Below are 99823 nucleotides of genomic sequence, written 5' to 3' on the forward strand. Positions count from 1 at the left end.
CGCGGTGCCGCTGGTGCGTTCATACTGCGAATGCACCGCCCGACCGGCGCCATCCTTGTAATCATCGGACTTAGAATGGGTGCCGATCGCCCGGATGTAGCCCTCTTTCGCCCCGCCGGTGGCATCCAGCATCTGGTCATTGCGGCCATAACCGCCGATCAGGGCGCTGGCGTTGCCGCGCATCCCCCAGTCGTCGAACCGCTTGGTATCACGGTTGAACAGGATGGTCCCGGCGCTGGCCCCGCCGCCATAAACCACCGACTGCGGCCCCTTCAGCACGGTGATGCTGTCGTAGGATTCCGGGAAGGCGTAGGTGGTCGGCGGATCCATGCGCCCGGCACAGCCGCCCAGCAGCGGCGTATCATCCAGCAGGATGTTCAGGCGTGATCCGGTCTGACCGCGCAGAACCGGCTCGCCGCCGGTGCCGCCCTTGCGGATCATGGTGAAACCGGGCACCGATTTGAGATAGGCCCCGCCATCGGCCGCCGGAATCGGCGTCTGGGCCGCCTTGGGGTCAAGCTGAAGAACCATCGGCTCGCTCAGCTCCGGCGCGGTGATGACCAGCGGCGCCAGTTCCGGCTCAGCCGGGGTCGAGGGGGTGGTCTGGGCGAAGGCAGTGCTCAGGGCCAGCAGCGACACGGCACAGCCGGCGGCACCGCGCAGCAGCACGGTGCGGGAAACATGAAAAGCGGACATGGAGAACGTCCCCGGACTCTCGGGTGATCAGCGGTGATCCCGCCTCCCCCGGATCAGCCCCGGGGCGGGATCAGACGATACAGCGGCAGGAAAGCCCCGGCGGCGGGGCCCGGCTGGGGCACACCGCCCGCCACAGCAGGCGCGGCGGCAGCGTGGCCCGGACCGCCCATCCGGCCGGGATGATCCGCCCGGCATACGGCACCAGCAGCAGCACCGCCGCCAGCACGGTCAGCGCCAGCGCCGACACCCCGCTCATCCACCAGCAGCAGTCATGGGCCGATGACAGGAGATCACCCCCGGCCATCACCCCGCCATCCCCCGGCATCGCCACACAGAGTTCCGCCGTCAGGAAGGCCGGACCGTCCGACGCCGCCAGCATCAGCGACCCGCCGACCGGGGAGATAATCCGCCCGGCCACCACCAGCACCAGCAGCAGCGACAGCACCGCCAGCCGCAGACGCGGCGGCAGCAGGCGCAACAGGCTGGAAGGGCTGCGGACGGACAGCATCGGGGGTCCCGGATCGGTCATGGATCGGGGCACCGTAAACCCACATAAAAATAATTGCTATCGAAAATCGGCCACCGCCGCCGCCAGCCGCCGCACCGCGTCCGGCAGGTCCTCCGGCCCGACACTGCCGACACTCAGGCGCAGCGACGACGCATAGCCCCCAACCGGAGAGAACAGCGGCCCCGGCACCACCGACAGGCCATGGTGCCGGGCGGCGGCCATCACCGCCATGGCCTCCAGCCCGTCCGGCAGAGTCAGCCACAGGCTCATCCCGGCGCGGGGTTCGGCAATCACGGTTTCCTGCGGCATCTGGCGGCGCAGTTCGGCCACCAGCACCTCCTGCCGCCGCCGGTATTCCGCCGTCGCCCGCCGCGCCAGCCGGGCATGGCCGCCACTGTCGAGAAACCGCGCCACCACCGCCTGCGCCGGGGCGGGGTGCGACAGATGACGGCGGAAACTGGCCTGCAACACCGCCTCGTGCCAGCGGCCCGGCACAATCCAGCCGATCCGCAGGCCCGGCCCCACCGTTTTCGACACCGACCCACACAGCAGGCCGCCGTCCCCCGCCCCGGAAAACGCCAGCATCGGCCGGGGATCGGACAGCGGGCCATGCAGAAAGCCGAAGCAGTCATCCTCGATCAAAGGCACCCCTGCCGCCAGCAGGTCCTGCCGGATTTCCTGCCGCGCCGCCACCGGCACCGATCCGCCGAGCGGATTATGCACCAGCGGGCTGAGCAGGCAGGCCGCCAGTGCCCCCCCGGCCCCATCCCCCGCCGCAAGGGCCGCCCGCACCGCCGCCGGGGACACCCCGGTCTGGCTGTCCGCCGCCAGTTCCACCACCCGCAGGCCATGCCCGGCCAAGGCCAGCAGCACCCCGTAATAGGCCGGGGTTTCCACCGCCACCACCGCCCCCGGCGCGGCCAGCACGGACAGGGCCAGATCCAGCGCCTCCATGCAGCCATTGGTGATGATGATGTCGTCCGGCCCGCAGTGCAGGCCGCGGTCTTCCAACACCCGCGCCACCGCCCGCCGCAGCCCGGCTTCCCCCGCCGGATCACTGTACCGCCCCAGCAGATCGGCCCCGCCCTGCCGCAGGGCACTGGCATGCAGGCGCGACAGCGTGGTGATCGGCAACAGATCCGGCCCCGGCTGGGCCGCCCCCATGGCAATCAGGCCGGGCTGAAACCGCTGGGTCAGGATCTGCCGGGCCAGCTCCGGCAGGGCCACCGGCTGCGGGGTTCCGGCCCCCGGCTGCGGCGTCACCCCGGCGCGGACCGAGCGGACAAACCAGCCGGAACGGGGGCGCGGTTCGGCCAGACCGGCATCTTCCAGACACTGCAAGGCCCGTACCGCCGTCTGCGGGTTAACTCCCTCCGCCCGCGCCAGCCCCCGCACCGAGGGCAGCCGGTCGCCGGGGCGGAACACCCCCGCCCGGATCCGCGCCGTCAGCACTGCCGCCAGCCGGTCCGCCATGGTTTCGCCGGGTGCCATGTCTGTGATCATCGCCGCCCCTCTGTATTGCTCAAATTTCACGCCAACTGTATCTGTGTCGGTTGCGGGGGATCAACTACCGTCTGGGTCTCCCCACCTTCTCCCCCGGAGACACCGCCATGTCCGCCGCCTTTCCCTCCTCCGCCCCCGTGCGCACCGGCCTGCTGCTGGGCACGCTGGGGGTGGTCCTGTTCTCGCTGACCCTGCCGGTCACCCGGCTGTCGATCCTGCTGTCCGGCCTGTCGCCGCTGGGTGTGACCCTGATCCGGCTGGACGTCGCCATCGTGCTGGCCGCCGTTTTTCTGGCCGCCGCCCGCGCCCGCCTGCCCGACCCGGCCCTGCTGCGCGACCTGCTGGCCGTCGCCGGTGGGGCGGTGATCGGCTTTCCACTGTTCATGGCCTATGGCGTCACCCTGTTCCCCGCCGATCAGTCCCCGGCCAGCCATGCCATTGTCGTCAACGGGCTGCTGCCGTTTGCCACCGCCGTTGCCGCCACGGTGCTGTGCGGCGACCGCCCGTCCCCCGGCTTCTGGCTGGTGGCGCTGGCGGGCAGCGGCTGCGTGGTGGGCTACGCCCTGACGCTGGGCGGCGGGGCGTTCTCGGTCGGGGATCTGGCGATGGCGGCGGCGGTGCTGTCGGCGGCCACCGGCTACGCCTGCGGCTCCCGCCTCAGCCGCCGCCTGCCGAGCTGGCAGGTGATCTGCTGGGCGGTGCTGCTGTGCGCCCCCGTCGCCCTGCCGCTGACGCTGGCCCTGCCGTGGATTGACGGCCCGATCCCGGCGCAGGCGTGGAGCCTGCCCAGCGTTACCTCCCTGCTGTATCTGGGGGCCATCAGCCAGCTGATCGGGTTCTTCGCCTGGTACCGGGGCCTGTCGCTGGGCGGCACCGCCCGGGTCAGTCAGGTACAGCTGCTGCAACCGTTCCTGTCCCTGCTGGGGGCGGCGGTGCTGCTGAACGAAGTGCTGACCCCGCTGACCCTGATCATGACCGTGGTGGTCGCCACACTGGTGATGATCGGCAAACGGATGCCGGTGCGGGTGGGGTAATGTTTGGTTTTTTTTGGGGCCCCTCAAACGCCGGGCGGGCGCATCCGCGCCCTTGGCTTACGTCCGCATGGGCGGACGGGCCCTCAATGGGCCAGTCGCTGCGCTCCATTGTTTTTACCCCCCTCAGGTGCCCGGCATTGCCGGGCCTCCGACGCCCTGCGCCACACAGCGCCCGACCACCCGGCGCAGCCACTGGCTGGCCGGGTCGGCATCCAGATCCTTCCGCCACAGCAGCGACACCGTATAGCCCCCCATCGGCAGCGGCGGCGGGGAGACCGCCAGCCCGGCAAAGGCCGCCAGCCGCGCCGCCGCATGGGCGGGCAGGGTCGCCACCGCCCGCCGCCCCAGCAGGAACGGCGGCAGCGCCGCAAAGTGGGTCAGCGCCGTCTGCACCCGCCGCGTCAGGCCCAGCGGGGCCAGCACATCATCAACAATGCCGGTCCGCCCGTTAAACGACACCAGCACATGCGGCAACCCCAGCCATGTCGGCACATCCAGCGGTGCCGCACCCCCGCAGGCCGCCGCATCAAACACAAGGGCGAAGCCACCCTCCGCCACCGCCTGATGGCACAGTCCGGTGCCCTCCGGCGCATGGGCAATCACCGCCAGATCGGCCTCGCCGCCCGCCACCATCGCCTCCACCGTCGCCCGGCTGCTCTGGCGGAAACGGACCACCGCCGCCGGGGCCTCGGCATCCAGCGTGCGGGCAATGTCCGGCCCCACCGCAATCTGGAAATCATCGGACATCGCCAGTGTGAACGCCCGCTGCGTCCGCGCCGGATCAAACGGCGGCGGCACCAGAAAGGCCCGCTGCACCTGCTCCATCCCCGCCTGCACCGCTGCCGCCATCGCCTCCGCCCGGGGGGTCGGCTGCATGGTGCCGCCAAGGCGCACGAACAGCGGATCCCCCGTCACCGCCCGCAGCCGCGCCAGCGCCGCGCTGACCGCCGACTGCGACAGCATCAGCCGCCGGGCGGCGCGGGAAACGTTCCGCTCCTGCCACAGCGCCAGAAAGGTCACCGCCAGATTGAAGTCCAGCCGCGCACTATCATTCAGGTCAATAGTTTCCATCACCAATGACACCTTTGTTGATAGTGCAGACCCTGCCATCCTTGGTCCACACCGGCAACTCCCCACAGCCCTCCCCCTCCCTCTTTTCCGGAGTCTTTCCCATGACCCAGCGCCGCGTCGCCGTCGTTCAGGCTGGCAGCACCCTGTTTGACACCGCCGCCACCCTCGACCGCATGGAAGCCCACTGTCAGGCCGTCGCCCGCGACGGGGCGGAGCTGGCGGTGTTCCCCGAGGCCTATGTCGGCGGCTATCCGAAGGGGCTGGATTTCGGGGCCCGTGTCGGCAGCCGCACCCCGGCGGGGCGCGATGACTACCTGCGCTACTGGCAGGGCGCGGTGGAGATCGACAGCCCGGAGTGTGCCCGCATCGGCGGCTTCGCGGCCATGATGAAGGCGCATCTGGTCACCGGCATCATCGAACGCGACGGCGGCACCCTGTACTGCACCGCCCTGATCTTCGGCCCGGATGGCAGCCTGCTGGGGCGGCACCGCAAGCTGATGCCCACCGCCAGCGAGCGGCTGGTGTGGGGACAGGGCGACGGATCAACCCTGCCAGTGGTGAAAACCCCGGTCGGGGCGATCGGCACCGCCATCTGCTGGGAAAACTACATGCCAGCCCTGCGCCAGACCCTGTATGCCAAGGGCGTCAGCCTGTACTGCGCCCCGACGGTCGATGAACGCGACATCTGGCAGGCCTCGATGCGCCACATCGCCTATGAAGGCCGCACCTTTGTGCTGTCGGCCTGCCAGTATATGACCCGCGCCGATGCCCCGGCAGACTATGACTGCCTTCAGGGCAACGACCCGCAGACCGAGCTGATCCGGGGCGGCAGCGTCATCGTCTCGCCGCTGGGCGAGATCCTCGCCGGGCCGGTCTACGGGCGGGAAGCGGTGCTGACCGCCGACATCGACCTGAACGACTGCATCCGGGGCAAGTATGACCTTGACGTCAGCGGCCATTACGCCCGCCCGGACGTGTTCCGTCTTACGGTTAACGAAACCCCGCGCACCCCGGTGCAGCCGGTCACCGAACGGACGGGGACGGAACCGGCGGACGACAGCATCAGCGCCGACGCGCCGTAACCAGCGGGGCCGCCAGCGGCACGGTGCAGACCAACACCGCCAGCAGCCAGAATGCCTGTTTCAGGCCGACGATATCGGCGATGAAGCCAATGGCGGCGGGCCCGGCGAGAATCCCGGCATAGCCCGCCGTCGAAACCGCCGCCACCGCCAGCGCCGGGGGCATCACCGTCTGTGCCCCGGCCAGCCGGAACAGCACCGGCACAATGTTCGACGCCCCCAGCCCGATCAGCAGGAAGCCCGACAGCGCCACCCACGCCTGCGGGGCCAGCAGCAGCACCGCCAGCCCGGCCAGCGTCATCGCCCCGCCCCAGACCATCACCGCCCGGTCGCCAAAGCGGGCGGTGATCCGGTCCCCGGCAAAGCGCCCGGCGGTCATGGCGACCGAAAACAGCATGTAGCCAACCCCGCCCTGCTCCGCCGCCATCAACCCGGAGGTGGTGACCAGCAGGGCACTCCAGTCCAGCATTGCTCCTTCGGTCAGGAACATGGCGGTGGTGATCGCCGCCAGCACCAGCACCACCCCGCGCGGCCGCACGAACAGGGGGCCATCCCCGGCCTGACCGCCGCGCAGCAGACGCGGCGCGGTGATGATCATCCCCACCAGCATCAGCGCTGCCCCGATCAGGGTGGCCGTCAGCACGTCCGGGCGGGCCGACAGCAGCACCGTCATCATCGCCGCCCCGGCAAAGCCGCCGACCGAATACAGGGCGTGAAACCCCGACAGCAACGGGCGGGGGGCGGCGCGGTCCACCTCCACCGCGTGAACATTCATCGACACGTCCAGCGTGCCGACCACGGCCCCGAACAGGGCCAGCGCCGCCGCCATCACCGTCACATCGCTGATCTGGGTCAGCACCGGCAGCAGCAGGGTCAGGCCGAACCCGCCGAACAGAATACAGGCCCGGGTGCCGTAGCGGGCGATCACCACCCCGGTCACCATCATGGCAACAATCGACCCGATGCCGATGCACAGCAGCAGCAGGCCCAGCACCCCGTCATCCACCCCCAGACGGGCCTTGACGAACGGCACCAGCGGCGCCCAGCAGGCCATTCCGAACCCGGCAACGGCAAACGACAGACGGGTGGCCAGCCGCGTTTCCGGGCGGTCAGCGGACAGGACAGGGGCGATATGCACGGGGGGAGTCTCCGGGGGAACGGCAGTGCAGCATAAGCAACCAAGGGTATGTAGCGCCCGCCTGCCGCTGCGGCAAGAGAGGAGATTTCCCCACCCCCGGAACCATGATACCCTGCCGCGCTCCCGCATCCTCCCGGAGCCCCCCGCCATGCAGCATCTGCCTGAACTTCTCGGCATTGCCGCCACCATTGCCGTCGGGGCGGCCAGCCCCGGCCCCAGTTTTGTGCTGGTGGCCCGCACCGCCGCCGGAAGCGGACGCGGCAACGGTCTGCTGGCCGCCGCCGGAATGGCCCTTGGCGGATCCCTGTTCGCGGTGCTGTCGCTGCTGGGGCTGCACAGTCTGCTGCTGGCGGTGCCGTCGCTGTATCTGGCCCTGAAAGTTGCCGGGGGCCTGTATCTGGCGTGGCTGGGCTGGCGGATCTTCCGGGGGGCAGCGCAGCCGCTGGCGGTTGCCATTGCCGACGATGGCCGCCCGGCCCCGCTGTCCGGCCGGACCTTCCTCGCCGCGCTGACCACACAGGTCAGCAACCCGAAAACCGCAATTGTCTATGCCAGCGTCTTCGCCGCCTTCCTGCCCGCCGATGCCCCCCTGTCCTTCAAGGTGCTGACGGCGCTGACAGTGTTCCTGATCGAAGGCGGCTGGTACATGCTGGTGGCGCTGGTCTTGTCCGCCGCAGGCCCGCGTGCCGCTTACCTGAAGGCCAAGCTGTGGATCGACCGCAGCGCCGGGGCGCTGATGGCGGTGTTCGGCCTGAAGCTGGCCGCCACCCTGCGCTGACCCGCCCCCGGTTCCCTCACCAGTCCGGATCCCTTACCAGTCCGGCCCCCTCACCAGTCCGGCAGTGTGCCGAGGCTGCGCTTGGGGGTATCAAACACGATGGTCGACCGCAGGCCCTTGATGTCCGGCAGGCGGTCGAACTCGTTCCAGATCAGGCGCTTGTAATCAGCGATATCCTTGACCGAGATTTTCAGCAGGAAATCAAAGTCACCGGTCACGGTGTGGCATTCCACCACCTCCGGCATGGCGGCAATGGCGCGGACAAAGCGTTCCCCCACCTCCGGCGCGGTGCGGTTCAGCGTCACCTCGGCAAAGGCCTGAAGCCCCAGCCCGACGGCGGCGGGGTCCACCACCACCGCCTGCCGGATCACCCCCGCCCCATACAGCCGGGCCAGACGGCGCGACAGCGGCGCGGCGGTCAGACCGACCCTTTCGGCCAGTTCGTTGTTGGACAGGGTGGCATCCTCCAGCAGGCAGCGGATGATGCGGCGGTCCACGGCATCAAGCGTCATCGGCAGGGTGCCCGGCGGCGTTACGGCATCAGACATCATCCCTCCGGCGGATCAGCGCAAACAGATCGACAGTTTTGCTGTTTTTACGCAAACGGACAACAGTTTGCGCTGCAACAGCCGTGAAAGAAGCGCAGGTTTTTGCGGCGCGGCTCTGCTATAACCGGATGCGTTATGTCCCTCCCCCGGCGCGGCGGGCGACTGGTGCCCGGATCCGCGCTGTCTTCAGGAAACGCAGACATGTTCGACTCCCTCTCTCCGCAACCGCAGGATCCGTTGCTGGCCCTGATCGGCCTGTATAATTCCGACACCCGCACCGACAAGGTTGACCTTGGCGTCGGCGTCTTCCGGGACGAAACCGGCCATACCCCGGTGATGCGGGCGGTGAAGGCCGCCGAACGGGTGCTGCTGGATACGCAGGACAGCAAGTCCTACGTCGCGCCGGAAGGGGACCGGGTGTTCATCGACCTGCTGTGGACCGTGGTCGGCGGCACCGACTGCGGCAAGGCCGTCGCCGGGGTGCAGGCTCCGGGCGGGTCGGGCGCGCTGCGCCTTGCCGCCGACCTGCTGGCCAAGGCCGGCAAGACCCGGGTCTGGGTCGGGGTGCCGACCTGGGCCAACCATCTCGGTATTTTCGGCTCCGCCGGGCTGTCGGTGCAGACCTACCCGTACTTTGACGTGCCGTCGCAGGCAGTGCAGTTTGACCGCATGACCGCCGCGCTGGAAAGCGCCGAAGCCGGGGATGCCGTGCTGCTGCACGCCAGCTGCCACAACCCGACCGGGGCGCAGCTGACCGCCGCCCAGTGGGCGGTGGTTGCCGAAATCGTCGCCCGCAAGGGTCTGATCCCGCTGATCGATTCCGCCTATCAGGGCTTCGGTGCCGGGCTGGAGGAAGACGCCGCCGGGCTGCGCACCGTGATCGCCGCCGCCGCGGAGTCGCTGGTCGCCGTCTCCTGCTCCAAGTTCTTCGGCCTGTACCGCGAACGCACCGGGGCGGTCTACGCCGTCGGCGGCAGCCAGAGCGCGGTGGAAACCGCCCGCTCCAATCTGGTGACCATTGCCCGCACCAGTTATTCGATGCCGCCGGACCATGGCTCCGCCGTGGTGCGCACCATTCTGGCCACCCCGGAGCTGAAGGCCGACTGGATCGCCGAGCTGAACGACATGCGCGGCCGCCTGATCAGCCTGCGGCAGGGTCTGGCCACCGCCATCGGCAACCACTGGGCCGGGTCCACCGCCGTCGCCGGTCAGCAGGGCATGTTCTCCCTGCTGCCGATGAAGGAGGCCGACATTCTGGCCCTGCGCAAGGACCATGGCATCTACATGCCGACCTCCGGGCGCATCAACATCGCCGGGCTGAAGCAGGCTGATGTGGCCCGCGTCGCCGCCACCTTCGTCCCGCTGCTGGGGTAAGACCATCATGACCGCTGCCGCTGTTACCCCTGACGCCCTCCCGGCGGAACGCCACCGCCTGTACGAAGACGTGCTGGCCCTGCTGACCGGGACGCTGCTGGTGTCCCTCGGCGCGGTCATTTACACCAAGGCGGTGCTGCTGGTCGGCAGCACCGCCGGGCTGGCCCTGCTGACCAGTTATGTCACCGGGCTGGGCTTCGGGGCGGTGTTTTTTGTGCTGAACCTGCCGTTCTATGTGCTTGGCGTTATCCGCATGGGCTGGGCCTTTACCCTGCGCACCTTTCTGGCGGTGGGGATGGTGTCGCTGCTGTCGCGCTACGTCAGCGGCTGGGTGGATTTTTCCACCCTCAACCCGGTCTATGCCACGGTGATCGGCAGCTGCCTGATCGGCTGCGGCATGCTGATGCTGTTCCGCCACCGCACCGGGCTGGGCGGCATCAACATTCTGGCGATGTTTTTGCAGGAACGCACCGGCCTGCGCGCCGGATACCTGCAACTGGGAATCGATCTGGCCCTGATGGCGGCGGCGTGGTTCGTGCTGCCGGTGGAAAATCTGGCGCTGTCAGTGCTGGGCATCACCATCACCAACCTGATCATCGCCATCAACCATAAGCCGGGGCGATACACCGCCTTCAGTTAAGGCGCTCAGGATCCGGCCACCGGGCCTGAGCGGGAGGGGGGGATCCGGACGATGATCCTTGATCCGACATCCGGTCTGTTCTACCTGCTGGCGGTCACCGCCGCCAGCGGGCTGACCGCTCTGGCCCTGTGGCACCGCCACCCGCAGCTGCGGGGGCTGGGGCTGATCGCCGTCGGCAGCCTGCTGACCGGCCCCGGGCTCGCCACCCTGATGGTGCGCAGTTCCCACGCCAATACCCTGCATAACGTGATTGTCACCGCCGCGGCCTTTGCCGTGGTCGAGGGGGTTCTGGTTTTTGTCGGCTACCGGATGGCCCTGCGGCTGGGGATCCTGCTGACAGCCGCAACGGCGGTGATCTGGGAACTGATCCTGATCTTTGCCGACGCGGTGTATCATCCGCGCATCATCGCCGCGACGCTGATCAGCGTGCTGATTTTCGGGCGCGGTGCCATTCTGCTGCACCGCCTTCATCCCCGGCGGGCGATGGATGCCGCCGAACGGCTGCTGTCCGGCACCCTGATCCTGCATTCTGCGGTGCTGCTGGCCCGCATGGCCACCGCCCTGCTGCACCCCACCCCGGACTTTATCCATCAGCCGGCCTTTCAGGGCTGGTTTTTTCTGGAACTGATCGTCACCCATGTGGTGCTGTATTATTCCGTGCTGATGATGGTGGGAAACCGCCTGTCCCGCGATCTGGACCAGCAGGGGCAGGCCCTGGAAACCGAACGCCGCCACCGGCAGGAACTGCACCATGCCAAACAGCGGGCCGAAGAGGCACTGGCGGAAAAGTCCCGCTTTCTTGCCGCCACCGGCCATGATCTGCGGCAGGTGACGCATGCGATGAAGCTGCTGCTCGCCTCCGTCGATCACGAACTGACCACCGCACCGGGCCCGGCAGGCCCCACGTCCGCCTCAGGCCGCAGCAGCCTGACCGCACTGGTGGCGGACATGACCGGCCTGACCGATTCCATGACCCGGCACCTGAATGCCCTGCTCGACATTGCCCGCCTCGACAGCGGCACACTGGTGCCCGATCTGCGGGCCACCCGCCTGTCTGACGTTCTCACCAGACTGTCCGCCCAGTTTTCGCCGATGGCGGAGGAGGCCGACGTCGATCTGCGGGTCATCCTGTCATCGCAGACGGTGTATACCGATCCCGGCCTGCTGCTGCGGATTCTCGGCAATCTGGTCGACAACGCCATCAGGTTCGGGCAGGGCGGACGGGTGATCGTCGGCTGCCGACGCCGGGGTGGCAGCCTGCTGCTTGAGGTCTGGGATCAGGGCCCGGGGATCGAAGCCGATCAGCAGGAGCTGATCTTTCAGGAATACCGGCAGATTGATAACCCCAACCGCGACCGCCAGAAAGGGCTGGGGCTGGGGCTGGGGCTGTCGATTGCCCGGCGCACCGCCGCCCTGCTGTCGATGCACGTAACAGTGCAGTCCAGCCCCGGCCAGTACACCCGCTTTACGGTAGAACTCCCGCGTCAGAACAAATAATGCGTGACAGACGCATTTAGACGTTCCCCTTTGCCTGCGGCTCCGTCATCCATACCGGTATAAGTTGCAGGGATGAACCGTCATGCACCGGCACATCATTTCCTTACCTGCGGATCCCCGGGCGTGGGCGGGTGAAAGTCTCGCCAGCCGGATCCTGACATTCCGCCGTCAGGCCCAGCTGTCGCAGCAGGCTCTGGCCGCTTTTCTCGGGGTCGGGCAGCGCACGGTCTCGCGCTGGGAACGCGGGGTCGATCACCCCAGCCCCAGCCTGCTCCAGCGGCTGGATGCCCTGATCGGCACGCAGGCCACCCCCCACCTGCCCCATCTGCCCGCCCTGTATGACGCCATCCGCGATGCGCCGGTGCCGCTGGCTCTGGTGGATGGTGCGGGCAACGTGCTGGTCGCCTCCCGCAGTCATCCGGCACGCCACGAGACGCAGGCCCGCCCCGCCGACCGGCTGCCGCAGGTGCTGGTGGTGGAGGATGATCACGGCGTTCTTCAGGCCACCAAGGCCATCCTCAACCGCTGGGAATTCCGCTGTTTCGGCATCACCAGCGGTGACGGTGCGGTCGAGGCCGTGCGCAGCGGTGACGTCACCCCCGATGCCGCCATCATTGATTATCTGTTACCGGGCAGCCGGGATGGTGTGGACACCGCCCGGGCTCTGCTGGCCCTGATCCCGGATCTGCCGATCCTGATCGTCACCGGGGAAGCCATCGTCGAAAACATCCGGAAAATCGCAGACTCCGGCCTGTCGGTAATCACCAAGCCGGTGGACCCCAAACAGTTCCATCTCGCCCTGAAAGCCCTGCTGCTGATGCGCGGAACCCCCTGACTCTGCCCGCTGCTGACAGAATCTGACAGACCTTCCCGGCAGACTGCCTGAACCGGCCTGCTGAAGCCGGTACTGACCGCCTCTGCCGGAGCCTGATCATGACCGCACAGTCCACCCTGTTCCCGCTGGACACCCCCTTCTCCACCCCGCAGGCCACCCCTGACGGGCGCAAATTCTGGATCGGCATCGTCTCCGCCGAGCATGTCCGGCGCGGGGTCGCCGGGGGCTTCGCGCAGGTGTGCCACGGCAAAGGCGGGCCGCTGCGGCGGATGCGGGCCGGGGATGGCTTTGCCTATTACTCCCCGACCGAAGCGTTCCGGGGCAAGGAGCCGTTGCAGGCCTTCACCGCCATCGGCACCGTCCGGGCCGGGGAGCCATACCTGTTCGACATGGGCGAAGGCTTTGTCCCCTACCGCCGGGACATTGACTGGCTGCCGCAGGTCCACACCGCCCCGATCCGGCCGCTGCTGCCGCATCTGGAGTTCACCGCCGGGCGCACCCACTGGGGTGCCCCGTTCCGCTACGGGCATTTTCAGGTCAGCGCCGCCGATTTCGCCCGGATTGCCGGGGCGATGGGGGCCACAATCAATACACCGTTCCCGGGCTGAGGCCGATTTCCGACGGACAGCCGCAGGCACTGCCGACCGGTCGGGCCGAGGGCAGGAAGCAACTGCCCTCGCCGCTGCGGCAGCGGGCGGAGGCCCCGTTTTCCGCCGCCGTCAATGGCCGGGCCAGCTCCAGCCGCAGATGGGCACGGATGCCGTCTTCTTCCTCATACGCTTCGCGCTCGATCGGGTTGGCCCGCTGCATGCCGTGGCCCCCAGCGATTTCACGGCCATAACGGCAGCGGAACTGTTCCTCCCCCCAGTCGCGGTACTGGCGGATGTGCACCATCTCGTGCCCCAGCAGGGCCACCAGATCAACCGGGCGGGATTTATAGGACGGGTTGAGCAGAACCCGGTTGGCGCGCGGGGCCATGCCGTTGACCCGCTGTAACGGGCACCAGCTGATCTCCAGCCCGTCAAACAGGGCGGCATCGGTCAGCCCCAGCCGGATCAGGGTGGCGCGGGCCTCGGCGATCAGTTCCGGGTCATCGTTGCGGCCGTCCCACGTATCGCAGTAGTCCAGCAGCGGCTGGACCATCAGGTCAAACGGGGCGGAACAGGACCGGGTCAGCGCCCGCGCCACCGCCAGCGGATCAATGACCAGCACCGGGGCATCCGCCGCCCGCAGCGGCCCAGAAACCGACACCAAGGCCGAAACCAAGACCGGAACCAGCAGCAGTGCCGCCAGCGCCCTGCGCCCCCCCGTCATGCCGTTTCCTTCAGGCTGCGCTGCGCCCGCTTGCAGATATAGCGCGTGGCCGCCACCGGGCTTTCCGCCAGCCAGCGGGCACACAGGGCCCGCACCCAGTCCGGGTGATCCTTGGCAGCATCGTTCAGCCAGTTGGCCACCGAATCCTGCACGTAGCGCGCCGGATCGGCCCGCAGCGGTTCCAGCAGCGGCAGGCCGGGAGACGGATCGGCCCGCAGCACCGCCGCATGGGCGCACCACACCCCACGCGGCCGCAGGGCTTCCGAGGCAAAGCGGCGCAGCCAGTCCGAGGGTTCCGCCGTCCACGGGGTCAGCAGGGCAATCGCCTGCGGCACATCGGTCAGCAGGGTTGGGCGGGCGGCCAGCCACACCCATTCCCGCACCCCGAAATGCGGATCATCGGCCAGAGGGCGCAACACCGCCAGCAGGGCCGGAAGATCCGCGCCATGCTGCTGGGCCAGCGCATAACACACCCAGCCGCGCACCGTATCCGACGGATGCCCGGCCAGCGCCGACAGATCGGCCCCGGCCTGCCGCAGCAGGGTGCCGCCCAGCGCCATCCGCCGGGTCACGCCCTCGCCCGCCGCCGCCTGCATCGCCGTTGCATCCGCCTGCGGCACCACCGCCGCCAGCAGAACGGCAAAATCCATCGCCAGCCCTTCGGTCAGGGTGGCAATCGCCACCCGCCCGGCATTCAGCTCCGCCAGACGCTCCGGCGCTACATCCGCCACACCGCGCCCTGACGGGGCTTTTCCGGTCACTGCCATCGCCAGTCCCTCCTTACTGTTGCAGCGATCCGCCCATCAGGCTCATCACCGCCAGCGTCTGCAACACCTCGCGCATATCAGCAGCGGTGAAGGCGACAGTTTCCGCCCCCAGCCGTTCCACACCGCGCAGCAGCGACAGGCCATCGGCGATGAACTGGGTGGTCACTTCCACCTCGGCGCGGAACGGCACCAGCAGCCCGACATCGGCCCCGGCCGGAACCGGATGCTGCACCCGGGCCTGCGCATGGCCCTGCACCGCCGTCCGCACCGCGTCCTCGATCAGGTCGCGGGCGCGGTGCGGCGACAGACAATCAGCGGCAAACATGCCGATGGCGGTCTTGACGCAGACCGTCGCCGTCGCCGGAAACTGGGCCTGCACCTCGGCACAATAGCGGTCATCGCCGCTGGTCAGCAGCAGCGGCACCCCCAGCGACGCCGCATAGCCGCCGTACAGGGTGGTTTCCCCGACCACCGCCCCGTTCAGGCGGATGCGGCGGAAGGCCTGACTGCTGAGGGTATGGGCGAACTGGCCGTATTCCCCGGCGCTGGCATGCCAGCCGATCAGCACCACCCCGGCATGGTCGGGGGTGATGCCCTGAATCATCGACAGCGGCCGGGCCCGGCCACAGATGACACGGGCGCGCGGATCCAGATCCTCGGTGATCAGGTTGCCCATCGGGCCGTGGGAATCCACCACCGTCACCTCGGTCGCGCCACCGGCGAAGGCCCCGCGCACCGCCGCATCGGCCTCCGCCGTCATCAGGCGGCGGGCCCGTTCATATTCCGGATTGCCCCGGACCGCCTGCTGGCGTTCAAACACCGCCGCAATGCCTTCGATATCCACCGAGATCAGGATTTTGGTCATATCCGCGCTTTCCTGTTGATGGCCCATCACGGCCTGTTAACGCCAGAACCGGGCCGTCCCCCGACCGCCCGGCCCCAAACAACATTACTTCCCGACAAACTTTTCGCAGGCGGTCAGGTCTTTACGGAGTGCCGCCGTTTCCGACAGTTTCAGGGTCTTTCCGGCATAGGTTTCCAGCACCTTGCCGACACAGGCTTCCAGCTTGCCATCGCCCAGCGCCTGTTCCTCGATATCCTGAACCGTCACGCTGTCGGTCTGCGGCTCCCCGTCCGGCGTCTGGCTGGTGGTGACATCGGCGGCGCAACAGACCGCACAGTCCGGCAGCTGGCTGACCAGCGGTTCCGGTACCTTCAGCAGATCCGCCAGCGCCGCCGGAGTCATGCTGCGGGTGATGCTGACGCTGTTGCCCTTGACGCTGGCATCACTAATGCCGCCGTTGCAACGGTCGCCGCCATCCCCCACCGGTTGCAGGGTCATGTGATCGCGGCCGTCCTTATCCTTTTTGACCGTCACCGCCGAAACCTGACTGAAGAAGCCGGTGCCGCCGCCATTGTAGATGGTCAGCACCACCGGGCGGCCATCCGGCAGGGTTCCGGACTTCTGGTAAAAACTGTAATCCCGGGCCCCTTCGTTCATCCCCTCACTCTCGAAGCTGTCAGGGAATTCGCTGGGGATGGCACCGACATGGGCTGTCCCGTTCTGGCACAGGGCCAGATCAATGCCGGTTTCCGCAGCATCGGCGGCGGCACCGACGCAGGCCGGATGCCAGGCTCCCGCCGGTAACGGCTTCACCGCCGGGGCCTTGGCCCCCAGCTCCGCCAGCCGGGTGTCGTACTGCTGCACCAGACAGGGTGCCGCCGTCCACAGGGTCGGGCGTTCCAGCAGTTCCTGCGCCTTCTGCCCGGCGATGCCGCAGGCGGCATCCCGCTGCTTCAGCCAGGCTTTCTGCGCGGTTTTCACCGCCTCGGCATTCGGGCCTTTCAGTCTGGCCTTATAAGTGTCCGCCAGCAGCTGATCGCGTGCGGCCAGACCGGTGTCGGAGCACACGATCTGCTCCCCCAGCGTTTTTCCCGCCGAACAGTCAAAGGAAGGCCCGGCCTCCTGCGCCTGCGCCACACCGGCCATCAGCCACAGGGCCACCCCCCCGATCATCATCTTTACCCGCATCTCTTGCCCCCAAGAAAAACCCCCGGCTCCGTCACCGGAACCGGGGGCAGCATCCCTCATGCTTATGGCGAAAGGATGATTACTTCAAGCTGGCGCAGAAACGCTGAATGCGGGTGCAGGCTTCGGTCAGCGCCTTTTCCGAGGTGGCATAGGAAATGCGGAAGTACGGGGACAGGCCGAAAGCAGCCCCCTGCACCGCCGCCACGCCTTCGGACTCCAGCAGTTCGGTCACGAAATCGCTGTCGGACTCGATCTTCTTGCCCGACGGCGCGGTCTTGCCGATGACACCGGCGCAGGACGGATAGACGTAGAAGGCACCTTCCGGGGTCAGGCACGACAGGCCTTCCGCCTCGTTCAGCATCTTCACCACCAGATCGCGGCGGGCCTTGAAGGCGGCGCGCCAGGCTTCGAAGAAGTCCATCGGCTCGTTCAGCGCCGCAGCGGCGGCGGCCTGCGAGATCGAGGAGGTGTGGGTGCTGCTCTGCGACTGGATCATGTTGATCGCCTTGATCAGCGGCAGCGGACCGGCGGCATAGCCGACGCGCCAGCCGGTCATGGCGAAGGACTTCGACACGCCGTTCATGGTCAGGGTGCGGTCGATCAGCGCCGGTTCCACTTCGGCGATGGTGGCGAAGGTGAAGCCGTCGTAGACCAGATGCTCATACATGTCATCGGTCATGATCCAGACATGCGGATGCTTCAGCAGCACATCGGCCAGCGCCCGCAGGTCAGCCGCGGAATAGGCGGCACCGGTCGGGTTGGACGGGCTGTTCAGCACCAGCCACTTGGTCTTCGGGGTGATCGCCTGTTCCAGCGCCGCCGGGGTCAGCTTGAAGCCGTCGGTCTCGGCGCATTCCACGAACACCGGGGTGCCACCGGCCAGCAGGGTGATATCCGGATAGGACACCCAGTACGGGGCCGGGATGATCACTTCATCGCCCGGTTCCACGGTCGCCATGATGGCGTTGTAGATCACCTGCTTGCCGCCGCAGCCGACGGTCACCTGATCCGGGGTGTAGGTCAGGTTGTTCTCGCGCTTGAACTTATCGACGATCGCCTTGCGCAGGGCCAGAGTACCCGCCACGGCGGTGTACTTGGTCTCACCGCGGGCCATGGCGTCCTGCGCCGCCTTCTTGACGTGGTCCGGCGTATCGAAGTCCGGTTCCCCGGCCCCCAGACCGATCACATCGCGGCCGGCGGCCTTCAGGTCAGCGGCTTTCTGGGTCACGGCAATGGTCGGGGACGGCTTAATGGCGGACAGACGCTTGGCGAGAATGGACATGATGCCCTCGGTGGTCCTGTGAAGGTGGGAGAAGGAGAACGGCGGATGCATACGGGTATTCATCACGCGGACAGCACCCTAAACGCGCTTTGCCCAAATGCAAAGCAGGGAACCGGCGGATGACCCGGCAACAGACGGAAAACCGCGCCACAGGCAGAAAAAAAGCGCGGAAGCCATCCGGCCACCGCGCTTTTTATTCTTAACCGGAACCCGGCGGCTGAATTAGCCGACGATTTCGGTCTGCGCGAAGAAGTACGCCACTTCGTTGGTGGCGTTTTCCAGCGAGTCGGAGCCATGCACGGAGTTGGCTTCGATCGACTCGGCGAAATCGGCGCGGATGGTGCCCGGGGCAGCGTTGGCCGGGTTGGTGGCGCCCATGATGTCACGGTTCTTCAGGACGGCGTTTTCGCCTTCCAGAACCTGCACCACGACCGGACCGGAGGTCATGAAAGCAACCAGTTCCGGGAAGAAGGAACGTTCGCGGTGCACGGCGTAGAAGCCTTCGGCTTCAGCCTGGGTCAGCAGCACGCGCTTCTGGGCGACGATGCGCAGGCCGGCATCTTCAAAGCGGGCGTTGATCTTGCCGGTCAGGTTACGGCGGGTGGCATCCGGCTTAATGATCGACAGGGTACGTTCAGTGGCCATCTTCTTATCCCTCTGGCTTCAGGAGCCTTGGCTGGTGCGTTGCCCCCCGCCGGACACGTCAGGCGTCCCGGAAAAGGCAATGCGGGAAAATCGCGGGCGTTATATCCTTTACCCACCGGAAAGACAACCGCCGAAACACAGATGTGTGACAATCATCACAGGCCCGTCACGGGCTGGCATCACAGGCCCGTCACAGGCAGGCATCACAGGCCGTTCATTTCCACTTGGCGTCTCTCTCTCATTTCGGCCTGTTCACGGCTCCCCCTAACTGGTATTCCACCCCCATGCTGCACATTAACGACGTCGTCTATCGCATTGGCGGCCGTGTCCTGCTGGATCAGGCCTCCGTTCACATTCCCGCCGGGGCGCGGGTGGGTCTGGTTGGCCGCAACGGCACCGGAAAATCCACCCTGCTGAAGCTGATGATGGCCGAACTGGCCCCGGAATCCGGGGAGATCCAGATCCGCCCACGCGCCCGGGTCGGGCGGCTGCGGCAGGAAGCCTCGGAAAGCACCGGCAGCCTGATCGACACCGTGCTGGAAGCCGATACCGAGCGCACCGCCCTGCTGGCGGAGCTGGACAATGATCCGGCCCCGGAGCGGATGGGCGAGCTGCACGAGCGGCTGGCCACCATTCAGGCCCATTCCGCCCCGGCCCGCGCCGCCCAGATCCTGTCCGGCCTCGGCTTCCCGGCGGAGGATCACGGGCGGTCGGTGCAGGAATACTCCGGCGGCTGGCGCATGCGCGTGGCGCTGGCGGCGGTGCTGTTTTCCCAGCCCGATCTGCTGCTGCTGGACGAACCGACCAACCATCTGGATCTGGAAGCCACCCTGTGGCTTCAGAACTATCTGTCCGGTTATCCCGGCACCCTGATTGTGGTGTCGCATGACCGCGACCTGCTGAACGAAGTGCCCAACCGCACTGTCCATCTGGAAAACGGCAAGCTGGTCGCCTACGGCGGCAATTACGACACCTTCGAGAAGACCCGGCGCGAAAAGCTGGAGCTGCTGGTCAAGGCATCGGCCAAGCAGATGGAACAGCGCAAGAAGATGGAAGCGTTCATCGACCGCTTCCGCGCCAAGGCCAGCAAGGCCCGGCAGGCCCAGAGCCGCATCAAGATGCTGGAGCGGATGGGGCCGGTGGTGTCGGTGATCGAAGAGCGGAGCATCACGCTGGAATTCCCCGATCCCGAACCGCTGTCGCCGCCGGTGATCGCGGTCGAGAACGGCGTGGTCGGCTACGATGGCCGGGCGGTGCTGCGCAAGATCAACCTGCGCATTGATCAGGATGACCGCATCGCCCTGCTGGGGGCCAACGGCAACGGCAAGTCGACTCTGGCCAAGCTGCTGACCGGGCGGCTGGCGCTGATGGACGGCGAGATGCGCAAATCATCGAAGCTGCGCATCGGCTACTTCGCCCAGCACCAGACCGACGAGCTGAACCCCGACGACACCCCGCTGGGCCATATGACCAAGGCGCTGACCCCGCCGGGCGGCATGGCCCCGCCGGAAAGCAAAGTCCGCGCCCACCTCGGGCGGTTCGGCTTTGGCGTTGATCATGCCACCACCAAGGTCTCCAGCCTGTCCGGCGGCGAGAAAGCCCGCCTGCTGATTGCCCTGATGTGTAAGGAACAGCCGCACCTGATCGTGCTGGACGAACCGACCAACCATCTGGATATCGACACCCGCGAAGCCCTGATGGCCGCCCTGAACGTGTTCGAGGGCGCGGTGATCCTGATCACCCACGATTCCCATCTGGTGGAATCCTGCGCCGACCGGCTGTGGCTGGTCGCCGACGGCGGCGTCGCGCCGTTTGACGGCGACATGGATGACTATAAAAAGTGGCTGCTGTCACAGGCCCGCGATGCCCGGCGGGACGCCGCCCCGGCCTCTGACGAGGCGCAGGTCTCCCGCAAGGATGCCCGCCGCGCCGCTGCCGAAGCCCGCGCCCGGATTGCCCCGCTGAAGCGCAAGGCCGAACAGGCGGAAAAGCAGGTCCATGACCTGACCGCCAAAAAGTCAACTCTGGAAGAAAAGCTGGCAGACCCCAAACTGTATGAAGGCCCGGCCGAGGCGGTGGCGAAGATCCAGAAGGATCTCGGCGACCTCAGCCGCCGCCTCGACGACGCCGAAGCGGTGTGGATGGAGGCGATGGAAGCCGTCGACGCCGCCGAGCGGGAGGAAGATGCTCTGTCATGAAGCAGTATCATGATCTGATGCGGCTGGTTCTGGAAACCGGCCACCGCAAGGAAGACCGCACCGGCACCGGCACCCTGTCGGTGTTCGGCCATCAGATGCGCTTTGACCTGTCCGCCGGGTTTCCGGTGGTCACCACCAAGAAGCTGCACCTGAAGTCGATCATCCATGAACTGCTGTGGTTCCTGCGCGGGGACACCAACATCGGCTATCTGCATCAGCATGGCGTCACCATCTGGGACGAATGGGCCGACGCAAACGGCGACCTCGGCCCGGTTTACGGCGCACAATGGCGGTCGTGGCCCGATGGCAGCGGCGGCAGCATCGACCAGATCGCCCAGCTGGTGCACAGCCTGAAGACCAATCCCGACAGCCGCCGCCACATCGTCTCCGCCTGGAATCCGGCGGAGGTCAACGCCATGGCCCTGCCGCCGTGCCACTGCCTGTTCCAGTTCTATGTCGCCGACGGAAAGCTGTCGTGCCAGCTCTACCAGCGGTCGGCTGACATCTTCCTCGGGGTGCCGTTCAACATCGCCTCCTACGCCCTGCTGACGCTGATGCTGGCGCAGGTCTGCGGCTATCAGCCCGGCGATTTTGTCCATACGCTGGGCGATGCCCACCTGTACCTGAACCATCTGGATCAGGCGCGGGAACAGCTGTCGCGGGAGTTTTACCCGCTGCCGCAGATGCATCTGGATCCGGCGGTGACCGATCTGTTCGCCTTCACCTACGATCACTTCCGGCTGGAAAACTACCAGTCCCATCCGGCGATCAAAGCCCCGATTGCGGTGTGACCATGCCCCCCCAGACCCTTTCCCCTCAGGCCCTTTCTCTCGTCGTGGCCGTCGCCCGCAACGGCGTGATCGGCAGCAACAACGCCCTGCCATGGCACCTGCCGGATGATCTGCGCTATTTCAAGCGGGTGACGCTGGGCAAGCCGGTGATCATGGGCCGTAAGACCTTCGTCTCGATCGGCCGTCCGCTGCCGGGACGGCACAACATCGTGCTGACCCGTGACACCGGCTGGACCGCTGACGGCGTCGAGGTGGCCCACGACTTTGCCGCCGCCCTGACCGCCGCCGCCGCCCACGGGCCGGAAGCCATGGTGATCGGCGGCGCCGATCTGTTCGCCCTCGGGCTGCCGCTGGCCCGGCGGCTGTACCTGACCGAGGTCTTCATGGATCCGGACGGTGATGTCCGCTTCCCGGCCTTCAACCGGGCCGAGTGGACGGAAACCGCCCGCACCGCCGGTGAAACGGATGCCAATGGCGTGCATACACACGACTTTGTCGTTCTGGAACGCCTTTAAAATCAAGAAGGTCCATCCCCTGAACGGAATAGGCCAAAGGCACCATGATCCTTTTGCCACTCTTGACGCATCCGTAAGGTGTGCGACGATGAAGACCGTACTGTGGTAAAGGACTTCGTGGAATGCCGCTGCGCCGCCCCGCTGAAATTCTGCTGGTCGAGGACAATCCCGGCGATGCCCGGCTGACCTTCGAAGCCCTTAAATCCAGCGGAACCTCCACCAACCACATCCACCACGTCAACGACGGGGAGCAGGCCCTGCGCTTCCTGCGCAAACAGGCCCCCTATACCAGCGTGCCGACCCCGGATGTGGTGCTGCTGGACCTGAACCTACCGCGCAAGAACGGGCGGGAAGTGCTGACCGACGTCAAGGCCGATCCGGCGCTGCGATCAATCCCGATTGTGGTGCTGACCACCAGTTCCGCCCGCGACGATATCAACAGTTGCTACGCGCTGGGGGCCAACGCCTATATCGTCAAGCCGGTGGAATTCGACCGCTTCCTTGACGTGGTGAAAAGCTTCGAGCTGTTCTGGCTGCAAACCGTCAGCCTGCCCCGGATCTGACCCTTCGACCACCCCATGAAAAATGGCCTGCCCCTTGAGAGGGACAGGCCATTTTGTTTACAGGAAGCTCAGCGCTTCTTCGGCTTGCTGTCCGGGTACGGAGGGCCGTACAGGACGAAAGCGCTGAAGCTGACGCCGCCGGAAGCCAGATCCAGCAGTTCATCCGGCAGTTCTTCGGTGTTGATGGCAGACGGCAGCACCACAACGGCTTCGCCCGGCTGCTCTTCGATCACGCGCAGCTTAAGGTCCAGCGGCGACTGGCGGCCCAGCAGGGCGGTCAGGGCAGCATCGGGATCAGCCAGAAGCTGGGCGCGGAATTCCGGATCAGTACCGGCCTTCTGCACCAGCGCCGATTCAATGTGTTTCCGAAGCGCCAGAATCGGGTCTTCAGTGGGAAGTGCGGTCATCGGACAGTCCTATCGCTCTGACGGGTCAATGGGAATTGCGTGGGGGGCATTGCGTGGGGGCGGGCTGTTCCGCCCCGGCACGCTGACGGACAGACAATAGGGCCGGACCGCCCGGAAAGGGAGGGGGTCTCTCCGCTGTGTCTGGCTGGAAACATCGCGGAAAATTCTGTGTGACCTTCGTCACTTCCCAATATTTTCAATACCTTGAAAAGGGTGATTGCCGGAAAACCGGCCTTTTTCCGGTGCTACCCCGGACCAAAGGGTCAACCGGCATTTACCTCCCGCCCTCCTCTTTCAGGGCTGTGGAGAGCATGGCAACAAACTGCGTCACCTTCTGCGGGCGGAACCGGGCCGCCGGAAACACCACATGGATGCCGCCGACCGGCAGAGTCCAGTCCGGCAGCAGCATCTGAAGCCGCCCGTCACGCACCGCCGCCGCCACCAGAAAATCCGGCAGGACCGTCACCCCGCCCCCGGCCAGCGCCGCCGACAGCACCGCCAGCGTGCTGCTGATGGTCATCGCCGGACGCATCCGCACCGGATGCTCCGCCTCCCCTTGCCGGAAAATCCAGTTCAGCGGATCGCGCATCGCGGTGTTGGCAATGAAGGGCAGCACCGCCAGATCACCCGGCACCGACGCCTCCCCGACGCCGGGGGCCGCCACCACCCATTGCCGGAAGGTGCCGATCCGCCGCGCCTGATGGCTGCTGTCGTCCAGCCAGCCGACCCGCACCGCCACATCCGTCTGCTCCGCCACCGGATCCGTCCGCGCATCCGATACCGCCAGATCCACCGTGCAGGCCGGGTAACGGCGGGTGAACGCCGCCGCCACCGCCGCCACGGTCCCGGTGCCCAGATCCTGCGACGCCGCCACCCGCAGCACCCCCTGCGGCTCGGCATTGGTATCGGCGGCCTCCTCCACCGCCTCCGCCGCTTCCCGGAAAATCACCTGACAGCGGGCATACAGGCGTTCCCCGGCCTCGGTCAGCGTCACCCGGCGGGTGGTGCGCAGCAGCAGTGTCGCCTGCAACCCCTCCTCCAGCCGGGCCACCTGCTGGCTGACCACCGCCTTGCCCACCCCCAGCCGTTCCGCCGCAGCCGTAAAGGACCGGGTTTCCGCCACGGCGGCAAAATAGGTCAACCGGCTGAGGCTGAGAGGATCCATGACACCACCATTGTCTTTCTTAAGCAGACAGTCTGTCTGATTACACCTTATTTATCAATCAATCTGGCAACCGTATGGTCTTTTCCAACGACCCCTTATTCCCCGTCGAGGAGATCCCCACCATGCCATCCCGCCGTCAGTTCCTGAAAGCCGCCCTGTTTGCCGGGGCCACCGCCGCCACCCTGCCCGCCGTTGCCGCTGTCACCCGCGCCGCTGCGCCCGCCCGCCTGAGCTGGCAGGCCATCCCCGCCGGAGCCAATGGCTTTTTCCGCGCCCCGGTGCTGCTCACCGGTCCGACCGAAGCCGTTCTGATCGACGGCGGCTTCACCTACGCCGATGGTCAGGCGGTGGTCGCCGCCCTCAAGGCCAGCGGCAAGACCCTGACCACCGTCTACGTCAGCCAGTCGGACCCCGATTATTATTTCAGCCTGAAGCCGGTGCGCGATGCCTTCCCGCAGGCCCGGATCCTCGCCGCCTCCGCCACCGTTGCCGCCATCCGCGCCACGGTGGAGAAGAAGCTGGCGGTATGGGGGCCGCAACTGAAGGACAACGGCCCGCAGTCGCTGGCCGATATCGTGATCCCCGAGGCCTTCGACGGCCCGGCCCTGAGCGTGGACGGCGAAACCGTGGAGATCCTGACCACCCCCGGCATGACCAACCGCCGCACCCTGTGGGTGCCGTCACTTCAGGCGCTGTTTGGCGGGGTGCTGATCTTCTCCGGGGTTCATGTCTGGGTTGCCGACACCCCGACCAAGGCCGAACGGGCGGCGTGGCTGGCCGCGCTGGAGGGGCTCACCGCCCGCCAGCCCGCCGTGGTGGTGGCCGGTCATCTCGCCTCCGGCAGCGCCTTTGACCGCTCCGCCATCGATCACACCCGCCGGTATCTGCTGGCTTTTGAGGAAGAACTGGCCAAGGCCGCCGATTCTGCGGCCCTGAAAGCGGCCATGGAAAGCCGCTTCCCCGGTCTGGGCATGGGCGTGGCGCTGGAGATCGGTGCCAAAGTGGCCAAAGGCGAGATGAAATGGGGCTAAACCGCCCGGTCTGAGACAAAACGGGCGCGGAAGATCCCTTCCACGCCCGTTTTCACGCCCGTCGGCGTTCTGATCTGCCGGAACCGATCAGAAGAACTTGAACAGCGGCTTTTTACGCTTTTCCACCTTCAGAGTCTGGCGCAGGCTTTCGGCAATCGCACCGTAAGCCTTGGCATGCGGGCCATCGGGATCAGCGACCACCACCGGGGTTCCGGCATCGGCGGTTTCGCGGATACGGATATCCAGCGGGATTTCCCCCAGGAACGGCACGCCCAGCTCATCAGCGGTGCGGTGGGCACCGCCGTGGCTGAACACGTCTTCGCGGTGTCCGCAGTTGGAACAGACGTGGTAGCTCATGTTCTCGATGATGCCGAGAATCGGCACCTTGACCTTCTCGAACATCGCCAGCCCCTTGCGGGCATCCAGCAGAGCGATATCCTGCGGGGTGGAGACGATCACCGCCCCGGCCAGCGGCACCCGCTGGCTCATGGTCAGCTGGGTGTCGCCGGTGCCCGGCGGCATATCCACCACCATCACATCCAGATCGCCCCAGTTGACATCACGCAGCATCTGTTCCAGCGCGCCCATCACCATCGGGCCGCGCCACACCACCGGGCTGTCTTCCGGCACCAGAAAACCGATCGACATCACCTTCAGGCCGTGGGCTTCCAGCGGTTCCATCCCGCCCTGTTCTCCCCCGACCGGCTTGGCATGGGGGATCCCCATCAGGCGCGGCACGCTGGGGCCGTAAATATCGGCATCGAACAGACCGACCTTCAGGCCCAGCTTCGCCAGCGCCAGCGCCAGATTGGCGGCGGTGGTGGACTTGCCGACCCCGCCCTTGCCCGAGGCGACGGCGATGATCTTTTTCACCCCCGGCAGTTCCAGCATGCCCTGCGCCGGGCGGCCTGCCGCCGGGCCATGAGAAGGGCCGTGAGAATGACCGTGATGGGCGTGCCCTGCCTGCGGCGCGGCGCTCTGGCCCGGTTTGTTGTGGGCGGTCAGCACCACCTGCGCCGTCAGCACCCCCGGCAGGCCGTGCACCACCTGCTCCGCCAGCTTGCGCACCGGCTCCAGCGCCGGTCCCAGTTCCGGCGGCACCTCCAGCGTCACCATCACGTGGCCGTCGCGGATCACCACGCCGCCGACCCAGCCAGCGTCCACCACATCCTGCCCCTGCGGGGTCTTCACCCCGCGCAGGGCGGCAACCACATGTTCCTGAGCGACAGCCGCCATTTTTTCCTCACTCACCCGATCATCATCATTCTGTCCGGCCCGACATCACCGCCCTGACCGGGAGTTGCCCGCGCTGCCGTCATCGCCTATAACCGGATGACGATATCGCGAAAACAGTCTTCCGGCCGGGGCCGGAAACCCGGCGACTGTGTTGCGTCCTGACGGACCCGAAGCCAGCAATTTCGGCATCCGCGACGGTAAACACAAGGGCCAATTACATCCTGCCGTCCCCGGGCCGCCTGCGGCAGCCGGGGGACAGACCCCGGTCACGAGAACGGTTTTCCCCTGCCCCGGCCTTGACGGCGGTCAGGTTTCACCACACTTGCCACCCTAAGGCCCGGCGACGGGCCACAGGATAAACAGGACAACCCCTAAGGCCCGGTGACGGGCCATTAGGATAAACAGGACAACATAGAGAGGTAGGACTCAATGGGTTCCAGCAATCAGGGCGGTCCCTGGGGCGGCGGAGGCGGCCCGTGGGGCGGCGGATCCGGCAACGGTGGCAACGGTGGCCCGGGCAACGGCGGCAACGGCGGGCCGGGTAACGATGGCAACCGGGGCAACCCGTGGGGGAACGGTGGCAATGGCGGCGGTGGCCGTGGGCCGCAGCCGCCGGATCTGGACGATCTGCTGCGGCAGGGACAGGAACGCCTGAAGCAGGTGATGCCCGGCGGCTTCGGCGGCCCGCGCGCCATCGTTCTGGTGGTGCTGGGCATGCTGGTGGCGTGGATGGCCACCGGCTTCTACCGCGTCAACCCGGACCAGCAGGGCGTGGAACTGCTGTTTGGCAAGTTCGTCAAGACCACCGGCCCCGGCCTGAACTACTGGTTCCCGGCTCCGGTCGGCGAGGTGATGACCCCGCGCGTGACGGAAACCCGTCAGGTCGCCATCGGGGGCCGCGATGCCCGCCGCGGGGCCGATGCCGCCGCCGGTGGCCAGATGCTGACCGGTGACCAGAACATCATCGATGTGGATTTCATCGTGCAGTGGCGTATCCGCGATGCCGGGGAATTCCTGTTCAACATCCGTGACCACGAAACCACCATCCGCGCCGCCGCCGAAAGCGCGATGCGTGAGGTGATCGGCCGCACCCCGCTGGAAGTGGCGATGACCACCGGCCGTGGCGAGGCCCAGACCCGCGCCCGCGACCTGTTGCAGGGGATCCTTGATACCTACAAGGCGGGGGTGACGGTGCTGGACGTGCAGCTTCAGAAGGCTGACCCGCCGCAGGAAGTGATCGACGCCTTCAACGACGTGCAGCGCGCCCGTCAGGACAAGGAACGCCTTCAGAACGAGGCCAACACCTACCGCAACGACATCCTGCCCCGCGCCAAGGGGGAATCGGAGCGGCTGATTCAGGAGGCCTCCGCCTACCGCGACCGCGTGGTGAAGGACGCCGAAGGGGAAGCCGCCCGCTTCCTGTCGGTCTACGAGACCTACCGCAATGCCCGTGATGTGACCACCCAGCGCCTGTATCTGGAAACCATGCAGGACGTGCTGAAGCAGTCCGACAAGGTCATCCTCGACAAGGCCGGTGGCGCGGTGCCGTACCTGCCGCTGCCGGAAGTCCGCAAAGCGCTTCAGGGTCAGGAGAGCAAGTGATGAGCACCACCAAACTCGGCATTTTCGGGGTTGCGGTTGCCGCCGTCGCCATTCTGGCCAGCAGCGCGATGTTCACTGTTCGCCAGACCGAACAGGTGATTGTCCTTCAGCTCGGCAATCCGGTGCGGGTGATCAAGGAACCCGGTCTTCAGTTCAAGATCCCGTTCATCCAGAACGTGCTGTATTACGACAACCGGGTGCTGGACCTTGATCCGCCGACGCAGGAACTGCCGCTGATCGACCAGAAGCGCATCATCGTCGATACCTACGCCCGTTACCGCATCGTTGATCCGCTGGAATTCTACAAGACCGTCCGGCTGGAAGATAACCTGCGCAACCGTCTGGGCGGCATCCTCAACGCCGCCGTCCGCAAGGAAATGGGCGAAAGCGAGCTGACCGACCTGCTGACCGAAAAGCGCGGCGACGTGATGAAGCGGATCAGCCGCACCGTCGCCCAGCGTGCCCCGGAATTCGGCATCGAGATCATCGACGTCCGTATCGGCCGCACCGATCTGCCGCAGCAGACCTCGCAGTCGGTGTTCAACCGCATGCGGTCTGACCGTGTGGCACAGGCCGCCCAGCTGCGCGCCGAAGGCGAAGAGCTGAAGGTGAAGATTCAGGCCGAAGCCGACCGCACCCGCACCGGCCTGCTGGCCGACGCCCGCCGCGAGGCGGAAGTGCTGCGCGGGGAAGGCGACGGTGCCCGCAACAAGATCCTCGGCGATGCCTATGGCCGGGATGCGGAATTCTTCCGCTTCTACCGCTCGATGGATGCCTACCGGCAGGCGTTGGGGGATGGCCGGACCACCATGGTCCTCAGCCCGGATTCGGAATTCTTCCGTTACTTCGGCAAAGCACCGCAGAAGTAAGATCAGGATCTGTGACGGAAAAGCGGGGGAAACCCCGCTTTTTTGCTGTCCGGATCCTGACAGAATCCCCCTTGCCCTCGTTTTGCCCCGATTAACCCGCCCAATGATCCCCCATCGCCTGTACCGATGAAAAACAACCGGTTCAGGCTCCGTTCAGGGCAATTGTTCTTGAATGCCATCACAGAGTGCCCCACATACTGGGGTGCCGTGATCCGGCCCCACCGCCTGCCCTCTGTCCGGGAAGCTGCCTGAGTTTTCAACAGGCTCCGGCCCGGAAAAAATCAGACGGTGCGGCGGAACCACGGCACCGGGTATCTGCGGGTACGCCCCTATGAAGACAGTTACGGAGGCAAGCGTGTTTTCTGCCTATCGCTCCCCCCTTTCCCGTTCCCTGCCGCAGGCTGCGGGATCTGACAGCGCCCCGGCGGGCCACCCCCTGCCCCGCCGCGCCACCGCCCGGGCCATGGCCCTGCGCGCCGCAACCAGCACTGGCACCGCCGCATGGATGCTGGCGCTGGCCGCTGCCCTGATGGTGCTGGTGTCGCAGATGGCGCAGGCACAGGCCCGTGGCACCCCCGACAGCTTCGCCGATCTGGCGGAACGCCTGCTGCCGGCGGTGGTCAACATCTCCACCTCCCAGACCATTTCCGCCGACCGCAGCCCGGACATGCCGCAGTTCCCGCCCGGCTCACCGTTCGAGGAATTCTTCAAGGACTATCTGGAACGCCAGAACCCCGGCCGCAACGGCGGCAACGGCGGCGATCAGCCGACGCAGCGCGCCACCTCGCTCGGGTCCGGCTTCATCGTCGATCCGGACGGCTACATCGTCACCAACAACCACGTCATTCAGGATGCCGATGAAATCACCGTCATCCTGTCCGACGATACCGCCCTGAAGGCGGAGCTGATCGGCCGCGACGCCAAGGTGGACATCGCCCTGCTGAAGGTCGATGCCAAGCGCAAGCTGCCCTACGTCGATTTCGGCGATTCCGACAAGGCCCGCGTCGGCGACTGGGTGATGGCAATCGGCAACCCGTTCGGGCTGGGTGGCACCGTCACCGCCGGGATCCTGTCGGCCAAGACCCGCGATATTAACGCCGGTCCCTATGACAGCTTCCTCCAGACCGATGCCCCGATCAACCGTGGCAACTCCGGCGGCCCGCTGTTCAACATGGACGGTCAGGTGGTCGGCGTGAACACCGCCATCTACTCGCCGTCGGGCGGCAGCGTCGGCATCGGCTTCGCCTCTCCGGCCAACCTGCTGAAGCCGGTGCTGGAAGACCTGCGCAAGTATGGCAAAACCCGCCGGGGCTGGCTGGGGGTCCGCATCCAGACCGTCACCGACGAAATCGCCGAAAGCCTTGGCCTGAAGAAAGCCCGTGGCGCGCTGGTCGCCGGGATCGAGGACGGCAGCCCGGCCATCGGTGCCGGCATCCAGACCGGGGACGTGATTCTGGAATGGGACAGCCGTGAAGTGAAGGAAATGCGCCGCCTGCCCGCCATGGTCGCCGAAAGCAAGATCGGTGACAGTGTGCCGGTGGTGGTGTGGCGTGACGGCGAACGCAAGACCGTCAAGGTCAAGGTCGGCGAGCTGAAGGACGAAGAACAGCAGGCCAAGGCCGACGCCCCGAAGAAGAAGGAAACCGCTGCGGTCGAAAGCAGCGCCGTCAAGTCGCTGGGCCTGTCGGTGACCCCGGTCACGGCCGCCAGCCGCGCCAAGTACAGCCTGCCCGACACCATCACCAAGGGCCTGATCGTCACCGATGTGACCGCCAAGGGCCCGGCTGAGGAAAAGGGCATCCGCCGCGGCAACGTGCTGCTGGAAATGGGCGGCAAGGAACTGAAGTCCGCCGGGGACATGGCCGAACAGGTGGCCAAGACCAAGGAAAGCGGGCGGAAGTCGGTGCTGCTGCTGGTACAGGTCGGCAACGACATGAAGTACGTGCCGGTCAACATCGGCAACTGACCGTTCAGATCCTCATCCTGCCCCTGAGATACAGCCGCCCCGGAGGGAAACCTCCGGGGCGGTCTGCTTTCAGGCCCGCATTTTATCCGGATCACGGTTTTCCGGTCCTGATCCCGGTGGCTGCCCGGCCACCGGATCCCTGACAGTCCTCCCCCCGAAACCGGGGATCGCCCCTGTGCATTTTCCGAGGACACCGTGACCAAGGATACTCCTCCGGGTGGCCTGAAAGCCGTCCTGACCCTCGCCCGCGCCCGGCGGTGGCCGCTGGCCGTCGCCTGCCTGCTCGCCGCCGCCGGAAGCCTGCTGGCCGTGCTGCCGTTTCTGGTGGCGGTGCGGGAAGCCACCGGACCGACCCTCTCCGGTGCGGCGTTTCTTGCCGCCTGTCTGGTGCTGCCGCCGGTGGCACAGGGCCTGTCCACCGGGCTGGCCCACGCCGCCGCCTTTGACACCCTCTACCGGATCCGCCGCGATCTGGCCGACCGGCTGCCCCGTATGCCGCTGGGCTACTTCACCGCCCGCCAGACCGGGGCCCTGAAGCGGACCCTGCATGAGGATGTCGAGGTGCTGGAACTGTTCCTCAGTCATCAGCTGCCAGACATGACCGCCTGCCTGATGTCGCCGCTGCTGGTGCTGGGGCTGATGGCGGCGGTGGACTGGCGCTATGCGCTGGCGGCCCTTGGCATCGTGCCGGTGGCCCTGCTGGTCCAGAAGCGGATGATGCAGGGCCACGGCACCCGGATGGGGGATTACTTCAGCCGGATCGGGGCCATTAACGGGGCAACGGTGGAATACACGCAGGGCCTGCCCACCCTGCGCGGCGTCGGCCCCGGGTCGCCGGTGGAAACCACTCTGCTGGCCCGGATCGAAGACTTCCGGGGCTTCGCGGCGGACTGGTACCGGCTGTGGGGGCCGTCGTGGGCGGCCTATACGGTGGTGGCCGGGGCCTGGCTGCTGTTCATCGCGCCGCTGGCCCTGTGGCTGACCGCCACCGGCAGCAGCCCGCCGACGGAGGCCGCCTTCGCCCTTCTTGCCGCCACCGGGCTGGGGCCGCCGCTGCTGCGCCTGACCGTGTACGGGGAAATCACCCTGCGGGTGGTACAGGCGGAACGGAAAATCAGTGCCATTCACACCGCCCCGGTCCTGCCGGAGCCCCGGCAGCCTGCCGCCCTGCCCCAGCGCAAGGACCTGACCTTTGACGCTGTCAGCTTCAGCGCCAACGGCACGCTGATTCTCGACCGGGTCAGCCTCACCCTCCCCGCTGGCCGCCTGACCGCCATTGTCGGCCCGTCCGGGGGCGGAAAAAGCACCCTGCTGCGGCTGGCAGCCCGGTTCTCCGACCCGGACAGCGGCCAGATCCGGCTGGGCGGCACCGACCTGCGCGATCTGCCGTCCACCGATCTGGCCCGCTGCATCGGTCTGGTCAGTCAGGACACTTTCCTGTTCGACGATACGGTGGAGGCCAACCTGCGCCTTGCCCTGTCCGCCGGGGGGCACCCGACGGAAGGACCGGAGGCAGACGCCGCCCTACACCGGGCGGTCAGCCTCGCCCGCTGCGAGGATGTGATCACCGCCCTGCCCGATGGCTACGCCACCCGGCTCGGCCGGGGCGGGCACCGCCTCAGCGGCGGCCAGCGCCAGCGGCTGTCTCTGGCCCGCACCCTTCTGGGGCAGCCGCCGGTGCTGCTGCTGGACGAAGTGTCCGCCTCCGTCGATCCGGTCCACGAGGCCCTGCTCCAGCAGGCGATTGCCGGGCTGCCGGGGGAACGGACCATCGCCGTGGTGTCGCACCGCCTCGACAGCACCTGTCACGCCGACCATCTGGTGTTTGTGGACCGGGGCCGGGTGATCGCCGAAGGCCCCCACCCGCATCTTCTCGCCACCTGTCCGGCTTATGCCCGGCTGTGGTCACTCCAGCAGAGCAACCTCGGCTGGGATCTCCGTTCTTCAGGAAAACACACATGACCGCCCTTTTCGATCTGCTCCGGCTGGCCGGACCGGAGCGCCGGTCCCTGATCCTGTCGCTGGTGCTGCGGCTGGCAGAGGGCCTGTTGCTGATGGTCCCCCTGTCGATGGCGGTGTGGATCGCCGCCGCCCTCCTTGACCCGGCCCATGTGCCGCCGCTGCCGGAGCTGCCCGGCCTGCCCGGTCTGCCCCCGGCGGTGGTGGCGGCAGGGATCCTCGGCACCGCGGCCCTGCTGCAACTGGCGGTGGCCGGGGCTGCCGGAAAAACCGGAACCCTGACCGGCTACGCCATGACCGCCCGCCTGCGCCGCGACTGCCTGTTGCGGCTGCGCAGCCGCCCCCCTGCCGCCGCAGACGGCGGCGGGCCGGATCCGGCCTCGGTGCTGATGACCGATATTGCCCGTCTGGAGGTGTTCCCCGGCATCCTCCTGCCGAAGATGGTGCAGGGCATCCTGTTTCCGCTGGCGGCGATTGCCGGGGCGATGGTGGCGGACCCGGTGCTGGGCCTGCCGCTGCTGGTGGCGGCCCTGCTGCTGGGCCCGGCCCTGCTGCTGGCGGCCCGCCTGCAACGGCAGGCCGGAGAACGCCTGTCCGATGCCGGGGCCGACCTGAACAGCCGCCTGATCGAAATGCTGCACGGCATGCCGGTGCTGAAGGCCTTTGCCCTGACCACCCGCCACCTGCACCGGGCCCATCAGGCGATGGAGCAGATGCGCGATGCCGGAAAGGCCCTGACCGCCCGCTATGTGGTCGCCGCCATCTGCGTGCCGGTGCTGGTGGCCGGGGCCGGATCGGCCACTATCGGCATGGCCACCCACCGCCTGATCGCCGGGGACCTGTCGAGCGGGCCGTTCCTGCTGTTCCTGTTCCTGACCCTGCGCCTGTTCGGCCCGGTGATCGAGCTGGTGGAGTTTTCCGCCCTGCTGCAACAGATGTCGATTTCCGCCCGCCGCCTGTCCGGCCTGCTGGAGACCACCGCGACGACCGGCCCGGCACCGACCGGCACCCTTCCGGCACCGGACAGCCCGCCGGAGGTCACCTTCCGGGCGGTCAGCCTGACCCATACCGACGGCACCGCCGCCCTGCGGCAGGTCAGTTTCACCGCCCCGGCAGGCGGGCTGACCGCACTGGTCGGCCATACCGGGGCCGGAAAAACCACCGTCGCCCTTCTGGCCGCCGGGCATCTGTCCCCGACCGGCGGCCAGATCCTGCTGGACGGGCAGGACCTGTCCGCCCTGCCGCCGGGTGCCCTGCCGCACCGGGTCGGCATGATGCCGCAGCATGTCACCCTGTTCAGCCTGTCGGTCGGCGACAACATCCGGCTGGGCCGCCCGTCAGCCTCACAGGAGGAGATCGAAACCGCCGCCCGCCGGGCCCGCTGCCATGACCTGATCCTGTCGCTGCCGCAGGGCTATGACACCGTCCTCAGCAACGGCGGGGCGGCCCTGTCCGGCGGCGAGCGGCAGCGGCTGGCACTGGCCCGGCTGTTTTTGCAGGATTGCCCGGTGATGATCCTCGACGAAGCGACCTCGGCGCTGGATGTGGAGAACGAACGGCTGGTGCAGGACGCCCTGTCGGACCTGGCGCAGGGACGGACCCTGATCGTCATCGCCCACCGCCTGTGGACCGTCCGGCATGCCGACCGGATCGTCGTCCTCGATCAGGGCCGTGTTGACTCCTGCGGCACCCACGCCGGTCTGCTGGCGACCAGCCCGGTGTACAGCGGCCTGTGGTCTGCCCTGTCCGCCGCCCCCGGCTGGCACCGCCCTCCGGCATAAATTAAGAATGATTTGCATTATCTTCTGATTATTCCTACAGTCAGTCCGGACTGTCCGGCCCCTTCCCGGACTGACTGCATGGACCCGCCGGACATGAACAGCGTTTCCACCTTTCCCCTGTCGCCAACCCTTCAGCAGACCTCGGCCCCCGCCCCCCTGCATCACCGGGAGGACATCCACAGCGGCGGCACCGCAAAGGCCGGACGCGATGACTGCCTGTGGCTGCGCCCCGGACTGCTGGTGATGCTGCGGGATCTGACGACGGCACAGGAGCTGTCCGGGGAAAAGGAATGCGGCAGCGGCCTGCATGTCGGCCTGATTCTTGAGGCGGCAGGCTCGACCTGGCTGGACGGCGACAGCCACCGCTACCCGCTGCAACCGGGCACCCTGTCGGTGATGATCTCGGCCGGACCGGCCCGGGGCGGATTTTCCGTTCCGGCGGGAACCCGGATCCGTATGGTCGATTTCCGTTTTGAGGACGCCTACGTCCGCCCCCTGCTGGACCCGGCGGCGACGGTCATTCCTGCCGGATCCGGCACCGTCCGCTTTCCGGCCGGAACCAGCGTCGAGTTCACCTACCGCCCGCTGACGGCAGAGCTGCGCCAGATGGCGGAACGCCTGCTGGCCGCACCGACGCAGGGGGCCAGTGCCCGCCTGCTGCTGGAAGCCCGGGCCTTTGAGGTGCTGGCCCTCGCCCTCGGCGGGCTTGGGCCGGACCCGACCGCACCGGGGGAACCCGCAGGCAGCATCGTCCTGTCCGGGCGGGACCGCAGCCGGTTGCAGACCGCCTATGCCCTGCTGGCTGCCGATCTGGAAAATCCCCCCTCGCTGCGGGAGCTGGCCCGGCAGTCCGGCCTGAATGAAAACAAGCTGAAACAGGGGTTCCGCAGCCTGTTCGGCAATTCGGTCTATGCCACGGTGCAGGAACTGCGGATGAAAGAGGCGGCGCGGCGTCTGGCCGAAGACGATGCCTCGGTCACCGAGATCGCGCTGTCGGTCGGCTACGCCAATCCGGCCCATTTCGCCAAGATCTTCCGCCGCTATTACGGCGTCGCCCCCAGCCGTTACGCCACCACCGGCGGATAAGGCCCGCCCCCCGCTGCCCCCCCACCGCCCCGCAACGGGTGCAACCGCATCTCATTATCATTTTTAATGCGGATCCCCGCCGGTGGCTTCCTGATCCCGTTGGCCGACCGGGGACCCGGCTTGCTACGCCTTGCGGCACAGAAGCCATGACAAGGATCTCCTCCGATGAAACAGGACCGGATGCAACAGACGCTGGCACCTTCTGCCGGGATTATTGGGGCCGCCGGAGTTGCGGTGGCCGCCCTGCTTGGGCTGCCCGCCCCGGCGCAGGCCGCCGACCCTGCCAGCCTGCCGACCGTGACCGTCACCGCCAACAAGCGCCCGCAGGCCAGCGGCGCCACCGATTCCTCGGTTCTGGTCCGCAGCGGCGCGGATCTGGAGGAAGCCGGGGTCAGAACCATCACCGACCTCGAAAAGGTCTTCCCCGGCCTGCACATCAGCGCCCGGGGCAGCAGCACCTATGCCAACGTCAGCATCCGCGGCATGTCCTCCCCGGATTTCTATAATCCGGCGGTGCAGGTCTATGTTGACGGCGTTCCGCAGGATCCCGCCACCCTGTCGCAGGCCCTGACCGATGTGGACCGCGTGGAACTCCTGAAAGGCCCGCAGGGCAGCCTTTACGGGGCCGGGGCCTATGGCGGGGTGATCAACATCATCACCCGCCGCCCGGACAGCGCCCGCACCACCGTCAGCGCCGGACTGTCCACCGCCGGGCAGGACAGCCGCATCAGCACCACGCAGGTGCTGGATCCCGGGCGGCTGTACGGGGATCTGTCCTTGGGCGGATCGTGGCGGGACGGCACCATTGATGATGCCGCCACCGGCGGGTCCTCGGTCGATGACCGCCAGAACCGCGATGCCCGTGCCCGCCTGCGCTTCGCCCCGCAGGGCGGCCCGCTCGATCTTGCCGTCAGTGCCAGCCGGATTGAGGAAAACAGCAACGAGGAGGTGGTAGTCAGCGACATCCACCAGCGCAGCACCAACAGCGCCGTCTACGCCCATCCCCGCAGCCACAAAACCCTGACCAGTCTGGCCGTGAACGCCGACTACCGGGTCGGCCCCGGCACCATCAGCAGCATCACCGCCTATCAGGACCGCGACCTCGACCGCTCCGCCTACGGCCTGTATCAGCCGGAACAGCAGAAGACCCTGTCGCAGGAACTGCGCTACGCCCTCACCGGTGACCGCTACAACGGGGTGGTCGGCCTCTATGCCGGACAGACCGATTTCGACCGCCAGACCGGCCCCTACTTCGGCGGGGTGGTCGGGGCCTCCGACTCCTCTGTCACAACCACCGGCACCGCCGCCTTCGGGGAAGGCACCTACCACCTGACCCCCACCGTCGACCTGACCGCCGGGGTCCGCTATTCCTACGATCAGGCCAAGACCGAAGCGACCCGGGCCAATGGCCTGATGGCGGCCTACCCGGCCCTGTCCTTCAGCAACAGCGCCGACTTTGACGCGGTGACGCCCAAGCTGGCCGCCGGATGGCAGGTGACCCCGGATCACCGCCTGCATGCCCAGCTCAGTCAGGGCTACAAGCCCGGCGGCTTCAACCACACCGTCACCAGCGCCGCCGATGCCCAGCCCTATTCCCCCGAGACCTCGACCAACGCCGAAATCGGCTGGACCGGCCACTTCGCCGGGAACCGGGTGGAAGTCAGCACCACCGCCTACTGGATCGAGGCCGAGGACAAGCAGATCTACGTCAATGTCGCCGGATCCCCGTTCCAGACCCTGCGCAACATGGGCGAGTCCCGCAGCGTCGGGCTGGAGTTTGATACTGTGGTCCGCCCGGTGGACTCCCTGCGGCTGACCTTCGGCGGCACCGTCGGCCGGTCCACCTTCACCAGCGCCACCGATCCGGTCAGCAACGCCAGCTATACCGACAAGCGCCTGCCCTATGCCCCGGATCTCCTGCTCAACGCCTCGGCCACCTACTTCCTGCCCGCCACCGGCCTGCCGGGGGACCTGAGCGTGCGCGGGGCCACCCGCTATACCTCGCGGACCTATTTTGACCCGGCCAACACCATGGCGCAGGGCGGATACGCCCTGTTCGACCTGTCGCTGGATCTGGCGCTGGACTCCGGGGCCACCGTCAGCCTGTTTGCCGAAAACCTCACCGACCGCCAGTACCGCACCTACAGCTTCAACGGCGGCACCACCTACAGCAACCTCGGCGACGGCCGGGTGGTCGGCATCAAGGGCGGGGTCACCTTCTGATGGGGGCCGACGCCGGGCTGAACACGGCGGACACCCCCGCCATCGCCCGCACCCTGACCGTGGCCGCAGCCCTGTATACGGCGCAGGGGATGATCGGCGGCCTGTCCTTCGTCGGCATCCCCACCGTGCTGCGCAGCGGCGGGGTGCCGGTGGAACAGATCGGCCTGATCTCGCTGATCATGGCGCCGTGGGCCCTGAAGGCCCTGTGGGCACCATGGATCACCCCGCAGCGGACCCGGCAGATCCTGACCGCCGGGGCGGTTCTGCCCGCCGCGCTGATTGGCGGGCTGGCCTTTCTGCCCGGCGGGAACACCGGGCTGGCCGCCACCGTCCCGCTGCTGCTGACGGTGCTGGCGCTGACGGCCCTGCTGGCGGCAACCGTGGACACCGCCTGCGACGCCCTGCTGATCCGCACCCTTCCCGAGCGGCGGCGGCAGGATGGCAGCACGGTGCAGATTGCCGGGGGCTATGCCGGAACCGCCCTTGGCAGCGGTCTGTTCACCCTGCTGTCCGGCTGGACCGGCTGGACCGGGGCGGTGCTGGTCATCGCCGCCCTGCTGCTGGCGTGCGGCCTGTCCGCGCGGCTGCTGCCCGCCGGAGATCCTCCGTCTCCCCCGCCGGAGGCGCAGCGGCGGAGCAGCCTGTGGCAGGCCCTGACCTGCCGGAACGTGCAGGCCGGTCTGCTGCTGACCCTGTGCTTCGAGGCCGGGGGCCGGATCACGCTGGCCCTGACCGGCCCGGTGCTGATCGACAGCGGCCTGTCGCTGGAACAGGTGAGTCTGGTCACCGGCCCGGCCACCCTGATTGCCGCCCTGACCGGGACGGCGGTGGGCTGGGGCCTGTCGCGGCAGGGCCGGGCCCGCCGGGCCATGGCCGCCATCCTGCCGGCACAGGCGGCCTGCTTCCTGCTGCTGGCGGCCCTGATGCCGGGCGGGCCACTGGCCGGAACCAGTCCATGGGCGGTTGCGGCAGCGGTCCTTGGCGGAACCGCAGCGGTCTCCGCCGGATTTGTCGCCCTCTACACCCGCCTGATGGCACTGAGTGACCGGCAGCGGGCGGCCACGGACTTTGCCCTGTTCCAGTCCACCAGCGTGATCACCGCCATCCTGTGCGGCAGCGGCGGGGCCGCTCTGGCCGGATACGCCGGATACAGCCGGACCTTTCTGTGTGCCGCTCTGCTGTGCCTGCTGTGCCTGCTGCTGGTCGTCTCCGTCCGTGGCCTGTCCGGCAGCCGTCCGTCCTGATCCCTGCCATCCGACAGGGTTTTCCCAAACAGAACCGCCGCCCCGGAGACCCGGAGCGGCGGTTTTCTTTTAAATTACACGACAGTCCCTGTTACAGCGCCCGGGCCCGGGCGAAGAAGTCACCGACCTGCCCGCGCATCTTTTCCGACTGACGGGACAGTTCCCCGGCGGCGGCCAGCACCTGCCCGGCACTGTCCCCGGTTTCCTGCGCCCCGACGGTCACGTTGATCACGCTTTCGGCCACATCCTGCGTGCCCTGCGCCGCCTCGGTGACATTGCGGGCAATTTCCCGGGTGGCGTCGCCCTGCTGCGATACCGCATCGGCGATATCCCCGGCCAGCGTGTTGACCTCGCCGATCACCCCGACAATCTCGCGGATCGCCTCGGCCACCTGCGTCGAGGCCGCTTCCATCGCCGCAATCTGGGTGGAGATCTCGGCGGTGGCGTGGGAGGTCTGGTTGGCGAGGCTTTTCACCTCGTTCGCCACCACGGCAAAGCCTTTCCCGGCCTCTCCGGCGCGGGCGGCCTCGATGGTGGCATTCAGGGCCAGCAGGTTGGTCTGGCTGGCCACCGTCTCGATCAGGCCGACAATCTGGCTGATATGGCTGGTGGCCTCGCCCAGCGTGCGGACGGTCTGTTCGGTCCGCTCCGCCGCCGCCGTCGCCCGCTGCGCCACCGCCTGCGATTGCCCGGCCCGCTCGGCGATATGGGTGATCGACACCGCCAGTTCGTCCGATGCCGCCGCCACGCTCTTGACATTGACCGAAGCCTGTTCCGTCGCCGCCGCCGCCGTGGTGGCGTTGCGCGCCGACTGTTCCGCCGTCCCCGACAGGGCGCGGGCGGTGGCTTCCAGCTCGGTCGAGGCCGAGGTCACGGTTTCAAGAATGTGTGACACATCGCGGTCGAAGTCCTGCATCAGGGCTTCCATCTGCCGGGTGCGCTGCTCCCGCGCCGCCAGATCGGCCTGTGCCGCCGCCGCCAGCGCCTGACGCTCGCGGGCGTTCTCCCGGAAGACCTCCACCGCATTCGCCATTTCGCCGATCTCGTCGCGGTGGTCCAGCGCCGGAACCGTGACGCTCAGGTCGCCCCCTGCCAGCGCCCGCATGGTGGCGGCCATCCGGCGGATCGGGGTGGAAATCACCCGCCCCAGCAGCATCGACGCCCCGATCATCGCCACCAGCAGAATGACCAGAACCACCAGCGCCCGGATCACGCCGCCCCGGAAGGCGGTGTCGATATCATCAACATAAACCCCGGAGGCGATCACCCAGTCCCACGGCGCGAACAGTGCCTCGTAGGAAACCTTCTCGTACAAGGCGTCGCCACCACCCGGCTTGGTGAAGCGGTAGGTGGTATAGCCACCCCCCGCCTTGGCGTTCTCAATCTGATGGCGCAGGAACAGAAAGCCGGTGGCGTCCTTCTCGTCGATCCGCATCTTGCCTTCCAGCTCCTTACGGGTGCCGTGGATTTCGGTCACGCCGCTGGTGCTGTAGACGAACATGTAATCGCCCTGACCGTAGCGGTAGGCCCGGATCACCGCCGCCGCCCGGTTTTTCGCCTCTTCCGGCGACAGTGCCCCGTCCTGCGCCTGTTTGTGGTAATAAGTGGCAACGGACACCGCCGTTTCCACCACCTGCCGGACCGCCGCCCGCCGTTCGGCTTCCATCGTCTGGCGCAGCGACATCAGCCCGTAGGCGGTGACGATCCCGACGCCGAGGATTCCAAGCAGCGCCAGCAGCAGCAGCTTGGTGGCTATCTTGTTATTTTTAAACATCTGTTCCCCTGAATATTCCCCGACCGCATCATCAGGCGGTCCCGAACTGTCATCAGAGGCACGATACTGGCAGGTCAGAAATCTGACCAAGAAAAACAATCATGAGTTATGTTTTGAATAATTATGCACCGGCGTGTTTCACAAGACGAGAGAGGGTGATACCCGATCTCCTTAAAATTTCACTATATGGAATAAGATGCCCCTGAACGGTCAATCAACGCCGACTCGGAGCCGGTCAGAACGCCATAAAAATCGGCCCCGAAGCGGGCTCCGGGGCCGGTTTTACGCGTTTTCTCAGTCTGTCGGCGGATGCGTCAGATCCGCACCACCACACCGGGGTTGAGCAGGTTCTGCGGGTCCAGCGCCACCTTCACCTTGCGCATCACCTCGATCTCCGCCGCACTCTTGTAGTGGATGATCTCATCCACCTTCAGGCGGCCAACCCCATGCTCGGCGGAGATCGAGCCGCCCATGTCCACCACGATATCGTGAACGATGCGGTTCATCTCTTCCCAGTGGCCCAGATAGGCCTTCGGGTCCATCCCCTCCGGCTGGGTCAGGTTGAAGTGGATGTTGCCGTCGCCGACATGGCCGAACGGGCACGGCCGCAGCCCCGGCAGGGCCGCCACCACCCCGGCAATCGCCCGGTCGAGAAATTCCGGCACCCGTGCCACCGGCACGGCGACATCGTGCTTGATCGAGGCCCCTTCGTGCTTCTGCGCTTCCGGCAGGCCTTCCCGCATCCGCCAGAACGAGGCTTCCTGCTGGCCGCTTTCAGCGATCACCGCATCGGAGATGATGCCCTGCTCAAAGGCGGTCTCCAGAAAGCCCTCGAACACCGCCCGCAGGTCGGTTCCGGCCCGGGTGGAGGAAAACTCCGCCAGCACATACCACGGATGGGCGTCCTCAAACGGGTCGGTCACGCCGTCAAGATGGCGGCAGGCCAGTTCCAGCCCGAAGCGGGCCACCAGCTCAAAGGCTGACACCTGATCGCCGGACATGGCGCGGGCCAGCGCCAGCAGGGCCGGAACCTGTGCCACGTCATCCACCGCACACAGGGCGGTCTGCTTTTCCAGCGGGCGCGGATACAGCTTCATCACCGCAGCGGTGATGATGCCCAGCGCCCCTTCCCCACCGATAAACAGGTGCTTGAGGGCAAAGCCGGTGTTGTCCTTGCCCAGCGCCTTCAGGCCATTCCACACCGTGCCATCGGCCAGCACCACTTCCAGCCCCAGACACAGGTCGCGGGTGTTACCGTAGCGCAGGACGTTCAGCCCCCCGGCGTTGGTCGCCAGATTGCCGCCGATCTGGCAGGACCCCTGCGCCCCCAACGCCAGCGGGAAGAAGCGGTCCGCCTCCAGCGCCGCCGTCTGCACGTCTTCCAGAATCACCCCGGCTTCCACCGTGATGGTGAAGTCGATCGGATTGATGGCGCGGATGCGGTTCATGCGGGACAGGCTGAGGATCACCTGACCGGCATCGGAGACCGCCCCGCCGCACAGGCCGGTGTTACCGCCCTGCGGCACAATGCTGACCCCGGCGGCGGCGCAGGCCTTGACCACCGCTGAAACCTCTTCGGTCGTGGCAGGCTTGACCGCCACCGTGGCCTGCCCCCGGTACAGGCCGCGCTCTTCGCGCAGATGCGGATCAAGATCGCCACCGTCCGTCAGCACGGCCTTGTCGCCGACGATGGAGCGCAGGGTGTCCAGAAAGGCATCGGTGATCGGCACGGGGGGAGCCCTCCAGCAGCAGAAAAACGGGGGATCGCGCGGCCCATAGCCTGCGCGCATGGCTGTCTGGCTCTTTCCTTACCCCCTGCCTGCGGCAGACACAAGCCCGCAGCCAAATGATTGATAAAAGCGATTGTCGGTGCCGGAATAACTCATCGGCTTCCGCCTTGCCGATCCGGTCGAAATACTGTAATTAATAATCAATCGCAATAACTGCTGCCCCGCCGGAGGCCACCATGCGTGACATCGCCAAAACCCTGAGCTTCGCCACCCTGCACTTCGGCGTCGGCTTCACCATCACCTATCTGCTGACCGGGTCGCTGACCATCGCCACCGGCGTTGCCCTGCTGGAACCGACGGTCAACACCGTGGTGTTCTACTTTCATGAAAAGCTGTGGAACCGGGCCTCGCCCAAGGCCACCACCCTGTGGGACGGCCACGGCCACAGCCGGATGACCGAAGCCCCTTTTTCCCCGGCGCCGGAAACGGCGGCCTGACCGTTCCCCCGGAGCCGGATGCCCCCGGCCGCCGGGGGGACCCCGATCAGCGGTAAGGTGTCCGGAAGCGGTCCAGACCACCATCGTGCATCAGGGCCAAAATCCCCTGATTGACCGTATCGAGAAGCTGCGGCGCGCCCGGCCGGGCCCGGCTGATGCAGATGTAATAGGGCGAGGAACGGACCTCGGTATACAGCAGCGCCGTGCCGTCCCCCCGGGACAGATAGCGCACGGTATCGCGGTAACCGTAATAGGCATCAATCCGCCCCTGCTCCAGCATCCGCAGGCCGGTTTCATCGGAAGACACATCGACAATAACCGCCCCGGTCGCCGCCAGATCGTCGGCCAGACTGTAGCCCCGGACCACACCGACCGTATGCCCGGCCAGAGTCTGCATCGTCAGCGGGGCGGTATTGCGGTAAGCCCGGCCAAACAGGCCGATACCGACAGTGCCGATGCTTTCGGAAAACAGCAGGGTCTCGGCCCGCTCCGACCGGTAGGAACAGGAACACAGGGCATCAACCCGCCCGCTTTCCGCCATCTGTAACGCCCGCTGCCACGGATAGAACTGAATGTCGGGACGTAAGCCCTGCGTGGCCAACGCCGCTGTCAGAATATCAATATCAAAACCGGGGTGCCCCTCCACCGGCTGTTCCATTTTCTGGGGCGGAAATTCATTACAGGCAAAAGTGACCGGAGCTGCCGGATCCTGCGCCAGCCCCGGCCATGCCAGCAGCAGGACCAGACAGGCCGATGCCCCGCCAACCCGGAACAAGGGACGGAGGCACCGGACGGCCCCCATCCACAGAGAAAAACCGGTCATCGCGTCCCCCCACGCCCCTTAAACAGGGCTTTTGCGGTCCGGCCGCCCCCGCAGCCGAAGAGACACTATAGAATCAGTGGGTAATTTCCGCCAGCATTCCAACAAATTAGCGCTTATTTTTATGGAATGCTCCAGCCAGACCGTTCAGTCCAGATCCATCAGTACAGGTGCTGACCGCCGGTGACGAACACCTCCGATCCGGTGATATAGCTGAACTCATCGGAACACAGCCGGAAGGCGCAGGCCGCCACGTCTTCCGGCGTGCCCATCCGGTCCAGCGGAATGCGCGGAATCAGGGCTTCGTATTCCGGCGAAATCATCTCGGTCTTGATCTCGCCCGGGGCGATGGCGTTGACGCGGATGCCAAGCTGCGCCAGTTCCGCCGCCATTTCGCGGGTCAGGCCGGACAGCGCCGCCTTGCTGGTGGAATAGGCCGACCCGGCGAAGGGATGGACGTAATGCCCGGCGATGGAGGTGATGTTAATGATCGTCCCCTTGCCCTTGTGCAGGTCGGCGGCAAAGCCCCGGGCCAGCCGCAGCGGGGTAAAGAAGTTGAGTTCAAACACCGCCCGCCAGCCGTCAATCGGGCCGTTGAGAATGCCCAGCCGTTCCTTGAACGGGGTCTTCGGCGACACCCCGGCGTTGTTGATCAGGGCATGCAGGGGATCGCCGTTCAGGATCGCCTTCACCTCGCGGATCAGCACATCCACCGCATCCCCGGCCCCGAGATCGACCTGAAGATGATGCTGCCAGTTGTCATCCCGCACCAGATCCTCCGGCAGCGGCCCACGGGCGCAGGAAATCACCCGCCAGCCTTCCGTCATGAAGCGCAGGGCAGTCACCTGCCCGATCCCCCGGCTGGTGCCGGTGATGACGACAGTCTTGGGTGCGGAACGGGTCATGATGGTCTCGATTTCTGGTCAGTCGGGGCGGTCAGTCAGGGGTGCCCCGCCGGTCAGGCCAGCGCGGCACCCCCCGTATGTATGCCGGGCCGGGGCCGCCGCCAAGGGGAGGCGGTGCCAAGGAGCCCGACATTGTGCCAGAAATGATGCATCATGCATCAGGAAAATGCACAGCCGGGCCGGATCCCGATCTTTTTCAGCACAATCGCCAGCGGACAGAAGCCGGTGAACGACGCCTGAAGCATATTGGCTCCGACAAAGGCGGTGATCCAGATCGCCCAGCCAAGCCCGGCAAAGGCATACAGGGCCAGCGAGGCCAGAATGACGGTTCCGGCAAAGGCCATGATGACGCGGTCAAGGGACATAATAGGGTCTTCTCCTGTGCTCAGTTTCCGGTGCCGTCAGGGATTGGGGGCACCGATGTGGCCGTCCTTCAGCTTGGTAATGCCCAACGCCTTGAGGACGTATTTCTCGTAAACCGGCTCCGACGTGCCCTTGCGGACCTTGTGCAGAAAATACTTCTCGAAGGCGACCTTGGCGGCGTGCACCCACCACCCTTCGGAGAACCAGTTGACGTTGCGCGGCGGAATCTGCGGCAGGGCAACAAAGGCGGCCCCGCTGTCGCCGAAGTCAGCCAGACAGATGGCGTTCCACGTCGCCTGCCGGTCCGGGGCCTTGCCGCGCAGCAGATTGCCGATGTTATGGGCCGCCGCCGTAACCATGGACTCAATCATATAGCCGGTCTTGGGCACCCCGACCGGCACCGGGGTCGGCCCGACCGGGGGAATCGACACGCAGACCCCGACGGAAAACACATTGGGGTAGGTGGCGTTCTGCTGGTGCTTATCGACCAGAATAAACCCGCGCGGATTGGTCAGCCCCTCAATCCCCGCCACTGCCTTCACCCCCCGGAACGCCGGAAGCATCATCGAATACCGGAACGGCAGGACATGATCGCGCTTCGGGGCGCCGTCCTCGTCATGGGCGGTAACGTGCATCTGCCCGTCCTCCACCTTTGTCACCCGGGCGTTGGTGACCCAGTCGATGTGACGGCTGCGCAGGATGCTTTCCATCATCCCCTTGGAATCGCCGACTCCCCCCAGCCCAAGGTGGCCGATGTAGGGTTCGGCGGTGACAAAGGTCATCGGCACCCGGTCGCGGATTTTGCGGCGGCGCAGATCGGTATCCATGATCGCCGCATATTCATAGGCCGGGCCATAGCACGAGGCCCCCTGCACCGCCCCGACCACAATCGGGCCGGGATTGGCGCAGAAGGCTTCCCACCGCTCCGACGCCGTCACCGCATGATCGACGTGACACACCGACTGGGTGAAACCGCCGTGCGGCCCCAGCCCGTCAATTTCATCAAAGGCCAGTTCCGGCCCGGTGGCGATGACCAGATAGTCGTAGGTCAGGCTGCTGCCATCGGTCAGCTCCACCCGGTTTTCCGCCGGATGCACCCGGGCCGCGCCGGTACTGATAAAGCCGATGCCCTTGCGGCTGAAGATCGGATCCAGATCCAGCACGATATCCGAGCGGTCCCGCCATTTGACCGCCACCCACGGGTTGGACGGCACAAAGTGAAACACCGGACTGTTGCTGATGACGGTGATCCGGTCTTCTTTCCGGGCCTGCTCCCGCATTTCAAACGCCATCGGCACGCCGCCGATGCCCGCCCCCAGAATGATGATATGGGCCATGACTGTGTCCTCCCTTGGCGGCAGAGCCACCTGTTTTTGCGATACGGTCGGGAGGACGCTGCCTCTCAGCCGGGGTCTGCCGGTCCGTCGTTGGGTGCGGCCGGGCAGTACAGATCGCTGAGGGTGCGCAGGATGGCTTCCACCTCCGCCCCCGCCAGCGTGTAATAAATGGTCAGGCCATCGCGCCGGGTTTTCACCACCCCCTGCTGGCGCAGGACGGCCAGATGCTGCGACAATGCCGACTGAGAGATGCCGATCCGGCGTTCCAGTGCGCCGACGCAGTGTTCCCCCCCGGTCAGAACGCACAGGATCATCAGCCGCCGTTCATTCGCCAGCGCCCGCAGCAGGGTGGCGGCCTCGACCGCCCGTTGGTGCAGTGCAATAATATTCATAATTGCTAATTTAGTTTGCTTTGATATATTAGTCAAGACTGATCCAATCCGCACCCCGGAGCCTGCCGATGCCCCGCATCACGCCCCTGCTGACCGTCCTGATCCTGCTCGTCACCTCCGGCCCGACGCTGGCGGCGGAAACCCTGACCGTCCATACCCAGCCGCTGCCGGACGAGAAGGCGGTTTACGCCACCGTCGTCAGCGCCGATACGCAGGTGGCCCGCGCCCGCATCAGCGGCACCGTCGCCTCCGTCACCACCGATGAAGGCGACAGCGTGCAGGCCCGGCAGGTGCTGGCGGTGGTCGGGGATTCCAAACTGCTGCTGAAGCGCACCGCCGCCGAGGCACAGGTGGCGTCCCTGCGGGCGGAGCGGGCCCAGGCCGCCACCGAGCTGGCGCGGGCGCAGGAACTGTACAAACAGGGGGCCACCCCGAAGGCCAAACTGGATCAGGCCCGCACGGCGGTGGAGGTGCTGGACCGCAGCATTGCCGGGCAACTGGCGGAACGGCAGGTGGTGGAAGCCACCACGGCGGAGGGCGAGGTGCTGGCCCCCGGCAGTGGCCGGGTGCTGGAGGTGAAGGTGATCCCCGGATCGGTGGTGATGCCGGGCGAAGCCATCGCCACCATCGCCACCGGGCGGTATCTGCTGCGGCTGGAGCTGCCGGAACGCCATGCCCGCTTCCTGACCGCCGGCACCCCGGTGCGGGTCGGCGACCGCGGCCTTGACGCCAGCGCCGACACGCCCCCCACCCGTGGCACCGTCACCAAGGTCTACCCGCGCCTGACCGAGGGCCGGGTGAGGGCCGATGTGCAGGTGGACGGACTCGGCACCTACTTCGTCGGGGAACGGGCGCTGGTGTGGCTGCCGACCGGCAGCCGCGACACCCTGCGGATTCCGGCGCGCTTCCTGACCGTGCGCTTCGGCGTCACCTTCGTCACGCTGTCAGACCCCGCCACCCCGGCAGGCCGCGAGGTGCCGGTGCAGACCGGCAACCGCAGCCCCGACCCGCAGCAGGGCGAGATGGTCGAGGTGCTGTCCGGCCTGCGCGACGGCGACACCCTGATAACCCGCTAAGCCGGAGGACCGACCATGACCACTGCCCCCCGGCCCCCAGAAAACCAGACCCCAGAAAACCAGACCCCCCATCAACGTCTGGGCCTGTCCGGCCTGCTGACCCGCGCCTTCATCCGCTCCCCCCTGACCCCGCTGCTGCTGCTGGCGGCGCTGGTGGTCGGCACCGTCGCCCTGATCCAGCTGCCGCGGGAAGAAGAGCCGCAGATCTCGGTGCCGATGGTCGATATCATGGTCTCCGCCAACGGTCTGAAGGCCGACGACGCGGTGGAGCTGGTGACCAAACCGCTGGAAACCATCATCAAGGGGCTGGATGACGTCGATCACGTCTATTCCCAGACCGTTGACGACCACGTCACCGTCACCGCCCGGTTTGAGGTCGGCACCGACAAGGATATCGCCCTGCTGCGGGTGCATGAAACCATCCGCGCCCACATGCCGGAAATTCCGGTCGGCATCCCCGAACCGCTGATCATCGGGCGCGGCATCAACGATGTGCCCGCCGTGGTGCTGACCCTGTCGCCCCGCCCCGATGCCGCCGACCGCTGGACCGATGCCGCCCTGCGGTCTCTGGCCGAAACCCTGATGCAGGAGCTGATCAAGGTCGATAACGTCGGCCTGACCTTCCTCTCCGGCGGGCAGGCCGAACAGATCCGGGTGGAGCCCGACCCGGAACGGCTGACCCTGTACGGCGTCACCCTCAACCAGCTGGTCGATAAAATCACCAATGCCAACCGCCAGTTCTCCCTTGGCCGGGTACGCGACGGCGGCGGCCAGCGCCCGGTGATGGCCGGGCAGACCCTGCAAGGGGTTGCCGATATCGGCACCCTGCTGATCACCACCGCCGACGGCCGCCCGGTGTATGTGAAGGACGTGGCGACCATCGTCGTCGGCTCCGCCCCCGCTGACCAGCGGGTCTGGACCCTGACCCCGGGCGGAACGCCGCTGCCCGCCGTGTCGCTGTCGCTGGCCAAACGCAAAGGGGCCAACGCCGTGGTGGTGGCCGAAGCGGTGCTGACCCGGCTGGACAGCCTGAAAGGCCGCCTGCTGCCCGCCGACATCCACGTTGAGATCACCCGCAATTACGGCGAAACCGCCAAGGAAAAGGCCGATGAACTGCTGTTCCACCTCGGCCTTGCCACCCTGTCGATCGTCGCCCTGATCACGCTGGCCATCGGCTGGCGCGAAGGGGTGGTGGTGGCGGTGGTGATCCCCGTCACCATTCTGCTGACGCTGTTTGCCGCCCACCTGATGGGCTACACCATCAACCGGGTCAGCCTGTTCGCGCTGATCTTTTCCATCGGCATTCTGGTCGATGACGCCATTGTGGTGGTGGAAAACATCTCCCGCCACTGGGGCATGCCGGACGGGCGCAGCGCCCTGCAAAAGGCCATTGATGGCGTGGCGGAGGTCGGCAACCCGACCATTGTCGCCACCCTGACCATCGTGGCCGCCCTGCTGCCGATGATGTTCGTCTCCGGCCTGATGGGGCCGTATATGAGCCCGATCCCCGCCAACGCCAGCGCCGCCATGGTGTTTTCCTTCTTCGTCGCCGTCACCATCACCCCGTGGCTGCTGATGAAGGTGGCAGGCAGCCACCGCGAAGACGTCGCGCATCACGGCGGCGAGGGCAAACTCGGGGCGCTGTACCGCCGCCTCGCCACAGCCGTGCTGACCGACCGCCGCACCGCCAGACGCTTCCTGTGGGGGGTCGGCATCGCCACCGTGGCGGTGTGCGGGCTGTTCTACACCAAATCCGTCACCGTCAAGCTGCTGCCCTTCGATAACAAGTCAGAGCTTCAGGTGGTGGCCGACCTGCCGGAAGGATCGTCGCTGGAAGACACCCAGCGGGTGCTGTTCGCTGCCGCCGACCGCCTGCGCACCCTGCCGGAACTGACCTCCGCCCAGATGTACGCCGGCACCGCCGCCCCCTTCACCTTCAACGGGCTGGTACGGCATTACTACCTGCGCTCCAGCCCGGAGCTGGGCGACCTGCAACTGAACCTGACGCCGAAGGCCGAGCGCAGCCGGGCCAGCCATGCCATCGCGCTGGAGGTGCGGCAGCGCCTGCACGGCCTGCCGGTGCCGGATGGCACGGTGCTGAAGGTGGTGGAAGTGCCGCCCGGCCCGCCGGTGCTCTCCACCCTGCTGGCGGAAATCTACGGCCCCGATGCCGCCACCCGCCGCGCCACCGCCGAACAGGTGAAGGCCGCCTTCCGCGCCGTGCCCTTCATCGTCGATATCGACGACAGCGCCGGGGCCACCACCCCCCGCCTGCGGCTGGCCCTCAACCAGCAGGCGCTGGAATACCACGGCGTGGAGGAAGACGCCGTTTACGACACCATCACCGCCCTACTGGGCGGGGTGAAGGTCGGCTATTCCCATCGCGGGGCCGGGCTGACCCCGGTCGATATTTCCGTCCGCCTGCCCAGCGACGCCCTGACCCTCAGCGAACGGCTCCTGTCCACCCCGATCCCCGCCCGCAGTGGCACCGTGGAACTCGGCGATGTCGCCAGCATCGTGCGGGAAGACACCTCCCCCACCCTGTTCCGCCGCGACGGCCACTTCGCCGAAATGGTCATGGCCGACCTCGCCGGGGCCTACGAAGCCCCGGTCTACGGGATGTTCGCGGTGGAAGACCAGTTAAAGAGCCAGATCGACAGCGGTGCCCTGCGCATCGGCTACCACGGCCAGCCGACCGACGAGGCCGCCCCCACCCTGCTGTGGGACGGCGAATGGGAAATCACCTGGGTGACTTTCCGCGACATGGGGGCCGCCTTCATGGTCGCCCTGCTGGGGATCTACCTGCTGGTGGTGGCACAGTTCGGGTCCTTCAAACTGCCGCTGGTGATCCTGCTGCCGGTGCCGCTGACCCTGATTGGCATTGTGCTGGGGCACTGGCTGTTTTCTGCCCCCTTCACCGCCCCGTCGATGATCGGCTTTATCGCGCTGGCCGGGATCATCGTCCGCAATTCCATCCTGCTGGTGGACTTCATCCGCCACGCCCGCGCCGCCGACCCCACCGCCCCGCTCCGCCGCGCCCTGCTGGACGCCGGGGCCATCCGCATCAAACCCATCGTGCTGACCGCCGCCGCCGCCTTGATCGGCGCCGCCTTCATCCTGACCGACCCGATCTTTCAGGGGCTGGCCCTGTCACTGGTGTTCGGCCTCGCCAGCTCCACCGCCCTCACCCTGCTGGTGATCCCGGCGGTGTATGTGGTGCTGCGCGATGATGGCAAGGGGATGTGAGAGTGTCCGGAAATGGGGAATGGGGAGAAACCCGGGGGCGCTGCCCCCGGTCCCCCGCAAGGAGCCTTGGGCTCCTTGACCTATTTTATAGTGATTTATGGAATATTAACAAATGTTTTTTATTAATTATTTTATAAATAAAATGAATCATACCTCATCGACAATAATTAAAAATTAACACACCACTGATTTAATTATCAAAATAAACCATCAGGCGATTTTAATGTCTGTAGAAACCTTCTTAATTTCCCGGACACGTCCGGGAATGAGAGTTTTAAATTCAGCAGAAATGAAAATTCTCAAAGATTTCCAGTTTGAAACCTTCCAAAAGCAATCGGTGGTTCAGACCGATAGGCGAGTATCAACAGACTAGAGACTGCCCTTCCTCTCCGGTATAAGGTGCCCTCAGAGGAACAACCCCGCAGACAGATCACCTTCGGGACACCAATGAATCGAGAAGCTTTGTGCGGAGAAAGCTGTGGATATCTATTTCTCGGCAGACGTTGAGACGGACGGACCAATCCCAGGACCGTATTCGGTACTATCTTTTGCAATCGTCGTAGCAGGCACATACGACGGATCCAATTTTATTCGGCCCGTTAATTATGACACTTTCTTTTACCGAGAACTTCGTCCTATTTCTGATGATTTCGAAACTGAGGCGTTGCAGGTAAATGGCTTAGATCGAGCCAAGCTCCTCATCTCTGGCAGCGACCCCAAAATAGTAATGGAAGAAGCTTATGAATGGATCCGGAAAGTTTCTGGCTCCGCAAGCCCAGTCTTAGTAGCCTACCCACTAAGCTTCGACTGGACTTGGCTCTATTGGTATTTTATGCGTTTTTCCTCTAAAGGCTCTCCATTTGGACACTCGCGCTGCTTCGATATTAAAACAGCGGTTGCAGTTAAGAGTGGAAGACTCGTGTCAGAATCTAGCCGATCGCGATTGCCGACCGCTTTACTCCCTGATAGGATCCACACCCATCACGCGCTTGACGATGCTATTGAACAAGCAGAGGTATTCGCAAACGTTTTCGAGTGGGATGGAAAATGAGCGAAATAAGTAAACGCAAAAATTATACTGAAAGTCGGATAAAAGCTCTAAAGAGCAAACTATTAAATTGCAACAGCCTGCTGGACGGAAAAGCTTGTGTATATGCAACCGGATCCTTTGGACGATTAGAGGCAGGACCTAAAAGTGACCTTGACCTTTTCATCGTAGGAAAATCCGATCCCTCTCGCATCAGAAAAGATGGAATAAAAGAAAGTCAACTGAGCCGCCTAGACGAAATTTGCATAAAGGCTGAACTCATCGAAGCAACCAGAAGTCTAAACTTCCCAGACTTTGATGGAGATGGAAAATATCTTGTCCATTACCCGGTTGATGAATTTACAAAATCAATCGGCCAGCCCGACGATGATGCACGCAACACATTGACCGGGAGACTTCTCCTTTTCCTAGAAAGTAAACCACTTTTAGGAGAAGCGGTATATGACAAAATAATTGAAGAAGTTATTGCGGTATACTGGAGAGATTACCCTGGTCATTTTAGTAATTTTTCTCCGGCATTCTTAACAAACGATATCCTTCGGCTTTGGAGAACTTTCTGCGTTAACTATGAAGCGCGAACATCTCGAGAACCAGATGAGAAAAAATTAGAAGGAAAAGTAAAAAATTATAAACTAAAACACAGCAGAATGCTGACGTGCTACTCAGCCTTACTTTACCTTCTTGTTGTATATAAAAAACACAACTCTGTCTCCCCCACCGATGCTATCAATATGACAAAACTAACCCCAATAGATAGACTTCTTTGGATTAAGGATGAATTCAAAGACGCAAAATTAGATATTGAAAACCTTCTAGAACAGTATGAATTGTTTCTAGAACGCACAAAGGATGGGGACCGCACTCTTGCCGATAATTTTAAAGACTCTGCCAATAGCTCTCAATTCATATTGGAGTCGTACAAATTCGGTGATCTAATGCAGAAAGCCTTGGAGACTATCGGCAAGGACAATCATTTATATCGCCTCATTATCGTTTAGACTCTATCCACCCTTAGGAATATTTAGAAACCTCTAGAAACTGAAACCGGTTAAAATCAAGACGACCTTATAGCCTGACCGTCTTATATTTCATCGCCAAACCGGGGTGCGGGGCCAATGGCCCCGCGCGGGGGTGGGCCGCAGCCCCCCCCCCCCTACGCCGCCACCCGGCCCGGCTGCGGCGCGGTGTCGCCGTCGGTCCAGCGCAGATCCCCGGCGTAGCGCCGGGTCATCTGTCCGGCGGCGTCCAGCGCGAACAGGTGCAGCCAGCCGTTGTCAAACAGCGCCCGCACCCCGTCGTGGCGCTGGAGGATGGCGGTCATCGCCGCCTCCGGCGCTTCGACGCAGACGGTCAGGCGCAGCGGCTCGTGGCGCAGGGTGGTGCCGTCCTGCACCGACTGCCACGTCAGCCCGGCCCGCAGCAGGCCACCGTTGCCTTCCACCACGCCGATGCCGCCGACCACGTTGTGCAGCAGCTTGTTGCCCGCCCCGAAGTGCTGCGGCGCGACGGCGGAACCGTAGTATTGCAGGCTGATCCAGCTGGCGACCACCACCGGCGCGGTCAGGATCAGCTCCAGCACCGGGTAGCCCTGCCCCGCATCCTGCCGCCAGTCGTAATCATGCAGGAAGGCCCGGCCGTTCAGGCGGCGTCCGGCGGTGCGGGCACGCGGGGCGGCGATGAAGGCGCTACATCCGGCAAGGCCCCATTCCGGGCGCACCTCCGCCCAGTTGCGGCCCCGCCGCCGCAGGGCGGATCCGCTGCCGCCACCGGGCAGCAGCCGGGCGCGCTCGGCGCGGGCGGTGGTCCCGGCCTGTTCCAGTGCCCGTTTCAGGGCGGCCAGATCGGCGGCGTGGCTGGCGGGCAGCGCATCGGCATACAGGGCGACGGTGTCGCTGGTGGTGTCATGCAGGGCGGCGACGAAGCAGGTATCGGCGGGAAGGGTGATGCCCCGCGCCACCAACCCGGCCCGCACCGCCGGATCATTCAGCAGGGCGGCCAGCAGCCGAGCGTTGACATCCCCGGCATGGCCGCCGCAGGCCCCGCAGTTGAGGGCGCTGGCGTGCGGGTTGTTGGTGACATGGGCACCATGCCCGGCCAGCAGCACAATGCGGGCGAAGCCGGAGGTCAGCGACATGCCGCGCAGCACCCGTTCCGCCATGCTGACCGCCTGATCCGGCGACGGCTGCGGGTGCAGATGCGGGGCCGGAGCAATGGCCGGGGCAGCAGACCCCAGCCCGAGGGCATCGCGCAGCAGCTTAACCGCATACAGCGGCCCGGCGGATTCAACGAAGGCGAAGGACGACACCGCCGCCAGTTTGAACCGCCCCCACGCCCGCACGGCGCGGGACCGACAGCGGGCGGCGAAATCAGCCTGTTCCGCCTGCGGCCCGTGCCCACCGGAGCAGGATTGAACCATCGGAGGCAGCAGCACCGGCAGCCGGTGTTCCATCACGTCTGACGCGAAGCCCTGATGCCCGGCCCCGATGCCGAAGAACCCGGCGAAGCCAAGGGTGCGGATGCCGGGATCGGCCTGTTCCAGCGCCCGCCGGAACACTTCGGAACGCACATCAATACAGAACACCGCCTGCACCGTCGGGCGCTCCGGTCCCGGCCCGGTCATCCCCGGAGCCGCCACCGGGGCCGCCAGCGTGTCCGCCAGCGCCCGCTGGGCGGCGCGGTCGGCGGCGTCCTGAAGAATCGCGTCCACGATCTGCCCGGCATCCGGGGTCAGTGGCGCGGCATGGGCCGCCGCCACCGCCGCCCAGCGCGGGGCCAGCGCCGGAAAGCGGATCAACAGCGCCTGTTCCCACGCCAGCCGCACCGCCAGCAGATCGGTCAGCGCCGGGCTGGTGCCGCCCGCCTGTTCCGCCTGCCACACCAGATAACGGGCATGCTGCGCCCAGCCGCCAAGGCTGAACAGCAGCCGGTGGAACAGGGTCGGCAGCGCCGCCGCCGGAACCTGAAGGGCGGCGCAGCCCTGCACCAGCGCCTCCGCCGGGTCATCGGGCAGACCGGCGGCAAAGGCGGCAAAGCCGGTCAGGCCGTGGACCTCCGGGGTCAGGTCATGGGTCGCCCAGTGCCGCCACGAGGTCCATTCCCGCTCCTCCTGCCGTTCGCCCCACAGGGCCTGTCCACGGTCGAAGTGCCCGGCAGCCCACAGGCCGATGCGGTCTTCCAGAAAGGCGGGCCAGTCGGTGCCGGTCAGCTCCGCCGCCAGCTCGGCCAGCGTCGGCAGGGGGCTGGGCGCAGGCTGAGGAAGCGCCGCCGCCATCAGCAGGGCTTCCACATCCAGCCGCTGTTCACCGGAATATGGGCAGGCGGCCAGCGCCGCGCACAGGTCATCCTCGCCAATACGGCCATCGGCGATGCGCTCCAGATACCAGTCGCGCCGCATCGTCACCGGCACCCCGCCTGTGCGGGCCAGCCGGGCGGCGGTTTCGGCCAGTGTCTCGCCGGTGTGGCCGAGGAAGGGGTTGACGGCCACGGTGGCCTCCAGCGGCCACGCCGGGGCAATCCTCCGCGCGGCATCGGCGGCAGCGGCGGAGATCTGGGACAGGGAAAGCGTCATGGTCGGTCTCCGTTAATTCTTCATCCATCCGCCCAGCAGGCGGTCGGTCAGGGCGTTCAGGTACAGGCCGTTGGCAAGGTGGACCCGCAGGCCGGTGGCGGCGGGGTGGCGTGACCACAGCGGAAACATCACCTGTGCCAGCGCCACCACCCCAAAGCTGAGGAGCATCAGCACCAGCAGGGCGATTTCCAGCGGGCCGGGGGCCGGGGCGGGCGGCAGGGTGGCGGCGGTCAGGTGTTCCGCCGCCGTCTGAAGGCCGAAGTAACTGGCCGAGGCCACCGCCGAAAACAGGCTGGTGCGCACGGTCAGGGCGCGGGGGGCGGCATCGGCCAGCCCCTGCGCGATCAGGTAGGCAATCCCGAAGATCAGCACCGTCCCCAGCGCCAGCGCCTGCGGGGATTTGTGCTGGAAGCCGAACAGCAGCCCCATCAGCAGATACAGGCCGAAGGCGACGGCAAAGGCCCGCAGGATCGCCCCGCCGCCGGGCACCGCCACCGGGCCGGGGCGGCGGGCGGCGGCAACGGTCTTCACCGTGCTGCCGGACGCCAGAAAGGCGTGGGCCTTGTACAGGGAATGGGCGACGATGTGCAGCAGCGCCAGCGGGAACAGCCCCAGCCCGCACTGCATGGTCATGAACCCCATCTGCGCCACGGTGGACCACGCCAGCGAGGTCTTGACCAGCGGCTGGGTCAGCATCACCAGACTGCCATACAGGGCGGTGAAGCCGCCGACCATCACCAGCACCGCCATCATGCCGGGGCTGGTCAGCACCAGATCGGCAAACCGCACCAGCAGGAAGCCCCCGGCGTTGATCACCCCGGCATGCAGCAGAGCGGAAACCGGGGTCGGGGCCTCGGCCATTTCGGTCAGCCAGCTGTGGGCCGGGGCCTGCGCCGACTTCAGCCCGGCGGCAAGCGCCAGCAGCCCCACCGCCAGCGCGGTCAGCCCCGGGGCCTGTGCGGTCAGGGTGCCGCTGCGGGCGGCTTCCAGCAGGGTGGCGATATCGGTGCCCCCGGCCACCGCCAGCAGGCCGACCGCTGCGGCAAGGGCCAGATCACTGGCCCGGGCGATCACAAACTTCTTCCGCGCCGCCCGCTGCGCCGCCGCCCGGCCCGGATAGAACAGCAGCAGCCGGTGCAGGCCGATGCTGGCGGCACTCCAGCCCACCAGCATCTGCACGGTGTTGCCCGCCTGCGTACACAGCAGCACCGCCGCCAGCACCACCGCCAGCCAGCCGGTGAAGGCGGCGTGGCCGGGCTCTCCGCGCAGATAGGTGCGGCTGTAGCGCAGCACCACCCAGCCGACAAAGGCAATCAGCAGCCCCATGGTCAGGCTGACCGCATCCAGCCGGGCACTGAGGCCGACCCCGCCCCACCCCAGCAGGGCAGAGGTCTGCGGCCCGGTCTGCACCAGCCCCCACAGCGCCCCGCCGAACCCGGCGAGGGAGACCAGCGCCGCCGCTTCCGCCATGACGGCCCCCGCCGCCGGGCGGCGGCGCAGCAGCGGGGCCAGCACCGCCACGGCGGCAAAGGGCAGGACGGCCAGCAACGGGAGAAACGGCAACAGGGGCAACAGGGATACAGGCAGCATGGTATTCAGCCTCCGGCGGGGAACCTTCTCTTCCGCCGCACCATAGGCTGGTGCCATTGTTAGAAAAAATATAATGTTCAGCACGAATTATTCACTTAAACAGAACGATTATGGGAACCGCACCATGCCGGACCTGAACTATCACCACCTGCGCTACTTCCGGGTGGTGGCGCACACAGGCCACCTGACCCGCGCCGCCGAGACCCTGAATGTGTCGCAGTCCGCCCTGTCGGCGCAGATCCGCCAGCTGGAAGAGCGGCTGGGACAGGCGCTGTTCGAGCGCCGGGGCCGGGCCCTGCACCTGACCGAGGCCGGGCGGATCGCGCTGGACCATGCCGATGCCATTTTCGCTGCCGGGCACGAGCTTCTGGCCACCCTGAAGCAGACCGGAGAGGCCCGGCGGGCGGTGCGGATCGGCGCAATTGCCACCCTGTCCCGCAACTTCCAGCTCCGGTTCCTGCAACCGGTGCTGGGGCGCAGCGATGTGGAGGTGATCCTGCATTCCGGCAGCGGGCCGGATCTGCTGGGGGCGCTGGCCGACCTGAACCTTGATGTGGTGCTGACCAGCCAGCCGCCGCAGCCGGAAGCCCGGACCGCCTACACCCTGTCCCCCAGCCCCTATGTGGTGCAGCCGCTGGACCAGCAGCCCGCCAGCCTGATCGGGGTGCCCGGCCTCTGCCCGCCGGGGGAGCCTGACCTGCGCCGCCTGCTGGCGGACACGCCGCTGATCGTGCCGACCCGGTCGAGCGGCCTGCGCATGGCCTTTGATGCGCTGGCGGCGCGGCTGGAGATCCGGCCGCAGTTTGCCGCCGAAGTCGATGACATGGCGATGATGCGTCTGCTGACGCGGGAAGGGATCGGGCTGGCGGTGCTGCCGCCGATTGTGGTGCAGGACGAACTGAAAAGTGGCCTGCTGAGCGAAGTCAGCCGCCTGCCCGGCATCTCTGAAACGTTCTATGCGGTGACAACGCCCCGCAAATTTCCCAATCCGGTGGTGCAGGACCTGATCCGTCAGGCCGCCCAGCCGGGGTAACGCCGGGCCGTGACCGGAGCCCTACCCATGCGCCTGCCTGCCATCGCCCTGTCCTGTCTGCTTCTTCTGTTTCCGGAGATGGCAGAAGCCGCCTGCCGGGTGCCCCCGGCCCCGGCGTCTTCGGTGCCCAAAAGCGACAGCGGAACCGGCTGCCCGGCCGGATACCGCCCCACCGGCAGCACCTGTCTGCCCGGCACAGGGGCCCGCCCGGCGCTGCCAAAACCGGAGGCCGAGAGTTGCCCGGCCGGCTATACCGCCAGCGGTGAGTTCTGCGTCGCCGGAATCGCCGCCTGCCACATCCTGCGCAAATCCGGCCCCTGCCCCGATGGCTACCGCGCCAGCGGGCGGGCGTGGTGCGTCAGCGGCTGATCAGCCCCACCGCCGCAGCGCCTGCGTCAACCGGTCCAACCCGGCCTCATCCGGCAGGCCGAAACGCAGCTGATCCGGGCGGCTGTCAAAACGGCGCACCAGAATCCCCTGCCGCCCCAGCCCCTCGTACACCGCCTGCGCCTGCGGGTGGGCATACAGCCGGAACAGGGTGGTCCCCCCCACCAGCCGGAACCCGGGATCACTGCCCAGCACCACCGCATCCAGCCGGGCCGCCAGCGTCGCCAGCCGCTGCCGCATCACCGCCGCCCAACCGTCATCGGCATAGGCCACGGCGGCACAGCGCAGCGCCGGGCCGCTGACCGCCCACGGGCCGATCAGGTCCGACAGCGCCGCAATCACCGGTGCCGCCCCCAGCGCCACCCCCAGCCGCACCCCGGCCAGACCGTAAAACTTGCCGAAGGAGCGCAGCACGATCAGCCCGTCGGTTCCGGCCCGGTTATCCACCGCCGTCGCGGGATCACTGTCGGCAAAGGCCTCGTCACAGACCAGCAGCCCGCCCTGCGCCGCCAGCGCCGCCCGCAGGCGTTCCAGCACCGCCGCCGACAGCACCCGCCCGGTCGGGTTATCCGGGTTGACCACCACCAGCACCCGCAGGTCCGGCGGCAGCACCGGAACCGGACAGGCCGGATCAAACAGCGGATGGTCAATCCCGACCTCCTGCACCGCATAACCGCCCAGTGCCCAGCAGCGGGCGTGTTCGGCATAGGTGGGGCCGAGGATCCATACGGTTCCGGCGTCTTCGGCCCGGCGGTCGGCCCGCCGCCACGCCAGCGGCAGCATCTGGATCAGCGCCTGTGATCCCGGGGCCAGACAGACCGCCGCTTCCGCCGCCGCGCCATAGGCCCGGCGGGCCGCCTGCTCCGCCGCCTGCTCCAGATCGGCATCGGGCAGGCGGGTCCAGTCATCAGCGGGGAACACCGGCAGCGGATAGGCAAAGGGATTGATCCCGGTTGACAGGTCCAGCCAGTCCGCCGCCGCCACGCCAAAGCGCGCCGCCGCCGCCGTGCGGTTGCCGCCGTGGTCAGTCACCGCACCGGCACCAGAAAAGGGGGCGTTCATCGGCCTGTCCTCCGCTACCCTGCCAAAGTCACCCAGCCTTATACCCAGCGGAAGCGCCGTCGGCCACCCTCTGCACCCCTGTTCCGCCCAAAAGAAACGGCGGCTGACAGGTCGCCCCGTCAGCCGCCGCACGGTCACAGCCATCAGGCTGTGTTATGCCGAACGCAGGGTCTTCAGGAACCCCGCCATCTGCTCCTGTAGCGTCCTGGCGTGGTCGGTCAGGGTGCCGGACAGCTTCAGCAGGCCGTCGGCATCCTGTTCCGTCTGCCCCGCCGCTGAGGCCACATCAGAGATGATCTCCGTCACCTCCTGCGTCCCGGCGGAGGCCTGCGCCACGCTCTGCACGATTTCCCGCGTCGCCTCGTCCTGCTGGTTGATGGTCACCACGATCGACTGCGAGGCTTCGCTGATCGCCCCGATGGCCTGCACCACCGAGGAAATCGCCCGCACCGCCCGCATGGTGGTGCCCTGAATCGCCGACACCTGCTGACCGATCTGGGCGGTGGCGGCCCCGGTCTGGGTGGCCAGCGCCTTCACTTCATTGGCAACCACGGCAAAGCCCTTGCCGAGATCTCCGGCCCGGGCCGCCTCGATGGTCGCGTTCAGAGCCAGCAGGTTGGTCTGCCCGGCAATCTGGGAAATCAGGTCAACGATGGTGTTGATCCGCCCCGCCGCCACGTCCAGTTCGGTGATGATATCCGACGCGACCTGTGCCTCGCCGACCGCCGCCTGCGCCCGGTCTGCCGAGAAATCGACCTGACGGGAGATTTCGCCGACCGACGCGCCCAGTTCCTCCGCCGCCCCGGCCACCGCCGCAACGTTGGTGGAGGCCTGTTCCGCCGCCGCCGACACCGAGGTGGACTGCCGCAGGGTCGATGCCGCCGAATCCGACATGCCCCGGGCCGACTCATCCATGCGCTGCGCCGCCTCCGACACCGCCCGCGCCGCCGCGCCAACGGTCTTTTCCAGTTCCTCCGCCATCTGGCGCAAGGCTTCCTTGCGGCGGGCCTCGCCATCGCGGCGGGCCTGTTCCGCCTCGTCCTCCAGCGTCCGGCTGCGGATCAGGCTGTCTTTGAACACCGCCACCGAGCGGGCCATTTCCCCGATCTCATTACCGAAAGTGGTATAGCCGACGTCCGCCGACAGATCCCCCGCCGCCAGCGCCCGCATGGTGCCGTTCAGCCGCGACAGCGGAATGCTGATGCCGCTGCGCACCATCGTCACCCCCGCCACCACCAGCAGCGCCGTGGCCAGCAGGGCGGCACCGGAAATATACACCCCCTGCCAGGCATCGGTGCGCACGTCTTCCGCCCGCGACACCATCTCGTTCAGGGCATCACTGGCCAGATCGACGATTTTACCGCTGTTGGCAGTATCGCGGGGCTGAAGGTCCTTAATCTCAATCCCCGGGGCACGGCCATCGGCCAGCGCCTCGTGCAGGGCCTTGGCATCGTCCCACGCCTTGCCGGTGAAATTGCTGTCATCCGCCTTCTGGAACGACATCTTCAGTGACGGCGGCAGGCCCGGCGAGGCCATCGCCTCCCGCACGCCGTTCCACAGCACCAGTGCCTTACCGCGGTCCTCGAAAGCGGCGCGGGCCTCCTGCGGGGTCCACGATTTTCCGCCCGCCACCATGCGCTGCACATTGCCCATCAGGCCGCCCAGCTGCACCCGGGTGGCCCAGGCACCGCGCTTGACCACCAACAGGCTGTCAACCAGCGTGTCAGCACCGAAAATCCCCATATCCACCGCATTGGAGGTGGCGGTCAGCGCCGTCAGAAAATCCTGATACAGGGCCTGCGACTGCGGGTACGACGACGCAGTGCGGGCCGACCGGGGCACGGTCAGATCCTGATCAAACTGCTTCTGCGCCGCCACCATCGCGTCGTGGGCCTTTTGCAGGTCCGCCAGCGTGGCGATCGCCTGCGTCCGTCCACTGGCGCGGACCTTTTCCACCACAGCGGCATAACCCTCTTCCACCGCCTTGCGGTATCCGGCAACGGAGTCCCGGTGGGCCTGACTGGCGGCATTTTCCGCCACCAGACCGGTGCTGAGGACGCCGCGTTCAAGGCGGGTGTTCAGCAGGGTGTCCAGCAGGGTCCGGCTGGCCTCGGAGGAGATCAGGATGACCTGCGCATTGTTTTTACGGGCCCAGGCCCCGGCAAGATCAATGCCGCCGTAAATCAGCGCCACGCAGCCGATCGCGGCGAGGAACAGGCCGACGACGGCCCGGATGGATAATGTACGCATATGAATATCCCCGACAATGCTCCGGGGCCGATCCTACTACATTCTTTCTATAATGTGGAAATATTTAGCAATAATATTTCAATAAAGTAAAATATTATGCATATTATGCAAAGAGTGCCCCGCTTTCAGGCGGAAAACTCCCCTCCCTGCCTTACCGGCCTACCGGCGGCTGCAAGACCACCTCCCACAGGGCCTTGGGCAGGCCAAAGCGCAGACTGACCCGGTGGCGGCGGTGCAGCACCCGCCATCCGGAAAACAGATCCTCCAGATCCGCCGCACTGACAAACCGCTTCGGGCTGCCATGCACCCGGTACAGGCCGGGTTCGATCCGCCGGTGCCCCATCAGCCGCCCCAGCGCCCCGTAACAGACATCCCGGCTGGAATTCAGGCGGCACACCAGCAGCCCGTCCGGCCCCAACACCCCGGCGGCGCGGTCAATCAGCACCCGGGTCTGCTCCCGCCGGAAATAATGCAGCGACAGGCTGGCGAGAATCACCCCAGCCCGCTCCAGCGGCCACGGGTCACACAGATCCTGCTGCACGAAGGTGGCCTGCGGCACCCGCCGCCGCGCCTGCGCCAGCAGATCCGCCGACAGGTCCAGCCCGGTCACCGTCAGCCCGGCGGCGGTCAGCACCGCCGTGTCATCGCCCCAGCCACAGCCCAGTTCCAGCACCGGCTGCCCGCTGGCATGGCGGATGATCTGCGGCAACCATGGCTGCAACCAGGAATCCCGCCGCCGCGCCACGCCGACCATCCGATGCACTGTCGCCTTCATTCGCTTTTCCCCCACAGGGTGCGCCACACGGCCTTGGCCCCGTCCTTGATCTGACGCGCCGTTTCCGACACCGAAAACGCTCCGGCCTGCCGGTTCAGCCGGTCCAGCTGATGCTGGCGGGCGGCATCCCGCGCCGCCGCAATCTGCTGCCACAGCGCGTCCACATTCCAGACCTCCCCGGCGGTACAGACCGCCACCGCCTCCCCGGACTCCGGCAGGCCGAGATCCTGCGCTGCCGCCGTCAGCGCCTGCGCAATCGCCTGCGCCTTCGGGCGCGGGTCGCTGCCATCCAGAACATAGGGCGGCGCCCACTCCCGGCGGGGGCTGAGCAGGTCAACATGGGTCAGCACCAGACGCACCGGCGGCAACGGCACCCCGGCAGCCTCCGCCTGACGGCGCAGGGCCTCCAGCGCCTCGCGGTCCGCCGCCCGCCCGGGGTCGGACGCCGCCACCACCCACAGGATCAGGTCAGCCCGGGCCGCCTCCGCCGCCAGCGCGGTTTCGCCGCGCCCGTCATGGCCCAGCCCCGGCAGATCGGCCAGCACCAGACGCGGCCGCTCCGGCTGATCCAGATGCAGCACTCCGGTACCGTCGCGTGACGGCGACACCCCGGTGCGGCGCTGCACCGTCTGCGCCAGCGCATTCAGCAGGCTCGATTTTCCGGCGCTGACCTGCCCGGTCAGCACCACCCGCACCGGATGGGCCAGATCGGTGGCGGCCCCGGCGGCATCGGCCTCCGCCAGCGCCCGCAGGTCCGCCGCCGACAGCCGCAGCCGCCCGGCGTAGAGGTCAATCGCCGCCCGCCCGGTTTCCCGCACCAGCATCTGCGTCAGCTGGCCCTGCATCCGCGCCGCCAGATCCCCGGTCAGGCTGCCCATCAGCGCCTCGCCGGTTTCGCGCAGCACCGCCGCCAGCGGATTGCTGACCAGCGCCGTCGCCCGGCGGGTGGTCTGCACCGCCGTCCACACCGTTTTCACGGTGTCGCCGTGGGCGTCATACAGATCCCACGCCTTCAGCAGCGTTGACACCCGCACATGCTGCACCGCCGGAATATGCCGCAGCCCGGCACGGCGCAGATCCTGCGCCACCCGTTCGGTCAGCAGCAGCAGCTCCGGCAGGGTCAGCCGGTAGCGCGCATCCTTTTCACCGGGGTAATAATGAGCCGCCACCGCATCGACCGTGCCGCGCATCAGCCCCAGCGCATCGTCCCACAGGTCCTTTGACGGCTGCAACGGCGCGGCGGTCAGCGCCTGCGTCTCCACCACCGCCCATGCCGCCTGTTCCTGCGGGCCCCAGCCCAGCGTTGCCGGGCTGGCCTGCGCCGCCAGTTCCGCCGCATCCGCCGCCGCCCGCCGCCGGATTGCCAGCCGCACCGCAAAGGCCCCGGCCCCCGCCGCCAGAACCCCCAGCGCCCACAGCCACAGCCAGCCCTGCTGATACATCCACACCAGCCCCGGCGGCAGCAACGCCAGCCCCGGTACCGCCATCAAAATCAGCAACACCGCTTCCCGCCAGTAACGGCGGCGCAGGGAAGGAACGGTAGACATCGGCAGGCAGATCCGGACACGGGAAGAGAGATGCCCCAGACTTCTGTCGCCATCACCGGAGAGTCAAGGGAATGTCCAAGGGAGAATCTCCCGATGGCTCCGCCAGCAAACGTAAAAACCTGCGGGCTCTGCCCGCTGGCTTCGCCAGCAAACGTAAAAATCTACGGGCTCTGCCCGCTGGCCCGCAAGGAGGCACAGCCTCCTTGACCTCCCCTTTGCTCAGAACAGCATAGGAAAAGAGCCGCAGGCGACCCGCCCCCTCTTGAAAAAACAAGGTGAAGGAGGCCAGGCCTCCTTCCGGGTGCAGGGCAGAGCCCTGCTATTCTGTTAAGCCCCTCCGGGGCATCGGGCAGAGCCCTGCTATTCCGTTCAGCCCCATTTAACGGGAGGACGGCGCTTCCTCCAGCCCAGCCAGCAACTTGCCGAGCAGTATCGAAAGCTGATCCTGTTCCTCCGCCGTCAGGGGGGAGAGGACGGCGCGCTGCACGGCGACGTGGCGGTCAACCAGACGGTCGATCAGGGCCAGACCGGCGGCGGTCAGGCCGACGAGGGTGCCGCGCCGGTCGTGTGGGTGGGGGCGGCGTTCCACCAGCCCCAGCCGTTCCAGCCGGTCAATGCGGTTGGTCATGCCGCCCGACGACACCATCAGCGCCCCATACAGCGCCGTCGGGGTCAGGGCATGCGGCACACCGGAGCGGCGCAGGGTGGCCAGCACATCAAACTCCCCCCGGTTGAGGCCATGTTCGCCATAGACCGGCTCCAGCCGGAAGGTGCGGATGCGGTGAAGCAGCTCCGACATCCGGCCCAGCGGCAGCATCGAGGAGGCATCAAGCTCCGGCCGTTCCTGCGCCCACTGGGCAACGGCCCGGGCGGCGCGGTCCGGCAGCGGGGCGGGATCGGTGACGGCGGCAGGCCGGGTGATGATGATTTCCGTCCGCTCCGGCGCTGGGGTGTCAGTCATATCGGGCCTCCGAAGATATCTTGACGTAAAGATACTTTTGATCGAGATAAGAGGGCAACCCCTTTTGCCTCCCCTTCAAGGCTCCCCCCGATCATGACCTCCCCTCCCGCCCCCCGCCGGGCTGATCTGCTGCTGATGGCGGCCATCATCCTGCTCGGCCTGAACCTGCGCCCGGTGCTGGCCGCTGTCGGCCCGCTGCTGGATACCCTGCAACAGGCAACCGGACTGGGCGACAGCGCCGCCGGACTGCTGACCACTCTGCCGGTGCTGGCGATGGGCATCGGGGCACTGGCCGGAGCCACCCTGCACCGCCTGACCGGCACCAGCCGGGGCGTTGCCCTTGGTATCACCGTCATTGCCGGGGCCTGCGCCCTGCGCGGCGGGCTGGGGCAGACCCCGCAGAGCGGGCTGGGCCTGATCCTAACCGCCGCCCTCGCCGGGCTGGGGATCGCGCTGGTGCAGGCGCTGCTGCCCGCCGTGATCAAGGGGCGGTTCCCCGACCGCGCCGGAACCCTGATGGGCCTGTATACCACCGGCATCATGGGCGGGGCGGCCCTTGCCGCAGCCTCCGCCGCGCCGCTGGGGGCAACGCTCGGCTGGACCGCGACGCTGGCACTGTGGTCCCTGCCCGCTGCTGTCGCCCTGCTGCTGTGGCTGGCGGTGCGCCCGCAGGACCCCACAGCACCCGAACGCCGGGCCGCGCCGCGCATGCCGCTGCCCCTGCACAGTGGCCGGGCGTGGCTGCTGATGGCTTTCTTCGGCATTGGCACCGGGGGCTACACGCTGGTATTGGCGTGGCTGCCGCCCTACTACACCGCCATGGGCTGGTCAGCGGCGGACAGCGGCCTGCTGTTGGGCGGCATGACGCTGACCGAGGTTGCCGCCGGACTGGTGGTGTCTGCCATCATCGGGCGCTTTCCCGACCGCCGCCCGCTGCTGCTGACGGTGCTGGGGCTGATGCTGGCCGGACTGGGGCTTCTGGCCTTCGCCCCGGCGCTGGCGGTGCCTGCGGTGCTGCTGGCCGGGCTGGGGATCGGCGCGCTGTTCCCGCTGTCGCTGATTGTCACGCTGGACCACGCCCACACCCCGCAGCAGGCGGGCAGCCTGATGGGCTTTGTGCAGGGCGGCGGTTACATCATCGCCAGCATCATGCCGGTGCTGGCCGGGGTGATCCGCGAGGCCGCCGCCAGCCTGACCCATGCGTGGACGGTGATGATCGCCGCCACCGTGGTGCTGCTGGTCATGGCGCTGCGGTTTTCTCCCGCATCATCCGCTTTGCCTCTTCGTAAGCCTGCGTAAAGGCAGCCCGCACGGCGGCCTCGTCCACCGCCCGGCCCTCACGGCGGGCGGAGAGGTAGACGCAGGCCGCCTGCCCCAGCGCATAGACCACCGCCCCGGCGGCCAGCGCGTTCAGCGCCCCGGCCACCACGGTCCCGGCCACCGGAATCAGCTTGGCGGCCTCCCGCGCGCCATATCCGGCACCGATGCCCAACAGGGTGGCGGTGCCCAGCGCCGCCCCGAACTCCGCCAGCCGGGACCGGGTCCAGTCCTCGCCAAAGCGCCCGGCCAGCGCCCGCAGCAGCAGCGCCGCCGTACTGACCAATCCACCCACCCCCAGATAGGGCACCGGCACCGCCCCGGCGGCGGCGGCGCTGAGGGCATAGCCCCGGATCAGCGGCGCGGCGGCGGCGGTGATGGCGGCACTGTCATCGGCGGCGGCGGCCTGCTCCTGCCGCAGACAGTGGCCGATCCCGGCATCACACAGCGCCTGATGCAGGGCCTCCAGCCCGAACACCGGATCGGAGAACCCGTCTTCCGGCAGGGTAAAATCCACCGGCACAAAGTGCGGGGCCGGGCCGGGCAGACCGGAGAACAGTGCCCGCTGCTCCCGCAGGGCCAGCCGCAGCGGGTCCGGCACGCTGGCATCCGCCTCGCCGCTCACCGGATCATAGGGGTATTCCGCCGGATGATCAGCCCCACGCGGATACAGGGTGTGCAGGCCGGTCTGGGCCACCACCAGCGGCCACTGGCGGCGGCGGCGGTCGGCCCGGATCTCCTTCAGCACCGCCAGCACCGCCGCCTGCTTGGGGTCATTGACCTTGGCCACCACCAGCAGCACATGCGCCTGATCGCGGGCCAGTGCCAGATCCTCCGCCGGGTCATACCCCGCCTCGCCCAGCCCCCGGGTATCCAGAAACCGCAGCAACGGGGCCTGCGGCGGCCAGTCATAGACCACCGAAGCCCGGGTGCAGGGGCGGATGCCGTCCCCCACCTGCGCCCGGCTGTCCCCGGTCAGCGCGGCAATCAGCGAGGTCTTACCCGATCCGGTGCGGCCCAGCAGCCACACCACCGGCGGCGCCCTCTCCCCGGAGGACGCGGCAACCTCCGGCTCCGGGGCCAGCACCGCCGCCGTCAGCCGGTCCCACCAGTCCATACCCTGTCCGGACAGGGTTTCCTTCAGCCGGTCCCAGATCATGGTGTGCCTTTCTCCGTCAACGGTTCCTTCCAGATAAGCAATTCCCCCACCGCTTTCCAGCGGTTAGAGTCGCCCGCCCCCTCTCCCGCTGCCGGAAGGACCGCCCGCCATGCTGCCGCTGCCCACCCTTGGCCTGATCCTGCTGATTGTCACCCTGATGTCCGGCGGACAGGTGCTGTTCCGGCAGGTCGGCCTGATGATGGAGGCCGCCGGATCGGGCCGCGACCCCAAGGCCCTGCTGCTGCTGGGCTGCGGCATTGCCCTGTTCCTCAGCACCACGGTGATGTGGGTGCATGTGCTGCGGACGGTGCCGCTGCCGAAGGCCTATCCGTTCATGGCGCTGGCCTTCCTGCTGGTGCCGGTGTTCAGCGTGGTGGCTTTTGGTGACACCCTGTCGCCGCGCTACCTGCTGGGGGCGGCGCTGATCGCCGGGGGGATTGTGGTGATCACCGCAGGCTGAGTGCCTTCCCGGCCAGATTCCGCTACGATGATGATCCTTTTCCCCCTGCGGACCCAACGATGACCGACCCCACCGCCCTGCCCTTCGATACGCTGACGCTGGCCTTCGATCTGGCCCCGGTCGGCCTGTGTGTGTCGCAGCACCGGGTGATCCAGCGCTGTAACGAAGCCTTTGCCGCCATGTTCGGCTACAGCGTCGAACGGCTGGACGGCGAGAGCATGGCGATCCTGTATCCGTCACAGCAGGAATTTGAGAATGTCGGGGCACGCGGCTATCAGGCGATGCTGGAAACCGGGCACTACACCGACGAACGCATCATGCGCCATGCCGATGGCCGGATGTTCTGGTGCCACGTCGCCGGGCGGTCGCTGGACCAAAGCAGCCCGTTTGCCTGCGCGGTGTGGATGTTCGAAGATATTTCCGCCCGCCGCCCGGCCAACCTTGACCTGACCCGGCGGGAGCGGGAGGTGGCGCAGTTTCTGGTGACCGGCCAGAGCAGCAAGCAGATTGCCAAACACCTGAACATCAGCCCGCGCACGGTGGAAGCCCACCGCGCCCGCCTGATGGGTAAACTGGGCGTCGCCTCCGCCCCGGAAATGATCGCCCGGCTGATCGGGGCGGTGTAACTCCCCACATCCGCTGAGCCCCCGAAAAACACCGTACAACTACGATAGCGTATCCCTACGACTGGAGCCGCAGTTTCCCCGACGGTAGCCTGAAGCCAACAGAAAAACAGGACCACGGGAGGATACACCATGACCGCTGCCCTTATGGGCCGGGCCCACAGCCGTCCCGGCACAGCGGACACGGCCCGCCCTGCCCCGCTGACCCCATCCGCCCCCGGCGACATGCAACCCGATGCCGGGGGTGCCGCGCCATGAACATCGCCGCCCTGCTGGCCCGCACCGCCGCCCACAGCCCGGAAGCTCCGGCCCTTTTCTCCGGCACCGTTGCCGTCGCCACCTATGGCCGTTGGGCCGACCGGTCTGCCCGGCTGGCCGCAACCCTGCGCGCCCCGGTGGAACACGGCGGCTACGGGTTGATCACCGGCGACCGCGTCGCCCTGTTCATGACCAACAGCCCGGAGTATCTGGAGGCCCTGTTCGGTGTGCTGTGGGCCGGGCTGACCGTGGTGCCGGTCAACGCCAAGCTGCACCTGCGGGAGCTGGCCTATGTGCTGGAAAACTCCGGGGCCGCCGTACTGATGCTGACGCCGGATCTGGCCGCCGGTCCGGTCTCCGGCCCGCACCATACAATCGTCACCGCCACCCCGGCGTGGGACGCCCTGTTCTCTGCCCCGCCGCTGCCGCTGCACCATCGCGACGGCGCGGACACCGCATGGCTGTTCTATACCTCCGGCACCACCGGCACCCCGAAAGGGGTGATGATGACCCACCGCAATCTGATGGGCATGACCTCGTGCTATTTCAGTGACGTGGATAGCGTAGATCCGGCCGATGCCATCGTCTACGCCGCGCCGATGTCGCACGGGGCCGGGCTGTATGCCTTTGCCCACGTTCTGGCGGCGGCCCGCCATGTCATCCCGGCGTCAGGCGGGTTTGATCCGGCGGAGCTGTGCGCCCTGTCGCAGTCTGTCGGGCGGCTGTCGATGTTCGCCGCCCCGACCATGGTCAGGCGGCTGGTCGATCACATCGCCGCCACCGGGGCCGATCCGTCGGGCTTCAAGACCATCGTCTATGGCGGCGGGCCGATGTATACCGCCGATCTGGAACAGGCGGTCACCGTGATGGGGGACCGCTTCGTGCAGATCTACGGGCAGGGCGAATGCCCGATGACCATCACCGCCCTGCCGCGCCGGGTGCTGGCCGACCGCAGCCACCCGCGCCGGGCGGAGCGCATGGCCTCCGTCGGCTTTGCCCAGTCGCTGGTCGAAGTGGCGGTCTGCGCCCCGGACGGGCGGTTTCTGCCCCCCGGCGAAACCGGCGATGTGGTGGTGCGCGGCGATGTGGTGATGGCCGGATACTGGAACGCCCCCGAGGCCACCGCCAGGACCATCCGCGATGGCTGGCTGTGGACCGGCGATGTCGGCAGCCTCGATACCGATGGCTTCCTGACCCTGAAAGACCGCTCCAAAGACGTCATCATCTCCGGCGGGTCCAACATCTACCCGCGTGAGGTCGAGGAAGTGCTGCTGCGCCACCCGCTGGTGCAGGAGGTCTCCGTCATCGGCCGCCCCGACCCGGAGTGGGGCGAAACCGTCATCGCCTTCGTCGTCGGCACCGCCCCGCCGCAGGAACTGGACGCCCTGTGCCTTGACAACATCGCCCGCTTCAAGCGCCCCAAGGACTACCGCTTCGTCGATGCCCTGCCGAAAAACAACTACGGGAAAGTGTTGAAGACCGCCCTGCGGGATTGGGTGTAGCCCGCCGGCCGCATCGGCTTTGCCGACAGTCAACCCCCGTCGGCCTTGCCGACATCGCAAGGCAAATGGGCTTTGCCCACACCCACCAAGGGCCATTGGCCCTTGGATCCCGTTTTTTGGGGCCATTAGCCCTTGGATCCCTGCTTTTCTGACTTTTCCTGAGAAAATCCTATCGAGGTGAAGGAGGCCGCGCCTCCTTCCGGGTGCAGGGCAGAGCCCTGCCATTCCGTTCACCCCCTCGGGACATCCGGAGTCTCAGACCGTTTTGATCCGGGTCAGGAACACCTGCACCGCCCCGGTCAGGCCGACCGCCTGATCGGACAGCATGCCAACCGCCTCCAGCACCTGCACCGAGGCGGTTTTGGTCTCCTCCGCCACCGTGCTGACCCCGGCAATGCTGGAGGCGACCATGTCGGTGCCCCGGGCGGCGGCATTGACGTTTTCCGAAATCTCCAGCGTCGCCGCCGTCTGCTGCTTCACCGCCGAGGCAATCGCCGTTGAGATTTCGCTGATTTCGCCGATGCGCTGGACGATACCGGCAATGGCACCGACCGCAGCCGTGGTCTGCATCTGCACACTGGCAATCTGGCGGCCGATTTCCTCAGTCGCGCGCCCGGTCTGGGTTGCCAGATTTTTCACCTCGTTGGCCACCACGGCAAAGCCCTTGCCGAGATCCCCGGCCCGCGCCGCCTCGATGGTGGCATTCAGGGCCAGCAGGTTGGTCTGGCTGGCAATGTCATTGATCAGGCTGACCACATCGCCGATCCGCGCCGCCGTCGCCGACAGGTCCCGCACCACGCCGGTGGTCCGCTCGGCTTCCTCCGCCGTCAGGCTGGCCACATCGCTGGCCCCGATCACCTGACGGCTGATCTCACGGATGGAGGCACTCAGCTCCTCGCTGGCCGAGGCCACCGTCTGCACCGCGCTGGTGGCTTCCTCGGTGGCGGCAGCGACGGCAGCGGCCCGGGTGCTGGCCTGTTCCACCTGCACCGTCATGCCCCGGGCGGTCCCGGTCAGCTGACCGCAGGCCTCCTTCACCGCCGTCAGCGTCACCGACACCTCCTGATCAAAGGCTCCGGCCAGGGCTTCCAGCGCCTGCGCCCGCTCAATCCGGCGGGCCTGCGCGGCTTTTTCCTGTTCCTCCAGCGCATGGGCACGGATCAGGCTCTGACGCAGCTGTTCTGACGCCCGCGCCACCATCCCGATCTCGTCTTTCGCCGCCAGAGCCGGGATCCCGATTTCCAGACGTCCGGCGGCCAGATCCTGCACCGCCCCGGTGATCGCCCGCACCGGCAGGACGATGCTGCGGGCGATTGCCGCCGCAAGGCCAATGACCATCACCGCCACCACGCCCAGACCGGCCCCGGTCAGCAGCAGTTCGCGTTCAACGGCCTCCACCTTGGCGGTGATCTGGCCGATCAGCCCGGCGGCCATATGATCCTCTGCTTTCTTCAGCTGACCGATCCGCGCGGTCATCAGGTCAAACCACCCGCTGCCGGTCGCCCCCTGAAGGGTGCCGGTGAACGGGCTGCTCAGGGCCTCCTCCCGCAGGGAAGCAGTCTTTTCCAGCCCCGGCGCGCTTAAGGCTGCCGCCAGAAAATCCCGCTCCTCCGGGGTTGCGTATTCCGCGAACAGATGCAGATACGCATCCTCACGCGACACATGATCGGAGAACGCCAGATAAGCCGGGGCCTCGAAGCGGCCGTTGGTGAAGGCCACCGCCCCGATCGCCCGTTGCAGGCCGGACCGCTCCTTCACCCGCAGCAGACTGGAATAGGCCAGAATGCCCCGTACCACGGCGGCATCATTGCCGATCAGGGCCATGTCCTCGATCAGCTGGATCATCCCGGCCGTCATACCGGTGTAGGCTTTTGCCGCCTCGCCCCCTGTCCGGCTCAGGCGGTCAACCTCCGTCCGCAGGGCCGTCAGATGATCCACCCCTTGCCGGACCGCGCGGAATGTCTGCTCGAAACCGGTACCGTACTCCTGCGGGGCAATCTCCGACAGGGCCTGACCCACCCCGGAAAGGACCCTGTCGGTCTCCGCCCGCGCCGCCTTCAGGGCTTCGGCCTGCGCCGTTCCTCCGGCATTCAGGAAGCCGACGCTTACCCCGCGCTCCAGTTGCAGGGCATGAACCCCGGCCCCAAGGAGCGGGGCCTTGGTCGTCAGCGCCGCCACATGCCGCAGGTCACTGCGCAGGGCCAGATCACCGGCAACCTTGCTGCCCCCCAGCCACAGAATGACCAGAAACGGCAGCATCGACAGAAACAGCAGCCTGCTGCCGACGGAAACCCGGGTCAGCAGCGGCGCTGCCTGATGGCGGAAAAGAACAGCTGAGTCCTGCACACCGGTTACTCCCCCCTGCGCTGCATTGCAGCATTATTTCTTGAGTCTTCATGACCGGGAAGCGGTGCCCCATGCCTGCCCCCGGCAGAGGAAAAGCGGATCAGGAGGGAGGGAAACCCCCGCAACCTGATCCGGTTTCTTCCCGTTCATTTAACCCAGAGGCAGAATGGACCGGCAAGCAGGAAATAATTTTAGACAATATTTTATCAATTCTCTTATTTAGAATTATTACATGAACTAACTTTCAAAATTTCTCCATGACGGATGGTAAAAATATCAGAAGAAAATAATCTCCGTTCTATTTCAGAAGCACTGATCTGTAGACGTCTTAGTCAACGCCTGCTGTTCCGGCAGTTCCGCCCCGCACCTCTGCGGGATCAGTCGGCAACCACCGGCTCCGGCTTCGGCCCTGCCGCCTGCTTCGGGCTGCGCAGCAGCAGCACCAGCGGAATGGTGATCAGGGACAGCACCATCAGCAGCAGAAAATCATCAACGTAGGCAATGATCACCGCCTGATGCGTCACCAGCCCGTCCAGTGCCGCCTGCCCCGCCGCCGTTGCCGGGTTGAAGGCACGGGCAAACACCGGCTGTTCCAGAATGCGGTTGAACGGGGTCAGGTGGGCGGCCAGCTCGGCATGATTGACCTGCGTATTGCTGGTCAGCAGCGCCGCCATCACCGAGATCCCCACCGCCGAGCCGATATTGCGCGACAGGTTATACAGTCCGGTCCCTTCCGCCCGCCTGTGCAGCGGCAGGGTGGCAAAGGTCACCGCCGACATCGGCACGAACAGGAACCCCAGCCCGGCCCCCTGCACGAAACCGACCCAGACGATGGTCTCGGCGGACACATCCGGAGTCCAGCCGGACATCGCATACATCGCCCACGCCGTCATCGCCATGCCGGTGGCCAGCAGCAGCCGGGTATCGACCTTGCCGATCAGCCGCCCGACCACGAACATGAACACCATGGTGCCCAGCCCGCGCGGCCCCATCACCAGCCCGGCGGTGACAACCGGATAGCCCATCAGCGATTCCAGATACGGCGTCATCAGCGCCAGCGATGCCAGATAGGTAATGCCGATGGTGAAGATGAAGATCAGCCCGACGACAAAGTTGCGGTCGCGGAACAGCGACGGATCGACAAAGGACCGCCGCGCCGTGGCGGTATGGACCAGAAACAGATAGGCCGCCACCGCCGTCAGCAGCGCTTCCGCCTGAATTTCGAGGGAAGAAAACCAGTCCAGCTGCTGGCCCCGGTCGAGAAACATCTGCAACGCCCCGATGGTCACGCTCAACAGCCCGAAGCCGACCCAGTCCAGCCGGGCCGAGGCATCGCGGACGGTTTCCTTGACGAAGGCCGACAGGCCCAGCACCGCCAGAATGCCGATCGGCACGTTGATGTAAAACACCCAGCGCCAGCTGGTGTTTTCCGTCAGCCAGCCGCCGATCACCGGCCCCAGCACCGGGCCGACCATCACCGACACCCCGAACAGCGCCATCGCCTTGCCGCGTTCCTGCGCCGAATACAGGTCCAGCAGAATGGATTGCGACAGCGGCACCAGCGCCGCCCCGCACAGCCCCTGCAACAGCCGGAACCCGACGATTTCCGGCAAGGACTGGGCAATGCCGCACAGCACCGAGGCAATGACGAAGCCGATCACCGACCCCATCAGCACCCGTTTGCGGCCAAAACGCCGAGCCAGAAAGGCCGACGGCGGGGTCATGATCGCCGCTGCAACGATGTAAGAGGTCAGCACCCAGTTGATCTGGTCAGCACTGGCCGCCACCGCCCCCTGAATGTAGGGCAGCGCCACATTGGCAATGGTAGTGTCCAGCGCCTGCATGATCACCGCCAGCGTCACGCAGGCGGTGATCATGCCCCGGTGCGCCACGGGCTGGAACCCGCCCGCCGGGACCGGCGCGTCAGCCATGATCGCCACCGAACGGCAGGCCGCGCACATGGCCGGTTTCCACTTCCACCGTCGCCGACATGCCGACCCGCAGCGGCGGCAGGTCAGCCGAGGTGTCAATGCGCACCCGCACCGGAATCCGCTGCACCACCTTCACCCAGTTACCACTGGAATTCTGGGCCGGCAGCAGCGACAGGCTGGCGCCGGAGGCCGGGCTGATGCTGTCCACCGTGCCGTGCCAGACGGTGCCGGGATAGGTATCGACCGTCACCGCCACCGGCTGCCCGGCATGTACCCAGGTCAGCTCGGTTTCCTTCGGCTGGGCATCAATCCACACATGGTCGGTCGCCACCAGACTGAAAGCCGGAGTCGCGGCGGGCAGCGCCTGCCCGACTTGGAGCGAGGGCACCCGTGTCACCACCCCGGCCATCGGGGCACGCACCACGGTATGGTCGAGCTGCCGCTGTGCCTCATCCCGGGCGGCAACCGCATCGCGGTAGGCGGGATAGGTTTCCACATCATCACCGGGGCGGCCATCCAGCCGGGCCGCCATCGCCGTGCCCTGCTGGATCAGCGACGCCAGCTTCAGCTGCGCCGTCTGCGCATCATGGCGGGCGTCATCAAAGGCGGAACGCGGCGTGGTGTTGGTGTTGACCAGCTGGCGCTTGCGTTCCAGCTCGTTGGCGTAATAGGCAATATCGGCCTGTGCCCGCTGGATCTGGGCCTGAAGATCGCGGTAATTGGCCTGATCGGCCAGCAGATCATTGCGGGCCGTTTCAATCTTCATGTCCGCCCGCTGCAACGCCAGCCGGAACGGCAGGTCATCCAGCCGGAACAGCACCTGCCCGGCAGCCACCGGCTGGTTTTCCTGCACATCGACGCTTTTCACCAGACCGGACACATCGGTGGACACCGCCACCATATCCGCCTGCACATAGGCGTTGTCGGTGGACATCACCGCCCCGCCGGTGGCGTAAACATAGGTTCCGGCGGCAAGGGCCAGCGGCAGCGCCGCGAACAGGGCAAGGCGCAGACGGTCCACGCCGCCACGGGCGGGCAGGACGGCGGCAGAGGCAGAAGAATCAGTCATGACGGGGGAGTCCGGCGTTTGTTCGGGGGAGGGTCAGGCAGGGGAGTCTTCAGAGCGATCCGGCAGCACCGCCGGGGGACGGGTGCAGGCTTCCAGCAGATTGGATTTCATCAGCAGCAGGGTCTCGGCGAAAAGCTGACGCTGGTCAGGGCTGAGCCCCTCCAGCGCCTCGTTGCGGGTGATCTCGCCCAGCGACAGAATGGAGGCCAGCAGCGGGCGCGCCGCCTCGGTCAGGTACAGTTCCCGCACCCGGCGGTCCGACGGGCTTTTGCGCCGTTCCAGCAGGCCCCGGCCTTCCAGCCGGTCGAGGATCGGAACCAGCGTGATCGGCTCCACGTCGATCAACTCCGCCAGTCCGCCCTGATGGATGCCTTCACAGCGCGACAGATAGGCCAGAACCTGACACTGGGCCCGGGTCAGGCCAAGGTCGCGGGCGTTCTGCTCAAAGCGCCGCCGCAGCATCCGGGCCACTTCGTGCAGCAGAAAACCAAGAGAGGGGCGCAGGTCCTGCGGCATCTGATGCGTATCCATATTATAAGGGTCCTTATCATATGCACCCCTTTTCAGTTTCCGGCAAGGGCCGGACCCATGCAGGCCCTGCACAGGGGGATGCCGGAATTGCAGATCTTGCCGCTTGACGGCCCCGTCCTCGCGTTGTACCAATCGGTACAAGAAAACATCCTCCCCGGAAAGTCCTCCCCATGCGCCATCACGTCCGTTTTGTGCTGCGCCGGCACCAGCCGCGCCAGAAGCCCCATGCCGTGCTGAAGGCCGGACTCGGTGGGGCCGTCGCCATCCTGATCATTTCCGCCCTCAGTCAGGCCACCGGCAACCCGTGGCTGATGGCCCCGTTCGGCGCCACCTGCGTGCTGCTGTTCAGCGCCCCGACCAGCCCGCTGTCGCAGCCAGCCAACGTGGTGTTCGGGCACATGCTGGCGGCCGCGATCGCCTTCGGGGTGATGGCGGTCCTGCCGGTGACGTGGTGGAGCATCGCCATTGCCGCCGGTCTGGCGATTGCCGCCATGGCAGCCCTGCGCATCACCCACCCCCCCGCCGGGGCCACCCCGCTGGTGGTGATGGCCACCGCCCCGGGCCTGAGCTTCCTGCTGTTCCCCACCCTGCTCGGCAGTATCACGCTGGTGGCGGTGGCCATGCTGTTCCACCGCCTGCCGCCGGTCACCGTCTATCCGCTGAGGGACTGATGCCGCCGCGCGCCCACGATCCCGCCGCCCTGCTGATGCAGCTTGCCGCCGTGTTCCGTGACCACGGCTTTGAAGGGGCCAGCATGGCCCGGATCTCCGCCGCCACCGGACTGGGAAAAGGCAGCCTCTACAATGCCTTCCCCGGCGGTAAGGACGAAATGGCGGCCAAAGTTCTGGCGATGATTGATGACTGGTTCGAGGCCGAGGTCTTCACCCCGCTGCGCGCCACCGACACCCCGGCGGCGGCGGCGGTGGGGGCAATGCTGGATGCCTGTCAGGGCTACTTCTGGTCCGGCGGGCGGATCTGCCTGCTCGGGGCCTTTGCCCTGTCCGACACCCGGGACCGCTTTGCCGCCGCCATCAGCGGCTATTTCCTGCGCTGGCAGCAGGCCCTGACCGCCGCGCTGATCCGCCTGCCGCTGCCGGAGGATCAGGCAGCGGCCCTGTCGGAAGAAATGCTGTCGCGGATTCAGGGCGGTCTGGTGCTGGCACGGTCGCTGAACGACCCCGCCTGTTTCGTGCGGGAGCTGGACCGCCTGCGGGCCCGGCTGGCCGCCCCCTGAGACTCAGTCGCCCGGCGCCGTGGCGACGGTCACGGCTGCTCCGGCGGCGGCCAGTTCCGCCACCCGGGAATCGGTCAGCGGCGCATCGGTGACCAGATGCCAGACGGCGGGCAACGGTGCCCATGCCGATTGCTCCGACCGGCCAAGTTTGGTGGAATCGGCCAGCACCACCACCTCCCGCGCCTGCTGCATCATCAGGCTTTTCAGCGCCACCTGATCGAGACTGGCCTCACACAGGCCGCGCCCGGCGACAACACCATCGGCACTCATGAACACCCGGTCGGCGGTGATCCGCCGCAAGGCCTCCATCGCCAGCGGGCCGACCGTGCCCATGCTGGTGCCGCGCAGGGCCCCGCCCAGCACGATCACCTCAATCCCCGGCTCCGCCGCCAGCACCGGCAGCAGGGCAAGGTTGTTGGTGACCACCCGCAGACGGCGGCCTTTCAGCAGCTGACCCAGCGCCAGCACGGTGGACCCGGCATCAAGGATCAGGGTTTCCCCGTCCTCCACCCCGGTCAGGGCAGCGGCGGCAATCGCCCGCTTCTGGCTGCCCTGCTCGGTCTGGCGTTCGGTCAGGGTGGTTTCCGCCGCCGGAGCCGCCAGAATCGCCCCGCCATAGGTGCGGCGGACGGCATTTTCCTCCGACAGGCGTTGCAGGTCGCGCCGCACGGTGGAGGGCGACACCCCAAAGCGCAGGGCCAGCCCGGCGACATCGGCCTCGCCGCTTTCCAGTGCTGCCAGAAGAAGTGCCCGCCGCTGCCTGCTGCGCATGCTGCCTCCACAAAAAGTGCGGTGAAATGCCCGACCGTTCCAGAGACCGGCGCGGGCTCAGCCGCAGGCCCCGCATCCGGGGCTGCCGAAACCTCTCTAGACGATCCGGGAAAAAAGGGGAATGAAAAGAAGGCATCCCTTCCGGATATCCTGCTGACTCCGCCTTTTCCGGCAGTCCCCGTCCGACACCTGGGGCGGATAACGCAGAAACCGGCGGGGGACGCTCACCCCCGCCGGTTCCGTCATAACAGCATCCCGGAGCATCCCGGCGGGCCGGTCAGCGCGGGGCCAGATCCACCGCCTGCCGCAGCGCCTCGATCAGGCTGCGTTCGTCAGCCACGCCGGTTCCGGCGATGTCAAAGGCGGTGCCATGATCGACCGAGGTGCGGATCACCGGCAGGCCGACCGTCACATTGACCCCGGCTTCCAGCCCCAGCACCTTGATCGGGCCGTGGCCCTGATCGTGGTACATCGCCACCACCAGATCATAATCCCCGCGCCCGGCGAGGAAGAACAGGGTGTCAGCCGGCAGCGGGCCGTGCACATCCCAGCCTTTGGCCCGGCAGGCCGCCACCGCCGGGGTGATCTTCACCGCCTCTTCCCCGCGCCCGAACAGGCCGTTTTCCCCGGCGTGCGGGTTGATGGCACAGACGCCGATCTTCGGGTTGGCAATTCCGGCCTTGACCAGCACATCATGGCCCCGGGTGATGACCCGTTCGACCAGACCCGGTTCGATCTTTTCAATCGCATCCAGCAGGCCGATGTGGGTGGTGACATGAATCACCCGCAGCTTCGGCGAGGTCAGCATCATCGACACTTCCGGGGTGCCGGTCAGATGGGCCAGCAGCTCGGTATGGCCGGGGAACTTATGCCCGGCGGCGTGCAGGGCCTCCTTGTTCAGCGGCGCGGTACAGATGGCCTGCACCACCCCGGACAGCACCAGCGCCGCCGCCTTTTCCACGCAGCGGTAGGCGGCTTCCCCCCCGGCGGCGGAGACCTGCCCGAACGGCAGATCCTCCGGCGTCACCTTCAGGTCAAGGCACTGCACAGCCTTCTGCGGAAAGCGGGCCTCCGTCGCATCTTCCAGCGCCACCACCGGCAGGGTCACGCCGGTGATCGCCGCCGCCCGGCGCAGGCGGGCGGCATCGCCGACCACCAGCGGGTTGCACAGGGCATGCACATCCGGCCGCGCCAGCGCCTTCATGATGATTTCCGGCCCGATCCCGGCGGGATCACCCATGGTGATGGCAATGGTCGGCAGGGCTGGCACGGCAGAACGGGTCATGGCACTCATTGACAGGTTTCCTTTTACAGCCCCATCCCCCAAAGCGGGATCCGGCTTTGTGTCACGACAGGGCAACAGAACGGAGGGCCGGGCCGTCAGGCCCCGCCCCCAAGGCGTACGGCACGCAGGCGGGCGGCAATCCGGCCCAGACAGTCCTCGTCCCCGAAGGCTCCGGCCTTGGTGACCAGCGGCAGGGAAACCCCGCCAAGGGTCAGGCCCAGCGCCACCCCGGGTTCCAGTTCTTCCAGCAGACGGATGCCCCGCACCCCGAAGGCCGCCAGCAGCGCCGAGGCGGTTTCGCCTCCGGTGGCGGCCAGCGCCCCGACCGACGGCAGCGCCGGAGTCAGGGCCTCTGCCAGCCGCCGGGCCAACTGCGGCCCCAGCGACAGGTCGGGTTCGCCATGCATCTGGAGTTCCACCAGAACATCCTGACCGGCAGCCAGCTGGCTCTGCACCTGCTGGCACAGGGCGGCATCGCCGTCCGGACCGGCGAGGAGAGCGTCAGGCTCCACCGGCACAAAGTGCATCGCCCCGGCGGCGATCAGCCGGCGCACCCCGGCGCGGGAGGCCGCCGCCAGAGACCCCACCACCATCAGCGTGCCATTGGCCGAGGCCAGCGGCGGCACCGGATCGGCCTGCGCCGGATCCCCGGCTTCCGCCGCCAGCGCATGGGCCAGACCGGCACTGCCGATGAAAAAGGTTCCCGGAGAGGCGGGCAGACTGGCGCGGGCAATCCGGCGCAGATCGTCTTCGGTCTCGGCATCGCAGACCGCCACGGAGGCCGGGCCAGAGGCCAGATCCATCAAAGTGTCCCGCAGCAGCGCCCCGCTGCCCCGGATCACCGCCAGCGGCACCACGGCGGCGGCCACACCGGCCTCCGCCATCACTGCCACCAGCCCGGCGCTGGCGTAGCTGTGATCGCGCCGCCAGACCTCCGCCTCCTCCAGTGGGCGGCCGTTGACCATCACGTGCCCGTTGGTGGTGGTGCGTCCGGTGGCCGGGAAGGCCGGGGCGAGAATCCCGAAGGCCCGGCCCCGCACCTGCGTCAGCACCTCCAGCGTCGCGGCGGTTTCCGCCGCAGGCTGGCCGCGCAGGGTGGAGTCGATCTTCTTCAGCAGGATCCGGTCCGGCCCCAGCAGGCGTAACAGGGCCTGCCGGTGCCGGTCCGCCGCCGCCGGGGCCGTCAGGCCCCGGCTGTCCGCATCATAGGACACCACCGGCCCGGTGCCGCCCCCGTCCTGCCCCCAGCTGACCACCGCCCCGGCACCGCGCTGCGCGAAGGCAATCGCACAGTCCGCCGCCCCGGTCAGGTCATCGGCAAGCACAAGCCAGCGGGTCGCCATCCTCAGTGCCCCTTCACCGCAGGGGCTGCGGCGTCCGCGCCCTCTTCGTCGCTGCCGTCCCCTTCCGGGCGGCCGAAGGTCTTGGCGGTCCACGCCGTCAGCACCGGCACCGCCACCGCCGTCACCACCACGCAGGCGGCAACCAGCACGGTGGCCGCCGGAGCGGCCTCGGCATAGGCCGGATTGGCCGATGCCACAATCGCCGGAACCGCCGCCGCATTGCCCGCCGTCGAGGCCGCCGCCACACCGGCAACCCCGGTGCCGCCGGTCAGGCGGTCAGCGAAGAACAGCGGAATTCCGGTGACGATCACCACACCCACGCCCATCAGCAGGCCCAGCAGACCGGCGTGCCAGACCTTCGACAGGTCAAGCCCGGTGCCCAGAGCAAAGGCGAAGAACGGAATCAGCACCGGAATCGCCTTCGACAGGAAGGCGCGCATCTCGCGGTCCAGATTGCCAAGGATCATGCCGATCACCAGCGGCAGGATCGCCCCGACCAGCGTCTGCCACGGGAAGGCGGCCAGACCGGCAACCCCCAGCGTGACCATGGTCAGGAACGGGCCGGATTCCAGTGACATGATGGTATAGGCCCCGACATCACGCGGGCGGCCATACTGCCCCATCAGCGCCATATACAGGCCGCCGTTGGTGTCATTCATCGCCGCCACGATCGCCAGCGTCGACAGCCCGGCGAAAGCCCCCGCCGCCACCGGGCCTTCGCCCAGCAGCTTGCCGAACACCACGCCCAGCAGAATCGCCACCCCGACCTTGACCGCAAACAGGGTGCCGCCCTTTTTGACGATGTAGGGGGTGGCCTTGAAATCAATGCTGGCGCCCATGCAGACGTAGAACACCGCCAGAATGGTCAGCGACCCGGAAAACAGCGCCCCGGTGAACGACCCGAAGAATTTCGGCGTCCCCGGGAAAAAGGTGGTGATCAGCGCGCCCAGCAGCAGCGGCACCACCATCATGCCACCGGGAACCCGCTCCATGCCCCGCTTGATCGGAATCTGCACCATTGTTTCCTCCCTGCGCACAACGCGCAATTTTCTTAAGTTTCGCATCGCAATATCGGTTTATTGCCCTGCAAAACTGCTCACAATGGTCATCATGAAACCATAATTGCTTATTATGCGCAAATTGAATCCGCAGATCTGCGCAGAATGCGCAAAAGCCGCCCGGGATCCCCGGACGGCTTCTGTACTCTGGTCTTCCACCCACAGGCGGGGAAGATACCGGAAGGATTATCCCGCCACTTCGGCGGCCACGGTCGCCGCCGCCCAGTCCAGCCACGGCAGCAGCGCCGCGACATCGGCGGTCTCCACCGTCGCCCCGGTCCAGATGCGGATGCCGGGAGGGGCATCGCGGTAAGAGCCCAGATCAAACCCGACCCCTTCGGCATCCAGCAGCGCCACCAGACGCTTGGCGGCCTTGGTCTGGGCTTCCGCCGACAGGGCGGTGAACCACGGGGCGGTGATGGTCAGGCACACCGAGGTGCAGGACCGGGTGTTTTCCACCACCGGCAGGAACGAGGCCCAGTCAGACCGCGCCACCCACTCGGCCACCACCGCCAGCGAGGCTTCCGACTTGGCGATCAGGGCCTTGGTGCCGCCGATATCTTCCGCCCATTTCAGGGCGTCGATCACATCTTCCACCGCCAGCATCGACGGGGTGTTGATGGTATCGCCTTCCCAGATGCCTTCGATCAGCTCCGCACCCTTGGTCATGCGGAAAATCTTCGGCACCGGCCACGCCGGGCTGTAGGTCTTCAGGCGCTCCGCCGCCTTCGGGCTGATCACCAGCATGCCGTGGGCGGCCTCGCCCCCCAGCACCTTCTGCCACGACCACGTCACCACATCCAGCTTCTGCCACGGCAGATCCATGGCAAACACCGCCGAGGTGGCATCGCAGATCGCCAGCCCGTCGCGATCATCGGCAATCCAGTCGCCATCCGGCACCCGCACGCCGGAGGTGGTGCCATTCCAGGTGAACACCACATCGCGCGACCAGTCCGCCGCCGCCAGATCCGGCAGATGGCCGTAAGCGGCATCCATATACCGCACGTCGGTCAGCTTCAGTTCCTTGCGGATGTCGGAGGCCCAGGTCTTGCCGAAGGTTTCCCACGCCAGCACATCAACGCCCCGGGCGCCGAGCATGCTCCAAAGCACCATTTCCATCGCCCCGGTGTCAGAAGCCGGAACGATGCCGATGCGGTAATCCTCGGGGATCCCCAGCAGGGCGCGGTGGCGGTCAATCACCTCTTTCAGCTTGGCCTTGCCCGGTTTGGCGCGGTGAGACCGGCCAAGCAGCGCCCCGGACAGGGCATCCGGGGTCCAGCCCGGGCGCTTGGCGCACGGACCCGACGAGAAGTTCGGGTTGGCAGGGCGGACGGCAGGCTTGGCAGGCACCACAGCGGTCATGATCGGACGACCTCGCGTCAAGGGAGTCAAAACAGGGAGGCGCAGCATAGACGCCCCTCCCGCCGCCGCCAAGCCCGAAGCGCATCAGCCCCCCTGCGGACAGACCGCATCGCGGTGCCCCCGCAACACCCGCTGCCCCCACTGGCGGACCAGCAGCGGCCGCACCACCGTCAGCGCCACCGTCAGCCCGATCCCCAGCCCCAGACCATACAACACCAGATAATCGTGATAGCGCAGCAGCGGGGCCACAATCCGCGCCGTACCGATGGCCGCCGAGGCCACCCACGACACCGAGCTGACCGCCCCCAGCACCACGCACAGTGTGATCCCGGCCCGCGACAGCGGCACCATCCCCGCCATGCGCGGAAAGGCAAACACATGCAGCAGCAGGCCATTCAGGGTCAGCACCGTCACCACGGTCAGCTTGGCCGCCACTTTGGGGTTTCCGGCCAGGGCCTGCATCCCGAATCCGGACCCCAGCCCGACCAGCACCAGCCCGCTGCCCCACAGCGCCAGCAACAGCCATGCCGTCATCCGGGCATCGCGGTGCAGATCCCGCTGCCCGGCGGAATAGCCACCCCGGATCATCGCCAGATCGGCCTGTATGACCAGCACAAAGGCAAAGGCGAACACAATCAGGTGCACAAACAACATTCCCTGCCGTACCAGCGGCACCGCAAGGGCCAACAGATCGGTCTCAGTCATATAAGGATACTCCCGGCTGAAACCCCCATTCCCTGCCGCTGACGCTACTGATGCAGACACCCAAATAAAATTTCATTGTTTTCAACAGCACGTTCGAAATATTTTATCATCATGTCCGGAATCACCTTCGACCAGTTCCGCGCCTTCGTCGCCATCGTTGAAACCGGCAGCTTTGCGGCGGCGGCCCGGCAGCTGAACCGCACCCAGTCCGCCGTCACCTACACCATTCAGAAGCTGGAAGAGCAGACCGGTGTGGTCCTGTTTGACCGCAGCACCTACCGCCCGGCCCTGACCACCGGCGGGCAGTCGCTGCTGCCGCAGGCCCGGCAGATCCTTCAGAACGTCGCGGAGTATCAGCGCCATGCCGCCGGAATGGCGCGGGGGGTGGAACCGGCGATACGGCTGGCGGTCAGCCAGTTCGCCCCGCTGGCCCCGTTACTGGCGGTACTGCACACGTTTCAGGAGCACTTCCCCACCGTGCGGGTCGGCGTCACCACTCTGACGATGCAAAGCACCGAATGGCTGGATGCGGACCTTGCCGATCTGGCCGTGGTCCCGGAATTCATCCCGCTGGGCGAGGACTACAGCCGCCGCGCCTGTGGCAGCGTACAGATGGTGGCGGTGGCCACCCCGGATCACCCGCTGGGCCATCACCCCGGCCCGCTGACCGCGGATCTGCTGCGCCGCTACCCCCAGATTGTCACCGCCGCCCGGGCGCGGCCGCTGCCCCGCAACTATGCGGTACAGGCCCTGAATTTCTGGCAGGCGGATGACCTGCCCGCCAAACGGGAGATGATTCTGGCCGGTCTGGGCTGGGGCGGCATGCCCGATCATCTGGTGGAGGCCGATCTGACACAGGGCCGTCTGATCGCCCTGACTCCGACGGAATGGGACGGACTGGACCATCTGCCGGTGATCCCGATCGTCATCGGCCATCGCCGCGACCGCCCGCCCGGTCCGGCTGGCCAGTGGCTTATGGATGCCCTGCCCACCCGAATGCGGACCGACGACGGATCCGCCCCGCTCTCCCCGTCATGACAGCGGCGGCGGCCCACCCCACGCCCAATCCAGAAGCTGGGCGGTATGCACCACCGGCACCGGGGCCACGGCCCCGATATGGGTCAGGCAGCCGATATTGCCGCCGGTGATCACCTGCGGCGTCAACGCCTCCAGCGTTGCCACTTTCCGCTCCTGAAGCTGCTGCGACAGATCCGGCTGCAACAGGCTGTAGGTTCCCGCCGACCCGCAGCACAGGTGCGGATCCCGTGGCTCCAGCGGCGTGATCCCGGCCAGTGCCAGCACCGCCTTCGGCTGATCCCGCAGCTTTTGCCCGTGTTGCAGCGAACAGGCGGCGTGATAGGCCACCCGCAGCCCGGACAGGTCCGTCACCGGTGGCGGCAGCGGCATCAGCGCATGCAGCCGGGCCACCAGCTCCGTCACGTCACAGGCCAGCGCGGCGACACCGGCCGCCGACGCGGCCAGCTGCGGATCGTCTTTCAGCAGGTGCCCATAGTCCTTGACCATGCTGCCACAGCCCGAGGCCGAGACCACGATGGCCTCCAGCCCCCGCGCCTGCCGCTCCGCCTCCCACGCCGCCACATTGGCCCGGGCGGCGGACAGGCCGCCGCCGCTGTCGCCGGTGTGCTGCGCCACCGCCCCGCAGCAGCCGACTCCGGCGGTCACCACCACCTCGCAGCCCAGCCGGGTCAGCAGGCGGATGATGGCGTCGTTGATCTGCGGGGCCAGCACCGGCTGCACACAGCCGACATGCAGCCCGACCCGCAGGCGCGGGCGGTCGCCTGCGCCGGGGTCTGCCGGGAACACCCCGGGGCGGTTGCCGGAGGTTACCGGCGGCAGGACCGGCGGCACCGCCCGCAGCGCTGCCTCAGCTCGGCGGCGGACGGCCAGCGGCAGCAGGCGGCTGACCGCCAGCCCCAGCGGACGCACCGCCCCGGCCAGCCGCATCACCGCCCGGAACCGTCCGCCATGCGGCAGCAGCCACACCAGCGCCCGGCGCATCCAGCGGTCCGGCAGCGGGCGGCGGTAGGTCCGTTCCACATGCTCCCGCCCGATCTCCACCAGATGGCCATAATCGACCCCGGACGGACAGGTGGTCATACACGACAGGCAGGTCAGGCAGCGGTCAAGATGGGTGACCTCGGTTTCCGTCGCCGGGGCATCGCGTTCCAGCATCGACTTGATCAGGTAGATGCGGCCGCGCGGGCTGTCCAGCTCATCCCCCCGCAGCACGAAGGTCGGGCAGGTGGCGGTACAGAACCCGCAGTGGACGCATTTGCGCAGGATCGCATCGGCGTCCCGCAGGGTGGCGCTGACGGCCAGACGGTCGGCGGTGAAATGGGTCTGCATCGGGCGTCCCTCCGCTCACTCAGGCCATCCGGCCGGGGTTGAAGATCCCCGCCGGATCGAAGCTGTCCTTCAGGCGGCGGGACAGGGCCGCCACCGCCGGGGCTTCCGGCGCGAACACCCCGCCCGCCGCCCGCACCGCCAGCGGGGCCCGGATCAGGGTGGCGTGGCCACCCCCCGGCGGCACCGCCTGCCGGATCCGCGCCGCCTCCACCGTCGGCGACAGCGCCACCCACAGCAGGCCGCCACCCCAGTCATACACCGCCCGCAGGGACGGATCGGCCTGCCGCAGCAGCCCGGCCACCGCCACCGCCTGCGTCGGCACCAGCGACAGCTTCCACACAGGAAAATCCGGCCCTGCCGCCAGTGGCTCCAGCCGCTGCCAGCGCTGCCACCAGTCCCGGCTGGCGGCGTCGTCCAGCAGCCGCACCGGCAGACCCAGCAGATCCCGCAGGCCCTGCCCGCGCCAGCGCACCGACTCCGGCGGCCCCTCCAGCCGCAGGGCGGTTTCCCCACCGCTGACATGCGCCGCCCCGGAGACATCCGCCGGGCTGCGCAGCGCCTGCCCCAGCAGGCTGAGGGCGCGGGTGTCGTCCAGCCCGTCGAGCAGCAGGGTTGCCTGTGTTTCCGGGGCGGGCAGCACTTTCAGGCTGATCTCGGTCAGCACCGCCAGCGTGCCCCACGCCCCGCACAGCAGCTTCGACAGGTCAAAGCCGGTGACATTCTTCACCACCTGCCCCCCGGCCCGGAACGGCTCCCCGCCGCCACCGATGCCGCGCACCCCCAGAACATGGTCGCGGCAGGCCCCGGCAAAGGGCCGCCGCGCCCCCGACAGCCCCGCCGAGACCAGCCCGCCCAGCGTCCCCTCCTCCGGCGTTCCCAGCAGAGCCGACAGGTCGGGCGGCTCAAACGGCAGGTGCTGCCCGGCGGCGCTGAGGGCGGCGCGGATCTCCGCCAGCGGCGTTCCGGCGGCGGCGGTCAGCACCAGTTCCGCCGGATCATAGGCGGTGATGCCGCTCAGGCCCGCCAGCGACAGCCCGAAAGCGGCCTGCACCGGGGAACCGATTGCGGCCTTGGTGCCATGGCCCCGGATCTCCAGCCCCTCCCGCCGGGCGGCAGCCCAGCGGACGACCTCGGCGGCGGCGGTTTCATCGGCAGGGGTCAGCCACTCCATGCGCGGTTTCCTCCGGTTTGGGGCTTCAGAAGCGCGGCAGGTCGGGGAACGGCAGATGGCCGCCCGAGACATGCAGCCTGCCCAGTTCGGCGCAGCGGTGCAGGGTCGGGTAGACCTTGCCGGGGTTGAGCAGATGATCGGGATCAAAGGCGCATTTGATCCGCTGCTGCTGGCGGATGTCCTCTTCGCCGAACATCACCGGCATCAGGTCGCGCTTTTCCAGCCCGACTCCGTGTTCACCGGTCAGCACGCCGCCGACCTCGACGCACAGGCGCAGGATATCGGCACCGAAAGCCTCGGCCCGTTCCAGTTCCCCCGGCCGGTTGGCGTCAAACAGGATCAGCGGATGCAGATTGCCGTCCCCGGCGTGAAAGACATTGGCCACCCGCAGCCCGTGCAGACGGCTAAGGTCCTGCATCCGCGCCAGAACCTCCGGCAGGCGGCGGCGGGGAATCGTGCCATCCATGCACAGGTAATCCGGGCTGATCCGCCCGGCGGCGGGGAAAGCCGCCTTGCGCCCGGCCCAGAACAGCAGGCGTTCCGCCTCAGTCGTGCTGGTGCGCAGGGTGGTGGCCCCGTTGGCACGGGCCAGCGACTCGACGCGGGCAATCAGGGCGTCCACCTCCACCGCCGGGCCGTCGAGTTCGCAGATCAGCAGGGCCCCGGCCTCAGTGGGGTATCCGGCGTGGACAAAGTCCTCCGCTGCCCGGATCGCCGGGCCGTCCATCATTTCCAGCCCGGCGGGAATGATCCCGGCGGCGATAATGGCGGCAACGCAGGCCGCCGCCTGTCCGGGATCCTCAAAGCCCATCAGCACGGCGCGGGCGGTTTCCGGGCGGCGCAGCAGGCGCACCGTCACCTCGGTGATCACCCCCAGCAGCCCTTCTGATCCGGTGACAACCCCCATCAGGTCATAGCCCGGCGCATCAAGATGGCGCCCGCCGAGGCGGATCACCTCGCCGGTCATCAGCACCATCTCCAGCCCCAGCAGGTTGTTGGCGGTCAGGCCGTATTTCAGGCAATGCACGCCCCCGGCGTTTTCGGCGACGTTGCCGCCGATGGAACAGGCGATCTGGCTGGACGGATCGGGGGCATAATAGAATCCGTCCGACTCCACCGCCCGGCTGATTGCCAGATTGGTCACCCCCGGCTGCACCACCGCACAGCGGTTGTCGAGGTCCACCTCCAGAATCCGGTTAAACCGCCCCATCGCCAGCGTCACCGCATCGCCCAGCGGAGTCGAGCCGCCGGACAGCGAGGTCCCCGCCCCGCGCGGGACAATCTTCACCCCGTCGCGGCGGCAATAGGAGAGAATCCGCGCCACCTGCTCCGTGGTGCGCGGCAGCACCACCACCAGCGGCATCTGGCGCAGGGCCGACAGGCCATCGGATTCATAGGCCCGCAGGGCGGTGTCTTCGGCAATCACCCCATCGGGGACGATCTCCCGCAGGGCCCCGACAATCGCGGCGCGGCGGGAAACAATGGCAGGATCGGCGGCAGGAAGCTGCATGGCACGGACTCCCGGACGGCAGGGCCCCGACAACGGGATCCCGGACACCGGCAGGGCGGGAGGAGCTGCCGCCGGACTCCCGGCAGCCGGCACCTGTTTCCTCCCCGGTGCGGCCTTGCCCGGACGGGCGGCCCTTTTGGCATCCGGCACCGGGCCGGTGCAGACCGGTGCCGGATCAGCGTATCGGAAGCGGGGACGATCGGAAAGCGTGCGATACAAACCAAAAAAGCCGCACTGATTTCTCAGCACGGCTTTTTTGGGTAACACGGAAGCATCCCGCAGGTGGTGTCAGGGATGCCGGAAACCAGTCAGAGACTGGCACCCGAGGATCCGCTGTCACGCCAAGGCTGAGTGATCAGCCCTGACGCACCTTCATGCGCGGGTTCTTCTTATTGATGATGTAGACACGGCCCTTGCGACGAACCACACGGCAGTTCTTGTCGCGGGTCTTGGCCGACTTCAGCGAATTGCGGACTCGCATGACGAAACCCTCGGTAAACCCTGGTACAGAAAGAGGGCGCAAAATACGGATCAGAGCCCCCGTTGTCAATGTAAAAGAGGCAGAAACCGCCCTGCTTCTACACGCTTTGCGCCCCCGGTTGGTTGGGGCGATGCTTATAGCCCTGAATCACCGCTGAAGCCAAGAGCGCAAACACGCCGAAACCGCCTGTGGCTGTTCCAGCGTCGGCAGGTGGCCGCTGCCCTCGATCACCACCAGCTCCCCGGCGGCCAGACGGTCCACCATTTCCTGATGCACCTTCGGCGGGGTGATGGCGTCATCCTGCCCGACCAGACACAGCGCCGGAACGGTGATCGCCCGCAGGTCTTCCCGCCCGTCGGGACGGCCCATGATGGCGGTCTGCTGGCGGATAAAGGCCTCCGCCCCGACCCGCAGCATCATCTCGCGGATCGGGGCGGTGAAGGCGGCATCGGCCAGCCGGGCCGGGTGGATCAGGAACGGCAGCAGCATCTCCGCCACCTCGGCCAGACGGCCCTGCGCCGCCAGCGCCATCTGCTCCCGCCGGGCGGTGATCTGTTCCTCGCGGTCAGCGCGGGCGTTGGTGTCAATCAGGGCAATCCGGCTGACCCGGTGCGGGGCGCGGCGCATCACTTCCTGCACCACATAGCCGCCCATGCTCAGGCCTGCCAGCGCAAAGGTCTCCGGGGCGGCAGCCAGCAGGCGGTCGGCCATGCCCGCCAGCGTGTCATCCTGCGCCACATCGGCAACGGTGATGTCGGCAACATCGGCAAGGGCGGCCACCTGCGGGGCAAACAGCGCCCCGTCACACAGCAGGCCGGGAACGAGAACCAACGGAGTCCTGGCAGTCATCGCTGAACGTTTCCTTCTGATTTTGCTTATGGTTTTGTCGGGTGACGCCGAAAACTAAAGCTCACTTTATCAGGCGCTGCAAGATATCGCGGAAGCGCGGATGATCGGCCCGGGCCATCCATTCAAACAGCACCATTTCCGTGGTCACCGCCTGACAGCCCTGCGACACCATGCGGGCGACTCCGGCCTCGCGGTCCGCTGCCCGGCGGGATCCGCTGGCATCGGTGACGATGAACACCTCATACCCCAGTGCCCGGAAGCCCAGCGCCGTCTGAAGGACGCAGACATGGGCCTCGGTGCCGCAGATCACCAGCTGCTTCCGCCCCAGCGCGGCGACCCGGTCGCGGACCGCGTCTTCCGCCGCCGCGGAAAAGGCGGTTTTCGACACCAGACTGCCGGGGGAAAATTCCTCCCGCAGGTCCACCATGGTCGGGCCGATCGACTGCGGGCAATGCTCGGTGACCAGCACCGGCACCTCCAGCAGCGCCGCCCCGCGCAGCAGGCGGGTGGCATTATAGAGAATGGTGCGGGGATCCTCGATCACCGGACACAGGCGTTCCTGAATATCGACGACCATCAGACAGGCATCGGCGGCGGACATCAGCATGGTTTCCCCCTTGGTTCTTTCCGGTTGCGCAGACCGCAGCGTACCACCGACCCGCCGCCGGAGGGGTAAAAACCGGGGACCGCTCCCACACCGGGGGGCTGCCCTGCCCGCCGGAAGGACCGGAAAAACACCCCAAACAGGGTGCGGACCCCCGTTTTGTTGCCACCGACCCCCGTTTTGTTGACAGACCGCAGGATCAATCTATTATCACGGCCTATGATTTTGGCGGTTCCATGGCCTGACGGTCACCCGCCCTCCCCCAATGCAGGCAGCACCCCGATCTCCATGAGCTTTGCCGATCTCGGACTCAGTCCCGAAACCCTGAAGGCAGTCGCCGAAGTGGGTTACACGACCCCGACCCCGATTCAGGAACAGGCTATTCCCTGGGTCCTGATGGGCCGTGATGTCATGGGCATTGCCCAGACCGGCACCGGCAAGACCGCCAGCTTCACCCTGCCGATGATCGACATTCTCGCCAATGGCCGCGCCAAGGCCCGCATGCCGCGCTCGCTGATTATTGCGCCGACGCGGGAACTGGCCAATCAGGCCGCCGAGAACTTCACCCTGTACGGCAAGTACCACAAACTGTCGATGGCCCTGCTGATCGGCGGCGAAAGCTTCACCGAACAGGAAAAGGCGCTGGACCGTGGCGTCGATGTGCTGATCGCCACCCCCGGCCGCCTGCTGGACCTGTTTGACCGGGGCCGCATCCTGCTGCGCGACGTCAAGGTGCTGGTGATCGACGAAGCCGACCGCATGCTGGACATGGGGTTCATCCCCGACGTCGAGCGCATCGTGTCGCTGCTGCCGCCGCTGCGCCAGACCCTGTTCTTCTCCGCCACCATGGATGACCAGATCAGCCGTCTGGCCGATGCCTTCCTGACCAACCCGAAGGAAGTGCGCGTCGCCCGGCAGGCCACCACCGCCGAGACCGTGACCCAGCTGCTGGCGATCGTCGAGGACATGGACAAGCGCGAGACCCTGCGCCACATCCTGCGGATGGAAGACGTGCGCAACGCCTTCATCTTCTGCAACCGCAAGCGGGACGTGGATATCCTCTACCGGTCGCTGCGCAAGCATGGGTTTGACGTGGCCCAGCTGCATGGCGACATGCCGCAGTCGGAACGCACGGCGACACTGGCCAGTTTCAAGGCCGGTAACGTCAAGCTGCTGGTCTGCTCCGATGTGGCGGCCCGTGGCATTGATATCGCTGACGTGTCGCATGTGTTCAACTTCGACGTGCCGCACCACCCGGAAGACTATGTGCACCGCATTGGCCGTACTGGCCGCGCCGGGCGCGATGGCCGGGCCTATACCATTGCCTCCGCCGATGACGGCAAGGCCGTGGTCGCCATTGAAAAGCTGATCGGCAAGGAAATTCCGCGCCTGTCGCTGGAAGGGCTGCTACAGGTCGGCTTCGACGAGTCCGGGGAAGGCCGCCGCCGCCGTGGCAAGGACCGCCCGGACCGCAACCGCTCTGACCGGAGCCGTGGCGACAGGGTCCGGGAAGACCGGCCCAAGGACGAACGCCCGAAGGAAGACCGGGAGACCGGCCAGAAGGATTCTGCCCCCCGCGATGGTGGCAGGGACGGAACCCGGAATAACGCGAAGGACAGCACGGTGACACGCGACGGCAAGGATCGGGATCGGGGCGAGCGCAACGAACGCGGAGACCGTGGGGACCGGCCGGAGCGGAGTGACCGACCGGAACGGGGCGAACGCACCGAGCGTGGAGAACGCACCGACCGGGGCGACCGGCCGGAGCGGGGTGACCGCACCGAACAGCGTGGCGACCGGGCTGAACGCGGCGACCGCACCGAACGGAATGACCGCGACCGGGGTGGTGACCGTAACGAACGCGATCGGAACGAGCGTGACCGGGGAGATCGGGGCGACCGCCGCAACGACCGCCGCCGCCGTGACAGTCACCCGGCGCTGGATGTGCCGGAAATGACCTTTGGCGATGATGTTATGGCCTTTGGCGGGCAGACTCCGGCCTTCATGCTGGCCCCGCTGACCCTGACCGAAGAACTGGCCCTGCGCCCGCGCCCGCTGCCGAAACCGGTGGTGGACGTGGAAGATCCGGCGGCCGATGCCGACTCCGGGGAAGACACTCCGGCCCGGTCGAAGCGGAACCGCCGCCGTCGTGGCCGTGGTGGGGACGAGGCTGCTGCGGCACTGGCCGGACCGGCGGACACCGCAGAAGACATCGCCGCCGATGACGGCGAAGAGGCCCTTGAGGCTGATCACGCTGACGGCGAACATGCCGACGGGGATCACGCCCGCGACAACAGGCCGCGCCGTCCGGCCAAGACCTCAGCCCGGATCGCCAAGAAGCTGAGCAAAAAGCAGGTTTATCCGGCCCACGGCGACAGCGAATCTGCGGTTGAAGCTGCCGAACCGGCAGAAGAACCGGTCGCCGCTGCCGAAACCGTTGCGCCGGTGACGGACGTGGTGGCTCCGGACAGCAGTGTCGCCCCGGACGCAGAAGCCAAACCGGCCCGCAAGCGCCCGAGCCGCGCCAAGGCCAAGCCGGTGGCTGCCGAAGGCGACGTGGTTTCTGCCGAGGCTGATGCTGACGCGAAACCGGCGAAGAAGCCGGCCAAGCCGCGCGCCAGCCGGGCCAAGACCGCCAAGGCGGACACCCCGGCAGAGGCCGCAACCGCCGACTCGGCGGAAGCGCCGAAGAAACCGGCCCGGAAGCGGCCGAGCCGCGCCAAGGCTGCCACCACAGAGGCCCCGGAAACCCCGGCCAGCTCTGAGGGATCCTCTGAAGGCTGATCAACAGCCTGTCAGACACAGAAAAACGGGCCGCGTCACCACCGCGGCCCGTTCTTTTTGGGGCCCTTTCCAACCGGGGAAGGCTCAGACCAGCGCCAGCCGCAGGCCAAGCCCGATCAGACACAGGCCCACCCCCTGCTCCACCCGGTGGCGGATGCGCTGGATCCGCCGGGTCAGGGCCGGATGGGTCAATCCCACCGCCACCACCGCAAACCACAGCAGATGCGCCAGAGCGATAAACACCCCAAAGCCGACCTGTACCGACAGCGGCGTTGACGGATCAATCCCCTGACTGAACAGGGCGATAAAGAACAGGGCGGTCTTGGGGTTCAGCGCATTGCACAGCGCCCCCGAGCGCCACGCCACCCAGCCGGACAGAACCGCCTGCTCCCCGGCCTCCTCGGGGGCCTGCGGACGCGACCGCAGCCCCTGCACCCCGATCCACATCAACCACGCCGCCCCGGCATAGCGCAGAATGTCCAGACTCTGCGGCAGGGCGTGCACCACCCAGCCAAACCCCAACACCGTATAGGTGACATGGACGGAGACCCCGCAGGCAATCCCCAGTGCCGCCAGCAGACCGGCCCGGCGTCCCCCGGCCAGACTGACCCGGGTCACCATCGCAAAATCCGGGCCGGGGCTGATCACCGCCAGCAGGGTCACCACCGCCACCGGCAGCATCTGCGCCAGCGCCGCCTGCATCACATCCGTTTCCATTCAGCCTCTCCTTTGCTGTTCCTGTTGCTGACAATGGCGCTGGAAAGGATCATAAAAAATCGAAACATTTTCACCGGATCGGTGAGGAAAACGCACAGTAGGAGGATGCATGGCCCGGGATCTCCCACCCCTCGCCCCGCTGGTGGCGGTTGAGGCCGCTGCCCGCCACGGCAGCTTCACCAAAGCCGCCGACAGCCTGAACCTGACCCATGGGGCCGTCAGCCGCGCCGTGCAGCAGGCGGAACAGGCTCTGGGAGTCGCCCTGTTCCGCCGCCATAACCGCCGGGTCAGCCTGACGCCGGAAGGGCGGATTCTTGCCGGATGTCTGGACCGGATCTTCACCGATCTGCGCCAGACCTGTGCCCGCCTGCGGCACCCGTCCACGCTGGCGGTCAGCTGCGAACCGACCCTGACCATGCGCTGGCTGATGCCCCATCTGCCGGACTTCTCGGCCCTGCATCCGGGGATCACCGTTCATCTGGCCACCGGGGGTGGACCGATTGATCTGTCCCTTACCGGAGTCGATGTTGCCATCCGGCGGGCCGATTTCGGCCTGCCCGGATCGGCGGTGATCCGGCCTCTGGGGGCGGAACAGGTCGGTGTGGTCTGTAATCCGGCGGCGTGGGAGCGGTGGGGCGGAGACCTGCGCACCGCGCCGCGCCTGCACACCCGCACCCGTCCGCAGGGCTGGGCCGACTGGTCCCGGCACAGCGGCACCCCCCTGCCCCCGGCGGAGGCCGAACAGGTGTTCGACCACTTTTCCTTTTCGCTCCAGGCCGCCGTCGCCGGGCTGGGTGTCGCCATCGGCCCGCTGCCGCTGGTGGTGGATGATCTGGCCGCCGGAGTGCTGATTGCCCCGTTCGGGTTTTGCCCTGGGGGTGCCGACTATGTGGCCCTGCTGGCCGACGATCCGCCCCCCGGCAGCCCGGTGGAACGGTTTCTCGGCTGGCTGGAACAGACCCTGCCGACCGCATAAAGAAAACGGGCGCGGAGGATTTCCCCCGCGCCCGATACCATGACCTGATACACCCGGCAGACGGCGGAGATCAGGTGGAGACTTTGACCTGATCCCGGGTCTTCCACAGCGACAGGGCAATGGAGCCACCGAGAATACCCGCCGTCAGCCCCAGCGCCGCCCAGGTCGGCAGCTTGTAGATATCGACCAGCACCATCTTGGTGCCGATCACCACCAGCAGCAGGGCCAGACCGTACTTGAGGTAGGCAAAGCGCGGCAGCAGACCGGCCAGCGCAAAGTACAGCGACCGCAGACCAAGGATCGCAAACACGTTGGAGGTGAAGACGATGAACGGGTCGGTGGTGACGGCGAAAATCGCCGGGATGCTGTCCACCGCGAAGATCACGTCAATCGCTTCCACCGCCATCAGCGACAGAAACAGCGGGGTGATGTGACGCACGCCGTTGATCCGCACGAAGAAGCTGTGGCCGTGGAACTCCTTGGTCACCGGGAAGAAACGGCGGGCCAGACGGACCAGCCAGATCTTTTCCGGATCCGGATTCTCATCATCCGGCTTCAGCATTTTCAGGCCGGTGAAGATCAGGAAGCCACCGAAGATGTAGATAACCCAGTGGAACTGCTGGACCAGAGAAATCCCGGCCAGAATCATCCCGGCGCGCATCACCAGCGCCCCGATAATCCCCCAGAACAGCACCCGGTGCTGATATTTGGGCGGAATGGCGAAGGCGGTGAACACCAGCGCGATGACGAAAACGTTATCAAGGCTCAGACTCAGCTCGATCACGTAGCCGGTCATGAACTCCAGCCCCTTCGGCACGCCCTGAACATAGGCGACGCCACCGGCGAAAATCACCGCGAGAGAGGCATAAAAACCGCACATGATCAGGGACTTGCGGATCGACACTTCTTCGTCGTTCCGGTTCAGCAGACCAAGATCAAGGGCAAGAAGAATAAGCACGAAGGCGCCGAAGCCGCCCCATGCCAGCAGGGTGAAGTCCATTGTAGACCCTCAGAACCCAATGCGCCGCGTCAGCGCCGTTCTTATACGAGGGGATCCGACATCACGGTGACGCCTCACCGCCAGAGGGGCCCGGACCCAGGCTCTGGCGCAACATTCGCGAAACTGAGGCAAACTGTCAAGGGGAGACATTCAGGACCCGGGAGATGGACGCGTACACCCAAAAATAAGAGGGGAAAATAATCCGCTACCGAGGCAGGGTTTAATTTAGCCACTGCCGGACCGGTGTTCCCAGCTCCAGATCCGGCAACAGGGCCGCCGCCTGACGGTTCAGGGCAATCAGGCTGGACACCGCTTCTGCTGACAGATCATCCGCCGCCACCCCGCTCCCACGGCGTGGCGTGACCAGCCGGGTCAGGGGCGACATCTGCCGCCGCAGACCACGCACACCATCACCCTCAGCCTCGGAAATCAGGCCGCTGATACGCTCCCACAAGGCGGAATGCTCCTGCAGGCAGCGGGCAACATCGGTATCATCCCGCGCCTCGGCCATTCTCTGGGCCACCCGTTGCAGACGCATCGCATACAGGGTCCAAGGAATGTGAGCCATCTCCCCCTCCCACCGGTTGCGGCATGGCAAACGGAATCCCCCCCGTCCATGCAGCCTTTCCCCCCGGGGCGGTTTACCACAGGGTTTTTATATACCCGTTATGGAAACCAATTCCCCCCGAATAACAACCTGAAGTCTGACCCACACATCTCTCAGCGTCAAGGTCAGGATGATGAGGATTCCCCCGACTTTCGGCCTAATCGACGCGGCGCATCACCGCACCCCTGCCAATGGTCATAGTCCGGTGGGGTGGGTCTCCGCCGCCAGAGCCAGCGCGGTCTGGCGGTTGAGCAGGATCAGGGCGTCCCGTCCGGGCGCAGGGCTGCGGGTCTGCTCCGCCACGGTGCGGGCGCGGGTCAGAAGAAGTCCGCTGAGAGAGGGAGTGACGTGGTCTTCAACCAGCCCGGAGCGGACATCCGCCTCCAGCGCCGCCCACAGATCACTGTTGGCCTGAAGCGCAGAACGCAGGTCTTCCGGGGTCCGGGCGGCCTCTATCCGGTCAGCAAGGCGGTGCAGACGGCTGGCGTAAGCGGCCCAGAATGTCGCCTTCATCGTTCTGTCCCTGCGGAGTCCCGGCGGTCATCGTCACAGACTTAAGAATTAATCCTAAAATCCGGAACGACCTATACCCTTAGGGGAGAGACAGCGTCAAGCGCTTCCTCCGATGAAACCTCCGGGAAACCCCGGCCGCCTTAATTGCTTTCCAGCGTACTGCGGGCCTCCTCAACGTAGGGGACCGCCGCCACATCCACCATAACGCGGCCATACAGGGTCTCGATCCGATAGGCCCCGACAAGGGCGGAGATGGAGTTGCAGTCCAGACGCTGCCCGTTTCTGGCGTACAGACAAACCTTCACCCGCACCTCTTTTTCCTGATTGCAGGTGTTGTCCACCATCGCCTTGAAACTGTATTCGGCATAAACGGTGTTCCTGTCCTTGAACGCCGTATCGACACGCCCGAGGCGCACGCACGGGTCCTGCGCCATCGCCTGCGGCACAGACAGAAAAAGCGCCACAGCGGCGCCACACCACCAAAACCGGACCATAGATCCTCCCGGGGTCACAGCGGAGTCGGGCCGCAAAGATCCGGGCCGCTACTGCAGCCGGACCGTCACGGTTTTCACCGCATTAAATTCACTCTGGGTCATGTATTTGAAAAAAGTAAGGCGGCCCTTGTCTTCCTGAAACGGCCCAAGGGTCAGGGTAAAATCATGGCGGATCACGGACTCTTCATTCCAGTTACGCCCGTCGGCCCGCAGGCCGACGGATCTGAACGTTTTCCGGCAGCCATTGCGGATGACGTAAGAAAAACCGACTTCGTATTCGACCCGTTCCTCGGATTTACTGCGCTCCAGCAGGACCTTCTCCGCCTCCATGAACAGGCAATAGGTCTCATCATGGCGGGGATCCGACTCTTCTCCGGCCGGGGGCTGGCTGTTTTTCGCGCCCTGCAGGGCCACCGTCTCCGGCGTCGCCCCCCTGTAGCTGGTCACCGGCCCTTCGACACTGCCGACAAAGGTGCGGGCGCTTTGCCCCTCAAGCTGCCGGAGCTCCTCCGCCCGCCGGCGGTTCCGTTCCTCGAAGTCTTTCCGGGCCTGCTCGCTCTCCCGCTCCAGCGCCTGCCGCCGGGCCTGCTCCCGCGCTGCCTGCTCCTTCACCTGTTCGGGGGAGGCAAAGGCATAGCCAAACTGGTCGAGGGTATCCAGATAGCACTGTTCCCGCTCTCCGGCGGGCCGGGTCCGGCACTTGGTCAGCCATGCCGCCTGCTCCGGCTCCTTGCTGAAATCGGTCCGGTCAATGCAGGGGACAAACCCGGCCCCGAGAAGGCAGGACTGGGCCGCAGTGATCTGCCCGGCCTCGGCCACAGCCGGAAACAGCAGCAACACCCCGACATTGATAAGCCAACGCCGCATGTCCGTCTCTCTTTTCCCCAAACCCGGCCTTCCGGCCCCGATCCGCAACCCTAGAGTATCCGTGTTGATCAAGCGTTTTTTGGGATCCATGGACGCCCTGCCTTGAGCAGGGCGTTTGCCATGACGATGAGCTTTCGCATGATGGCGGTGATGGCGACTTTTGCTGGTTTTCCAGCGCCGACGAGTTGGTC

Annotated in this window: 90 protein-coding genes (1 of these 90 running past the window's edge); 38 read left to right on the plus strand and 52 right to left on the minus strand. The window is 66.8% G+C overall.

The features are described from left to right. From FHS48_RS15015 to FHS48_RS15025, 3 genes are all read right to left on the minus strand, one after another. On the minus strand, nt 1–696 hold the 5' end (the start) of the coding sequence (locus FHS48_RS15015; protein ID WP_184264490.1) for a TonB-dependent copper receptor. Its footprint begins 1311 nt before the window's first position; 696 of the gene's 2007 nt are visible here — the first part of the coding sequence; its start codon is at nt 694–696; its stop codon lies off the left edge, out of view. Nucleotides 697–766: 70 nt separating this feature from the next. Then, nucleotides 767–1225, minus strand: a complete 459-nt coding sequence (locus FHS48_RS15020) for a hypothetical protein (RefSeq protein WP_184264492.1) — start codon at nt 1223–1225, stop codon at nt 767–769. 36 nt (nt 1226–1261) lie between these two features. Then, nucleotides 1262–2707, minus strand: coding sequence for an aminotransferase-like domain-containing protein (locus FHS48_RS15025; protein ID WP_184264493.1), 1446 nt, complete (start codon nt 2705–2707; stop codon nt 1262–1264). A 107-nt stretch (nt 2708–2814) separates the two neighbouring features. Here FHS48_RS15025 and FHS48_RS15030 point away from each other — a divergent pair, with 107 nt between their 5' ends. Continuing rightward, nucleotides 2815–3741, plus strand: coding sequence for a DMT family transporter (locus tag FHS48_RS15030; protein ID WP_184264495.1), 927 nt, complete (start codon nt 2815–2817; stop codon nt 3739–3741). 123 nt (nt 3742–3864) lie between these two features. Here FHS48_RS15030 and FHS48_RS15035 read toward each other — a convergent pair whose 3' ends face one another. Further along, nucleotides 3865–4812, minus strand: coding sequence for a LysR substrate-binding domain-containing protein (locus FHS48_RS15035; protein WP_260402507.1), 948 nt, complete (start codon nt 4810–4812; stop codon nt 3865–3867). Between the two features lie 101 nt (nt 4813–4913). On the opposite strand from FHS48_RS15035, the gene FHS48_RS15040 reads away from it, so the two are divergent. Then, on the plus strand, nt 4914–5894 hold the full coding sequence (locus FHS48_RS15040; protein WP_184264498.1) for a carbon-nitrogen hydrolase family protein: 981 nt from the start codon (nt 4914–4916) through the stop codon (nt 5892–5894). On the opposite strand, the gene FHS48_RS15045 is transcribed toward FHS48_RS15040, so the two are convergent. Further along, complete coding sequence (locus FHS48_RS15045; protein WP_184264500.1) at nt 5875–7029, minus strand: MFS transporter; 1155 nt, start codon at nt 7027–7029, stop codon at nt 5875–5877. The genes FHS48_RS15040 and FHS48_RS15045 overlap by 20 nt on opposite strands. A 148-nt stretch (nt 7030–7177) precedes the next feature. Here FHS48_RS15045 and FHS48_RS15050 point away from each other — a divergent pair, with 148 nt between their 5' ends. Beyond that, nucleotides 7178–7807, plus strand: coding sequence for a LysE family translocator (locus tag FHS48_RS15050; RefSeq protein ID WP_184264502.1), 630 nt, complete (start codon nt 7178–7180; stop codon nt 7805–7807). A gap of 50 nt (nt 7808–7857) precedes the next feature. On the opposite strand, the gene FHS48_RS15055 is transcribed toward FHS48_RS15050, so the two are convergent. Further along, complete coding sequence (locus FHS48_RS15055) at nt 7858–8355, minus strand: Lrp/AsnC family transcriptional regulator (RefSeq protein ID WP_260402508.1); 498 nt, start codon at nt 8353–8355, stop codon at nt 7858–7860. Between the two features lie 201 nt (nt 8356–8556). On the opposite strand from FHS48_RS15055, the gene FHS48_RS15060 reads away from it, so the two are divergent. The 5 genes from FHS48_RS15060 (at nt 8557) to FHS48_RS15080 (ending at nt 13309) form a co-directional block, all read left to right on the plus strand. Further along, entirely contained in the window at nt 8557–9729 is a 1173-nt protein-coding gene (locus tag FHS48_RS15060; protein ID WP_184264506.1) for an amino acid aminotransferase, read from the plus strand. A gap of 7 nt (nt 9730–9736) precedes the next feature. Next, nucleotides 9737–10369, plus strand: a complete 633-nt coding sequence (locus FHS48_RS15065; RefSeq protein WP_184264508.1) for a YitT family protein — start codon at nt 9737–9739, stop codon at nt 10367–10369. Nucleotides 10370–10420: 51 nt separating this feature from the next. Then, on the plus strand, nt 10421–11866 hold the full coding sequence (locus FHS48_RS15070; RefSeq protein ID WP_184264510.1) for a sensor histidine kinase: 1446 nt from the start codon (nt 10421–10423) through the stop codon (nt 11864–11866). Between the two features lie 82 nt (nt 11867–11948). Beyond that, nucleotides 11949–12701: a response regulator gene (locus tag FHS48_RS15075; RefSeq protein WP_184264512.1), complete on the plus strand. Its 753-nt coding sequence runs from the start codon at nt 11949–11951 to the stop codon at nt 12699–12701. Between the two features lie 98 nt (nt 12702–12799). After that, nucleotides 12800–13309 carry an EVE domain-containing protein gene (locus tag FHS48_RS15080; RefSeq protein WP_184264514.1) on the plus strand — a complete coding sequence of 170 codons (510 nt, stop codon included), beginning with the start codon at nt 12800–12802 and terminating at the stop codon, nt 13307–13309. Here FHS48_RS15080 and FHS48_RS15085 read toward each other — a convergent pair. The 6 genes from FHS48_RS15085 to ndk all read right to left on the minus strand — a co-directional run bounded on the left by FHS48_RS15085 (nt 13287) and on the right by ndk (nt 18741). Further along, the gene (locus FHS48_RS15085; protein ID WP_184264516.1) at nt 13287–14015 is read right to left on the minus strand and encodes a hypothetical protein; all 729 of its coding nucleotides are present in this window, start codon (nt 14013–14015) and stop codon (nt 13287–13289) included. The genes FHS48_RS15080 and FHS48_RS15085 overlap by 23 nt on opposite strands. Further along, the gene (locus FHS48_RS15090) at nt 14012–14782 is read right to left on the minus strand and encodes a HEAT repeat domain-containing protein (protein WP_184264518.1); all 771 of its coding nucleotides are present in this window, start codon (nt 14780–14782) and stop codon (nt 14012–14014) included. Before FHS48_RS15090 ends, FHS48_RS15085 begins: the two co-directional genes overlap by 4 nt. A 13-nt stretch (nt 14783–14795) precedes the next feature. Further along, nucleotides 14796–15647 (minus strand): M55 family metallopeptidase, encoded by an 852-nt coding sequence (locus tag FHS48_RS15095; RefSeq protein ID WP_260402509.1) that lies wholly within the window; start codon nt 15645–15647, stop codon nt 14796–14798. 84 nt (nt 15648–15731) lie between these two features. Beyond that, nucleotides 15732–16802, minus strand: coding sequence for a lysozyme inhibitor LprI family protein (locus tag FHS48_RS15100; protein WP_184264522.1), 1071 nt, complete (start codon nt 16800–16802; stop codon nt 15732–15734). 91 nt (nt 16803–16893) lie between these two features. After that, on the minus strand, nt 16894–18096 hold the full coding sequence (locus FHS48_RS15105; protein WP_184264652.1) for a pyridoxal phosphate-dependent aminotransferase: 1203 nt from the start codon (nt 18094–18096) through the stop codon (nt 16894–16896). 222 nt (nt 18097–18318) lie between these two features. Continuing rightward, nucleotides 18319–18741, minus strand: coding sequence for a nucleoside-diphosphate kinase (ndk, locus tag FHS48_RS15110; protein ID WP_184264524.1), 423 nt, complete (start codon nt 18739–18741; stop codon nt 18319–18321). A gap of 284 nt (nt 18742–19025) precedes the next feature. Here ndk and FHS48_RS15115 point away from each other — a divergent pair, with 284 nt between their 5' ends. The 4 genes from FHS48_RS15115 to FHS48_RS15130 all read left to right on the plus strand — a co-directional run bounded on the left by FHS48_RS15115 (nt 19026) and on the right by FHS48_RS15130 (nt 22808). Continuing rightward, the gene (locus FHS48_RS15115; RefSeq protein WP_184264526.1) at nt 19026–20939 is read left to right on the plus strand and encodes an ABC-F family ATP-binding cassette domain-containing protein; all 1914 of its coding nucleotides are present in this window, start codon (nt 19026–19028) and stop codon (nt 20937–20939) included. Beyond that, complete coding sequence (locus FHS48_RS15120) at nt 20936–21730, plus strand: thymidylate synthase (RefSeq protein WP_184264528.1); 795 nt, start codon at nt 20936–20938, stop codon at nt 21728–21730. Before FHS48_RS15115 ends, FHS48_RS15120 begins: the two co-directional genes overlap by 4 nt. 2 nt (nt 21731–21732) lie before the next feature. Then, nucleotides 21733–22245 (plus strand): dihydrofolate reductase, encoded by a 513-nt coding sequence (locus FHS48_RS15125; RefSeq protein ID WP_184264530.1) that lies wholly within the window; start codon nt 21733–21735, stop codon nt 22243–22245. Nucleotides 22246–22367: 122 nt separating this feature from the next. Beyond that, nucleotides 22368–22808, plus strand: coding sequence for a response regulator (locus tag FHS48_RS15130; protein WP_184264532.1), 441 nt, complete (start codon nt 22368–22370; stop codon nt 22806–22808). Between the two features lie 68 nt (nt 22809–22876). On the opposite strand, the gene FHS48_RS15135 is transcribed toward FHS48_RS15130, so the two are convergent. Together FHS48_RS15135 and FHS48_RS15140 are read right to left on the minus strand one after the other, a co-directional pair. Then, nucleotides 22877–23215, minus strand: a complete 339-nt coding sequence (locus FHS48_RS15135) for an NHLP leader peptide family RiPP precursor (protein WP_184264534.1) — start codon at nt 23213–23215, stop codon at nt 22877–22879. 274 nt (nt 23216–23489) lie between these two features. After that, nucleotides 23490–24380, minus strand: coding sequence for a LysR family transcriptional regulator (locus FHS48_RS15140; RefSeq protein ID WP_184264535.1), 891 nt, complete (start codon nt 24378–24380; stop codon nt 23490–23492). A gap of 122 nt (nt 24381–24502) precedes the next feature. Between FHS48_RS15140 and FHS48_RS15145 the strand changes: the two genes are divergently transcribed. Next, entirely contained in the window at nt 24503–25411 is a 909-nt protein-coding gene (locus tag FHS48_RS15145; protein WP_184264537.1) for an MBL fold metallo-hydrolase, read from the plus strand. An 87-nt stretch (nt 25412–25498) separates the two neighbouring features. Here the strand turns inward: FHS48_RS15145 and apbC are convergent, their stop codons facing one another. Next, a complete protein-coding gene (gene apbC, locus FHS48_RS15150) occupies nt 25499–26647 on the minus strand; it encodes an iron-sulfur cluster carrier protein ApbC (RefSeq protein WP_184264539.1) in 1149 nt (382 codons plus the stop codon). 429 nt (nt 26648–27076) lie between these two features. Between apbC and hflK the strand changes: the two genes are divergently transcribed. The 8 genes from hflK (at nt 27077) to FHS48_RS15190 (ending at nt 39377) form a co-directional block, all read left to right on the plus strand. Continuing rightward, on the plus strand, nt 27077–28249 hold the full coding sequence (gene hflK / locus FHS48_RS15155) for an FtsH protease activity modulator HflK (protein WP_184264541.1): 1173 nt from the start codon (nt 27077–27079) through the stop codon (nt 28247–28249). After that, nucleotides 28249–29118 carry a protease modulator HflC gene (hflC, locus tag FHS48_RS15160; RefSeq protein WP_184264543.1) on the plus strand — a complete coding sequence of 290 codons (870 nt, stop codon included), beginning with the start codon at nt 28249–28251 and terminating at the stop codon, nt 29116–29118. The genes hflK and hflC overlap by 1 nt, the downstream gene beginning before the upstream one ends. 355 nt (nt 29119–29473) lie before the next feature. Next, nucleotides 29474–31084 (plus strand): DegQ family serine endoprotease, encoded by a 1611-nt coding sequence (locus FHS48_RS15165; protein ID WP_184264545.1) that lies wholly within the window; start codon nt 29474–29476, stop codon nt 31082–31084. A gap of 195 nt (nt 31085–31279) precedes the next feature. Then, nucleotides 31280–33046 (plus strand): ABC transporter ATP-binding protein, encoded by a 1767-nt coding sequence (locus FHS48_RS15170; protein WP_184264547.1) that lies wholly within the window; start codon nt 31280–31282, stop codon nt 33044–33046. Continuing rightward, a complete protein-coding gene (locus FHS48_RS15175) occupies nt 33043–34824 on the plus strand; it encodes an ABC transporter ATP-binding protein (protein ID WP_184264549.1) in 1782 nt (593 codons plus the stop codon). Before FHS48_RS15170 ends, FHS48_RS15175 begins: the two co-directional genes overlap by 4 nt. Before the next feature lie 78 nt (nt 34825–34902). Beyond that, the gene (locus tag FHS48_RS15180; protein WP_184264551.1) at nt 34903–35910 is read left to right on the plus strand and encodes a helix-turn-helix transcriptional regulator; all 1008 of its coding nucleotides are present in this window, start codon (nt 34903–34905) and stop codon (nt 35908–35910) included. A 165-nt stretch (nt 35911–36075) separates the two neighbouring features. Beyond that, nucleotides 36076–38133: a TonB-dependent receptor gene (locus tag FHS48_RS15185; RefSeq protein WP_184264553.1), complete on the plus strand. Its 2058-nt coding sequence runs from the start codon at nt 36076–36078 to the stop codon at nt 38131–38133. Next, entirely contained in the window at nt 38133–39377 is a 1245-nt protein-coding gene (locus FHS48_RS15190; RefSeq protein ID WP_184264555.1) for an MFS transporter, read from the plus strand. Before FHS48_RS15185 ends, FHS48_RS15190 begins: the two co-directional genes overlap by 1 nt. Before the next feature lie 91 nt (nt 39378–39468). Here FHS48_RS15190 and FHS48_RS15195 read toward each other — a convergent pair whose 3' ends face one another. Further along, on the minus strand, nt 39469–41151 hold the full coding sequence (locus FHS48_RS15195) for a methyl-accepting chemotaxis protein (RefSeq protein ID WP_260402510.1): 1683 nt from the start codon (nt 41149–41151) through the stop codon (nt 39469–39471). A 314-nt stretch (nt 41152–41465) separates the two neighbouring features. Continuing rightward, entirely contained in the window at nt 41466–42881 is a 1416-nt protein-coding gene (locus FHS48_RS15200) for an FAD-binding oxidoreductase (RefSeq protein WP_184264557.1), read from the minus strand. Nucleotides 42882–43117: 236 nt separating this feature from the next. Between FHS48_RS15200 and FHS48_RS15205 the strand changes: the two genes are divergently transcribed. Next, nucleotides 43118–43378: a DUF2061 domain-containing protein gene (locus FHS48_RS15205; RefSeq protein ID WP_184264559.1), complete on the plus strand. Its 261-nt coding sequence runs from the start codon at nt 43118–43120 to the stop codon at nt 43376–43378. A gap of 46 nt (nt 43379–43424) precedes the next feature. Here FHS48_RS15205 and FHS48_RS15210 read toward each other — a convergent pair whose 3' ends face one another. From FHS48_RS15210 to FHS48_RS15230, 5 genes are all read right to left on the minus strand, one after another. Next, on the minus strand, nt 43425–44201 hold the full coding sequence (locus FHS48_RS15210; protein ID WP_184264561.1) for a substrate-binding periplasmic protein: 777 nt from the start codon (nt 44199–44201) through the stop codon (nt 43425–43427). A 158-nt stretch (nt 44202–44359) separates the two neighbouring features. After that, nucleotides 44360–45103 carry an SDR family NAD(P)-dependent oxidoreductase gene (locus FHS48_RS15215; RefSeq protein WP_184264563.1) on the minus strand — a complete coding sequence of 248 codons (744 nt, stop codon included), beginning with the start codon at nt 45101–45103 and terminating at the stop codon, nt 44360–44362. Between the two features lie 158 nt (nt 45104–45261). Further along, on the minus strand, nt 45262–45468 hold the full coding sequence (locus FHS48_RS15220) for a YgaP family membrane protein (protein WP_184264565.1): 207 nt from the start codon (nt 45466–45468) through the stop codon (nt 45262–45264). A 36-nt stretch (nt 45469–45504) separates the two neighbouring features. Beyond that, nucleotides 45505–46803 (minus strand): NAD(P)/FAD-dependent oxidoreductase, encoded by a 1299-nt coding sequence (locus tag FHS48_RS15225; RefSeq protein ID WP_184264567.1) that lies wholly within the window; start codon nt 46801–46803, stop codon nt 45505–45507. Nucleotides 46804–46868: 65 nt separating this feature from the next. After that, nucleotides 46869–47195, minus strand: coding sequence for an ArsR/SmtB family transcription factor (locus FHS48_RS15230; RefSeq protein WP_184264569.1), 327 nt, complete (start codon nt 47193–47195; stop codon nt 46869–46871). Between the two features lie 68 nt (nt 47196–47263). Between FHS48_RS15230 and FHS48_RS15235 the strand changes: the two genes are divergently transcribed. The 4 genes from FHS48_RS15235 (at nt 47264) to FHS48_RS15250 (ending at nt 53563) form a co-directional block, all read left to right on the plus strand. Next, nucleotides 47264–48271: an efflux RND transporter periplasmic adaptor subunit gene (locus FHS48_RS15235; protein WP_184264571.1), complete on the plus strand. Its 1008-nt coding sequence runs from the start codon at nt 47264–47266 to the stop codon at nt 48269–48271. A 15-nt stretch (nt 48272–48286) separates the two neighbouring features. Then, nucleotides 48287–51517, plus strand: coding sequence for an efflux RND transporter permease subunit (locus FHS48_RS15240; protein ID WP_184264573.1), 3231 nt, complete (start codon nt 48287–48289; stop codon nt 51515–51517). A gap of 478 nt (nt 51518–51995) precedes the next feature. Beyond that, the gene (locus FHS48_RS15245; RefSeq protein ID WP_221443540.1) at nt 51996–52568 is read left to right on the plus strand and encodes a 3'-5' exonuclease; all 573 of its coding nucleotides are present in this window, start codon (nt 51996–51998) and stop codon (nt 52566–52568) included. Continuing rightward, a complete protein-coding gene (locus FHS48_RS15250; RefSeq protein WP_184264574.1) occupies nt 52565–53563 on the plus strand; it encodes a nucleotidyltransferase domain-containing protein in 999 nt (332 codons plus the stop codon). The genes FHS48_RS15245 and FHS48_RS15250 overlap by 4 nt, the downstream gene beginning before the upstream one ends. A 155-nt stretch (nt 53564–53718) precedes the next feature. Here FHS48_RS15250 and FHS48_RS15255 read toward each other — a convergent pair whose 3' ends face one another. Further along, nucleotides 53719–56133 carry a YbcC family protein gene (locus FHS48_RS15255; protein WP_184264576.1) on the minus strand — a complete coding sequence of 805 codons (2415 nt, stop codon included), beginning with the start codon at nt 56131–56133 and terminating at the stop codon, nt 53719–53721. Nucleotides 56134–56145: 12 nt separating this feature from the next. After that, a complete protein-coding gene (locus FHS48_RS15260; protein ID WP_221443541.1) occupies nt 56146–57723 on the minus strand; it encodes a proton-conducting transporter transmembrane domain-containing protein in 1578 nt (525 codons plus the stop codon). 124 nt (nt 57724–57847) lie between these two features. Here FHS48_RS15260 and FHS48_RS15265 point away from each other — a divergent pair, with 124 nt between their 5' ends. After that, nucleotides 57848–58756, plus strand: coding sequence for a LysR family transcriptional regulator (locus tag FHS48_RS15265; RefSeq protein ID WP_184264579.1), 909 nt, complete (start codon nt 57848–57850; stop codon nt 58754–58756). Between the two features lie 27 nt (nt 58757–58783). Continuing rightward, nucleotides 58784–59125 carry a hypothetical protein gene (locus tag FHS48_RS15270; protein ID WP_184264581.1) on the plus strand — a complete coding sequence of 114 codons (342 nt, stop codon included), beginning with the start codon at nt 58784–58786 and terminating at the stop codon, nt 59123–59125. Here FHS48_RS15270 and cobD read toward each other — a convergent pair whose 3' ends face one another. From cobD to FHS48_RS15295, 5 genes are all read right to left on the minus strand, one after another. Next, nucleotides 59126–60205 (minus strand): threonine-phosphate decarboxylase CobD, encoded by a 1080-nt coding sequence (gene cobD, locus FHS48_RS15275; RefSeq protein WP_184264583.1) that lies wholly within the window; start codon nt 60203–60205, stop codon nt 59126–59128. A 153-nt stretch (nt 60206–60358) separates the two neighbouring features. Beyond that, nucleotides 60359–62455, minus strand: a complete 2097-nt coding sequence (locus tag FHS48_RS15280) for a methyl-accepting chemotaxis protein (RefSeq protein WP_184264585.1) — start codon at nt 62453–62455, stop codon at nt 60359–60361. 151 nt (nt 62456–62606) lie between these two features. Then, the gene (locus tag FHS48_RS15285) at nt 62607–63230 is read right to left on the minus strand and encodes a class I SAM-dependent methyltransferase (RefSeq protein WP_184264587.1); all 624 of its coding nucleotides are present in this window, start codon (nt 63228–63230) and stop codon (nt 62607–62609) included. Beyond that, complete coding sequence (locus FHS48_RS20495) at nt 63227–64777, minus strand: GTPase family protein (protein WP_184264588.1); 1551 nt, start codon at nt 64775–64777, stop codon at nt 63227–63229. Before FHS48_RS20495 ends, FHS48_RS15285 begins: the two co-directional genes overlap by 4 nt. Nucleotides 64778–65156: 379 nt before the next feature. Next, on the minus strand, nt 65157–65738 hold the full coding sequence (locus FHS48_RS15295; RefSeq protein ID WP_184264590.1) for a MarR family winged helix-turn-helix transcriptional regulator: 582 nt from the start codon (nt 65736–65738) through the stop codon (nt 65157–65159). A gap of 93 nt (nt 65739–65831) precedes the next feature. On the opposite strand from FHS48_RS15295, the gene FHS48_RS15300 reads away from it, so the two are divergent. Next, the gene (locus tag FHS48_RS15300; RefSeq protein WP_184264591.1) at nt 65832–67037 is read left to right on the plus strand and encodes an MFS transporter; all 1206 of its coding nucleotides are present in this window, start codon (nt 65832–65834) and stop codon (nt 67035–67037) included. Here FHS48_RS15300 and FHS48_RS15305 read toward each other — a convergent pair. Continuing rightward, nucleotides 66979–68214 (minus strand): GTPase family protein, encoded by a 1236-nt coding sequence (locus tag FHS48_RS15305; protein ID WP_184264593.1) that lies wholly within the window; start codon nt 68212–68214, stop codon nt 66979–66981. The genes FHS48_RS15300 and FHS48_RS15305 overlap by 59 nt on opposite strands. Before the next feature lie 109 nt (nt 68215–68323). Between FHS48_RS15305 and FHS48_RS15310 the strand changes: the two genes are divergently transcribed. The 4 genes from FHS48_RS15310 (at nt 68324) to FHS48_RS15320 (ending at nt 71057) form a co-directional block, all read left to right on the plus strand. After that, nucleotides 68324–68674, plus strand: a complete 351-nt coding sequence (locus tag FHS48_RS15310; protein ID WP_184264595.1) for an EamA family transporter — start codon at nt 68324–68326, stop codon at nt 68672–68674. Between the two features lie 59 nt (nt 68675–68733). Further along, the gene (locus FHS48_RS20500) at nt 68734–69300 is read left to right on the plus strand and encodes a LuxR C-terminal-related transcriptional regulator (protein WP_184264597.1); all 567 of its coding nucleotides are present in this window, start codon (nt 68734–68736) and stop codon (nt 69298–69300) included. 129 nt (nt 69301–69429) lie between these two features. Continuing rightward, nucleotides 69430–69555, plus strand: coding sequence for a hypothetical protein (locus tag FHS48_RS20200; protein ID WP_260402511.1), 126 nt, complete (start codon nt 69430–69432; stop codon nt 69553–69555). Next, on the plus strand, nt 69552–71057 hold the full coding sequence (locus tag FHS48_RS15320) for a class I adenylate-forming enzyme family protein (protein ID WP_184264599.1): 1506 nt from the start codon (nt 69552–69554) through the stop codon (nt 71055–71057). Before FHS48_RS20200 ends, FHS48_RS15320 begins: the two co-directional genes overlap by 4 nt. A gap of 255 nt (nt 71058–71312) precedes the next feature. Here the strand turns inward: FHS48_RS15320 and FHS48_RS15325 are convergent, their stop codons facing one another. The 4 genes from FHS48_RS15325 to FHS48_RS15340 all read right to left on the minus strand — a co-directional run bounded on the left by FHS48_RS15325 (nt 71313) and on the right by FHS48_RS15340 (nt 76934). After that, complete coding sequence (locus FHS48_RS15325; RefSeq protein ID WP_184264601.1) at nt 71313–73403, minus strand: methyl-accepting chemotaxis protein; 2091 nt, start codon at nt 73401–73403, stop codon at nt 71313–71315. Nucleotides 73404–73780: 377 nt separating this feature from the next. Beyond that, nucleotides 73781–75334, minus strand: a complete 1554-nt coding sequence (locus FHS48_RS15330) for a DHA2 family efflux MFS transporter permease subunit (RefSeq protein WP_184264603.1) — start codon at nt 75332–75334, stop codon at nt 73781–73783. Beyond that, complete coding sequence (locus FHS48_RS15335; RefSeq protein ID WP_184264605.1) at nt 75327–76403, minus strand: HlyD family secretion protein; 1077 nt, start codon at nt 76401–76403, stop codon at nt 75327–75329. Before FHS48_RS15335 ends, FHS48_RS15330 begins: the two co-directional genes overlap by 8 nt. Nucleotides 76404–76436: 33 nt before the next feature. Next, nucleotides 76437–76934 (minus strand): MarR family winged helix-turn-helix transcriptional regulator, encoded by a 498-nt coding sequence (locus FHS48_RS15340; RefSeq protein WP_260402512.1) that lies wholly within the window; start codon nt 76932–76934, stop codon nt 76437–76439. 170 nt (nt 76935–77104) lie between these two features. Between FHS48_RS15340 and FHS48_RS15345 the strand changes: the two genes are divergently transcribed. Next, entirely contained in the window at nt 77105–77605 is a 501-nt protein-coding gene (locus tag FHS48_RS15345; RefSeq protein WP_184264607.1) for an HPP family protein, read from the plus strand. Then, a complete protein-coding gene (locus FHS48_RS15350) occupies nt 77605–78168 on the plus strand; it encodes a TetR/AcrR family transcriptional regulator (RefSeq protein WP_184264609.1) in 564 nt (187 codons plus the stop codon). The genes FHS48_RS15345 and FHS48_RS15350 overlap by 1 nt, the downstream gene beginning before the upstream one ends. A 3-nt stretch (nt 78169–78171) precedes the next feature. Here the strand turns inward: FHS48_RS15350 and FHS48_RS15355 are convergent, their stop codons facing one another. The 6 genes from FHS48_RS15355 to FHS48_RS15380 all read right to left on the minus strand — a co-directional run bounded on the left by FHS48_RS15355 (nt 78172) and on the right by FHS48_RS15380 (nt 84692). Then, complete coding sequence (locus FHS48_RS15355) at nt 78172–78939, minus strand: DeoR/GlpR family DNA-binding transcription regulator (RefSeq protein ID WP_184264611.1); 768 nt, start codon at nt 78937–78939, stop codon at nt 78172–78174. A 277-nt stretch (nt 78940–79216) separates the two neighbouring features. Next, nucleotides 79217–80233: a 4-hydroxythreonine-4-phosphate dehydrogenase PdxA gene (gene pdxA, locus FHS48_RS15360; protein WP_184264613.1), complete on the minus strand. Its 1017-nt coding sequence runs from the start codon at nt 80231–80233 to the stop codon at nt 79217–79219. Between the two features lie 86 nt (nt 80234–80319). Next, nucleotides 80320–81567: a four-carbon acid sugar kinase family protein gene (locus FHS48_RS15365; RefSeq protein WP_184264615.1), complete on the minus strand. Its 1248-nt coding sequence runs from the start codon at nt 81565–81567 to the stop codon at nt 80320–80322. Between the two features lie 2 nt (nt 81568–81569). Further along, nucleotides 81570–82586 (minus strand): 2-keto-3-deoxygluconate permease, encoded by a 1017-nt coding sequence (locus FHS48_RS15370; protein WP_184264617.1) that lies wholly within the window; start codon nt 82584–82586, stop codon nt 81570–81572. A 225-nt stretch (nt 82587–82811) separates the two neighbouring features. Beyond that, nucleotides 82812–83987 (minus strand): phosphoserine transaminase, encoded by a 1176-nt coding sequence (locus FHS48_RS15375; RefSeq protein ID WP_184264619.1) that lies wholly within the window; start codon nt 83985–83987, stop codon nt 82812–82814. An 84-nt stretch (nt 83988–84071) separates the two neighbouring features. Beyond that, nucleotides 84072–84692, minus strand: coding sequence for a hypothetical protein (locus tag FHS48_RS15380; RefSeq protein WP_184264621.1), 621 nt, complete (start codon nt 84690–84692; stop codon nt 84072–84074). A gap of 111 nt (nt 84693–84803) precedes the next feature. Between FHS48_RS15380 and FHS48_RS15385 the strand changes: the two genes are divergently transcribed. Next, a complete protein-coding gene (locus tag FHS48_RS15385; RefSeq protein WP_184264623.1) occupies nt 84804–85730 on the plus strand; it encodes a LysR family transcriptional regulator in 927 nt (308 codons plus the stop codon). On the opposite strand, the gene glcF is transcribed toward FHS48_RS15385, so the two are convergent. From glcF to FHS48_RS15415, 6 genes are all read right to left on the minus strand, one after another. Next, entirely contained in the window at nt 85725–87059 is a 1335-nt protein-coding gene (gene glcF / locus FHS48_RS15390) for a glycolate oxidase subunit GlcF (RefSeq protein WP_184264625.1), read from the minus strand. The genes FHS48_RS15385 and glcF overlap by 6 nt on opposite strands. Nucleotides 87060–87078: 19 nt before the next feature. Continuing rightward, a complete protein-coding gene (gene glcE, locus FHS48_RS15395; protein ID WP_184264628.1) occupies nt 87079–88230 on the minus strand; it encodes a glycolate oxidase subunit GlcE in 1152 nt (383 codons plus the stop codon). A gap of 25 nt (nt 88231–88255) precedes the next feature. Then, the gene (locus FHS48_RS15400; protein WP_184264630.1) at nt 88256–89740 is read right to left on the minus strand and encodes an FAD-linked oxidase C-terminal domain-containing protein; all 1485 of its coding nucleotides are present in this window, start codon (nt 89738–89740) and stop codon (nt 88256–88258) included. A gap of 355 nt (nt 89741–90095) precedes the next feature. Continuing rightward, nucleotides 90096–90221, minus strand: coding sequence for a type B 50S ribosomal protein L36 (gene ykgO / locus FHS48_RS15405; protein ID WP_081628433.1), 126 nt, complete (start codon nt 90219–90221; stop codon nt 90096–90098). Between the two features lie 147 nt (nt 90222–90368). Beyond that, nucleotides 90369–91070 (minus strand): alpha/beta fold hydrolase, encoded by a 702-nt coding sequence (locus FHS48_RS15410; RefSeq protein ID WP_184264632.1) that lies wholly within the window; start codon nt 91068–91070, stop codon nt 90369–90371. A 61-nt stretch (nt 91071–91131) separates the two neighbouring features. Continuing rightward, nucleotides 91132–91677, minus strand: coding sequence for a hydrolase (locus tag FHS48_RS15415; protein ID WP_184264634.1), 546 nt, complete (start codon nt 91675–91677; stop codon nt 91132–91134). 285 nt (nt 91678–91962) lie between these two features. On the opposite strand from FHS48_RS15415, the gene FHS48_RS20620 reads away from it, so the two are divergent. Continuing rightward, on the plus strand, nt 91963–94458 hold the full coding sequence (locus FHS48_RS20620) for a DEAD/DEAH box helicase (protein WP_184264636.1): 2496 nt from the start codon (nt 91963–91965) through the stop codon (nt 94456–94458). Nucleotides 94459–94542: 84 nt separating this feature from the next. Here FHS48_RS20620 and FHS48_RS15425 read toward each other — a convergent pair whose 3' ends face one another. Continuing rightward, complete coding sequence (locus FHS48_RS15425) at nt 94543–95175, minus strand: LysE family translocator (RefSeq protein ID WP_260402513.1); 633 nt, start codon at nt 95173–95175, stop codon at nt 94543–94545. A gap of 109 nt (nt 95176–95284) precedes the next feature. Here FHS48_RS15425 and FHS48_RS15430 point away from each other — a divergent pair, with 109 nt between their 5' ends. Continuing rightward, nucleotides 95285–96151: a LysR substrate-binding domain-containing protein gene (locus tag FHS48_RS15430; protein WP_184264638.1), complete on the plus strand. Its 867-nt coding sequence runs from the start codon at nt 95285–95287 to the stop codon at nt 96149–96151. 70 nt (nt 96152–96221) lie between these two features. Here FHS48_RS15430 and FHS48_RS15435 read toward each other — a convergent pair whose 3' ends face one another. The 5 genes from FHS48_RS15435 to FHS48_RS15455 all read right to left on the minus strand — a co-directional run bounded on the left by FHS48_RS15435 (nt 96222) and on the right by FHS48_RS15455 (nt 99632). After that, the gene (locus tag FHS48_RS15435) at nt 96222–97151 is read right to left on the minus strand and encodes a TerC family protein (protein WP_184264641.1); all 930 of its coding nucleotides are present in this window, start codon (nt 97149–97151) and stop codon (nt 96222–96224) included. A gap of 220 nt (nt 97152–97371) precedes the next feature. After that, a complete protein-coding gene (locus tag FHS48_RS15440; RefSeq protein WP_184264643.1) occupies nt 97372–97719 on the minus strand; it encodes a hypothetical protein in 348 nt (115 codons plus the stop codon). A 234-nt stretch (nt 97720–97953) separates the two neighbouring features. After that, on the minus strand, nt 97954–98271 hold the full coding sequence (locus tag FHS48_RS15445) for a hypothetical protein (RefSeq protein ID WP_184264645.1): 318 nt from the start codon (nt 98269–98271) through the stop codon (nt 97954–97956). 140 nt (nt 98272–98411) lie between these two features. Beyond that, a complete protein-coding gene (locus FHS48_RS15450; RefSeq protein ID WP_184264646.1) occupies nt 98412–98687 on the minus strand; it encodes a hypothetical protein in 276 nt (91 codons plus the stop codon). A 126-nt stretch (nt 98688–98813) separates the two neighbouring features. Then, nucleotides 98814–99632, minus strand: coding sequence for a hypothetical protein (locus FHS48_RS15455; RefSeq protein WP_184264648.1), 819 nt, complete (start codon nt 99630–99632; stop codon nt 98814–98816). Between the last annotated feature and the right edge of the window lie 191 nt (nt 99633–99823).

This window comes from Novispirillum itersonii, assembly GCF_014205675.1.
GTDB classification, from domain to species: Bacteria; Pseudomonadota; Alphaproteobacteria; order Rhodospirillales; family Rhodospirillaceae; genus Novispirillum; species Novispirillum itersonii_A.

Coding starts and splice junctions, on each gene's coding strand:
- FHS48_RS15455 (WP_184264648.1), bottom strand. CDS start 99,632: ATGCGGCGTTGGCTTATCAATGTCGGGGTGTTGCTGCTGTTTCCGGCT.
- FHS48_RS15310 (WP_184264595.1), top strand. CDS start 68,324: ATGCTGCCGCTGCCCACCCTTGGCCTGATCCTGCTGATTGTCACCCTG.
- FHS48_RS15370 (WP_184264617.1), bottom strand. CDS start 82,586: ATGGTGCAGATTCCGATCAAGCGGGGCATGGAGCGGGTTCCCGGTGGC.
- FHS48_RS15075 (WP_184264512.1), top strand. CDS start 11,949: ATGCACCGGCACATCATTTCCTTACCTGCGGATCCCCGGGCGTGGGCG.
- FHS48_RS15040 (WP_184264498.1), top strand. CDS start 4,914: ATGACCCAGCGCCGCGTCGCCGTCGTTCAGGCTGGCAGCACCCTGTTT.
- FHS48_RS15425 (WP_260402513.1), bottom strand. CDS start 95,175: ATGGAAACGGATGTGATGCAGGCGGCGCTGGCGCAGATGCTGCCGGTG.
- FHS48_RS15060 (WP_184264506.1), top strand. CDS start 8,557: ATGTTCGACTCCCTCTCTCCGCAACCGCAGGATCCGTTGCTGGCCCTG.
- hflK (WP_184264541.1), top strand. CDS start 27,077: ATGGGTTCCAGCAATCAGGGCGGTCCCTGGGGCGGCGGAGGCGGCCCG.
- FHS48_RS15385 (WP_184264623.1), top strand. CDS start 84,804: ATGTCCGGAATCACCTTCGACCAGTTCCGCGCCTTCGTCGCCATCGTT.
- FHS48_RS15375 (WP_184264619.1), bottom strand. CDS start 83,987: ATGACCGCTGTGGTGCCTGCCAAGCCTGCCGTCCGCCCTGCCAACCCG.
- FHS48_RS20200 (WP_260402511.1), top strand. CDS start 69,430: ATGACCGCTGCCCTTATGGGCCGGGCCCACAGCCGTCCCGGCACAGCG.
- FHS48_RS15180 (WP_184264551.1), top strand. CDS start 34,903: ATGGACCCGCCGGACATGAACAGCGTTTCCACCTTTCCCCTGTCGCCA.
- FHS48_RS20620 (WP_184264636.1), top strand. CDS start 91,963: ATGAGCTTTGCCGATCTCGGACTCAGTCCCGAAACCCTGAAGGCAGTC.
- FHS48_RS15100 (WP_184264522.1), bottom strand. CDS start 16,802: ATGATGATCGGGGGGGTGGCCCTGTGGCTGATGGCCGGTGTGGCGCAG.
- FHS48_RS15130 (WP_184264532.1), top strand. CDS start 22,368: ATGCCGCTGCGCCGCCCCGCTGAAATTCTGCTGGTCGAGGACAATCCC.
- FHS48_RS15070 (WP_184264510.1), top strand. CDS start 10,421: ATGATCCTTGATCCGACATCCGGTCTGTTCTACCTGCTGGCGGTCACC.
- FHS48_RS15255 (WP_184264576.1), bottom strand. CDS start 56,133: ATGACGCTTTCCCTGTCCCAGATCTCCGCCGCTGCCGCCGATGCCGCG.
- FHS48_RS20500 (WP_184264597.1), top strand. CDS start 68,734: ATGACCGACCCCACCGCCCTGCCCTTCGATACGCTGACGCTGGCCTTC.
- ndk (WP_184264524.1), bottom strand. CDS start 18,741: ATGGCCACTGAACGTACCCTGTCGATCATTAAGCCGGATGCCACCCGC.
- FHS48_RS15350 (WP_184264609.1), top strand. CDS start 77,605: ATGCCGCCGCGCGCCCACGATCCCGCCGCCCTGCTGATGCAGCTTGCC.
- FHS48_RS15445 (WP_184264645.1), bottom strand. CDS start 98,271: ATGAAGGCGACATTCTGGGCCGCTTACGCCAGCCGTCTGCACCGCCTT.
- pdxA (WP_184264613.1), bottom strand. CDS start 80,233: ATGAGTGCCATGACCCGTTCTGCCGTGCCAGCCCTGCCGACCATTGCC.
- FHS48_RS15120 (WP_184264528.1), top strand. CDS start 20,936: ATGAAGCAGTATCATGATCTGATGCGGCTGGTTCTGGAAACCGGCCAC.
- FHS48_RS15205 (WP_184264559.1), top strand. CDS start 43,118: ATGCGTGACATCGCCAAAACCCTGAGCTTCGCCACCCTGCACTTCGGC.
- FHS48_RS15400 (WP_184264630.1), bottom strand. CDS start 89,740: ATGCAGCTTCCTGCCGCCGATCCTGCCATTGTTTCCCGCCGCGCCGCG.
- FHS48_RS15430 (WP_184264638.1), top strand. CDS start 95,285: ATGGCCCGGGATCTCCCACCCCTCGCCCCGCTGGTGGCGGTTGAGGCC.
- FHS48_RS15220 (WP_184264565.1), bottom strand. CDS start 45,468: ATGTCCCTTGACCGCGTCATCATGGCCTTTGCCGGAACCGTCATTCTG.
- FHS48_RS15300 (WP_184264591.1), top strand. CDS start 65,832: ATGACCTCCCCTCCCGCCCCCCGCCGGGCTGATCTGCTGCTGATGGCG.
- FHS48_RS15365 (WP_184264615.1), bottom strand. CDS start 81,567: ATGGCGACCCGCTGGCTTGTGCTTGCCGATGACCTGACCGGGGCGGCG.
- FHS48_RS15185 (WP_184264553.1), top strand. CDS start 36,076: ATGAAACAGGACCGGATGCAACAGACGCTGGCACCTTCTGCCGGGATT.
- FHS48_RS15435 (WP_184264641.1), bottom strand. CDS start 97,151: ATGGACTTCACCCTGCTGGCATGGGGCGGCTTCGGCGCCTTCGTGCTT.
- FHS48_RS15340 (WP_260402512.1), bottom strand. CDS start 76,934: ATGGATACGCATCAGATGCCGCAGGACCTGCGCCCCTCTCTTGGTTTT.
- FHS48_RS15095 (WP_260402509.1), bottom strand. CDS start 15,647: ATGACCAAAATCCTGATCTCGGTGGATATCGAAGGCATTGCGGCGGTG.
- FHS48_RS15035 (WP_260402507.1), bottom strand. CDS start 4,812: ATGGAAACTATTGACCTGAATGATAGTGCGCGGCTGGACTTCAATCTG.
- cobD (WP_184264583.1), bottom strand. CDS start 60,205: ATGAACGCCCCCTTTTCTGGTGCCGGTGCGGTGACTGACCACGGCGGC.
- FHS48_RS15090 (WP_184264518.1), bottom strand. CDS start 14,782: ATGGCAGTGACCGGAAAAGCCCCGTCAGGGCGCGGTGTGGCGGATGTA.
- FHS48_RS15080 (WP_184264514.1), top strand. CDS start 12,800: ATGACCGCACAGTCCACCCTGTTCCCGCTGGACACCCCCTTCTCCACC.
- FHS48_RS15330 (WP_184264603.1), bottom strand. CDS start 75,334: ATGGCTGACGCGCCGGTCCCGGCGGGCGGGTTCCAGCCCGTGGCGCAC.
- FHS48_RS15055 (WP_260402508.1), bottom strand. CDS start 8,355: ATGTCTGATGCCGTAACGCCGCCGGGCACCCTGCCGATGACGCTTGAT.
- FHS48_RS15250 (WP_184264574.1), top strand. CDS start 52,565: ATGAGCGAAATAAGTAAACGCAAAAATTATACTGAAAGTCGGATAAAA.
- FHS48_RS15215 (WP_184264563.1), bottom strand. CDS start 45,103: ATGACCCGTTCCGCACCCAAGACTGTCGTCATCACCGGCACCAGCCGG.
- FHS48_RS15065 (WP_184264508.1), top strand. CDS start 9,737: ATGACCGCTGCCGCTGTTACCCCTGACGCCCTCCCGGCGGAACGCCAC.
- FHS48_RS15230 (WP_184264569.1), bottom strand. CDS start 47,195: ATGAATATTATTGCACTGCACCAACGGGCGGTCGAGGCCGCCACCCTG.
- glcF (WP_184264625.1), bottom strand. CDS start 87,059: ATGCAGACCCATTTCACCGCCGACCGTCTGGCCGTCAGCGCCACCCTG.
- FHS48_RS15265 (WP_184264579.1), top strand. CDS start 57,848: ATGCCGGACCTGAACTATCACCACCTGCGCTACTTCCGGGTGGTGGCG.
- FHS48_RS15210 (WP_184264561.1), bottom strand. CDS start 44,201: ATGACCGGTTTTTCTCTGTGGATGGGGGCCGTCCGGTGCCTCCGTCCC.
- FHS48_RS15030 (WP_184264495.1), top strand. CDS start 2,815: ATGTCCGCCGCCTTTCCCTCCTCCGCCCCCGTGCGCACCGGCCTGCTG.
- apbC (WP_184264539.1), bottom strand. CDS start 26,647: ATGGCGGCTGTCGCTCAGGAACATGTGGTTGCCGCCCTGCGCGGGGTG.
- FHS48_RS15135 (WP_184264534.1), bottom strand. CDS start 23,215: ATGACCGCACTTCCCACTGAAGACCCGATTCTGGCGCTTCGGAAACAC.
- FHS48_RS15355 (WP_184264611.1), bottom strand. CDS start 78,939: ATGCGCAGCAGGCAGCGGCGGGCACTTCTTCTGGCAGCACTGGAAAGC.
- FHS48_RS15025 (WP_184264493.1), bottom strand. CDS start 2,707: ATGATCACAGACATGGCACCCGGCGAAACCATGGCGGACCGGCTGGCG.
- FHS48_RS15240 (WP_184264573.1), top strand. CDS start 48,287: ATGACCACTGCCCCCCGGCCCCCAGAAAACCAGACCCCAGAAAACCAG.
- FHS48_RS15295 (WP_184264590.1), bottom strand. CDS start 65,738: ATGACTGACACCCCAGCGCCGGAGCGGACGGAAATCATCATCACCCGG.
- FHS48_RS20495 (WP_184264588.1), bottom strand. CDS start 64,777: ATGTCTACCGTTCCTTCCCTGCGCCGCCGTTACTGGCGGGAAGCGGTG.
- hflC (WP_184264543.1), top strand. CDS start 28,249: ATGAGCACCACCAAACTCGGCATTTTCGGGGTTGCGGTTGCCGCCGTC.
- FHS48_RS15190 (WP_184264555.1), top strand. CDS start 38,133: ATGGGGGCCGACGCCGGGCTGAACACGGCGGACACCCCCGCCATCGCC.
- FHS48_RS15235 (WP_184264571.1), top strand. CDS start 47,264: ATGCCCCGCATCACGCCCCTGCTGACCGTCCTGATCCTGCTCGTCACC.
- FHS48_RS15380 (WP_184264621.1), bottom strand. CDS start 84,692: ATGACTGAGACCGATCTGTTGGCCCTTGCGGTGCCGCTGGTACGGCAG.
- FHS48_RS15440 (WP_184264643.1), bottom strand. CDS start 97,719: ATGGCTCACATTCCTTGGACCCTGTATGCGATGCGTCTGCAACGGGTG.
- FHS48_RS15225 (WP_184264567.1), bottom strand. CDS start 46,803: ATGGCCCATATCATCATTCTGGGGGCGGGCATCGGCGGCGTGCCGATG.
- ykgO (WP_081628433.1), bottom strand. CDS start 90,221: ATGCGAGTCCGCAATTCGCTGAAGTCGGCCAAGACCCGCGACAAGAAC.
- FHS48_RS15345 (WP_184264607.1), top strand. CDS start 77,105: ATGCGCCATCACGTCCGTTTTGTGCTGCGCCGGCACCAGCCGCGCCAG.
- FHS48_RS15195 (WP_260402510.1), bottom strand. CDS start 41,151: ATGTTTAAAAATAACAAGATAGCCACCAAGCTGCTGCTGCTGGCGCTG.
- FHS48_RS15105 (WP_184264652.1), bottom strand. CDS start 18,096: ATGTCCATTCTCGCCAAGCGTCTGTCCGCCATTAAGCCGTCCCCGACC.
- FHS48_RS15320 (WP_184264599.1), top strand. CDS start 69,552: ATGAACATCGCCGCCCTGCTGGCCCGCACCGCCGCCCACAGCCCGGAA.
- FHS48_RS15125 (WP_184264530.1), top strand. CDS start 21,733: ATGCCCCCCCAGACCCTTTCCCCTCAGGCCCTTTCTCTCGTCGTGGCC.
- FHS48_RS15270 (WP_184264581.1), top strand. CDS start 58,784: ATGCGCCTGCCTGCCATCGCCCTGTCCTGTCTGCTTCTTCTGTTTCCG.
- FHS48_RS15085 (WP_184264516.1), bottom strand. CDS start 14,015: ATGACGGGGGGGCGCAGGGCGCTGGCGGCACTGCTGCTGGTTCCGGTC.
- FHS48_RS15410 (WP_184264632.1), bottom strand. CDS start 91,070: ATGACTGCCAGGACTCCGTTGGTTCTCGTTCCCGGCCTGCTGTGTGAC.
- FHS48_RS15260 (WP_221443541.1), bottom strand. CDS start 57,723: ATGCTGCCTGTATCCCTGTTGCCCCTGTTGCCGTTTCTCCCGTTGCTG.
- FHS48_RS15415 (WP_184264634.1), bottom strand. CDS start 91,677: ATGCTGATGTCCGCCGCCGATGCCTGTCTGATGGTCGTCGATATTCAG.
- FHS48_RS15305 (WP_184264593.1), bottom strand. CDS start 68,214: ATGATCTGGGACCGGCTGAAGGAAACCCTGTCCGGACAGGGTATGGAC.
- FHS48_RS15175 (WP_184264549.1), top strand. CDS start 33,043: ATGACCGCCCTTTTCGATCTGCTCCGGCTGGCCGGACCGGAGCGCCGG.
- FHS48_RS15285 (WP_184264587.1), bottom strand. CDS start 63,230: ATGAAGGCGACAGTGCATCGGATGGTCGGCGTGGCGCGGCGGCGGGAT.
- FHS48_RS15050 (WP_184264502.1), top strand. CDS start 7,178: ATGCAGCATCTGCCTGAACTTCTCGGCATTGCCGCCACCATTGCCGTC.
- FHS48_RS15145 (WP_184264537.1), top strand. CDS start 24,503: ATGCCATCCCGCCGTCAGTTCCTGAAAGCCGCCCTGTTTGCCGGGGCC.
- FHS48_RS15020 (WP_184264492.1), bottom strand. CDS start 1,225: ATGACCGATCCGGGACCCCCGATGCTGTCCGTCCGCAGCCCTTCCAGC.
- glcE (WP_184264628.1), bottom strand. CDS start 88,230: ATGGAGTGGCTGACCCCTGCCGATGAAACCGCCGCCGCCGAGGTCGTC.
- FHS48_RS15140 (WP_184264535.1), bottom strand. CDS start 24,380: ATGGATCCTCTCAGCCTCAGCCGGTTGACCTATTTTGCCGCCGTGGCG.
- FHS48_RS15115 (WP_184264526.1), top strand. CDS start 19,026: ATGCTGCACATTAACGACGTCGTCTATCGCATTGGCGGCCGTGTCCTG.
- FHS48_RS15335 (WP_184264605.1), bottom strand. CDS start 76,403: ATGACTGATTCTTCTGCCTCTGCCGCCGTCCTGCCCGCCCGTGGCGGC.
- FHS48_RS15280 (WP_184264585.1), bottom strand. CDS start 62,455: ATGCGTACATTATCCATCCGGGCCGTCGTCGGCCTGTTCCTCGCCGCG.